A 91,959-nucleotide genomic window follows, 5' to 3' on the forward strand; every position below is an offset into this window, starting at 1 on the left:
GGACCCGACCGGCTTCTCGATCGCCCTGCCGGACTGGCTGCAGCCCGCCGGCTCGGAGTCCAACCGCCGGGTGTTCAAGGGCAACGGCGGCACCCTGAAGATCGAGTGGACCACCACCCCGGGCGCGAGCGCCGTCGCCGACTGGCAGGAGTCCGAGCCCGGGCTGCGCGGCCAGGTCAGCAACTACCAGCGGGTGCAGCTGCAGGCCGTCACCTACCGGGAGTGGACCAACGCCGCCGACTGGGAGTGGACCAACGGCACCCCCCGGACGCACTCGCTCAACCGGGGCTTCGTCACCGGCACGCCGGCCAAGTACGGGTACGCGATCTACTGGACGATGCAGGACGCGGACTGGGGCGCGCCGGCGAACGCGCAGGCCCGCCAGGTCGCCTTCGACACCTTCCAGCCCGCGCCGTAGGGCGGTTCCGGCCGCCGGCTCCGGTCTACGGAGCCCGGCCGCCGGGTGTCAGCCGATCAGGCGCTGCTTGGCGCGGCCGAACTCCTCGTCGGTGAGCGCCCCCGCGGCGTGCAGGGCGGCCAGCCGCTCCAACTGGTCCAGCAGCTCGGCGCCGGACGCGGCCGGCGCGGCGGGCGCGGCCGGGGGCTTCGCCGCGGCGTCGCGCACCAGCCGGGCGGCGGCCCGGACCTGCTCGGCGAACACCTCGGCCTTCGTCACGTCCTCGAACCGGTGCGAGCCGGTGAGCGCGACCACCAGCAGCACCTCGCCGTTCAACCTGGTCCTGGTGACGGTCGCGTCCGTCACCGCGGCGAGCGGAACCGGGACGGGCGGCTGGCCGTCCTTGAGGAAGAGCAGCCGCTGGGTGGTGAGGACCAGCACACCCTTGCGGAAGTGATCGGGGTGGCGCCCCGCCGTGGAGGCGACCGGCCTCTCGTCGGGCACGACGTTCGCCTCGACGGTGCGCAGGGCTTCGGCCCGGGTGTCGCGGTTGCTGTTGCCGGCCACGTCGAAGGCCGCGTCGATCAGATCGGTCCAGTCCATGGGACCGAGCGTAATACGGCTGTCGGCGGGCCCCGTTCGGCCGGTCGCCGCGCACCCGGCGAGGATCGGCGGGGCAGGGCCTAGGCTGGGCGGTGAGCGAGAGGAACACGCATGCGAGCGGGTCCGGGTCAGGTACTTGCGGGGCGTTACCGACTGACGGACCGTCCGGAGGCGCTGCGTGCGTTCGCCGTGGACGAGCGGACGGGGGCCACCGTCCTCCTGCGCGCCCTGGAGCTGCCCGCCCTGCTGACGAGCGGTCACGACCCGGACGAGCCGGTGCCCGAGCAGGGTGAGCGGCTGGTCCGCCGGGTGGCTGCGGCGGGCTCGGCCGCGCCCGTGCACCCGAGGCTGCTGCAGGGCGTCGGCGCGTTCGTCGAGGGCGAGCTGCTCTGGACGGTCGAGGAGCGGCCGGCCGGGGTGCTGCTGGCCGATCTGACCGCGGCCGGGCCGGTCGCGCCGTACCGGGCGGCCGAGTTGGCGGCGGACCTGGCCGGCGCGCTGCGCGCGCTGCACGAGGCCGGCCTCACGCACGGCAGTCTGACCGTCGAGTCGGTCCTGGTCTGCGAGGACGGCGCGGCCCTGCTGGGCGGGCTGCTCCCCGGGGTGGCCGAGGAGGCGCTGGCCGAGGAGCTCGGCGGGCCCGGCGGGCGCCGCCGGTACGAGGTCCGGGCCACCCTGGTCGGCCCGGTGGCGGAGCGCTGGCCGCTGGACGGCGGCCCGGCCGGCGACTGCTGGGCGCTCGGCGTACTGCTGCACCGGCTGGTGACGGGCCGCTCGCCGTACCCCGACCAGGGGGTGCCGGAGCTGGTGACGGCGGTGCGGGACGGCCGGCGGGAGCCGTCGACGGCGTGCGGGCCGCTGGCGCCGCTGGTGGAGCGGCTGCTGCAGCCCGACCCGGCACTGCGGCCGGGCGCGGCCGGGATCCGGCGGGAGCTGGCGGACCTGCTGGCGGGCGCCCCGGAGCCGGCCGACGAGGAGCGGGCGGCGCGGGCGCTCACGCTGCGCCCGGAGGGCCCGCTGGTGCCGCTGAGCCCGCGTCGGCGCGGCCGCGGTGCGCCGCCGGCGGAGGCGGTGGCGGCGGACGGCGGTCCGCTGCCGGCCCGGGCGCCGCTGCTGCCGCCGGCCCTGCTGGGCCCGGTCCTGGTCGGCGGGGTCTTCCTGCTGCTTGTGCTCGGGGTCGCCGCCGTGGTGATGTTCGCAGGCTGACGGTGCCCACCGGGCCGCCGCCACCTCCCCTGCGCACGGGGGAGGTTACCGGGGCCCGCGCGGTGCACCTAGGGTGTGCGTGAGATCTGTTCGAAAAGTGGTCTGTACCGGGCCCTCCGTCGCGGTGACGGCAGGTGGAGGAGGGGGAGCGGTCGCCGATGGGCGTGCACGACCGGCCGGAGGCGGCCGAGGGTGAGCGGCTGCTGGCCGGGCGTTACGAGCTGGGCGACCGGCTCGGCCGGGGCGGCATGGGCACGGTCTGGCGGGCCTGGGACCGGATGCTGGACCGCGAGGTCGCGGTCAAGGAGCTGACCGTCAGCCACCTCCCCGAGGAGGAGCTGCAGATCCTGCACGCCCGGATGAAGCGCGAGGCCAGCGCGGCCGCCCGGATCAAGCACCCCGGGGTGATCACCGTCCATGACGTGCTGGAGCAGGACGGCCGGCCGTGGATCGTGATGGAGCTGGTCGACGGCCGTTCGCTGGCCGACGTGATCAGCCAGGACGGCACCCTCCAGCCGCGCGCCGTCGCCGAGGTCGGCAGCCAGGTGCTGGCCGCGCTGCACCGCGGGCACCAGCTGGGCGTGCTGCACCGGGACGTGAAGCCGGCCAACGTCCTGCTGGAGCGCGGCACCGGGCGGGTGGTGCTGCTGGACTTCGGCATCGCGACGTACGAGGGCTCGGCCGAGCTGACCCGGCCGGGGGACCTGGTCGGCTCACCGGACTACCTGGCGCCGGAGCGCGCCCAGGGCGAGCGGCCGGGCCCGGCCTCCGACCTGTGGGGCCTCGGGGCGACGCTGTACGCGGCGGTGGAGGGCGAGTCGCCGTTCCGCCGGACCTCGCCGCTGACCACGCTGGCCGCGGTGGTCGGCGAGCCGCTGCCGGAGCCGCGGCGGGCCGGGGCGCTGGGGCCGGTGCTGGCGGCGCTGATGGCCAAGAACCCGGCCGAGCGGCCGAGCGCGGACGAGGCGGCCCGGATGCTGGCCGAGGTGAAGGCCGGGCACACCATGGGCTTCAAGCCCGTCGCTCCGGTCAAGGCGCCGACCCAGTCGGTGCCGCTGGTCGACCGGAACGACGCGTCCTCCGGGACGGCTCCGGCCGGGGAGTCCGAGGGGCCGACGGTGCCGCAGCCTCCGGCGCGGGCCGCCGGGGGCGAGGGCGTCGAGGGCCCGGGCACCGGGCCGGCGGGGCCCGTCGCGGTGGCCGGTGACGGGGCGTACGCCGCCACACCCACGCCGGGGGCGCACCCTGCCGCACCGGCACCGGGGGCGCACCTTGCCGCACCGGCGCCAGGGGCGCACTCTGCTTCACTGGCGCCGGGGGCACACTCCGTTTCGCCCGCGCGTGGCCCGGCCAGGCGCCGGGGTGTGCTGCGGATCGCCGCGGTCGTGCTGGCCGTCGCCGTGGTGGCCGCCGGGGCGACCTTCCTGGCGACCCGCGACCGGGGGACCCCGCTGCCCGGGCCCTCCCCGACCGCCTCCGGGACGCCGCAGCCCACCGAGTCCGGCGCCACCGGCCCCCCGCCCACCGGCTACCAGTGGGTGAACGACCCGGCGGGCTTCCGCTTCCCCCTGCCGGTGGCGACGCCGGCCTGGCAGCGCACCACCGACACCGCGAACCAGATCTTCTACAGCCCGGACAACAAGACGCACTACCTGCAGTTCGCCGTCACCGTCGGGCAGTCGGTCAAGCCGCTGGAGCACCTGCGGCAGATGGAGACCACCGTCTCCAAGCTGAAGGAGTACCGCCAGCACAAGCTGACCAGCGTCCTGGTGAACGGCCACGACGCGGCGGTCTGGGAGTTCAGCTACGCGGCCAAGGAGGGCGGCCGGCGGCGGGCCATAGAGGCGGAGTTCATCGACGCCGACGGCACGGGCTACGCCATCTACCTGTCCAGCCCGGACACGGACAAGGACTGGCCGGAGGGGGAGCAGCGGTTCAACGCCGTGCTCCGGGACTTCACACCGACCCGCTGACCCGCTGACCCGCCGGGCTGCCGACCCGCTGACCCGCCGGGCTGCCGACTCGCTGACCGCCGACTCCGGCTCGCCGACCCCGAGCCGCCGGCCCGTCGGCGGGCCGCGACGCGCCGCATTTCTTGTTACCGACGGGTACCGAACCGGCCGCCGAGCGCCTAGGCTGCGCCCCATGACGGACCTCACAGCAGATGCCACGGTCTCCGAGCAGCCCGGCGCAGGCGCCGCGGACCGCAACCCCGCCGCCCCCGGCGGCGGCCGCACCGTCGCCGCGGCCGTTCCGCCCTCCCTGGTCGCCCGCCTGGCCGGCGGGGTCACCGCGACCGGCGAGCCGGACCTGGTGGAGACCGTCGCCCCGCTGACCGGTGAGCGGCTGGCCGGTCTGCCGCGCTCGACCCCGGCCGACGTCGAGGTCGCCTACGAGCTGGCCCGGCGCGCCCAGCCGGCCTGGGCCGCGCTGCCGGTCCGCCGCCGCGCCGCCGTCCTGCTGCGCTTCCACGACCTGCTGCTCAAGCGCCAGGACGAGGTGCTGGACCTCATCCAGGCCGAGACCGGCAAGGCCCGGCTGCACGCCTTCGAGGAGGTGCTGTCCGTCGCGATGGCGGCCCGGCACTACGGGCGGGCCGCGCACGGCTACCTGCGCGACAAGCGGCACGGCGGGGCCCTGCCGCTGCTCACCCAGGCGGTCGAGGCCCGCCGCCCCAAGGGCGTGGTCGGGCACATCTCGCCCTGGAACTACCCGCTGGAGCTGTCCATCGGCGACGCGCTGCCCGCCTTCGTGGCCGGCAACGCGGTGGTCAACAAGCCGGACACGCAGACCGCGCTGACCGCGCTCTGGGCCCGTGAGCTGCTGATCGAGGCCGGGCTGCCGGCCGACCTCTGGCAGATCGTGATCGGCGACGGCCCGGTGGTCGGCCCGGCCGTGGTCGAGCACGCCGACTACGTCTCGTTCACCGGCTCCACCCGCACCGGCCGCGAGGTCGCCCAGCGCGCCGCCGCCCGGCTGGTCGGGGCCTCGCTCGAACTCGGCGGCAAGAACGCCATGCTGGTGCTCGCCGACGCCGACCTCGACCGGGCCGCCGAGGGCGCCGTCCGGGCCTGCTTCTCCTCCGCCGGCCAGCTCTGCATCTCGATCGAGCGGCTGCTGGTGCACCGCTCGGTGGCCGACGCGTTCCTGGCGAAGTTCGCCGAGCGGACCCGTGCGCTGCGCCTCGGCGGCGGTCTCGCCTACGGGGCGGACATGGGGTCGCTGGTCTCCGTCCGGCAGTTGGACGCCACCACCCGGCACGTGGAGGAGGCGGTCAAGGCCGGCGCCACCGTGGTGGCCGGCGGCCGCGCCCGGCCGGACCTCGGCCCGTTCTTCCACGAGCCGACCATCCTGGACGGCGTCACCCCGGAGATGGCGGTCTGCACCGAGGAGACCTTCGGCCCGGTCGTCTCGGTGTACCGCTTCGACACCGAGGACGAGGCGGTGACCACCGCCAACTCCACGCCGTACGGCCTCAACTCCAGCGTCTGGACGAAGGACCTGCGGCGCGGCCGGGCGATCGCGGCCCGCCTGCGCACCGGCACGGTGAACGTCAACGAGGCCTACGCGGCGGCGTACGGCTCGGTCGGCTCGCCGATGGGCGGCATGGGCGAGTCCGGTCTCGGCCGGCGGCACGGCGCCGAGGGCATCCTGCGGTACACCGAGGCGCAGACCATCGCCAGCCAGCGGGTGATGCCGCTGGCGCCCTCCTTCGGCCTGGACGACCGGCAGTTCGCCGCGGTGTTCACCGGTGGGCTGCGGGTGCTGAAGGCGCTGCGGTTCAAGTAGCCGCGCCCGTCCGACGGGGCCGGCCCGGGCGGCCGGCCCCGATGTCCGTTTCGTTTCCCGAAGGAGCAGTGGCACATGGTGGGGTCCCGCGACGAGGCGGACTTCGACTACGACGTGGTCGTGATCGGATCGGGCTTCGGTGGTTCGGTCTCCGCGCTGCGGCTGACCGAGAAGGGGTACCGGGTCGCCGTCCTGGAGGCCGGGCGGCGCTTCGAGCGCGACGAACTGCCCAAGAACTCCTGGGACCTGGCCAAGTACCTGTGGGCGCCCAGGCTCGGCCTGTACGGCATCCAGCGGATCCATCTGCTGGCCAATGTGATGATCCTGGCCGGTGCCGGGGTCGGCGGCGGCTCGCTGAACTACGCGAACACCCTGTACGTGCCGCCCAAGGCCTTCTTCGAGGACCGCCAGTGGCGCCACATCACCGACTGGCAGGAGGAGTTGGCGCCCTTCTACGACCAGGCGCAGCGGATGCTCGGGGTGCGGCTCAACCCGACCGTCACCCCGTCCGACGTCCATCTGCGGGCGGCCGCCGAGAAGATGGGCGTGGGGGACACCTTCCACCTGGCGCCGGTCGGGGTCTTCTTCGGCGACGGCAAGGACTCCGACCGCACGGCCAAGGCGGCGCCCGGCGAGGAGATCGCCGACCCGTACTTCGGCGGGGCCGGCCCGGCGCGGCGGGCCTGCGTGGAGTGCGGCGAGTGCATGACCGGGTGCCGGCACGGCGCGAAGAACATGCTCACCGAGAACTACCTGTACCTGGCCGAGCGGGGCGGCGCCGAGATCCACCCGCTCACCACGGTGGCCCGGATCCGCGAGCGCGGGGAGGGCTTCGCGGTGGACGTCCGCCGGACGGACGCCCGCTCCGGCACCGACCCGGTGAAGGCGGGCGCGCGGACCATCACCGCCGCCCGGGTGGTGGTCGCGGCCGGCACCTACGGCACCCAGTCGCTGCTGCACCGGATGCGCGACGGCGGCCACCTGCCCCGGATCTCCGGCCGGCTCGGCGAGCTGACCCGGACGAACTCCGAGGCGCTGGTCGGCGCCCAGACCACCGACCGGCGCTACGGCAGCCGGGCGGACTTCACCAAGGGCGTCGCGATCACCTCCTCGATCCACCCGGACGAGAACACCCACATCGAGCCGGTGCGCTACGGCAAGGGCTCCAACGCCATGGGCGCGCTGTCGATCATGCAGGTCAAGGGCGGTGGGAAGGGGCCCCGCTGGCTGCGCTACCTGGGCACGGCGGCCCGGCACCCGGTGACCTTCGCCCGGTCGATGAACCAGCACCGCTGGTCGGAGAAGACCATCATCGGCCTGGTGATGCAGTCGCTGGACAACTCGATCACCGTCTCGCTGAAGACCAAGGGCCTCGGCAAGGGCCAGCTGACCTCCACCCAGGGCCACGGCGCGCCCAACCCGAGCTGGATCCCGGCGGCCGAGCAGGGCGCCCAGGCGCTGGCCGAGGAGATCAACGGCTTCGCGGGCAGCACCGTCGGCGAGATCTTCGACATCCCGATGACCGCCCACTTCCTCGGCGGCTGCCCGATCGGCGACTCCGCGGAGACCGGCGTGGTCGACCCGTACCACCGGCTCTACGGCCACCCCGGGATCAGCGTGGTGGACGGTTCGGCGGTCTCCGCCAACCTCGGGGTGAACCCCTCGCTGACGATCACCGCGCAGGCCGAGCGGGCCATGTCGATGTGGCCCAACAAGGGCGAGACGGACGGCCGCCCGGCCCCGGACGAGGCGTACCGGCGGGTCGAGGCGGTGCCGCCGGTGCGCCCGGCGGTGCCGGCGGAGGCCTTCGGCGCGCTGCGGCTGCCGCTGCTGGCCGTCCCGAAGGTCCCCAAGAAGCTTGGTGGGACGGCCTCCTGACGAGCCGCCGGGCGCGTCGGGGGCCGCGGCGAAGGCCGGTTGACAGCCGTCCGGGCACGATGGGATAAACGGGCTCCCTGGGGGGACCAGGGAGCACCGTTCACGGGGGGATCGCGGTCCATGGCCATCTGCGCATCGTGCGGCGCGGCTTCGGGGGAGGGGGCGCTCTCCTGCGCCGCCTGCGGGCGGCCGGTCACGCCGCCGCCACCCCCGCCGCCGCCCGCCCCGCTCTCGCCGCCGCCCGCCGGGCCGGCCGGCTCCACGTATCCGCCACCCCTGCCGCCCGCCGTGCCGCCGGCCCCGCCGGCCCCGCCGGCCCCGCCCGTCCCGCCCGGCTTCGCGCCGCCGGCGGTGGGCGGCTGGGGCGCCGGCCGGCCCTACGACCCGGCCGCCGCCCGCCCGGCCGTCCTGCGCGGGCTCACCGGCGAGGACTGGCGGCCGGCGTTCAAGGTGATGATCGCGCCGACCGCGGTGCTGTTCCTGGCGGCGCTGATCGCGGCGATCCCGGACGACTACACCTTCTTCTACCTCTTCGAGGCGCCGTCCTTCGGCAAGCGCTTCGGCGGCGCGCTGGCGCTGGCCCTGGGTGCCCTCGGCGCGCCGTTCGAGCTGGCCTACTCCGGCGGGGGCCGCTACGCGTCCGGCGGCGATTCGCTCGTCCGGGCGGTGCCGATGACGGTCACCGCGCTCTGGCTGTTCGCGCTCTGGCTCGGCCTGCGGGCCGACGCGCGCCGGCGGCAGGCCCGTACCGGTGAGCAGCCGACCAGGCGGCAGGCGGCCGGTGAGGCGCTGCGCACCGCGCTGGCCGGGGCGGCGGTGACCCTGCTGATCGGCCTCGTCTGCGGCACCACCTGGCGGCCCGGCTCCCCGCGCGGCGGGTTCGGCGAGGGCGACTACTCCGACGCGTTCGGCGGGCTGACGTACTCGGCCGACGCCGGCTGGCTCCAGGCCGTCGGCTGGACGGCGCTGCTCGCCGGGCTGCTGGCGTTCACCGTGCACGGCACGGACGCGCTGCGCTGGGCGGCCTGGCGCAACCGCGCGGTGCGCGGCTGGGCGGTGGCCGCGCTGGCGGCGGGCCGCGCGCTGGCGATGACGGTCGGCCTCGCCTCGCTGGTCGGTTTCGTGCTGATCGCCGTCCAGGGCGAGGGCGGGCAGGCCGGTGCCTCGCTGGCCGTCCTGCCGAACGTCGGCCTGCTGCTGCTCGGCCTGGGGTCGGGGGCGACGCTCAGGTGGACGAGTGGCGCGAGCGGCTCCTCCGCGGACGCGGACTGGGAGTCCGGCGCGTCCGGCGGCGACGAGTTCTCCTTCTTCGACCTGCACCACGAGAGCGCCGACTGGCGGTGGACCGGTCTGCTCGCGCTGGCCGCGGCGGCCTTCCTCGGGTGGACGGCGTACCGGCGCCGGCTGGACGCGGCCGACCGGCTCCGGCTGGCGGTGGTGTACGCGGCCGGGCTCAGCCTGCTGATGGCGATCGCCGGCGCGCTGCTCTCGACCAGCTCGACCACGACGTACTTCGGCCGCCAGCGGGAGCTCGGCCACGAGTACTCGGTCGGCCTGGTCCTCGCCACCCTGCTGGCGGCCAATGTGATCTGGGCGGCGGTCGGTGCGCTGGCGGTGCCGCCGCTGCTGGCGGCCGCGGGCCGCGGCGGGGCCGTCGGCCCGCCCCGGGCGGCGGCGCCGGACCTGTCGTACCAGCCGCAGGGCGCGCCGTACCAGGGGGCGCCTGCTCCGGGTCGCGCGCCGCAGGACGCCGGGCAGGCGCCGGAGCCCGCCGTGCCGACCGGGGTGAGCGAGGTGATCGGCTCGCACGAGGAGCCGCCGCCGCGCCCGGCGGTGGGGGTCCCCCCGGCCGAAGGCCCGGGGAGGGTGCCCGCCGCGCGGCCGCCGGGTGAGGACGACCCGGTCGATCCGAGCGTCTGGCGCAAGCAGCAGTAGTGACGGAGGGGCGCGTGGCCGGTGGCCCGCGCCCCTCACCCGTGGGCCGGCCGGCCCCGCGGTGGTCCGCCCCGGCCCCGAACAGGGCAAAGGGCCCCGCGGGGGAACGGGGCCCTTTGTCGCTCAGCACGCGGCGTCAGGGCTGCGCCGGTGCTGGGGTGACGGCGCCGGGGGAGGAGCGCCGTCGCGTCGGATGGCTCGGGTGGCGCCGGCGCGGCGCCGGCATGAGGTGGGCCGGCCGCGCGTGGCGCGTACACACGCGGCGGGGCGGGCCGGCGCGCATGCCTGCGCCGAGCTTTCGCTCACGGAGCGTGAGGTGATAATCGTTGCCATCGTGGGTCTCGGTGACAGCGGGACGGCACTCCGCGGTGGGCCTACGGCCGCCGGGAGAACCTCTTCCAAGCAGCATCGTGATGGACGGAGGGCTTGCTCTGCAACCGATTCGGCATGATTCGGCACAGTCCATTTTCGGCCCGGCCGATGCGCGGCGGTCCGCCCGGACCGGCTCGGCGGCCCCTCGGAAGGCCGCGGGTGGCCGCTATCGATGATCACCGTGTGTAGTGGTGGCGCCGGAGCGCACAGGGACGCGCGTAGCGGCGCGGGACGGTGAACGGTGTGCGCCTGGGTCGCGCCGGGGTGCGGCGGCCGGAGCCCGGGCGTCCCCGGGGCCGGCCGCCCCACCTCCTTGGGTCCAGTCGCGGCCGGGGTCGCTGTCCCCTGCTGGCCGGCCGCTGCACCCGCGCACGGTCCCACGGCGCACCGCTCCCGGCGGGGCCGGGACAGCGGCGGCGCCACGCGCGCCGGTGGACTGGGATGAGCTCCACGCGTGGTCCTGCTGGCCCGCACGGCGGCGCCCCTGCCGGGGCGGAGGCGGCGCACCTGGCAGGCGCGGCGCGGTCGTGCGGTCGTCTGATGCAACGAAGCGGCCGCCCGCCCGGTCACGGCCTCTTGGACGTGCAGACGAGTGAAACCGGCCAGCCCGGTAGACTCGTGCCCAGACCCCCGCCCGTCGCCCGCCGCCGCCCTCTCGGGGGGCGTGCTCCGCGACACCTCTAGATACCGCTGCCGGAAGGCCGTCCGTGTCCTCTGCTATTCCCGACCAGTCCGCGCCTGAGACCGACACCGTTCTGGTGGTCGACTTCGGCGCCCAGTACGCCCAGCTCATCGCCCGTCGGGTGCGTGAGGCCCGGGTCTACAGCGAGATCGTGCCGAGCAGCATGCCGGTCGCCGAGATGCTCGCCAAGAACCCGAAGGCGATCATCCTCTCCGGCGGCCCCTCGTCGGTCTACGAGCAGGGCGCGCCGCAGCTCGACCGCGCGATCTTCGAGGCCGGCGTGCCGGTCTTCGGCATGTGCTACGGCTTCCAGCTGATGGCCAAGACGCTCGGCGGCACCGTCGACAACAGCGGCGCCCGCGAGTACGGCCGCACCCCGCTGGTCGTCTCCCGCACCGGCTCGACCCTGTTCGAGGGCGTCCCGGCGCAGCACTCGGTGTGGATGTCGCACGGCGACGCCTGCTCCGCCGCGCCCGAGGGCTTCACCGTCACCGCCTCCACCGACGTGGTGCCGGTCGCGGCCTTCGAGAACGACGAGGCCCGCCTCTACGGCGTGCAGTACCACCCCGAGGTGCTGCACTCCGACCACGGCCAGCAGATCCTGGAGCACTTCCTCTACCGCGGCGCCGGCATCGCGCCGACCTGGACCACCGGCAACGTGGTCGACGAGCAGGTCGCGCTGATCCGCGCCCAGGTCGGCGACAAGCGCGCCATCTGCGGCCTCTCCGGCGGCGTGGACTCCGCGGTCGCGGCGGCCCTGGTCAACAAGGCCATCGGCACCAAGCTGACCTGCGTCTACGTCGACCACGGCCTGATGCGCAAGGGCGAGACCGAGCAGGTCGAGAAGGACTTCGTCGCCGCCACCGGCGTGCAGCTGAAGGTCGTCGACGCCAAGGAGCGCTTCCTGACCGCGCTGAAGGGCGTCAGCGACCCGGAGGAGAAGCGCAAGATCATCGGCCGGGAGTTCATCCGGGTCTTCGAGCAGGCCCAGGCCGAGATCGTGGCCGAGGCCGGCGAGCACGGCGAGTCGGTCGACTTCCTGGTCCAGGGCACCCTGTACCCGGACGTGGTGGAGTCCGGCGGCGGCACCGGCACCGCCAACATCAAGTCCCACCACAACGTCGGCGGCCTGCCCGAGGACCTGCAGTTCTCGCTGGTCGAGCCGCTGCGCAAGCTGTTCAAGGACGAGGTCCGGATGGTCGGCCAGGAGCTGGGCCTGCCGGAGGAGATCGTCCAGCGCCAGCCGTTCCCGGGCCCGGGTCTGGGCATCCGGATCGTCGGCGAGGTCACCGAGGAGCGCCTCGACCTGCTCCGCGAGGCCGACGCGATCGCCCGCGAGGAGCTGACCGCGGCCGGTCTGGACCGTGAGATCTGGCAGTGCCCGGTGGTGCTGCTCGCGGACGTCCGCAGCGTCGGTGTCCAGGGCGACGGCCGGACGTACGGCCACCCGATCGTGCTGCGCCCGGTCTCCTCCGAGGACGCCATGACGGCCGACTGGTCGCGCCTGCCGTACGACGTGCTGGCGAAGATCTCCACCCGGATCACCAACGAGGTCCCCGATGTGAACCGCGTGGTGCTGGACTGCACCAGCAAGCCGCCGGGCACCATCGAGTGGGAGTAGGCACTCCCCGCCGGCGCTGAACCGGCATTGAACGGCCGCGCCGTCGTTCCCGTATACAAGGGAGCGGCGGCGCGGCCGTTCGCGGTGGACGACCGGGGCACCGGACGCCCATCGGGTGGGATCTCCCACCGAAAGCGCTCACAAGCGTGCAGAATGCGGACCGGACCCGTCAGGTGATGGCGGGCCGTGAAGGAAGGTGTGAGGGATGTCGGAGGCCAGCAGCTCCGTGGCGACCAGCAACTCCACGGCAGGCGGCGACTCCACGGCGACCGGCGCGGCGGCGAGCGGCGGCAGGGCCGAGCGGCTCGCCCTGCGCAAGGCGGCCGCCTCCCGGTACGCGCTGCTGCCGCTGCGGATCTTCCTGGGCGTCACCTTCGTCTACGCGGCGCTGGACAAGCTCGCCGACGCGCACTACCTGGCCGGCGCGGGCGACCCGGCGTCCTTCGTCTCGCAGACCCAGGCGGCCAAGGGCTCCAGCCCGATCTCGTTCCTGCTCGGGGCGGCGCTCGACGCGCCCACGCTGTTCGCGCTCGCCATCGCCTTCGGCGAGCTGGCGGTCGGCCTCGGCACCCTGTTCGGCCTCTGGGGCCGGGTCGCGGCCGTCGGCGGCGCGCTGATCAACCTGAGCCTCTGGCTGACCGTCAGCTGGAACGTCTCGCCGTACTACCTCGGCAACGACCTGGTCTACCTGATGGCCTGGACCCCGCTGGTGCTGGCCGGCACCCCGTACCTCTCGCTGGACGGCTACCTGGCCAAGCGGGCCGCCCGGGACCGCGAGCGCGGGCTGCGCGAGCAGCACGTCCGGCGGCGGGCGCTGATGGACGGCGGGATCGCGGCCGTCGCGATCGGCGGCGCCGGGCTGCTCACCGGCTCGCTGACCGCCACCTTCGGGCGGGACAAGAAGGCCGCCGCCGGGCCGTCGGCCGCGCCGTCGCCCGCCGGGCCGGCCGTCTCGGTGGACGCCGCGAGCGTCCCGGTCGGCGGCTCGGCCCAGGTCAAGGACCCGGCCACCGGTGACGCGGTCTACATCGTCCAGCCCAAGGCCGGCCAGTACTGCGCGTTCTCCTCGACCTGCACGCACTCCGGCTGCGCGGTCGACGCACCGAAGAACGGCCAGCTGTACTGCCCCTGCCACGGCTCCCGGTTCGACGCGGCCACCGGCGCGGTGGTCAACGGCCCGGCCACCAAGCCGCTGCCCAAGTACAGCGTCACCAAGGACGGCGACAAGCTGAACCTCGGGCCGCTGCAGAGCTGAGCGGGGCGCCCGGGCGCCCCGGCCGTCAGGGCGCGTCCTGGTCCTGCGGGTCCGGGCGGCCGCGCCGCACCGCCGCCGCGACCGCCCCGGCCAGCCCGCCGACCCCGAGCACGATGAAGGTCACCGGGATGACGATCCGGCCGTTCACGGAGATGTCGTTGAGCGCCGCCACCAGGTAGAGCACCGCGATCACGGTGAACAGCCCGCCCGCGATCAGCGAGAACAGATCGAGCTGGTGCTTCCTCACGACTGGACCACCTTGATGTCGCCGAGCCCGACCATCAGCCTGAGGTCGAGCGTGCCCTTGGATGCCTGACCGTTCACGGGGTGCAGCTGGAAGCTGCGGGAGCTGTTGCCGTTGACCTCGTCCGCCCCGGGCACCTTGACGTTGCCCAGCCCGGCCCTGGTCTCCAGGTTCACCGTCACGTCCGGCGGCAGCAGGACGGTCAGCTGCCCGGCACCGACCTCGACGGTGCTCCGCAGGGTGGCCCCGGCCGGGTCGATCCCGGTGAGGTCCAGCTTGGCGTCACCGAGCCCGAGCGTGTACCGCTCCTCCAGGTCGGCCGCCGAGACGACGGTCCAGTTGCGGTCGCCGAGCGCGTTCTGGACCGAGAACGACGAGCCGCCCGAGAACGCCAGTGCCAGGGTCAGCGCCAGGCCCGGCACGACCAGCTTGCGGGCCCGGCCGAACTTGGCGGCGACCAGCAGGGTCAGCCCGACCACCAGCAGCGCGGTGGCCAGCACCGTGCCGGTCACCACCTCGGCGCCGCCGTGGGCGGAGGCCGACCAGACCGCGCTGGCCGCGCCGACCGCGAGCAGCAGCCCGATCAGGCCGAGCGGCGAGCGCTCGGGGCGGTGGCGCACCACCGTCGGCCGCGGCGGCCGGCCGGCCGGGCCGTCCTTGCGCAGCGGGTCGCCCTCGGGCAGGTCGGGGCGCTGCCACCAGGGCTGCGCCGGCCCGCCGGGCGGCGGGGTGGCGGCTGGGCCGTACGGGTTGCGCTCGGGGTGGCGGGGGTCCCACAGGTAGCCGCTCGGGCCCGCGTGCGGGGTGTCGGTCGGTACCGTGCCGGCCGCCCGCTCCCGGGCGTGCCGCTCGCGGGCCGGCTCGTCCCCGCCCCGGGGCGGCCAGGAGTAGTCGGCGGTCGACGCCTCCGACCCGGGGAACCACCGGTCGTACGGGCCGTGCCGCCGCTCCCGGCCGCGCCGGCGCCCCCGCAGCCGGCCGCCGTGGCGCCGCTCCGGGTCGTAGCGGACCGCCAGGAAGACCAGGGTCCCGAGCAGCAGCACCGGGAACATGGTGTCCCCGTCGCCCATCGAGGCGAAGAAGACGCCGGTGCCGATCACGGTCAGCAGCACCGCGCCGACCGACTGGCCGTCCACCCGGCCGGTGAGCACCCGCTGGAGCTCGGTGCGGCCCGCCCTGCTGCCGCCCCGGCCGTCCGGGACGGACTCGGTCGGGATGATCAGCCAGGCCAGCCCGTACAGGAACAGGCCGAGGCCGCCGGAGAGGCAGAGCACGGCCGTCACCACCCGGAAGACCACCGGGTCGATGTCCAGGTGCCGGCCCAGGCCGCCGCAGACACCGGCCACCACACGGTGGTGCTCGGTGCGGTTCAGCGGGGGGCGGTCCGGCGCCGGCGGGGCGCTCGGCCCGCTCTCCTGGATGCGGTGGTCTTCGGTCATGCCCACCATCCTGGTGGCTCGCGCGGTCCCGCCCAACCGGTGGGAGCCCTGTCCGTACCCTGACTTGTCCCTGAGACGGATGGGGGCTCCACCCTGATGCGCCCGGGCCCGCGTGCGTGGAACCATCGGTGCCGTGGCAGCACCCGGTACCGATCCCCGCCCCCTCGTCCCCGACGCCGCGTCGGCGGCGAGTGCCGACCCGGCCGCGCCCGGCGGCGAGCGCCCGCCGTACCGGCGGCTCTACCGGAGCCCGCAGGGCCGGATGCTCGGCGGCGTCGCGCACGGCCTCGCGGTGCACCTCGGGCTGCCGGTCACCTGGGTCCGGGTCGCCTTCGTCCTGCTCTTCTTCGCGCAGGGGATCGGCGCGCTGCTGTACGCGGCGTTCTGGTTCGTGGTGCCGATCGGCATCGGCGAGCCCGCGCAGCGCGCCGGTGCGCACTGGGTCTACGCCAACGGCGCCTTCGTGCCGGCCGGCTCCTGGCAGGCCTCCGGCGCCTCCGGGGCGGAGCTGAGCAAGGGCCGGCGCGGCTGGATCGGCCGGCTGCGCGAGCTGCTCCAGCACGCCCTGCAGGGCGAGCCCGCCGCGGCCGCGGCCGAGCCGGGCGGCGAGCCGGTCCCGGCCCGGTCCGCCGCCGGCCGGCGCCAGGGCGGCCTGGGCCAGCTCGCCGCGCTGGTCATGGTGGTGATCGGTCTGATCGCCCTGCTGAGCGCGCTCGGCGTGCAGACCGCCCGGCCGTACACCTGGCCGCTGCTGGCGATCGGCGTCGGTGTCGCACTGGTCTGGCGGCAGGCCGACGACTCCCGGTGGCAGCGCTGGTTCGGCCTGGAGGAGGGCGAGAAGCGGCGCGGCGCCTACACCCGGGTCGGCGGCGGCGTGCTGCTGGTGGTGGCCGGCACCATCGCCTTCCTCGCCATGCAGGGCAGCGGCTCCACGCTCGGCTCGGTGGTCGAGGCCTCGCTGGCGGTGCTGGCCGGCGTCCTGGTGCTGGTGGGCCCGTACGCGCTGCGGATGTGGCAGGACCTCGGCGCCGAGCGGACCGCCCGCATCCGCGCCCAGGAGCGGGCCGAGATCGCGGCGCACGTCCACGACTCGGTGCTGCACACCCTGACCCTGATCCAGCGCCGGGCCGAGGACCCGAAGGAGGTGCTGCGGCTCGCCCGGGCCCAGGAGCGCGAGCTGCGGCTCTGGCTGTACCGGCCGGAGGCGGTCGCCGAGGACGCGCCGGACACCATGGCGGAGAGCCTGCGCGCGGTGGTCGCCGAGGTCGAGGACCGGCACGGCGTCCCGGTCGAGCTGGTCGTGGTCGGCGACTGCCCGATGGACGAGCGGATCGCGGCGCAGATGCAGGCCGCGAGGGAGGCGACGGTCAACGCGGCCAAGTACGGTGGCGGGGGACCGGTCCAGGTCTACGCCGAGGTGGAGGGAAAGACGGTGTCGGTGTTCGTACGCGACCACGGCCCCGGCTTCGACCCCGACACGGTGCCCGAGGACCGGATGGGTGTCCGCGAGTCGATCATCGGCCGGATGAAGCGCAACGGCGGCACCGCACGGGTGCGGCCCGCGCCGGACGGCGGCACCGAGGTCGAGCTGGAGATGGAGAGAACGAATGACTGACGCAGCGCCGACGGGGGGGACCCCGGCCGAGGGCGGGGGAAGGGTCGCGCGGGTCGTGCTGGTCGACGACCACCGGATGTTCCGGACCGGGGTGCGCGCCGAGATCGGGCGCACCGAGGTCACCGGGATCGACGTGGTCGGCGAGGCCGACGACGTGGAGTCGGCGGTCCGGGTGGTGGCCGAGACCAGGCCCGACGTGGTGCTGCTCGACGTGCACCTGCCGGGCGGCGGCGGGGTCGAGGTGCTGCGCCGCTCGGCCGGGCTGATGGGCGAGCAGGTGAAGTTCCTGGCGCTGTCCGTCTCCGACGCGGCCGAGGACGTCATCGGCGTGATCCGCGGCGGTGCCCGCGGGTACGTCACCAAGACGATCACCGGCACCGACCTGGTCAACGCCGTCTTCCGGATCGCCGACGGCGACGCGGTGTTCTCGCCGCGGCTGGCCGGCTTCGTGCTGGACGCCTTCGCGGCCACGGACACCCCGCCGGTGGACGAGGACCTCGACCGGCTGACCCAGCGCGAGCGCGAGGTGCTGCGGCTGATCGCGCGCGGCTACGCGTACAAGGAGATCGCGAAGCAGCTGTTCATCTCGGTGAAGACGGTGGAGAGCCACGTCTCGGCCGTGCTGCGCAAGCTCCAGCTGAGCAACCGGCACGAGCTGACCCGGTGGGCCACCGCCCGCCGCCTGGTCTGACGGCCCCCGCGACGCCTCCCGCCCGGCCCGGATCCCTTCCGGCCGGGCGGGCTTGTCAGTGCGGGGCCATAGACTCGTAGGGCCATGAGTAGCCTCTTTGACGACCTCCCGCTCCCCGGTTTCGAGGCCCCCGCCGCCGGGTCGAAGCAGCAGCCCGCCGCAGACCCGACGGCCGAGGAGCCGCCGCCGTTCGAGGACGACGTCCCGTACGACGCCTACGAGGAGGCGATCCCGGAGGGGCTCTTCCACACGGACCACGCGGCCCAGGCCGAGCGGGACGCCTACTACCGCAACGGCGCCGCCCGGCCGGTGGTGGACCCGGCCCAGCTGCTGGAGGGGATGAACGACCCGCAGCGCGAGGCGGTGCTGCACGCGGGCTCGCCGCTGCTCATCGTGGCCGGCGCCGGCTCCGGCAAGACGCGCGTGCTGACCCACCGGATCGCCCACCTGCTGGGCGCCCGCGGGGTGCAGCCGGGCGAGATCCTGGCGATCACCTTCACCAACAAGGCGGCCGGCGAGATGCGCGAGCGCGTCGAGCAGCTGGTCGGGCCCCGGGCCCGGGCGATGTGGGTCTCCACCTTCCACAGCGCCTGCGTGCGGATCCTGCGCCGGGAGAGCAAGCTGCTCGGCTTCACGTCGTCGTTCTCGATCTACGACTCGGCCGACTCGCAGCGCCTGATGTCCCTGGTCTGCCGGGACCTCGACCTGGACCCGAAGCAGTTCCCGCCGAAGTCCTTCACGGCCAAGGTCAGCAACCTGAAGAACGAGCTGATCGACGAGGAGACGTACGCCGACCAGGCGGCCAACCCGATGGAGAAGAAGCTGGCCGAGGCCTACTTCCTCTACCAGCGGCGGCTGCGCGAGGCCAACGCGCTCGACTTCGACGACATCATCATGACGACGGTGAACCTGCTCCAGGCCTTCCCCGACGTCGCGGAGCACTACCGGCGGCGGTTCCGGCACATCCTGGTCGACGAGTACCAGGACACCAACCACGCCCAGTACACGCTGGTGCGGGAGCTCAGCGGCGGCTCCGCCACGGCCGCGCCGAAGCGCACCGTGGACGGCGACTTCGTGGACCCGGCCGCCGGGCGCCTCGCCGAGGTGCCGCCGGCCGAGCTGTGCGTGGTCGGTGACGCGGACCAGTCGATCTACGCCTTCCGCGGTGCGACGATCCGCAACATCCTCCAGTTCGAGGAGGACTACCCGAACGCGACCACCATCCTGCTGGAGCAGAACTACCGCTCCACGCAGACCATCCTGAGCGCGGCCAACGCCGTCATCGAGCGGAACACCAGCCGCCGCGAGAAGAAGCTCTGGACGGCCGGCGACCACGGCGAGAAGGTCGTCGGCTACGTCGCGGACGACGAGCACGGCGAGGCCCAGTTCATCGCCGACGAGATCGACCGGCTCACCGACGCCGGCGACGCCAAGCCCGGCGACGTCGCGATCTTCTACCGGACCAACGCCCAGTCCCGCGTGTTCGAGGAGGTGTTCATCCGGGTCGGCCTGCCGTACAAGGTGGTCGGCGGGGTGCGCTTCTACGAGCGCAAGGAGGTCCGGGACGTCCTGGCCTACCTGCGGGTGCTCTCCAACCCGGAGGACACCGTGCCGCTGCGCCGGATCCTCAACGTGCCCAAGCGCGGGATCGGCGAGCGGGCCGAGGCGATGATCGACGCGCTCGCCGGGCGCGAGCGGATCTCCTTCGCGCAGGCGCTCCAGCGGGTCGACGAGGCGTACGGGATGGCCGCCCGCTCGGCGAACGCGGTGAAGAAGTTCAACGCGCTGATGGCCGGGCTGCGGCAGGTCGTCGAGTCGGGCGCCGGGCCGGCCGCGGTGCTGGAGGCCGTGCTGGAGGAGACGGGCTACCTCGCCGAGCTGCAGTCCTCCACGGACCCGCAGGACGAGACGCGGGTGGAGAACCTCCAGGAGCTCGCCTCCGTCGCCCTGGAGTACGAGCAGGACCCGGGCGAGCGGCCCGACGCGGGCGAGGACGGCGCGCCGCCGCTCGGCTCGCTGGCCGACTTCCTGGAGAGGGTGGCGCTCGTCGCGGACTCCGACCAGATCCCCGACGACGACGAGGAGGGCCGGGGCGTCATCACGATGATGACCCTGCACACCGCCAAGGGGCTGGAGTTCCCGGTGGTCTTCCTGACCGGCATGGAGGACGGCATCTTCCCGCACATGCGGGCGCTCAACCAGGTCAAGGAGCTGGAGGAGGAGCGGCGGCTCGCGTACGTCGGGCTCACCCGGGCGCGCGAGCGGCTCTACCTGACGCGCTCGGTGCTGCGCAGCGCCTGGGGGCAGCCCTCGTACAACCCGGCCTCGCGCTTCCTGGAGGAGATCCCGGACACGCTGGTGGAGTGGAAGCGGACGGGGGCGTCCACGGTGCCGGCCTCGCGCGGGTACTCCTCGGGGTCGTCCTGGGGCGGGAAGTCCGCCGGTTCGGGCGGCTCCTCCCGGGGCTCCTCGCGCGGCTCGGCGGCGGCGGCCTCGCCCAAGGCGGGCTGGGGTCAGTCGGCGCGGCGCTCCGGCGCGGCGGTCGAGCGCGAGGTCGTGGCGCTGGCGGTGGGGGACCGCGTCACCCACGACACCTTCGGCCTGGGCACGGTGGTGGCCACCGCCGGGGTCGGGGAGAAGGCGCAGGCCACGGTGGACTTCGGGACGGAGGGGCGCAAGCAGCTGCTGCTGCGGTACGCGCCGGTGGAGAAGCTGTAGGGCGGGTCGGCCCGCTCCGGCCCGGGTGGTGACGCCGCCCGGGCCGGAGCGGCGTCGTGGCCGCGGGGCGGCGGGGGCTGGCGCAGCGGGGCCCGGGGGTCGGCCGGGCCGTGGTCAGCCGGGCCTGGGGTCGGCGGGGCCTGGGGGTCAGCGCGGGTCGACGCCCTGGGCGAGGAACCACGGCAGCGGGTCGACGGGCGCGCCGCCACCGGCCGGGCGGATCTCGAAGTGCAGGTGCGGGCCGGTGCTGTTGCCGCTGCTGCCTACGAAGGCGATGACGTCGCCCGCCTTCACGGTGCCCTTGCGGATCTTGTACGACCGCAGGTGGCAGTACCAGGCCTCGGTGCCGTCGGCCATCTTCAGTATCGACATGTAGCCGTACGACGGGTTCCACTGCGTGCGGATCGTGCCGTCGGCGACCGCCATGACCTGGGTGCCGCCGTCGACGGGGAAGTCGATGCCGGTGTGCCGGGCGGCCCAGTGCGTGCCGGACGCGCCGAACATCTCGCCGAGGCCCCGCTGGGCGACCGGGAGGGTGACCTTCGGGAGCGCGGGCGCGGGGGCCGGGGCGGCCTCGGCCGTGCCGTCGGTCGTACCGGCGGGCTGGGCGCCGGAGAGCGGTACCCGGGCGTCGCCGCGGGAGGCCTGGTCGGCCTCGCCCGCGGCGAGGGCCTGCTGGGCGGCGGCCCTGGCGGGTGCGGCGCCCGGGGCCTGGGCGGCCTGCTCGGGGGAGCGCCCGGCCGCCTGGGCGCGCTGCTGGTCGGCCTCGCCCTGGACGGTCACGGCGGCCGCCCCGGCCACGCCGAGGGCGGCCATCGACGGCAGGGCGACGCGCAGCAGCGCGGTCCGGGTGGCGGCCTTGGCGGCGCCGCGGCGCTGCGCGCGCGACTGCTCGCGGGCGGCCACCCGCAGCTCCGCACGGGTCGGGCGGGCGGCTGCGTCGGGAGCCATCGGGGGCTGCCTCCTCGGTGGGCCTCGGGCACGTCGTCGGGCGAGGGGAAGGGCGAGGGGAAGGGCGAGGGGAAGGGCGGGCGGAAAGACGAGGGGAAAACAGCCGAGACTGTAGCCGCAACGCCGACATCCGGACAAAAGTCCGGATGTCAAGAGGGGAGTTGGCGGGCTGCGGGTGGATCCGGCGGGGTATACCGACGGGTAGCAAGAGGCGGAGCTGTGATTTTGCCCTCCTCTTGAGGGGCGGCACGGTCAGCCCGGCCGGGTGACGCTAACCTCCCCTCAGGTTGGTTATTGCTGGTTAACCGCGCCCGTGCCCGACGAGGTCCGGTGGGGTGGTGGACGACGAAGTCCAGGAGGCAGTGATGGGTGTGTCAGGGCCGATCCGTGTAGTGGTCGCCAAGCCCGGGCTCGACGGTCACGACCGCGGCGCCAAGGTCATCGCGCGCGCCCTGCGTGACGCCGGGATGGAGGTCATCTACACCGGCCTGCACCAGACGCCCGAGCAGATCGTCGACACCGCGATCCAGGAGGACGCGGACGGCATCGGGCTGTCGGTCCTCTCCGGGGCGCACATGACGCTCTGCGCGCGGGTGCTGGAGCTGCTGAGGGAGCGCGAGGCGGAGGACATCAAGGTCTTCTGCGGCGGGATCATCCCCGAGGAGGACATCGTCGAGCTCAAGGCGATGGGCGTCGCGGACATCTTCACCCCGGGGACGCCGACCCGGGACGTGGTGGCCTGGGTCGAGGCGAACCTGCGGGTCGCGAGCTGAGCCCCCGGGCGGAGGCCTGCCGCGAGGCGTGCGCCTCCTGAGCGGGCGCCTTCGGGCGCACGCCGCTTGAGCGTGCGCCGCTTGAGCGCCCGCCTCCTGGGCGGGCGGCTTCGGGCGCGGCCGCCGGGGCAGTCGCCGAGTGGTCCTGCGCCGAGTGGTCCTGCGCCGAGTGGTCCTGCGCCGAGTCTCCGGCCGAGCCGGTACGGGTGTCCCGTACCGGCTCGGCCGTTTTCGGCGGCGGGCGCCTCAGGCGCCGAGTTCGGCGAGCATCGCCTCCCGGAAGCGCAGGGTGCCGGCCAGCCGGGCGAAGGTCTCGGCCCAGGCCCCGGCGGGCGCGGCCCCGGCCGCCAACTCCTCGACGGCGGCGGCCGCCCCGGGGGCGAGCGCGCGCTCCGTCATACCGAGCACCCCGCTGTGGCTCCACGGGTACGCGCCGGAGGCGGCCGCCCGGGCGAGGGCCGCGACGACGGCGGTGGACAGCGGCGGTGTCCACGGCGCCGCGCAGGCGCCGAGCAGTTGGAAGGCCTCGCCCAGGCCGTGCACCTCGATGAACGCGGCCGTCCAGGCGGCGCGTTCGGCGGGCGGCAGGACCGAGAGCAGCTTGGCGGGGGCGCCGGTGCTCCGGGGGGCCCGGGCGGTGCGGCCGGAGCGGCCGCCCGGGGCGGGGGCCGGGGCCGGGCCCAGCAGCGCCCGGGCCCAGTCGGCGTCGTGCTGGCGGACGGCGGCCCGGGCCCAGGCCTCGCGCAGGTCGTCGGCCCAGCTGCTGTTGGTCTCGTCGATGCTGTCGCCGACCCGGAGCCCGAGCAGCCGGCCCGGCGTCAGACCGGTGGACTCCTGCCAGAGGGAGAGCGGTGCGGCGGCGATCACCTCGCCGAACCACCAGGCCCGCTCACCGCGCCCGGTGGGCGACTTGGGCGGTATGCCGTCGCGCTGCATCTCGGCGTCGCACTCGGTCGGCGGGGTGACGAGCAGGTGCGTGCCGCGGTCGGAGAGGCGGACGGCGGCCCGGGCGCGCTCGGCCATCCGGTGGGCGAGGGTGGAGCCGGGCAGGGTCGAGAGCAACTCCGCGGCGGTGGCCCGGACGTTCTTGCTGCGGTCGCCCAGCGCGGCCTCCAGGAAGGGTTCGTCGGCGAGCGAGAGGCCGTCCTGGAGGGCGTCCAGGAAGAGCAGCCGGTCCTCGGCGCGCTCGGTGGGCCAGGTGCTGGTGAGCAGGGCGAGCCCGGCGGCCGGGTCGGTCCGGCGCAGCGCGGTGAGGTGGGTGACGCGCTCGGCGAAGAGGCCCTCGTGCCAGAGGTGGTTGTCCCCGGCCGGGCCCGCCGGGCCGCCGGGCCCGGCCGCGGTGGTGCGCAGGACGAACCGCCAGTCGGCGTTGCGGGCGGCGAGCCAGCGGCCCAGGGGGCCGGCCAGTGCCACCGCGTCGGGGCGCAGCTCGGTCCGGCCGCGGGCGGCGTCCAGCAGGGCGGGGACGACGGCGGCGGGCGGGCGCAGGCCCCGGGCGCGGGCCGTGGCGAGCCACTGCGGGAGCAGTTCGGCGAGGTTGGCGAGGGTGCCGGGAGAGCCGGCGCCCCGGCTGCCGAGCAGGAGGGTGAGCCGGCGGGCGGCGGGGGCGGGCAGCTCGGGCCGGTGGTCCTCGGGGGCCGGGGCGGCGAGCAGGGCGGTGACGGCCTCGCTGACGGGGGCGGGGAGGGCGCCGGCGCGGCGGCGGACGGTCTCCAGGGCGGCGAGTTCGAGCAGGGCGGTGGCCGGGTCGGTGCGGTCGACGGCGAGGTGGGCGGGGGAGTCGTCGGCGGCGGGGGGTGGCAGCGGGCGGCGGTCGGTGCCGAGGAGGGCGGTGGTGTGGAGGGTCTCCCAGGGGTCGGCCGGGGTCGGGGTGGTGAGCGGCACGCGGGGCTCCTGCGGGTCGGTGGGTGCGGAGGCTCCCGGGGGTCGGCTTCTGGGCCGCTACCGGTCGGCCCCCGGTGTGGGGCGGGGGCGCGCGGGCCCTACGGGGCGGTCAGGTCGATCGGGCGGTGGTCCGCGCCCCAGGCGGTGACCGGGGCGAAGCCCCGGTGGCCGTGTTCGCCGAAGACGGTGAGGGGGCGGCCGGTGGAGACGGCCGCGAGGCGCCAGAGGGCGGATTCGGGGGTGGTGCCGCGGTGGACCGGGAGCGTGTGCCGGCCGTCGGTGAGGTGCCAGCCGTCGGGTGTGAGGACGGGGACGACACCGGTCAGGACGGTGGGCCAGGCGTCGAGCCAGGGGTCGTCGGCGACGGCGGCGCCGTAGGCGGCGACGGCCTCGGCGGGGGTGAGGCCGGGCGGCGGCTCGGCGGGGCCCGGCGCGGGGGCGCCGTAGCGGGTGCCGAGGGCGGCGCGCAGGGGGCGGGCGCCGGGGTGGAAGGCGAGCTCGACCTCCAGCAGTTGGCCGGTGGGGAGGGCGAGGTCGGGGGCCCGGCCGGGGCGGCCGAAGGCGAGGAGCAGGGCGGGGCGCCCGGTCTTGGCGCCGCGCAGCCAGAGCCGGCGGGTGGTGAGGCGCTCGTCCGCGCCGCCCTCCAGGGGCGAGGTGCGGCTGCCGAGGACGTACCAGCGGTCGCGGACGGTGGGGCCGGCCAGGACGTCGGCGGCGTCGGTGGTGTAGCCGACCCGGGCCCGGACGGTGGCGGCGAGCGGGGCGGGCAGGTCGTCGATCCGGGTGGCGGCGGTGGCGAGCAGATGGAGCATGGCGTACTCCTCCAGGAGGTCGGGGCCGGGGTCGGTGTCGAGCTCGCGGACGCGGGTGGCGAGGCCGGGGGCCTGGGCGTCCACCATCCGGGCGGCGACCTCCTCCCAGGGGCCGGCGGCGGTCCGGTCGGCCAGGCCGTGGCGGATCCGGTCGGCCAGCCGCAGGCGCAGCTCGCCGGCGCCGGCGGCCACCCGGGCGTTGCGCTTCTCGGCCCGGCGGCGGGCGGCGGCCGGGTCCGCCGGGGTGGTGGCGCCGGCGGCGCGCCGGTCGGCGCGGTCGCGGCGCTCCGCCAGCCAGTCGGACGCCCAGTCGGCCGGTTCACCGGCCGGGACGGCCTCGGGGGTGCCGCTCCAGAGCAGCAGCAGTCCGAGCGCGTGCTTGCACGGGAACTTCCGGCTCGGGCAGGTGCACGAGTAGGCGGGCGTGGCCAGCTCGACCGCGGTGCGGTACGGCGTCCGTCCGCTGCCCTTGCACTCGCCCCAGAGCGCGGTGCCGTCGGTGCCCGTGGCGGACCAGGGCGCGGGCGAGGAGAGCTTGCCCGCCGCCTTCTGCGAACTCGCGTCGGGCGCCAGGGACAGGACGTGTTCGGTGCTCCAGCGTTCCTCCATGCCGACGACGGTAGGCGGGGGGACTGACAGGCCGGGTGGTCGAACTGAGGTCCGGTCAGGATTGTCAGTGGTCCGGTGCAGGGTTGTTCCCACAGGCCGGGACGCCGACCTGGCTCCCCCCGATCACCTCGCCGCCCGCCACGGGTGTGTCCGGCGGCCGACCCGAAGGAGCCCCTCCATGACCGACGTTCTGCGCCAGCATGCGGAGGACGCCTTCGCGGCGGAACTGGCCGCGCTGGCCGCCCAGGACGACCGCCCGCGCCCCGAGCGGTGGAGGCTGTCGCCGTGGGCCGTCGCCACCTATCTGCTCGGCGGCGAGCTGCCGGACGGCACCGTGGTCACCCCGAAGTACATCGGGCCGCGGCGGATCGTCGAGGTCGCCGTGACGACGCTGGCGACGGACCGGGCGCTGCTGCTGCTCGGCGTGCCGGGCACCGCGAAGACCTGGGTGTCGGAGCACCTCGCGGCCGCGATCAGCGGCGATTCGACCCTGCTGGTGCAGGGGACGGCCGGTACGCCGGAGGAGGCCGTCCGGTACGGGTGGAACTACGCCCGGTTGCTGACGAACGGTCCGAGCCGGGAGGCGCTGGTGCCGTCGCCGCTGATGCGGGCGATGGCGGACGGGAAGATCGCCCGGGTCGAGGAGTTGACCCGGATCCCGGCGGACGTGCAGGACAGTCTGATCACCATCCTGTCGGAGAAGACGCTGCCGATACCGGAGTTGGGCGGCGAGACGCAGGCCGTGCGCGGCTTCAACCTGATCGCCACGGCGAACGACCGGGACCGCGGCGTCAACGAGCTGTCGAGCGCGCTGCGCCGGCGGTTCAACACCGTGGTGCTGCCGCTGCCCGGCTCGCTGGAGGAGGAGGTGGACATCGTCACCCGGCGGGTCGACCAGCTCGGCCGCTCGCTGGAGCTGGCCCGGCTGCCCGGCGGCGCCGAGGAGATCCGGCGGGTGGTCACCGTCTTCCGCGAGCTGCGGGCCGGCATCACGGTGGACGGCCGGACGAAGGTGAAGACGCCGAGCGGCACGCTCTCGACGGCCGAGGCGATCTCGGTGGTGACCAACGGCCTGGCCCTGGCCACCCACTTCGGGGACGGCGTGCTGCGGGCCGGCGACGTCACGGCCGGCATCCTCGGCGCCGTCGTCCGGGATCCGGTGGCCGACCGGGCGGTGTGGAGCGAGTACGTCGAGGGCGTCCTGCGCGAGCGGGACGGCTGGAAGGACTTCTACCGCGCGGCCCGTGAGAACACCCGCTGAGGGCGGTGCGGTTCCGGGGCGTTCGAGGCGGTTCCAGGCAGTCCGAGGCAGTTTCGAGGCACGAGGAGGGAGGGCGCGATGAGCGCAGAGGTGACGCTGCTGGGCGTACGGCACCACGGCCCCGGCTCGGCCCGCGCGGTGGCCGCCGCGCTGGAGCGGTTGCGGCCGGACGCGGTGCTGATCGAGGGCCCGCCGGAGGCCGACCCGATCGTCGGGCTGGCGGCCGAGAAGGAGATGGTGCCACCGGTCGCCCTGCTCGCCCACGCCGTGGACGACCCGGCGAAGGCGGCGTTCTGGCCGTACGCCGAGTTCTCCCCGGAGTGGGTGGCGATCCGGTACGGGCTGGACGCCGGCGTACCGGTGCGCTTCATCGACCTCCCGGCGGCCTACAGCCTCGCCGATGAGCCGGAGCCGGAGCCGGAGCCGGGGGCGGACCCGGAGCCGACGGAGCCGACGGGGCCGGCGGAGCCCGAGCAGGGTGCGCCGCCCGCCGAGCGGCCGGGTGATCCGATCGGGATGCTCGCCGAGGCCGCCGGCAGCGACGACCCGGAGCGCTGGTGGGAGGACGTGATCGAGCACCGCGCGCCCGGTACGGACGCGCTGGCCCCGTTCGCCGCGGTCGCCGAGGCGATGGCGGCGCTGCGGGAGGGCGGTGCGGCCGGCGGCCCGGCCGCCCGGCGCGACGACCTGCGGGAGGCGTACATGCGCCAGCAGGTCCGGGCCGCCAAGCGGGCCGGGCACCGGCGGATCGCCGTGGTCTGCGGGGCGTTCCACGTACCGGCGCTGGCCACCATGCCGACCGTCGCCCACGACCGGGCGGTGCTGGCCGGCCTGCCGAAGAAGGTGCGCACCGACATCACCTGGGTGCCGTGGACGCACCGCCGGCTCTCCCAGCAGAGCGGGTACGGCGCCGGGATCGTCTCGCCGGGCTGGTACCACCATCTGTTCACCACCACGGGTGATCCGCTGCCGCTCTGGTTGACCAGGGCCGCCGAGCTGCTGCGGGCCGAGGACCACCCGGTCTCCTCGGCGCACGTGATCGAGGCCGTCCGGCTGGCCCGGACCCTGGCGGTGCTGCGCGGCCGCCCGCTCGCCGGGCTGACCGAGACCCTGGACGCCGTCCGCGCGGTGATGTGCGACGGCTCGGAGGTCGCCCTGGCACTGGTGCGGGACCGCCTGGTGACCGGCGACGCGCTCGGCGAGGTGCCGGACGGCGCGCCGGCGGTGCCGCTGCAGCGGGACTTGGCGCGGCTGCAGCGCTCGCTGCGGCTGAAGCCGGCGGTGGAGCCGCGGGAGCTGGACCTGGACCTGCGCAAGGAGAACGACGCGGCGCGCTCCCGGCTGCTGCACCGGCTGCGGCTGCTCGGCATCGACTGGGGGGTGCCGAGCCGCTCCGCCGTCACCTCGACGGGCACCTTCCGGGAGAGCTGGCGGCTCTGCTGGCAGCCCGAGTTCGCCGTCCGGATCGCCGAGGCCGCCCAGTGGGGCACCACCGTCGAGGACGCGGCGGCCGGCCGTGCCGTCGGCGCGGCGCGGGCCGCGGTGGAGCTCGCCGAGCTGACGGCCCTGGTCGAGACCTGCCTGCTCGCCGGGCTGGCCGACGCGCTGCCCGCCGTGATGCGGGTGCTCGCCGACTGCGCCGCGCTGGACACGGACGTCGCCCGGCTGGCGGACGCGCTGCCCGCGCTCGTCCGGGCACTGCGCTACGGCGACGTCCGGGGCACCGACCACGGCGCGCTCGGCGAGGTCGCGACGGGCCTCGCCGACCGGATCCGCATCGGACTGCCACCGGCCTGCACCGGGCTGGACGCGGCCGGCGCGGAGGCGATGCGCGGCCGGCTCGACGAGGTGCACGGCGCGATCGGCCTGCTGGAGCCGGCCGGCGGGCTCGCCGACCGGTGGGCCGCGGCCCTGCGGGCGCTGGCCCGCCGCGAACCGGTCGGCGGTCCGGCCACGGGCGTGCCCGGACTGCTGCGCGGCCGCGCCGTCCGGCTGCTGCTGGACGACGGCCGGCTCGACTCCGAGGAGGCCGGGCGCCGGCTGGGCCTCGTCCTCTCGCCCGCCAACGCCCCGGCCGACGCGGCCGGCTGGATCGAGGGCTTCCTCAGCGGCGGCGGCGCCCTGCTGCTGCACGACCCCCGCCTGCTGGGCCTGCTCGACGCGTGGCTGACGGCGGTGCCGGCCGAGGCCTTCACCGATGTGCTGCCGCTGCTGCGCCGCACCTTCTCCGCGCTGGAGGCGGGTGTCCGCAACACCGTCGGCGGCCGGGTCGCGGCCGGGCCGCTCGGCGCCGACCCGGTGCCGGCGGCGGGCGCGGGCCCCGAGCTCGACCCGGCCCGTGCCGACGCGGCGGTCCCGGTGGTCGCCCTGCTGCTCGGCCTGCCCGGTTGCCCGGTCCACCCCGCCGGCCCGGCGCGGATCCCCCGCCAGGCCGAAGGCCGCAACACCTGACCCCGCCGCACCACCCGACCTCGCCGCACCACCCGACCCGTACGGGACGGACCGGAAGGAGCACCCGATGGCAGAGACCACCACCCCCGCCACCCTCGCCGCCGAGGAGCGGCTGCGCCGCTGGCGGCTGGTGCTCGGGGGCGAGGCGGACGGCACCGGCTGCGCGCTGCGCGGCCGGGACGCCGCGATGGACGGCGCGCTCGCCGCGCTGTACCGGGGCGCGCCGCAGGAGGGCCGGGCCGGGCGGGCCGGCCGGCGCGGTGCCGGGCTGGGCGGCTCGGCGCCGCAGGTGGCGCGCTGGCTGGGGGACATCCGCGAGTACTTCCCCACCACCGTCGTCCAGCTGATGCAGCAGGACGCCATCACCCGGCTCGGCCTGGACCACCTGCTGCTGGAGCCGGAGATGCTGGAGGCCGTCGAGCCCGACGTCCACCTGGTCGCCACCCTGCTCTCGCTGAAGCACGCGCTGCCCGAGACCACCCGGGAGAGCGCCCGCGCGGTGGTCGGCAAGGTGGTCGCGGAGCTGGAGCGCCGGCTCGCCGACCGCACCCGGGCCACCCTGGGCGGCGCGCTGGACCGCAGCGCCAAGGTGAACCGGCCGCGCCACCGTGACATCGACTGGGACCGCACCGTCCGGGCCAACCTGAAGAACTACCTGCCCGAGTACGGCACCGTCGTCCCCGAGCGGCTGGTCGGCCACGCCCGGGCGCAGCGCGCGGTGAAGAAGGACGTCATCCTCTGCGTCGACCAGTCCGGCTCGATGGCCCCCTCGGTGGTGTACTCGGCGGTGTTCGGCGCCGTACTGGCCTCGATGAAGACCGTGGACACCCGGCTGGTGGTGTTCGACACCTCGGTGGTCGACCTCACCGAGCAGCTCGACGACCCGGTGGACGTGCTGTTCGCGACCCGGCTCGGCGGCGGTACCGACATCAACCGGGCGCTGGCCTACTGCCAGTCGAGGATCACCCGCCCGTCCGAGACCGTCGTGGTGCTGATCAGCGACCTCTACGAGGGCGGCATCCGGGACGAGATGCTCAAGCGGGTGGTGGCGATGAAGGCGGCCGGCGTCCAGTTCGTCGCGCTGCTCGCGCTCTCGGACGAGGGGGCGCCCGCCTACGACCACGCGCACGCGGCCGCCCTGGCCGCGCTCGGCGCCCCGGCGTTCGCCTGCACCCCGGACGCCTTCGCGGACGTCATGGCGGCGGCGATCGAGAAGCGGCCGATCCCGGCGCCGGAACAGGGCGGGTAGGGACGGGGTGCGCGGGTTCACCCGGACGAGCGAACCGGGGCCCGGCCGCACCGCTGATCCGCGCGCCCGCTGAGCAGGGCGCGCGGCAGTCGGTCGCGGCCCGGCTGTGACGGTTCTCACCCAAGCCGGGCCGGTCCCGGGCGAAACGCGCCCGTCGTCCGGGGATAACCTGCCAGACGGACGTGACGCGCGTGTTGATTGACGTGTGCGCCCGTGGCTGTGTGGGCCGCAAGGCCGTACCTCTGCGTACCCGCACCGCCTCGACGACCCGCAGCGAAGATCCTGCCGTGGCACGCTCGTAGAGACACAATCCGCGACCACGAACAAGGACAAACACGTGGACCTGTTCGAGTACCAGGCGAGGGACCTCTTCGCCAAGCACGGGGTTCCCGTGCTTGACGGTGATGTCATCGAGACCGCCGCAGACGCTGCCGCCATCGCGGAGCGCTTCGGCGGCCGCGCCGTCGTCAAGGCTCAGGTGAAGGTGGGTGGCCGAGGCAAGGCCGGTGGCGTGAAGCTCGCCGCCGACCCGGCGGACGCCGTCGCCAAGGCCGAGGCGATCCTCGGCATGGACATCAAGGGCCACACCGTTCACAAGGTGATGCTGGCCCAGACCGCGGACATCAAGGAGGAGTACTACGTCTCCTTCCTGCTGGACCGCACCAACCGCACCTTCCTGGCCATGGCCAGCGTGGAGGGCGGTGTGGAGATCGAGGTCGTCGCAGAGGAGAACCCCGAGGCGCTCGCCAAGATCCCGGTCGACGCCAACGAGGGCTGCACCCCGGAGAAGGCCGCCGAGATCGTCGCCGCGGCGAAGTTCCCGGCCGAGATCGCCGACCAGGTCGCCGACGTCCTGCAGAAGCTCTGGGTCGTCTTCATCAAGGAGGACGCCCTCCTCGTCGAGGTCAACCCGCTGATCAAGTCCGGCGACGGCAAGATCATCGCGCTCGACGGCAAGGTCTCCCTGGACGAGAACGCCGAGTTCCGCCAGCCCGAGCACGAGGCGCTCGAGGACAAGGCCGCCGCCAACCCGCTCGAGGCGGCGGCGAAGGCCAAGGGCCTGAACTACGTCAAGCTCGACGGCCAGGTCGGCATCATCGGCAACGGCGCGGGCCTCGTCATGAGCACCCTCGACGTGGTCGCCTACGCGGGCGAGAAGCACGGCGGCGTGAAGCCCGCCAACTTCCTCGACATCGGCGGCGGCGCGTCCGCCGAGGTCATGGCGAACGGCCTGGAGATCATCCTGGGCGACCCCGACGTCAAGTCGGTCTTCGTCAACGTCTTCGGTGGCATCACCGCGTGCGACGCCGTCGCGAACGGCATCGTGCAGGCCCTGGAGCTGCTGAAGACCAAGGGCGACGAGGTCACCAAGCCGCTGGTCGTCCGCCTGGACGGCAACAACGCCGAGCTGGGTCGCAAGATCCTGACCGACGCCAACCACCCGCTGGTTCAGCAGGTGGACACCATGGACGGTGCGGCCGACCGCGCCGCCGAGCTGGCCAACAAGTAAGGAAGGGACTTCTCACCATGGCTATCTTCCTTACCAAGGACAGCAAGGTCATCGTCCAGGGCATGACCGGCTCCGAGGGCATGAAGCACACCCGCCGCATGCTCGCCTCCGGCACGCAGATCGTCGGCGGTGTGAACCCGCGCAAGGCCGGCACCACGGTCGACGTCGACGGCACCGAGGTGCCCGTCTTCGGCTCCGTCGCCGAGGCCATCGAGAAGACCGGTGCCGATGTCACCGTCATCTTCGTGCCGCCGAAGTTCACCAAGGACGCCGTCGTCGAGGCCATCGACGCCGAGATCGGCCTGGCCGTCGTCATCACCGAGGGCGTCCCGGTGCACGACACCGCCGCCTTCTGGGCGTACGCGGGCTCGAAGGGCAACAAGACCCGGATCATCGGCCCGAACTGCCCCGGCCTGATCAGCCCCGGACAGTCGAACGCCGGCATCATCCCGGCCGACATCACCAGCTCCGGCAAGATCGGCCTGGTCTCGAAGTCCGGCACCCTGACCTACCAGCTCATGTACGAGCTGCGGGACATCGGCTTCTCCTCGGCCGTGGGCATCGGCGGTGACCCGGTCATCGGGACCACCCACATCGACGCTCTCAAGGCCTTCCAGGAGGACCCGGAGACCGAGCTCATCGTCATGATCGGTGAGATCGGCGGCGACGCCGAGGAGCGTGCCGCGGCCTACATCGCCGAGCACGTCACCAAGCCGGTCGTCGGCTACGTCGCGGGCTTCACCGCCCCCGAGGGCAAGACCATGGGCCACGCCGGCGCCATCGTCTCCGGCTCCTCGGGCACCGCGCAGGCGAAGAAGGAGGCCCTCGAGGCCGCCGGTGTCAAGGTCGGCAAGACGCCGTCCGAGACCGCCCGCCTGGCGCGTGAGCTGATCAACGGCTGACGCCTCCCCGCTGTCGAGCGCCCCCGTCCGGACCTCCGGGCGGGGGCGTTCGACGTTGTGCCCCCGCCCCGGGCCCGGTGCCCTAGCGGTCCGCGGGGCAGGGGTGGAGCGCCCAGCGGGTACAGGCCGCCGGGCCCGCCGAGCCGGGCGGGGGCAGGGCCGCCGCCGCGCGGCCGGCGGCGGGCAGCTCCCACAGCGGGGCCCGGGGCGGCGGGGGGTCCACCACGACCGGCTCCAGGCCCGGCGCCGGACTGCACCAGAGGCTGCGGATGCCCGTCAGCGGGCCGTCGGGCGCGAGCGGCACGGCGGAGCCGTTGACCGAGCCGCAGACCGTCTGCGCGGGCGGCTCGGGAGAGCGGTGGAACAGCGACCCCGGGCCGCTGCCGGCCAGCGTCGCCGCCGCCGCGCCGCCGACCGCCACCGTGATCAGCACCGCCGCGCCGGTCCGGGTGGCGTTCGCCAGACCGTGCCGGGCGCGCAGCAGCGGGACGGGCGGCCGGTGCGGCTGGGGGCAGCCGCGGACGGCGGCCCGGTGCAGCAGCCCGGCGAGCCGGTCGGCGAAGCCCGCCGCCGCCGGGTCGGGCCCGACCAGGTCCGGCACCCACTGCGCCAGCGCCGCCCGGGCCGCCCAGATCCGGCCCTCGGCGGCCGCCAGGGTCGACTCCACCTCGACGGCCACGGCGGCGGCGGTCAGGCCCAGGCCGTCGTGCAGCACCAGCGCCCGGCGCTGCGGGCGGGAGAGCCGCTTGAGCGCCTTGAGCAGCGCGCGGTCGCGGTCGGTGAGCCGGTCGTGGTCCGGCAGCACGGCCTGCGACTCGTCGGCGGGGCGGACCTTGATCCGCCGGTGCGGCAGCCGCCAGACGTGTGCCCGGCGCGGACCGCCCCGGTGCCACGGCGAGAGCGCCGCCTCACAGGCCCGCGCCCGCACCCACCCCTCCGGATGGGCCCCGGCCGCCACCTCGTCCCAGCGCCGCCGGGCCTCGCCGAAGGCGAGCCGGACGCAGTGCACGGCGCGGTGCTTGCAGGAGGTGAGCAGGAAGACCTGTTGGACCAGGCGGGTGTGGGTGCTCTCGTACAGCTCCTCGAAGGAGGGCGCCTGCTCGTGCCCGGCGGGTGCGGGCACCGGCCGGGCGGTGTCCCGCTGCTCCGCCGGTGCCGCCGGTGCCGCCGCTGCGGCCACGGTGGCCGGTGCCGCCGGTGTGCCCGGTGCGGCCGGGCCGTGGGTGGCGGGCCTGCGGCCGTTCGGCCGGGGCGGGGTTCCGTTCTTGGGCCGGGGAGCCCCGGTGGGCGCGGTGTTCGGCCCGGCCGGCGCGGTGGTGCTCGTCGGCTCGGTACCCGCTGCGGTGGTGCTCGTCCGGGTGTCCGGCCGGGGCGGGGTGCCGTTCTTGGGCCGGGGAGCCCCGGTGGGCGCGGTGTTCGGCCCGGCCGGCGCGGTGGTGCTCGCCGGCTCGGTACCCGCCGAGGTGGCGCTCACCGGCTTGGCGCTCTGCGGCTTGGTGCCCACGGGGGCGGTGTCGGCCCGGGTGCCCGGTCGGGCGGGGGCCTTCGGGGTGGCGGTGGCGGGCTCCGGTCGGGCGCCGTCCCCGGTGCGCGGGCTCCGGTGGGGTGCGGGGGCGTCCGGGGTGTCCGGGCCGGCGGCGGGGGCGTCCGGCCGGGCCTTGGTGCGCCCGCGCCGCTCCCGCCCGGCCGGCCGCTCCGCCGGGGGACCGGGCCGCGGGCCGTCCGGTCGGCCCGCGGCACCGGTGGACGCGGTCTGAGCGGGGCTCAGCAGGGCGGCGAAGGCGGCGATCTCGGCGTGCGTCCGGGTGCCGAGCTTGCGCATGGCCCGGTGCTGGTAGCTGCGCGCGGTGGCCGGGGTGACGCCGAGTGCGGCGGCGGACCGGGCGAGGTCGCGGCCGGCCGCGAGGTGGGCCAGGGCCTGGGCTTCACGCGGCGTCAACTGCCGCAGCAGCCGGAGCGCCTCGTCCTGGTCGACGGTCGGTGCGCCGGCGGGTCCGTCGGACGGTCCACCGGTCGGGCCGCCGGGCTCGGCGGTCCGGCCGGCCCTGGCGGCCTTCGCGGACCGGCCGCGTCCGGACCGGCCCTTGCCGGGGCGGCCCTGCGGTGCGGGCGGGTCGGTGGCGGCGGGGCGGTCGGTGGAGTGGGCGGCGGCGGGGGCACCGGCGGGGCGCTCGGCGGTCGGCGGCGTGGTCATCAGACGCTCCGGGCCGGAGTGGGGGCGACGGCATGAGGGCCGGGTCTGAAAATGCGCATAAGCCAATAATCTGGGACACGACGGCGGTTTGCCTCTTCACGGAGCATGGCGAGTCGCCTTGGCACCATGAGGCGCATGACGCAGCTGATGGGCCGTCCGATCCTGGAAGTGCCGGGCGAGCTGGGCGCCAGACCCGTGCTGGCCGACGTGCTCACCGGGGTGCGGACGGCGCTGCTCGGCCTGGCGGCGGTCGCCGTGCCGGTGCTCGGGCTCTGGGTGGTGACCCCGTTCGCGGACGACGGCGCGGCCGGCGCCGTCCGGCTGGCCGGGGTGCTCTGGCTGCTCGGGCACGGTGCGCCGGTGCTCCGCGGGGCCCTGGACGCTCCGCTGACCGTGACTCCGTTGCTGCTCGGCCTGCTGGCGGTGGGCCAATTGCACCGTGCGGGCGCCCGGGCGGCGGCCCGGCGCCGGTTCCGACCGCGGTGGAGCGGTCCGTTGGCGGTGTGGTCCGGCTACTGCGCGGTCGCCGTGGCGGTGGTCGCGCAGTGTTCGGGGGCCGGGCAGTTCCGGGCGCGGGTGCTGCCGGACGTCCTGGTGGTGGCGCTGCTGGCCGGCGCCGCGACGGCGGCCGGCGCCCGGACGGCCCGCCGGGTGCCGGAGCGCGGCCGGGCGGCCGACGGGCCCTGGCCGGCGCCCTGGCCGGCCTCCTGGCAGGTGCTCCGGCAGCGGGCGGTGGACCGGGTGCCCGCCTGGGCCTGCCCCGACGGGGGCGCGGCGGCCGTCCGGACGGCAGCGCTGGCGGCCGGGGCGGGGCTGGTGGCGACGGGTGCGGCGGTGGTCGCGGTGGCGGCGGTGCTGGCCGCCGCGACCGGTGGCGGGCCCGGTGCGGCGGCGCTCGCGCAGGGCCCGGCCGCCGGGGCCGGACTGCTGCTGCTCAGCGTGGTGCTGCTGCCGAACGCGGTGCTCTGGGGCACGGCCTACGCGCTGGGCCCGGGGTTCGCGGCGGGGGCCGGGACGCTGGTGGCACCGGGCGGCACGGTGCTGGGGCCGCTGCCGGAGCTTCCGCTGTTCGCCCTGGTGGCCGAGCCGGGAGCGGGCGGTTGGCGGCTGCTGGCCTGCCTGTTGCCGGCGCTGGCCGGGGTGGCCCCGGCGGTGCTGCTGGGCCGGGCGGCGGCGAACGGCGCCCTGGGCCAGGCCGGCCCGGGCCGGCCGGACGGGTCGCCGAAGGACCGGAACGACCCGGACGACCCGGACAACCCGGACGACCTGGACGGCCCGTACGAGCCGGACGCCGCGGCCTGGCACCCGGCGGGGACGGTCGTCGCGGCCCTGGCGGTGGCCCTGCTGACCGGCGCGGCCGCGGCGGTGCTCGGCTGGCTCTCCGGTGGGGCGCTGGCCGGCGGCCGGATGGCGGAGCTGGGCCCGGTGCCGTGGCGGACGGGGCTGGCGGCGGCGGGCTGGATCGCCGTGGTGGCCGTCCCGGGCGCCCTGCTGACGCGGTTCCGGGCGCTGGGAAGCGGGCTGGGCGGCGGGCCGGGCGGTGCGATGGGCGACGACGCGGGCGACGCCGGGCTCGGGGGCGGCGTGCTCACCGGCCACGCGCGCCGGGGCGTGCTGCTGCTGCGCGCCCGCGCGTACGCGGTGGTGCTGCGGCTGGGGAGCTCGGCCGACGGCACGGCGGGCGCGGACCGCGCGAACGGTCCCGGCGGGACGGACTGACCGCCGCCGCTCCCGCTACTCGCGGTTCTTGGTGATGTCCACGTACCACTTCGGCGCGAGCCGCTCGCAGTTGTCCGCGCCGGTCGAGGTGAGCGAGTCCCGCACGCAGGTCACGTAGTCGTTGTAGTAGAGGCTGAGGCCGATCACCGAGGAGACGAAGACCACCGTCATCGCGCCGGTGAGCACCCCGGCGAGGGCGGCCGGGGTCAGCGGGTTCGGGGCGCCGGCCTCGCCGGCGACGGCGCCCGCCGGGGCCGCTCCGGTCCGGGGGGCGGTGGCCGGCTTGGGGGCCCGCATCGCGGTGATGCCCCAGACGATGGCCAGCGCGCCGACGAACAGCGCGACGTAGTGCAGCGAGGCGAACGCGCAGACCAGCGCGCCCATGCCGGCCAGTGCGGCGTTGCGGGCCTTGCGCTGCGCCGGGTCGTTCGGGTCGAGCTTGGGCGGCTGCGGGGCCGGCGGGCGGGGGTGCCAGCCGCCGCCCTGGTAGCCGGGGCTCCACGGGTGCGGCGGCGGGACCTGCGGGCGCTCGTCCGGGTTCCCGTCGCCGTCGGGCGCGTCCGGACCCTCGGTGGGCCCGGGGTTGCGCGGCTGCCACGGCTGGTCCGGGGCATCCGCCGGCGGCGGCGCGAAGGGGTTGCGCTCGCCGGTGTTGTCACCGCTGCTCATGGTTCAGCCATTCCTTCTCGTCGGTGGGGCGGACGCCCGCGCCACCCTATGATCCCGCAGTCGCCCGTGGGGCCTTCGGCGGCCCGCTTTCGGGGCGGGTTCCGCCACACCGGCGAACCCGCGACGGCCCGGCCGCACCCCGACGGGACCCCGGCCGCGCCCCGACGACGGCCCGACGGGACCCCGCCCGTACCCCGCCCGTACCCCGGAGGCGGCCCGACGGGACCCGCCGCACCCCGACCACGCCCCGCCCGCAGGGCGGACGGCAGGCGGACGGCGGGTGAACGGCACCCCGATGGAGATCCCCGTCTCAACTACGCGCGTAGCGCCGTCAGGGCGTTTCAGGGGCCGTCCGACCAGCCGTTATCGTGGTGACGGTCAGCAGCTCAGATAGGTTCCCCGGGCCCCGCGTCGTGGCGGGTTCGTCCGGTGTCCCCCCTCGCTCGACCTGCCGTTCGTAGTGGCCCCACCGCCGGTGGATGTACCAGCGGGCGGCGCCCGACCTACGGAGAATCGCGCAGTGGCCGCCGCCCCCGCTCAACTCTTCCCGCCCCGCACACCCGGCCCGGCCCGCCTGGTGGTGCTGGTCTCCGGCTCCGGCACCAATCTGCAGGCGCTGATCGACGCCGCGGCCGACCCGGCCTTCGGCGCGCGGATCGTCGCCGTCGGCGCCGACCGTGACGGCATCGCGGGCCTGGAGCGCGCCGGGCGGGCCGGACTGCCGGTCTTCGTGCACCGGGTGAAGGACTTCGCCGACCGCGCCGACTGGGACCGCGCGCTGACCGCCTCGGTCGCGGCGCACGAGCCGGACCTCGTGGTCACGGCCGGGTTCATGAAGATCCTCGGTTCCGCGTTCATCACCGCCTTCGCCGGGCGGATCATCAACACCCACCCCGCACTGCTGCCCGCCTTCCCCGGTGCCCACGGCGTCACCGACGCGCTCGCGTACGGGGTGAAGGTCACCGGCTGCACCGTCCACCTGGTCGACGCCGGAGTGGACACCGGGCCGATCATCGCGCAGGGCGTCGTCGAGGTCACCGACGCCGACCACGCCGATGGCGGCGACGCGCTCCACGAGCGCATCAAGACTGTCGAGCGAAAGCTGCTCGTCGACATCGTGGGCCGGCTGGCCCGCGAGGGTCACCGCATCGAGGACCGAAAGGTATGGATTCCGGCATGAGCGCCGCCCCCAGCACGCCTGTTGTCTCCGAGAACGTCCGTCCGATCCGCCGCGCGCTGATCAGCGTGTACGACAAGACCGGTCTGGAGGAGCTGGCCCAGGGCCTGCACGCCGCCGGGGTCGTCATCGTCTCCACCGGCTCCACCGCCGGCCGGATCGCCGCCGCGGGCGTCCCGGTGACCGAGGTCTCGGAGCTGACCGGCTTCCCCGAGTGCCTCGACGGGCGCGTGAAGACGCTGCACCCCCGCGTGCACGCCGGCGTGCTCGCCGACCTGCGCCTGGAGTCGCACCGCGCGCAGCTGGCCGAGCTGGGCGTCGAGCCCTTCGAGCTGGTCGTGGTGAACCTCTACCCGTTCAAGGCCACCGTCGCCTCCGGCGCCACCCCGGACGAGTGCGTCGAGCAGATCGACATCGGCGGCCCGAGCATGGTCCGCGCCGCGGCCAAGAACCACCCGTCGGTCGCCGTCGTGGTCGACCCGGCCCGCTACGGCGACGTGCTGGAGGCCGTCCGGCAGGGCGGCTTCGACCTCGCCACCCGCAAGCGCCTGGCCGGTGCCGCGTTCGCGCACACCGCCGCGTACGACGTCGCGGTGGCCTCCTGGTTCGAGGCCGGTTACGCGGCCGGCGACGTCGAGGGCTTCCCGGAGTTCCTGGGCGCCACCTACGAGCGCCAGAACGTGCTGCGCTACGGCGAGAACCCGCACCAGGGCGCCGCGCTCTACAGCGACGGCACCGGCGGCCTGGCCGGCGCCGAGCAGCTGCACGGCAAGGAGATGTCGTACAACAACTACGTCGACACCGATGCCGCCCGCCGTGCCGCGTACGACCACGCCGAGCCGGCCGTCGCGATCATCAAGCACGCCAACCCGTGCGGCATCGCCACCGGTGCGGACGTCGCCGAGGCGCACCGCAAGGCGCACGAGTGCGACCCGGTCTCGGCGTACGGCGGCGTGATCGCGGTCAACCGCCCGGTCACCGTCGAGCTGGCCGAGCAGATCGCCCCGATCTTCACCGAGGTCGTCGTCGCCCCCGGGTACGAGGACGGCGCCGTCGAGGTGCTCGCCCGCAAGAAGAACCTGCGCGTGCTGCTCGCCCCCGAGGCGCCGGCCAACCGCCAGGAGGTGCGCCCGATCTCCGGTGGCGTGCTGCTCCAGGACGCCGACCGGATCCACGCCGGGGGCGACGACCCGGCGAGCTGGACGCTGGCCACCGGTGAGGCGCTCTCCGGGGCCGAGCTGGCCGAGCTGGCCTTCGCCTGGCGGGCCTGCCGGGCCGTCAAGTCCAACGCGATCCTGCTGGCCAAGGGCGGTGCCTCGGTGGGCGTCGGCATGGGCCAGGTCAACCGGGTCGACTCGGCGAAGCTCGCGGTGGAGCGGGCCGGCGAGCGGGCCCGGGGCTCGTACGCGGCCTCCGACGCCTTCTTCCCGTTCGCGGACGGCCTGCAGATCCTGATCGACGGCGGCGTCAAGGCCGTGGTGCAGCCCGGTGGTTCGATCCGGGACGAGGAGGTCGTCGCGGCCGCCGCCGCGGCCGGCGTGACCATGTACTTCACCGGCACCCGCCACTTCTTCCACTGACACCGACGTCGACACTGACGCCGACGCCGGCGCCGGTGCCGGCGCCCGCACGGGCGCACCGGCACCGGTGAGGTGACGACACGACGGAGCGGCCCGGTCCCCGCACAGGGGGACCGGGCCGCTCCGTTCGTCGTCCGGTGCGCGTTACTTCTTGATCACCACGGTGCCGGCGGCACGGTCGTGCCAGCCCTGCAGCTTCCCGGAGTTGTCGAAGAACGGGGACAGGTAGACCAGCGCGGCGCCGATGTAGCAGAGGAAGGCGCCGACGATCGGGATGATGAAGCGGATGAAGCCGCCGCCCAGGCCGGGGACCTGGCCGTTGCTCTCCTTGACGACGCGCAGGCCCAGGGCCAGCTTGCCGAGGGTGGCGCCCGCGAAGGAGACCATCAGCCACTCGTAGAGCAGGTTGAACACCGACAGCACGCCGACCATGATCATCATGGTGACGAAGAAGCCGGCGGCGGCGTCGTTGTTGGCGTTCAGGCAGTCGTAGTACGCGGAGTTGGAGCCACCGTAGGTGTACTTGCTGCTGCAGTCCTGGGAGTCCTTGGCGATGCCCAGCGCGCTGGCCAGGCCGAGCGCCATCACCAGCGCGACGACCGCGCCGATCGCGGCGCCGTCGATCAGGCGGGCCAGGAACCGCTGACCCATGGTGGCGATCTTCACCGTGCCCAGCTGGGCGATGTTGATGTAGCCGTTGTTCGCCTGGATGGTGCCCGGCATCGGCGCGTACCCGTACGCCGGCTGCTGCGGCACGCCGTACTGCGGGGCCTGCGGCGGCTGCTGCGGGTAGCCGTACCCGGCGGCCGGCGGGGCCTGCTGCGGGTAGCCGTACCCCTGCGGCGGGGGCTGCTGGCCGTACGGGTTGTTCGGGTCGGGCGGGTAACTCATCGATGCCTCCGGGCAGGATGTGGGGACAGGGGACGGGACAGCGCAGGGCCCGGAACGCACCGGCGGGTCGGGCCACCGGACGGACGGGACGATAGCGGAGCGCGGTGACAACGGGCGCGCGAAATACGCCGGCGCCCGCCGGCACGGCTCAGGAACGTGGGTGGCGCCGGTCCGGCGCGAACGGGAGCATCGACGGCTGCGGTCCTGGCAGCACGCGGCCGTGGCGGTCGGGCGGCACGGTGTGGTGTGGTCGGCTCACTCTGTTCTTCCCCCGGGTACGCCCCCGCCGGGGTGTCCGTCGGCCCGTCACCGGGCCGGAGGCGGCAGGGAATGCCCGCTTATCGTCAACCGGACGGCCCGGCGCTGTCCAGCCGCGCCCGCGTGGCGGACCGGACTGTGGCGCAACCGCAACGTGGTCCGAACGCTTTCGAACCGCGCCGGATCCCGGGACGGGGAGCACCGGGGCTGGCGCCGTCCGCCTCCGGGATCCGGGAGAATGGGGTCATGACTGCCCAGATTCTCGATGGCAAGGCCACCGCCGCCGCGATCAAGTCCGAACTCGCCGCCCGCGTGGCGGCCCTTCGTGCCAAGGGCGTCACGCCCGGTCTCGGCACCGTCCTGGTCGGCGACGACCCGGGCAGCCGCTGGTACGTCAACGGCAAGCACAAGGACTGCGCCGAGGTCGGCATCGCCTCGATCCAGCGCGAACTGCCCGCCACCGCGACCCAGGAGGACGTCGAGAACGTCGTCCGCGAGCTCAACGCCGACCCGGCCTGCACCGGCTACATCGTCCAGCTCCCGCTGCCCAAGGGTCTTGACCAGAACCCCGTCCTGGAGCTGATGGACCCGGACAAGGACGCCGACGGCCTGCACCCCACCTCGCTCGGCCGCCTCGCGCTGGGCATCGAGGGCCCGCTGCCCTGCACCCCGCTCGGCATCGTCGAGCTGCTGCGCCGCCACGGCGTCGGGATCAACGGCGCCGAGGTCGTCGTGATCGGCCGCGGCGTCACCGTCGGCCGCTCGATCGGCCTGCTGCTCACCCGCCGCACCGAGAACGCCACCGTGACCCTCTGCCACACCGGCACCCGGGACCTCGCCTACCACCTGCGCAAGGCCGACATCGTGGTGGCCGCCGCCGGCGTGCCGCACCTGGTCAAGCCGGAGGACATCAAGCCCGGCGCGGCCGTGCTGGACGTCGGCGTCAGCCGTAGCGAGGGCAAGATCGTCGGCGATGTGCACCCGGGCGTGGCCGAGGTGGCCGGCTGGATCTCCCCGAACCCGGGCGGCGTCGGCCCGATGACCCGCGCCATGCTGCTGAACAACATCGTCGAGGCGGCCGAGCGCCGCGCCGGCATCTGAGCACCAGCGATCCGACACCAGAGGGACGGCGAGCTATGAACGGGCGGACCGAGCGAACGCCGGGAAGCTGCGCGTTTGGCGGAGCGGCAGCCGAGCGCGGCGAGGTGGGCGCATGAGCGGGCCACGGCCGGCGCGCTCCCGGCGCAGGCCGGTGAAGACCACCGGGACGCTGCCCCCCGAGGGCTCGGCGGCGGCGCTGGGGCGTGAGCACGCCCTGCCGGTGCGCCAGTGGCCGATAACCCTCGTGCTGCTGGTGGTCGGCGCCGGGCTCGCCGTCACCTGGTTCGCCGACTTCAAGGACGGTTTCAAGTACGGGCTGCTGATCCTCGGCTGCGGCGTCCTGCTCGGCGCGGTGCTGCGGCTGGTCCTGCCCGAGGTCGGCATGCTGGCGGTGCGCAGCCGGTTCACCGACGTCATCGTGCTGACCTTCCTGGGCGTCTCGATCGTGCTGCTGACCCTGGTGGCGCAGCCCAACCCCTGGCTGGAGATGCCGGTGCTGGACAACATCGGCCAGCTGATCGGGCGCCCCAAGCACTGACCGCGGGCACCGCCCCCGGGCACCGGCACCCGGGCCGTCCGACCGGCCGCCCGGACACCGGCACCCGAGCCGTCCGACCGGCCCCCGCCCCGCACCGGGCGGGGGCCGGTCATCGTCTGTGACCAATCAGCCACCACCGAACCCGCGGCGTACGCTTCGCTTTGCGATAACCTGACGCCGGTCTCTCGACGTCGAGAGATCATCCTCGGCTCCAGTGCGCCGGTGTGCCTGGGGCACCTGGCGATTTGCTGGAGAAGGTAGAAATGACCCGCACCCCCGTCAACGTCACCATCACCGGAGCGGCCGGCCAGATCGGCTACGCGCTGCTCTTCCGCATCGCCTCGGGCCACCTGCTCGGCGCCGACGTGCCGGTGAACCTGCGCCTCCTGGAGATCCCGCAGGGCCTGAAGGCCGCCGAGGGCACCGCGATGGAGCTTGTCGACTGCGCCTTCCCGCTGCTGCGCGACATCAAGATCACCGACAACGCCAACGAGGCCTTCGACGGCGCCAACGTCGCCCTGCTGGTCGGCGCCCGTCCGCGCACCGCGGGCATGGAGCGCGGCGACCTGCTGCAGGCCAACGGCGGCATCTTCGGCCCGCAGGGCAAGGCCATCAACGACCACGCCGCGGACGACATCAAGGTCCTGGTCGTCGGCAACCCGGCCAACACCAACGCCCTGATCGCCCAGCGCAACGCCCCGGACGTGCCGGCCTCGCGCTTCACCGCGATGACCCGCCTGGACCACAACCGGGCGCTCGGCCAGCTGGCCCTCAAGACCGGCGCCGCCGTGTCGGAGATCAAGAAGGTCACCATCTGGGGCAACCACTCGGCGACCCAGTACCCGGACATCTTCCAGGCCGAGATCGCCGGCAAGCCGGCCTTCGAGGCCGTCGGTGCCGACCAGGCCTGGCTGGAGGGCGACTTCATCCCGACCGTCGCCAAGCGCGGCGCGGCCATCATCGAGGCCCGCGGCGCCTCCTCGGCCGCCTCGGCCGCCAACGCCGCCATCGACCACGTGTACACCTGGGTCAACGGCACCGCCGAGGGCGACTGGACCTCCATGGGCGTCGTCTCCGACGGCTCCTACGGCGTCCCGGCCGGCCTGATCTCCTCCTTCCCGGTCACCACCAAGGACGGCTCGTTCGAGATCGTCCAGGGCCTGGAGATCTCCGACTTCTCCCGCGGCCGCATCGACGCCTCGGTCCAGGAGCTGGTCGAGGAGCGCGACGCCGTCACGGAGCTCGGCCTCATCTGAGCCCCGCCCCGGCAGGACCTTCGACGGCCCGCCGCCTCCTTCACGGGAGGCGGCGGGCCGTCGCCCTACACTGACCCGCTGTGAACGAAACCCTGGAGGACGCGGCACTCGTCCTCGTCTTCATCATGTTGGGTGGCCTGTTCAACGTCGCCGAGATCTCGCTGATCTCGCTGCGCGAGGGCCAGATCAGGTCGTTGGAGGCGCGCGGCACCCGGCGCGCGGCCCGGGCCGCACACCTGGCCGCCGACCCGAACCGCTTCCTGGCCGCGGTGCAGGTCGGGGTCACCTGCATGGGCTTCCTCTCCGCCGCCTTCGGCGCGGACACCCTGGCCGGCAAGGTGGCACCGCTGTTCGTCCGGGCCGGGCTCTCCACCGGCGTCGCCGACGCGCTCGCCCTGGTCGGCCTCACCCTGCTGATCAGCTACGCCTCGCTGGTGCTCGGCGAGCTCACCCCCAAGCGGATCGGCCTCCAGCGCGCCGACTCCATCGCCGTCCTCGCCGCCCCGGTGGTGGACGTGATGTCGGTGGCGCTGCGGCCGGTGATCTGGCTGCTCGGCCACTCCACCAACCTGATGGTCCGCCTGCTCGGCGGCGACCCGGCGGCCGGACGCGGCTCGATGAGCTCCGAGGAGCTCCGCGGCCTGGTCGCGACCAACACCGAACTCGGCAGCGACGAACGGGCGTTGATCGCCGACGTGTTCGCCGCCGGGGAGCGCCAGCTGCGCGAGGTGATGGTCCCGCGCACCGAGGTGACCTTCCTGGACGCCGAACGCCCGCTCGCCGAGGTCCGCGAGCAGGCGGACTCCTCGCCGCACTCGCGCTACCCCGTGGTCGAGGGCAGCTACGACGCGGTCACCGGCTTCGTCCACGTCCGCGACCTGTACGGCGCCCGCGGCGAGCAGGCGGTGAAGGTGCGCGACCTGGCCCGCCCGATCAAGCTGCTGCCCGCCACCCTGCGGGTGCTGGCGGCGATGGGCGAGATGCGCCGGGAGGGCCACCACCTGGCCATCGTGGTGGACGAGTACGGCGGCACCGCCGGCATCGTCACCCTGGAGGACCTGGTCGAGGAGGTGATCGGCGAGATCCGTGACGAGTACGACTCCCAGGAGCCGAGCACCACCCGCCGGCTGGCCGGCGGCGGCATGGAGCTGGACGGCCTGCTGAACCTCGGCGACTTCACCGAGGAGACCGGCGTCACCCTGCCGGAGGGCCCGTACGAGACGGTGGCCGGCTGTCTGGTGGCGGCGCTCGGCCGGCTGCCCGTCGACGGTGACCAGGTCAGGATCCCGATCGGGGCCGAGGAGGTCAGGTTGACGGTGACGAAGCTGGAGGGCCGGCGGATCGCCCGGGTCGGGGTGAGTGCGGTCACACTGGCGGAACCTCCGGGGGCGGAGGTTTCCTGAGCGGTCGGTGGAACTGGAACAATGGCCCGCATGGTCAACGCAGCGGTCACTGGTCCGGTCAAGGACCGTCCCCGGGTGCTCTCCGGCATCCAGCCCACCTCCGGCTCGTTCCACCTCGGCAACTACCTCGGTGCCGTCCGCCAGTGGGTCGATCTCCAGGAGGCCAACGACGCCTTCTACATGGTGGTCGACCTGCACGCGATCACCGTGGAGCAGGATCCGGCGACGCTGCGCCAGAACACCCGGATCTCCGCCGCCCAGCTGCTCGGTGCGGGCCTGGACCCGGAGCGCTGCACCCTGTTCGTCCAGTCCCACGTGCCCGAGCACGCGCAGCTCGGCTGGGTGATGAACTGCCTCACCGGCTTCGGCGAGGCCTCCCGGATGACCCAGTTCAAGGACAAGTCGGCCAAGCAGGGTGCCGCGAGCACCTCCGTCGGCCTCTTCACCTACCCGATCCTGCAGATCGCCGACATCCTGCTCTACCAGGCGGACGCGGTGCCGGTCGGCGAGGACCAGCGCCAGCACGTGGAGCTCACCCGGGACCTCGCGGAGCGCTTCAACACCCGCTACAGCCCGACCTTCACGGTGCCGAAGCCGTACATCCTCAAGGAGACGGCGAAGATCCAGGACCTCCAGGACCCGGCCATCAAGATGAGCAAGTCGGCCTCCTCGGCCAAGGGCCTGGTCAGCCTGCTGGACGAGCCGAAGGTCAGCGCCAAGAAGTTCAAGAGCGCCGTCACCGACACCGGCACCGTCGTCTCCTACGACGAGGAGGGGAAGGCCGGCGTCTCCAACCTGCTGCGCATCCACTCCGCGCTCAGCGGCCAGTCGGTCGACCAGCTGGTCGCGCACTTCGAGGGCAAGATGTACGGCGCCCTGAAGACCGAGCTGGCCGAGCTGTTCACCGAGTGGGTGACGCCCTTCCAGGAGCGCACCCGCACCTTCCTGGACGACCCGGCCGAGCTGGACCGGGTGCTGGCGATCGGTGCGGAGAAGGCCCGCGCGGTGGCGTCGCAGACGCTGGAGACGGTGTACGACCGGATCGGCTTCCTCCAGGCCGCCAAGCGGTGACGCCCCTGACGAGCCTGCCCGGTGGTGACGACCTCCCCGAGGTCGTCACCATCGGCGTGTCCGTGAGCGTCCCGGATCCGTACGGCTCGGCGATCCAGGACGCGCGGGCCGGGTACGGTGATCCGCTGGCCCGGTCGATACCCACGCACGTCACCCTGCTGCCGCCGACCGAGGTGGCGGCGGCCGAGCTGCCGAAGATCGAGGAGCACCTGGCGGCGGTGGCCCGGACGCACCGGTCGTTCCGGATGCTGCTGCGCGGCAGCGGTACCTTCCGCCCGGTCTCGCCGGTGGTCTTCGTCCGGGTCGAGGAGGGCGCCCAGGAGTGCCGGCTGCTGGAGGCGGACATCCGCTCCGGCCCGCTGGCCCGGGAGCTGGCCTTCCCGTACCACCCGCACGTCACGGTGGTGCACGGGCTGTCCGAGGACGTGCTGGACCAGGCGTACGAGCAGTCCCGCGGCTTCCGGGCGGCCTTCGCGGTGCCGGGCTTCGGCCTCTCCCGGTTCGACGCCGACGAGGTCTGGCGCCCCTGGCGCTCCTACACCTTCGGCTGACCCGCACCGCGGCCGGACCCGACCGGCACCCGCGTCCGCACCCGTGTCCGCACCCGTGTCCGCACCTGCACCCGCACCCGCGCCGGACCGGCCCCGCGCCGCCCGGTCACGGCGTCCCCCGGGCACCCGCCCGGCCGAGGTCCAGCATCCGGTCGACCACCCGGCGGGCGGCGGCGCCGTCCTCCAGCCCGCAGTGCGTCGCACGGAAGGCGCGGTAGCGCTCCCGGTGCCCGGCCGGCGGGCCGGAGCCGTCGTCGGCGAGCCCGCGCAGCGCGTCGAGCAGCCCGGCCGAGGTGGGGACGAGCGGGCCGGGGGCCTGCGCCTCGAAGTCGAAGGAGAAGCCGCGCAGCGTGTCGCGGTAGTGCTCCAGGTCGTAGGTGAAGAACAGCACCGGGCGGCCGGTGATCGCGAAGTCGAACATGATCGACGAATAGTCGGTGACCAACACGTCCGCGATCAGCAGCAGTTCCTGCACGTCGGGGTAGTCCCCGCAGTCGCGCACGAAGCCGTCCCCGGCCCCGGGCAGCGGCTCGCGGACGTGTGCGTGCGGGCGGATCAGCAGGACGTGGTCGCGCCCGAGGGCGCGCCGGGCGTGGTCGAGGTCGATCCGCAGGTCGAGCCGGAACCCGTCGCCGTCGCCGCGCTGCTGGTCCTCGCGCCAGGTCGGGGCGTAGAGCACGACGCGCCGGCCGTCGGGGATGCCGAGCCGGCGGCGGACGGCGGCGGCCAGCGCGGCGTCCGGCCGGGCCAGCACGTCGTTGCGCGGGTAGCCGGACTCCAGGATCTCGCCCCGGTAGCGGAACGCCCGGCGCAGGATCGGGGTGGCGAACGGGCTGGGGGAGAGCAGCAGGCTCCACTGCGGGGTCTCCCGGTCGAGGGCCTCCAGGTAGCCGTGGTCGGCGAGCCAGGGGTTCTCGACGTCGTGCGCGATCCGCTTGAGCAGCGAGCCGTGCCAGGTCTGGACGACCACCTGGCCGTCCCGGCGCTCCAGGAAGTCGGGGAAGTGCGTATTGCCCACCAGGTACCGGCTGGTGGCCAGGGCGCGGTACCACTCGGGGCTCCAGACCCGCACCGCGCGGACTCCGGCGGGCAGCTCGGCCTGGGCGTCGTCGACCACCCAGAGGTGCTCCAACGGCTCGCCGCGGCGGGCGAGTTCGGCGTGCACGGCGCGCGGTGAGTCGGCGTAGCCGCGGCCGCCGAACACGTCGTACAGCACGGCCTCGCGCAGCGGCTCCCGGCGGGCGGCCGGGTAGGCGCCGGCCCGCTGGCGGGCCTGCGTCCAGGCGCTGCGCTCGGCGGGGGAGAGCACGGGCGTGGAGTCCACCAGCAGGGTGTCGTGCCAGCGCCGTTGGAGCAGGATCCGCTTTCCGCCGGCCCCGGTGGCGGCGGGCAGCGCGGGCAGCGCCGCGGGGGCGGCGATCAGCGGCCGCGGCGGCCCGGACCGGCCGGCCGGGTGCAGGGCGGCCTCCCAGACGCCCTTGCGCAGCGGCAGGGCGGTGCCGTCGGAGCCGGTGCGGGTGGCGGGCAGCCGGACCAGGAAGCGGCCGTCCGGGCCGCGCTCGACCGGGTGGCGGACCTCACCGGCCGTCCCGGTGTGCCGCAGGACGAGTTCGAGCGGCTCGCCGCCCGGGCAGTGCCCGGAGAGTTCGAAGCCGCCGGCCCGGACGGCGATCCGCTCCACGTAGCCGGCGGCGGGCTGGACGCAGAGCTGGAGCCGGCCGTCGGCCAGGTGCTTCAGGTAGAGCGCCCGGTCCCGGGCCCCGGGCAGCGCGTGCTGGCCGGCCACCGGGCCGCCCCGCTCGTCCAGGGTGAGCTGCTCGGTGGAGCCGTCCGGGCGCAGCAGTTCGGCGTCCCAGTGCTCCGGCCGGCCGGTGCCGCGGCCCTGCGCGGTGAAGGGCCGGTACGGCAGGTGGACGGCGAAGGTGTCGCCGGTCCGGGTGACCGGCCGCAGCAGCACGGCGTCGCTCTCCCGGTGGCGCAGCCGCAGCGCGGTGCCGGGCGGGCAGTGCCCGGCGGTGCCGCGCAGGTCGAGGCCGTCCGGGGCGGGGGCGGCGTGGGTGAGCCGGACGCCGGGGCGTTCGAGTCGCAGCCCCAGCCGGCCGTCGTCGAAGTGCGGTTGGAGGCGGACGTCGCGGTCGACCCAGCGGGCCGGCGGGTACTCGCCGGAGCCGCACCAGTGCGGGGCGAGGGCGCCGTACTGGCGGCGCAGCCGGGTGGGCCGGGGGCGGGTGAAGAGGGTGGCCCCGATCCGCCAGTCGCCGAGCAGCCACTCCTCGCCGCGCCGCAGCCGGCGCGGTTCGACCAGGGCGGTGAAGCCGGACCAGTCGTGGTTGTGGTCGGGCTGGGCACTGTCGTCGGTGATCTCGGGCAGCCGGCGCGGCCGGGACCGCAGGTGGACGGGCGGTTCGTCGTCGTCGCGGAGCAGGGTCAGCCAGGTCCAGGCGGAGCCGGGGCGGGCGGTGTCCAGGTCGTCGGGGCGGGCGAAGCCGGTGAGTTCGAGGCCGCGGGCCGTCCAGCGGGCGCGCAGCAGGCCGAAGGCGACGCCCTCGTCGGCGGGCGGCAGGTCGTCGTGCGCGTGGGGGGCGGGGTGCGGGAGGACGAACCGGGTGAGCACAGGCATGGGGGGTGGCCCTTCGGAACGGGATCCCGATCCATGGCGGTGGTCCGGGGGGCCTTCGTACCGGGGGGAGCGGACGAGGGCCGATTCGATATCGAATACCGAAATGACATCCGGGGTCAACTGCGTGTCCCGGTGAAATTGATGAGAAATTCGTCTGCGAAACACGTGTTCGAGTGCAATGTTCACGTAAATGGAAGAAGGATTTACCCGGGCCGTTCCCGGAAAACGCGAAGGCGCCCGACGCGGGATTCGCGTCGGGCGCCCTCGGGCGGTGCCGGTTACTGCTGGCGGAGCATCCCGTCCACCACGCGGGCCGCGGCCTGGCCGTCGTCCAGGTCGCAGTACGCCTCGCGGAACGCCGTGTACTTCTCGGCGTACTCGCCGGTCAGCTCGTCCACCCGGCCCAGGGCGGCGACCAGCTCCTCGGAGGTGGCCAGCAGCGGGCCGGGCACCTCCGCCTCGTAGTCGAGGCTGAAGCCGCGCAGGTTGTCGCGGTAGTGCTCCAGGTCGTGCGTGAAGAACAGGACCGGCTTGCCGGTCGCGGCGAAGTCGAACAGCGTCGCCGAGTAGTCGGTGACCAGGACGTCCGCGATCAGCAGCAGCTCGGCCATGTCGGGGTAGCTGCCGACGTCCCAGATGTAGCCGTTGCCGGCGCCGGGGATCTGACCGCACATCACGCTGTGCCGGCGGACCAGCAGCACCTGGTCCTCGCCGAGCGCCGCCCTGGCCGCCTCCAGGTCGATCCGCAGGTCGATCTGGTAGCCGCCGTTCGGCCGCCGGCGGTCCTCACGGAAGGTCGGCGCGTAGAGCACGACCTTCTTGCCCTCGGGCAGGCCGAGCCGCTCGCGGACCTGCTCGGCGGTCTTCTCCCGGTCGGGCGCGAACAGCAGGTCGTTGCGCGGCGCGCCGCTCTCCAGGATCTCGCCCTTGAAGTCGAACGCGCGGCGCAGCACCGGTGCCGACCAGCTGTTGCCGGCCACCAGCATGCTCCAGTTCGGGACCTCCTTGGCGACGCCCTTCAGGTAGTTGGCGTCGGTGAACCAGACCTTCTCGAAGTCGTACCCGATCTGCTTCAGCGGGGTGCCGTGCCAGGTCTGCACGACCACCTGGCCGGGGCGGCGGACGAAGAAGTCCGGCAGGTGCGCGCTGGTGACGACGTACTTGGCGGTGGCCAGCGCCTCGAACCACTCGGGGCTCCAGAGCCGGATCGCGCCCGCCGTCTGCGGCAGCTCGGCCTGCAGGTCGTCGCTGCCCCACAGGTGCTCCAGCGGCAGGCCGCGGCGGACCAGCTCCTCGTGGATCGCCCGCGGCGAGTCCGCGTAGAGGCCGCCGAGCGCGACGTTGTAGAGCACGGTGTCGCGCAGCGGCAGCCGGCGGGCCGACGGGTAGTCGGTGGTGCGCAGCTGGCGCTGGCGGTAGCCGCTGCGCTCCTCGGGCAGCAGCGCGGAGTGCGACTCCAGCGAGAGGCCGTCGTAGTGGCGGCGCTCCAGCACGATCCGCTTGCCGCGCGACTCCACCTCCAGCGGCAGGGCGCCGAAGCACCCCGGCGCGATCAGCGCGTAGCGGGTCGCGAGCGTGTCGACCGGCTCGCCGAGCGGGCGGAAGAAGACGTCCCAGGTGCCCTGCGCGAGCGGCACCCGGCCGGCGAAGGAGGCCGTCGGCACCGCCGGCAGCGCGGCCCGGAACCCGCCGTCCGCGATCTCCACGGGGTAGACGTGCTCCTCCTCGCGCCAGTTGTGCCGCACGACCAGCTCCCAGCGGTGCGTGCCGGGCAGCGGGAAGGAGCCGCTGAGCAGGAAGCCGTCCGCGCCGCGCGAGGCGACCTCGGTGACCACTGGCTGCAGCAGCTGGTCGGAGAGCTGGAGGTAGCCGCCGGGGGAGGGCTTCGAGTACAGCGCGCGGCGCTCGTCGACCGGGGCGTCCGGGTTCAGCGGCAGGTGCAGCTGCTCGGGCGCGTTGCGGTCGTCCCAGGCCACCGGCACGGTGCTGCCGTCGGGGAGCAGTATGGCGGTGTCCCAGCGGTCCCGGGCCCGCTCCGGGGCGATCGGGTCGAGCTCGGCCCAGGCCTCGCGGACGGCGGTCAGCTCGTCGACCGGGCAGGAGGCGGTGAACGGCTGGAGCGTGCCGACCGGGGCGGTGAGCTCCAGCGGGTACACCAGCTCGCGGTCCGACTCGACGTGGGTCAGCTTGAGGCGGGCCCCGGCGAGGTTCGGGCCGGAGCGGGCCGCGCCGGAGACCTCCAGCCGGCCGTCCCGCACGGTCAGCCCGGTCACCCGGGTCCGGACCGTCTCCACCCGCAGGTAGACGCTGCCGTCGCGGACCCACGGCACGATCCGGACGTCCGGCTCGACCCAGTGCGCGGGGAGGTACTGGGCGGTGTCGCTCCAGCCCGCCCAGATCCGGCCCTTGTAGACGCCGCCCTTGCCGGCGCCGGCCACCAGGACGCGCCAGTTGCCGTCCTTCCACTGGCCCCGGTGCTTGAGCCGCTTGGGGTCGATGGCGGCGGTGAAGCCGGCCCAGTCGCAGTTGTACAGGTCGTGGTGGCAGCTGGCGGTGGCCTCCGGGCTGTACTGCGTCCGGGTCGGCACGGCCAGCACGCGGCGGCCCTTGGCCTCGCGCAGCACCAGCACCCGCACCATGTCGTGCCGGTTCTCGGCGCCCAACTGCTCCGGGTACGCGTGCCCGGTCAGCTGGAGCTTGCCGCCCTCCCAGGCCGACTCGTACAGCCGGCTGCGCATCACCAGCGAGTTGTCCAGCTTGAGGATGCCGGACGGCACGCTCTTGCGCCCGCCGCGCAGGAACGGGTAGTCGGCGTACGGGCGCAGCAGGCCGCGGGCGGCGACACCGCCGTTGCTCTCGCCCTCGTACTTGATCTGCTCGACGAACTCGTCGATCCGGCCCGACAGGGTCAGGTGGTACTTCAGCCGCAGCGGCGCGCGCAGCTTGCGGACCTGCTCGGGGCCGATCGCCCGGAGCAGCCGGCTGACGTTCTTCTGGTAGGCGTCCCGGTACTCCTTGTCGCCGTCCACGACGGACCAGAAGAACATCGGGATCTCCTCGACGAGGGTGTTCTCGTCGTAGGAGCGCAGGTACTCCGCGAAGCGCGGGTCGGTCTGCTTCTTCAGCCAGGTGCGGACCAGCTCCACCGAGGTGACGCGGTCGACCAGGCCCTTGGGGTTGGTCCGCATCTGCGTGATCGACATCTCGCCGACCTCGCGCTCGCGCCAGTGGTAGATCGGCTCGGAGAGCACGTCCACGCTGGTGGCGAGGTAGTGGTGCGGCACGCTGACCGGGGCGTCCTCGTACAGGATGCCCTCGGGGTAGAGGATGCCGGCCGCGTCGAAGAAGGAGCGGCGGTACACCTTGTTCCACGCCGTGCGGTCGGTGACCAGCGCGGGGATCTCGGTGACGTGGGTCTTGAGCCTGGTCTCCTTGAACGGCCGCGAGTGCCCGCCGGACTGGTAGTAGCCCACCGCGCGGAACCGCAGCACGTTGCCGGTGGCGAAGTCCGAGCCGGTCTCGTCGAGCGTGTTGATCATCAGCTCGTAGGCGCTCGGCGGCATCGAGTCGTCGGAGTCGACGAAGCAGAGGAACTCGCCGTCCGGGTCGATGTGGCGGATGCCGGTGTTGCGGGCCGCGCCGAGGCCCTTGTTCACCTGGCGGACCAGCCGGAACCGGGAGTCCTTGGCGGCGTACGCCTCGGCGAGTGCCGCGCTGCCGTCCTTCGAACCGTCGTCGACCATGACGCACTCGAAGTCCGTGAAGGTCTGGGCGGCGATCGAGTCGAGGCATTCCACGAGGTAGCGCTCGACGTTGTAGATCGGAACGACGATGGAGAGGCGGGGAGCCATCGGCTACGCAGGCCTTTCTTGGGAAGGAGCGTGGCAGCCCGGTGGGGGTCTGGCCGCACTTTGAACCGGTGCGTACGTGCCCGACGATCCTACCGTCCGGCCCTGCGGGGTCTCCGGGGCTCCGGGCCGCCGCGGCCGCCCGGGCGCGGTGGGACCGGCCGCGCGGGCGGCCACTACTCTGTGCCCATGCCCCGCTTCAGCGTCATCGTCCCCGTTCACAGGGTCCAGGAGTACCTCCCCGAGTGCCTCGACTCGGTGCTCGGCCAGGGCGGCCCGGACTTCGAACTGATCGCGGTGGACGACCGCTCCCCGGACGGCTGCGGCGCGATCCTCGACGAGGCCGCCGGCCGCGACCCGCGGGTGCGGGTGCTGCACCTGGCGGAGAACGTCGGCCTCGGCCGGGCCCGCAACGCCGGCCTGGAGGTCGCCACCGGCGACTACGTGATCTTCCTCGACAGCGACGACACGCTGACCCCCGGCCTGCTCAAGGCCGTCGACGACCGGCTGGCGGCCGGCGGCGACCCGGACGTCCTGGTCTACGACTACGCCCGCACCTATGCCGACGGCCGGATCACCCGGGCCGCCTCGGCGCACGTCTTCGGCGCCGACTCCCCGGACGTCTTCGACCTCGACCGCCGCCCCGACCTGCTGGACCTGCTGCAGGTGGTCTGGAACAAGGCCTACCGCCGCGGCTTCATCGCCGAGCAGGGCCTCACCTTCCCCGCGGGCTACTACGAGGACACCCCCTGGACCTACCCGGCGCTGCTCGCCGCGGCGAGCATCACCCTGCTCGACCAGGTCGGCGTGCACTACCGCCAGCGCCAGGAGGGCGGCAACATCCTCGCCACCGCCTCGCGCAAGCACTTCGACGTCTTCGCCCAGTACGACCTGGTCTTCGCCTTCCTGGACGGCCGCCCGGACCTCGACCGCTGGCGCCCGGTGGTCTACGGCCGGATGCTGCACCACCTCAACACCGTGGTCTCCAAGCCCGGCCGGGTCCCGGCCGCGGACCGCCGCGCCTACTTCCGGCGGGCCGCCGAGCACTGCGCCCGGCTGCGCCCGGCCGGCTACACCCCGCCCGCCGGGGCCGAGGGCGTGCGCACCGAGCTGCTGAGCCACGGCCGCTACGGCGCCTACCGGACGGTCCGCGCGCTGGCCCGGGCCCGCCGGCTGCTGAAGCGCTGACCCCGCCGCCGGCCCGCCCCGCGGACCCCGGCGGCCGCCCCGACCCCCGTGCCGCCCGCCGAGCCTGACGCCCGTTCGGGCGAACGGGCGGTATAACCGGACAGGTGGACTTCCTCACCCGCCTCCCGGTCGTCGGCCCGCTCGTGGCGTGGGTCCTGCGCAGCCGCCCGTACCGCGTCTACGAGCACTTCACCGCCGCGCGCGGCAACCGGCTGGCCGGCGCGGTCACCTTCTTCGGCTTCCTGGCGCTCTTCCCGCTGCTCACCGTGGCGCTGGCGATCGCCGTCGCCACCCTGACCGACTCGCGGGTCGACGAGCTCCAGAAGCGCATCTCCGACCAGCTGCCGGGGATCTCGGACGCGCTCAACCTGTCCTCGCTGGTGGCCAACGCCGGCGCCGTCGGGCTGGTCAGCGGCGTGCTGCTGCTGATCTCCGGCCTCGGCTGGGTGGACACCATGCGCACCTCGATCCGGGACGTCTGGCAGCTGCCCGAGGAGGAGGGCAACCCGGTCCTGCGCAAGGTCTGGGACTGCGTGGTGCTGGGCGGCCTGGGCCTGGTCTCGCTCTTCTCGCTGGCGGCCTCGGCCGCCGGGACGACGCTGGCCGGCCGGATCGCCGGCTGGATCGGCCTGGGCACGGGCGGGCCCGGCGGCTATCTGCTGACCGGCGTCGGCCTGCTGATCGCGGTCGCCTCCGACATGGTGCTCTTCGCCTACCTGCTGGCGCCCTTCCCCCGGATCGGCGGCCAGCACCGGCGGGACGTGCTGCAGGGCGCGCTGATCGGCGGGGTCGGCTTCGAGCTGCTGAAGATCCTGCTCGCCTCCTACCTCGGCTCGGTCGCCGGGAAGAGCCTCTACGGGGCCTTCGGCGTCCCGGTGGCGCTGCTGCTCTGGATCAACTTCGTCTCCCGGCTGCTGATGTACTGCGTCGCCTGGACGGCGACGGCCGACCCGGCCGCCGCCCGGGACCGGGCCCGCGCGCGTGCCGCGGCCATGGTGGCGGCCGCGGACGAGGCCGAGGCGGCGGAGACGGCCGAGCGCGCGGGCGGCGAGGGCGGCGAGGGCGGCGAGCCGAAGGCCCGGCCCCAGGAGTGAGGCCGGGCCCGGCGGGCGGGGCGGTGCCGGTTCAGGAGGGCCGGCGCCGCCGCAGCACGACCAGCGCGCCGGCGCCGCCCACCGCGAGGGCGAGCCCGATCCCCACCCAGCCGACCGGACCGAGCCCGTCGCCCCCGTCGTCGCCGCCCGGAGCGGCCTGGGCGGACGCGGTGGCGGCCGGCGACGGGTGCGGCGGCGGCGCGGGCGCGCCCGCGGTGCCGCCCGCCTGCCCGGTCGGTGCCGGCTCACCGCCGGCCGGCGCCTCGTCCACCAGCCGGCCGACCGGCGTGACCTTGTCGGCCGCCGCGAACCCCCAGTCCAGCAGCGCCGCCGTCTCGTCGTAGACCTTCTGGTACGTCGACGGGTGCATCACCGTCACCAGCAGGGTGCGGCCGTTCCGTTCGGCGGCGCCGACGAAGGTCGAGCCGGCCTCGGTGGTGAAACCGTTCTTCACGCCGATCAGGCCCGGGTACTTGCCCAGCAGCCGGTCGGTGTTGGCGATCCCGAAGCTGCCCCGCTGGCCGGTGTTCTTGTCCACCGCGCCGGGGAACATCGCGTCCCGGGTGGCGCAGTACATCCGGAAGTCGGGATTGCGCAGCCCGGCCCGGGCGAACAGGGTCAGGTCGTAGGCCGAGGAGACCTGGCCGGCCATGTCGTAGCCGTCCGGGGAGATCACCGTGGTGTCCCGGGCCTGCAGCGAATTCGCGCGGGCCTGCATCTCGGTGACGGTCTGCTGGACCCCGCCGTTCATGTGCGACAGGACGTGCACCGCGTCGTTGCCGGAGCTGAGGAACACCCCGCGCCAGAGGTCCTCGACCTTGTACTCCAGGTCCTCCTTGATGCCGACCAGACTGCTGCCGGCGCCGATCCCCTGGATCTCGGCGTCCTCGACCTTGTGCACCAGGTTGCGGTCGAACTTGGGCAGCACGGTGTCCGCGAAGAGGATCTTCAGGGTGCTGGCCGGCGCGAGCCGCCGGTGCGGATTGCTGGCCGCCAGCACGTCCCCTGACGCCGCGTCGGCGACTATCCAGGACTGCCCGGTGAGATCCCCCGGCAGGGCCGGAGCACCGGCCAGCGGGGCCACCTGGACACCGGACAGCCCCAGCCGCTCGCCGCCGATCGCGGCCTGCGGGGGCGGCGGCTCGTGCGGGGCCGCGACGGCCGCCGGGGAGGCGAGGAGGACGGGGAGCGCCGCGGCGTACGCGGCGAGCAGGTGTGCGAGCTTACGGCGTGTGGGCACCAGCAGACCGTACCCAGTCCGGGGCCCCGCCGTCCGCCCCTCCGGGCCCGTCCTCCGCAGGAGGGGGCCGCCGTACGCCGAACGGCCGCCCGCGCATACTGGAGCCGCACACCATCTTCACGTCAGCCGCCGAGGACCGTCCATGAAGCTCAGCCGCCGCACCTCCTGGTTCCTGACCGCCTTCGGCGTCTGGTCCATGATCATCTGGGTCACCTTCGTCAAGAACCTCTGGAAGGACTCGGGCGGCCAGGCCTTCACCGACGGCGACCACGCGCAGCCGACCGCCTTCTTCTGGATCCACCTCCTGCTCGCCGTGACCTCCTTCGTCCTCGGCGTCGCCGTCGGCGCCGTGGGCGTCCGCGGCCTGCGCGCGACCCGGCGCGAGCCCGCCGCCGACTGACCGGTCGGTCCCTGTTGCCCGAGGGGCCGCTGGAAAGATCCACACCGCTTGATCAAAGATCGAAGTGACGTACAGCGGCCCGTTCGCGCCGAAGGACCTCGGCGCGCTGCGCTGGGCCCGGGCATGCGAGGAGGCCCCGCCCGATCATCGGATCGGGCGGGGCCTCCGTCGTGCGGCAGGGCTCAGAAACGGCGGGTGACCAGCGCCCGCTTCACTTCCTGGATCGCCTTGGTGACCTCGATGCCACGCGGGCAGGCCTCCGAGCAGTTGAAGGTGGTCCGGCAGCGCCAGACGCCCTCACGGTCGTTCAGGATCTCCAGCCGCTGCTCCGCACCCTCGTCGCGCGAGTCGAAGATGAAGCGGTGCGCGTTGACGATCGCGGCCGGGCCGAAGTACTGGCCGTCGTTCCAGAAGACCGGGCAGGACGACGTGCACGCGGCGCACAGGATGCACTTGGTGGTGTCGTCGAACCGCTCGCGGTCCTCGGCGGACTGCAGGCGCTCGCGGGTCGGGTCGTTCCCCTTGGTGATGAGGAACGGCATGACGTCCTTGTACGCCTGGAAGAACGGGTCCATGTCCACGACCAGGTCCTTGAGGACCGTGAGGCCCTTGATGGCCTCGATCGTGATCGGCTTCTCCGGGTTGACGTCCTTGATCAGGGTCTTGCACGCCAGCCGGTTGCGGCCGTTGATCCGCATCGCGTCGGAGCCGCAGATGCCGTGCGCGCAGGAACGGCGGTAGGTGAGGGTGCCGTCCTGCTCCCACTTGATCTTGTTGAGCGCGTCCAGGACGCGCTCCTTCGGGTCCAGGGTCAGCTGGTAGTCGACCCACACCGGGTCCGGGTGCTCCTCCGGGTTGAACCGGCGGATCCGGAAGGTGACGGTGATCAGCTCGACGCCGCCCGCCTCGACCGCGTCCAGAGCGGCCGAGTGCTTCTCCACGGTAGGAGTGCTCATCAGTACTTACGCTCCATCGGCTGGTAGCGGGTCGTGACGACCGGCTTGTAGTCGAGGCGGATGGAGGTGGTGCCGTCCTCGGCAACCTCCTGGTACGCCATGGTGTGCTGCATGAACTTCACGTCGTCACGGGTCGGGAAGTCCTCGCGGTAGTGACCGCCGCGCGACTCCTCGCGGGCGAGCGCGGAGACGGCCAGCACCTCGGCCAGGTCGAGCAGGTTGCCCAGCTCGACGGCCTCCAGGAGGTCCGTGTTGTAACGGTAGCCCTTGTCCTGGATGGCGACGTTCTTGTAGCGCTCGCGCAGGGCGGCGATGTCCTCGACGGCCTGCTTCAGGGTCGCGCCGGTGCGGTAGACCATGGCGTTGGTGTCCATGGTCTCCTGCAGCTCCTTGCGGATCTGCGCCACGGACTCGGTGCCGGTGGACTCGCGCAGGCCGTCGACCAGCGCCTGCACCTTCTCGGCCGGGTTCTCGGGCAGCTCGGTGTAGTCCACCGTCTGCGCGTAGTCGGCGGCGGCGATGCCCGCGCGCTTGCCGAAGACGTTGATGTCCAGCAGCGAGTTGGTGCCCAGGCGGTTGGCGCCGTGGACCGAGACGCAGGCGACCTCGCCGGCCGCGTACAGGCCCGGGACGACGTCCGTGTTGTTGCGCAGGACCTCACCCTCGACGTTGGTCGGGATGCCGCCCATGGCGTAGTGCGCGGTGGGCTGGATCGGGATCGGGTCCGTGTAGGGCTCGATGCCGAGGTAGGTGCGCGCGAACTCGGTGATGTCCGGGAGCTTGGCGTCCAGCTGCTCCGGCGGCAGGTGGGTGAGGTCCAGGTAGACGTGGTCGCCGTCCGGACCGCAGCCGCGGCCTTCGCGGATCTCGGTGTAGATCGCGCGGGAGCAGACGTCACGGGACGCGAGGTCCTTCATGACGGGGGCGTAGCGCTCCATGAAGCGCTCGCCGTCCTTGTTGCGCAGGATGCCGCCCTCGCCGCGGGCGCCCTCGGTGAGCAGGATGCCCATGCGCCAGATGCCCGTCGGGTGGAACTGGAAGAACTCCATGTCCTCCAGCGGCAGGCCGCGGCGGTAGACCAGGGCCTGGCCGTCACCGGTGAGGGTGTGGGCGTTGGAGGAGACCTTGAAGAACTTGCCGGTGCCGCCGGAGGCGAACACGACCGACTTGGCCTGGAAGACGTGGATCTCGCCGGTGGCCAGCTCGTAGGCGACGACGCCGGCCGTCTTGCCCTCGTTGATCAGCAGGTCGAGGACGTAGAACTCGTTGAAGAACTCGACGCCGTGCTTGACGCAGTTCTGGAACAGCGTCTGGAGGATCATGTGACCGGTGCGGTCCGCCGCGTAGCAGGACCGGCGGACCGGGGCCTCGCCGTGGTTGCGGGAGTGACCGCCGAAGCGGCGCTGGTCGATCCGGCCCTGCTCGGTGCGGGAGAAGGGCAGGCCCATCTTCTCCAGGTCGAGGACGGCGTCGATGGCCTCCTTGCACATGATCTCGGCGGCGTCCTGGTCGACCAGGTAGTCACCACCCTTGACCGTGTCGAAGGTGTGCCACTCCCAGTTGTCCTCCTCGACGTTGGCCAAGGCGGCGCACATGCCGCCCTGGGCCGCGCCGGTGTGGGACCGGGTGGGGTAGAGCTTGGTCAGCACCGCGGTGCGGCTGCGCTGGGTCGACTCGATGGCCGCGCGCATGCCGGCGCCACCGGCGCCGACGATGACGGTGTCGTACTGGTGAATCTGCATGGGGGTTCTAACTCGCCTCTGGCCTCTGCCGATTGCCGATTAGATGTTCGGGTCGAAGGTGAAGATCACCAGGGTGCCGAGCAGCACGGTGAAGACCGTGGCGGCGCCCATGAGGCCCTTCAGCCAGAGCCGGGTGGAGTCCTTCTCGGCGTAGTCGTTGATGACCGTCCGCATGCCGTTGGCGCCGTGGAGCATGGCGAGCCAGAGCATCAGGAGGTCCCAGCCCTGCCAGAACGGCGAGGCCCAGCGGCCGGCCACGAAGGCGAAGCCGATCTTGGAGACGCCACCGTCGAGCACCAGCATGATCAGCAGGTGGCCGAGGATCAGGACCACCAGGACGATGCCGGACAGGCGCATGAAGAGCCACGCCAGCATCTCGAAGTTGGTCCGGGTGCGGCGCGGGGTCTTCTTGGTCCGCTGGCGGGCCGGCTCGACCACAAAGGCGTCGGCCGGGTTACCGGTGCCGAGACCCTTGCCGGTGTGCGCCTGGGCGGAGGGGACCACCAGGGCGTCGGAGTATTCCGTGGTCATGTCTCAGATCACTTCCCGAACCAAGAGGTCAGCGTGTGCTGAAGGATCGGGTAGAAGGCGCCCGCCATCAGGACGACCCACACCCCGACCACGGTCCAGAGCATCTGCTTCTGGAACTTCGGGCCCTTCGACCAGAAGTCGACGGCGACGACCCGCAGGCCGTTGAGAGCGTGGAACAGGATGGCGGCCACCAGGCCGTACTCCATCAGGTTCACCAGGGGCGTCTTGTACGTCTGAATCACAGAGTCGTACGCCTCGGGCGACACCCGCACCAGTGCGGTGTCCAGGACATGAGCGAACAGGAAGAAGAAGATGAGGACGCCGGTGACTCGATGAGCCACCCAGCTCCACATGCCTTCCCGGCCGCGGTACAGCGTTCCAGCCGGCACGGAAAAACCCTCCGGAAGCGATTGGGGGCTCGGCCGGCTTCGGTGTCGGTCAGCCCGGCCGGGTACGGTCCACCGGCCGCCAGCATCCTATCGACGCGTTATTGCGAACCGCCTCCGGGGGCCCGAGGTGTGATCAATCAGGCACGACTGGCCTAGTGCGGCGGGAACCTGAGCGGCTCGCGCCACTCAGCGTGACGACTCGGTTGCGCTACCGTGGCCGCCCGCTCCGTCGCCGACACCCTGCCGAGGCCCCCGTGCCACTCAGCCCGCCCCGCCCGTCCGCCGCCGTCGCGGTCTGCGCCCTGCTGCTCGTCGCGGGCTGCGCCACGGTCGGCGGCTCCGCCGACCGGGCCGCGCCGGCCCGTGAGCTGTCCGCCGCCGAGCTGCGGGCGGCCGCCGTGGCCGACGGCGACCTGGGCGCCGGGTACACGGTGACGGTGATGACGCCCGGTCATGGCGAGACCGGCTCGGGCGGCGGCCGGGAGGTCTCCGACCTGGCCGCCTGCCAGCCGCTGCTGGACGCGGTGACCCCGGCGGTGGCGGCGGGCGGCGCCACGCCCTCGCCGGGCCCGGGGGACCCGTACGCGGAGACCGATCTGAGCGTGGCGCGGGCGGCCGACCCCGGCGGCGGCGTGTACGGAGGACTGCTCGGCTACCGGGCCGGGCGGGCGGCGCAGCTGCAGTCGGAGCTGGAGAAGCTGTTCGGCCCGTGCGCCTCGTTCGTCTCCACCGCGCCGCCGCCGCCGGCGGAGAAGGGCCGCAAGCCGGTGCGGACCAGGCACCGGCTGATCCGGGACGACACGCCCACGCCCGGGGGAGCCGACGCGGTGACCGGGTTCACCCTGACGAGTGAGTCGGGCAGCGTGGCGCTCTCCCAGCGTGCCGTGGTGGCCCGGGTCGGCCCGGTGCTGGCGGTGCTCACCACCGTCGGCGTCGGCGCGGAGCCCGCCGCCGCGCCGGACGATCGGATCGTCCGGCAGCAGGTGGCGAAGCTCCGCGCCGCGCAGGCGCACGGGTGAGGGTGGGGCGGCTCAGCGCGCTCCGGCCTCGGAGTGGGTGGCGACCAGGTGCTCCAGGCGGGTCAGGGCGATCCGGCGCAGCTCGTCCGAGGCGATCAACCGCTCCTCGTCCGGGTCGTGCGCCAGTCGCGTGCGGATCGAGCTGAGCACGGTGTCGAGCATCTCCTCGGGGGCCACGCCTTCCAGGCAGACCACGAAGACGTGCCCGAACCGGGCCTCGTACGCGGCGTGGGCGGCGCGCAGGGCGGTGTGTGCCGCCTGGCTGCCGGGTGCGCGCATGCCCAGGAGCGGCTGCGGCATCCAGCTCTCGTCCGCCAGCGCCTCGGCCAGGTCGGCCGGTCGCAGGTCGTAGGAGGCCTCGCTGGCCGCGGCCAGCAGGGACTCTATGTCGGGGTAGGGCCGGTGGGCGGTGAGCCGTAGGGCCCATCGGTGGCTGCCGCAGCAGGCGAGGAGGGCTTCCTCGGCCGCGCCGGCGTCGGCCTCGTTGAAGCGGTGCAACCCGAGGAGGGTCGGCTCGGAGCTGGGATCGAGCCGCGGTGACGGGATGTCGCTGGCCAGCGGGTCCTCCTCGTGAGGGCGGGAAGGTGCCGGTGAAGGGGGTGGTGAAGCAGGTGAAGTATGGGGCTGCGGGGCGGTGTTCCGAGACCCGCCGGGCAGCGGCTCAACGGTAGTTGAGCAGTCATCAGTTGGGGAGGGCGCACGCGGAATTCATCCGATCGAGCTATCAAGTTGTGACGTTGACACCTCGGTGTCAGCGCCCTCCCCACGCTCATCTGCTAGCGGTCCGGGCCTCTCGGGGGCCGGCTCCGCTCAGGAGCAGCGCGTTCCGGCCGCCGGCATCGTGCCCTCGACGAGGTACGCCTCCAGCGCGGCGTCGATGCAGCCGTTGCCCTTGCCGAACGCGCCGTGGCCCTCGCCGACCCGGGTCAGCAGGCCCGCGTTGGCGAAGCCCTTCGCGAGTGCCTCGGAGGAGGCGTACGGGGTGGCCGGGTCGCCCGTGCTGCCGACCACCAGGATCGGCGCGCTGCCCTCGGCGCGGATGGTGTGCGGCTGCTCCGTCGTCTTGAACGGCCAGTACGCGCAGGACGGCTCGGTGTAGTCGTCCACCGAGACGCCCTTGGACATCAGCGGGGCCTCGGCCTTGAGCCGGTCCACCGCCTCCTGGGCGCGCTCGGGGGTCGGGGCCGGCCGGACGCGGTCGGCACAGCCGATCGCGCTGTTGGCCTCCTCCATCGGGCTGTAGTGGCCGTTCTCGTCGCGGCCGTTGTACTCGTCGGCGAAGGCCAGCAGGTAGTCGCCCTTCTTGCCGAGCATCGCCCAGCCGAGCGCGTTGCGCAGGTACGTCCAGGAGGTCTTCTCGTCGCCGTAGAGCATCTGGATGGTGCCGGTCCAGGCGAGGTCGGCGCCGAGCTTGCGGCCGTCCTTGGCGGTCATCGGGTGCTCGCGCAGGCCGTCGAGGAAGTCGGCGGCCTTCTGGGCGGCCTTGGCCGGGTCCTTGCCGAGCGGGCACTCGGCCGCGTGGTTCTGCACGCAGTCGGCGGCGAAGCGCTCGAAGGACTTCTCGAAGCCCACCTGCTGGTCGATGCCGTGGTCCAGCCCGTCCTGGGCGGGGTCGACGGCGCCGTCCAGGATCAGCCGGCCGGTGTTCTGCGGGAACTGCTCGGCGTAGAGCGCGCCCAGGTAGGTGCCGTAGGAGATGCCGAGGTAGTTGAGCTTCTTGTCGCCGACGGCGGCGCGCAGCACGTCCAGGTCGCGGGCGGTGTTGCGGGTGCCGACGAAGGGCAGCAGCTTGCCGGACTTCGCCTGGCAGGCGGCGGCGTGCTCGGTGCCGTACTTGACGTGGTCGGCCTTGCGGACCGCCGGGTCCAGGGAGGAGTCGCGCTGGTCGGCCTCTTCGTGCTGCTTGTCGTCGTAGCAGATCACCGGGGAGCTCTCGCCGGTGCCGCGGGGGTCGAAGCCGACCACGTCGAAGCGGTTGTGCAGGGTGCCCTCGTACTCCTTGGCGCCGTACTTGACCATCTCGATGCCGGAGGCGCCCGGGCCGCCCGGGTTGACCATGAGCGAGCCGATCCGCTGGTCCGGCTTGGCGGCCGGCAGCTTGATCAGCGCGATGTCGAGGGCGTCGGTGGCGGGGGCGGTGTAGTCGAGCGGGACGTGCAGCTTGCCGCAGAGCATCCCGGATATGTCGATCTTGGCCTTCGCGGCCTGCGGGTCGGCCGGGCAGGCCGCCCAGGCGATCTGCTGGCCGTAGAACGGCTTGAGCGCCGGGTCGTCGGCGCCGGTGGGCTTGGGGGTCGGTGTCGGCGTCGCGGTGGCCGACGGGGTGGCCGGGGCGGTCGGCGGGGTCGCGACGGCCTGGTCCTGGGCGGGCTTGGTGCTGTCGTTGCAGGCGGAACCGAGGAGCAGGGTGCCGGCCGCGAAGGCGGTCAGCAGAATGCGCGGGCGGGCGGCCCGAAGGGATCTCATCGCACGTATGTATCACTGCCGGGTGACACGTTCGATCATGGCCCCCGGTCGGCGGGCCGCCCGCTCCGTGCGGCCGGGGTCAGGCCCGGTGCACCTTGTGGTTGGCGGCCTGGGCGCGGGGGCGCACCACCAGCAGGTCGATGTTGACGTGCGGGGGCCGGGTGACCGCCCAGGCGACGGTGTCCGCGACGTCCTCCGAGGTCAGCGGCTCGGCGACGCCCGCGTACACGGCCGCGGCCTTCTCCTCGTCACCCCGGAAGCGGGTGACGGCGAAGCCCTCGGACTTCACCATGCCCGGGGCGATCTCGATCACCCGGATCGGCTCCCCGCAGAGCTCCAGCCGCAGCGTGGCCGCGATGGTGTGCGCCGCGTGCTTGGCCGCCACGTAGCCGCCGCCGCCCTCGTACGCGGCCAGCGCCGCGGTGGAGGAGAGCACCAGCACGGTGCCGTCGCCGCTCGCCCGCAGCGCCGGCAGCAGGGCCTGCGTCACGTGCAGCACGCCGAGCACGTTCACCTGGTACATCGCCAGCCAGTCGGCCGGGTCGGCGGCCTCGACCGACTCCGCGCCGATCGCCCCGCCGGCGTTGTTGACCAGCACGTCCACCCGGCCGACCGCGGCCGCGAAGGCGTCCACGGCCGCCCGGTCGGTGACGTCGAGGGTGTGGGCGCGGCCGCCGAGCTCCTTGGCGAGCTCCTCGATCCGCTCGGTGCGGCGGGCGGTCAGCACCACCTCGAAGCCCTCGGCCGCGAGCCGGCGGGCGGTCGCCGCGCCGATTCCACTGCTGGCTCCGGTGACCACGGCCACCTTCTGCTCGGTCATTGCCACTCCCTGGAGGAACGCGTCGGTCGGGGAAGTACTTCGGTCGCTCACCCGATCATCTCAATGGCGTCGGCCCCGCCCGCGCCGGGCCGGGTGCCCGGTGCGCACTTTGCAAAGGCACCGGCCTTTGCAAATAGCCTCCAGGCTTTGCAAAGTCTGTGTTTGCAAAGTCCGGGGCGTTTGCGAAGGCCGGTGCACCGCCGAGGCCGTTACATTGCGAAAGGGAGTGCACCCGCCCGCCGATCCCGTGGAGGGACCCATGGCAGCCGAGCCGCGCCGCACCGAATCGGGCTTCCCCGTCGAGCCGCTGTACGGCCCCGGGGCGCTGGACGGCTGGGATCCGCGGGAGCGCCTGGGCAGCCCGGGGGAGTACCCGTACACCCGGGGCGTCTACCCGTCGATGTACACCGGCCGCCCCTGGACGATGCGCCAGTACGCCGGCTTCGGGACGGCCACCGAGTCCAACGCCCGCTACCGGCAGCTGATCGCCAACGGCACCACCGGCCTCTCCGTCGCCTTCGACCTGCCCACCCAGATGGGCTACGACTCGGACGCCCGGATCGCGGCCGGCGAGGTCGGCAAGGTCGGCGTGGCGATCGACAGCGTGGAGGACATGGGCGTCCTGTTCGACGGCATCCCGCTGGGCGAGGTCTCCACCTCGATGACCATCAACGCGCCGGCCGGCCTGCTGCTGCTCCTGTACCAGCTGGTCGGCGAGGCACAGGGCGTGCCGGCGGCGCGGCTGACCGGCACCGTGCAGAACGACGTGCTGAAGGAGTACATCGCCCGGGGCACCTACATCTTCCCGCCGAAGCCCTCGCTGCGGCTGGTCGCGGACGTGTTCCGGTACTGCCGGGCCGAGATCCCCCGCTGGAACACCATCTCGATCTCCGGCTACCACATGGCCGAGGCCGGGGCGGACCCCGCGCAGGAGATCGCCTTCACCCTGGCCAACGGCATCGAGTACGTCCGCACCGCGGTCGCGGCCGGCATGGCGGTGGACGACTTCGCGCCGCGGCTCTCCTTCTTCTTCGTGGCCCGCACCACCCTGCTGGAGGAGGTGGCGAAGTTCCGGGCCGCCCGGCGGATCTGGGCCCGCGTGATGCGCGAGGAGTTCGGTGCGCGCGACCCGAGGTCGCAGATGCTGCGCTTCCACACCCAGACCGCCGGGGTGCAGCTCACCGCGCAGCAGCCCGAGGTCAACCTCGTCCGGGTCTCGGTGCAGGCACTGGCCGCGGTGCTCGGCGGCACCCAGTCGCTGCACACCAACAGCTTCGACGAGGCGCTCGCGCTGCCCACCGAGAAGTCCGCCCGGCTCGCGCTGCGCACCCAGCAGGTGCTCGCCCACGAGACCGACCTCACCGCCACCGTCGACCCGTTCGCCGGCTCGTACGTCGTCGAGTCGCTGACCGACGGGGTGGAGGCCGCCGCCCTGGCGCTGATGGAGCGGATCGAGGAGCTGGGCGGGGCGGTGGCGGCGATCGAGGCGGGGCACCAGAAGGCCGAGATCGAGCGCACCGCCTACCGCGTCCAGCAGGAGACCGACTCCGGCGAGCGCACGGTGGTCGGCGTCAACCGCTTCCGGCTGGACGCCGAGGAGCGGTACGAGCCGCTGCGGGTGGACCCGGCGATCGAGGCGCGGCAGGCCGAGCGGCTGGCCGCGCTGCGGGCCGGGCGCGACTCCTCGGCGGTGGGCCGCGCACTCGGCGCGCTGCGCCGGGCGGCCGAGGGCCGGGACAACGTGCTGTACCCGATGAAGGAGGCGCTGGCCGCCCGCGCCACGGTGGGCGAGGTCTGCGACGCGCTGCGCGAGGTGTGGGGGGCGTACACGCCCACCGAGCGGTTCTGAGCGGCCGTCAATCCGCCGTCAGGGTGGCCCGTGACCGCCGGCCGGGGCGGTCGTTGCACAGGGCACGCACCCCGGGGAAGGCGAGTGAAACGAGATGTCATACCCACCTGCTCGGCCACTATGCGCCCATACGGGGACTTCTTTTCCGGAAGTCGGGCCAAAACCCCCCAACAGGCCTACCCTTGTTGAGATGAACCGTCCTGAGTCCGCCCAGTCGGCCATCACGCTCACCGCTGCCCGCCCCCTCGCCGGTCTGCGTGACCGGGTCGCGGCGTTGGAACCGGAGCTGATCGCCTTCCGCCGCGACCTGCACCGCCACCCGGAGCTGGGCCGCCAGGAGTTCCGCACCACCGGCCTGCTGCGCGACCGGCTGACGGCGGCCGGCCTGGCCCCCCGGGTGCTGCCCGGCGGCACCGGGATGATCGTCGACATCGTCCCGGACGGCGCCCCGCGCGGCGCCGAGTTCCTGGCCTTCCGCGCCGACATCGACGCGCTGCCGATCGACGACGCCAAGACGGACGTGCCCTACCGCTCGACCGTCCCCGGCCGGGCCCACGCCTGCGGCCACGACGTGCACACCTCGGTGGTGCTGGGCACCGCCCTGGTGCTGGCCGAGGCCGCCCGCGCCGGCGGGCTGCGCCGCCCGGTCCGGCTGGTCTTCCAGCCCGCCGAGGAGGTCATGCCGGGCGGGGCGCTGGACGTGATCAAGGCCGGCGGGATGGACGGCGTGGGCCGGATCTTCGCGGTGCACTGCGACCCGAAGGTGGAGGCCGGCCGGATCGCGCTGCGCACCGGGGCGATCACCTCGGCCTGTGACCGGCTGGTGCTGCACCTGGACGGCCCCGGCGGCCACACCGCCCGCCCGCACCTGACCACCGACCTGGTGACGGCGATCGCCCGGATGGCCGCCGACCTGCCGGCCGCGCTGTCCCGCCGGATGGACCCGCGCTGGGGCGTCAGCCTGGTCTGGGGCCGGATCGCCTCGGGCTCGGCCCCCAACGTCATCCCGCAGCACGCCGAGCTGGAGGGCACCGTCCGCTGCCTGGAGCTGGCGGGCTGGCGCGAGGCGCCGGACCAGCTGCACGAGCTGATCGCCAAGCTGGCCGAGACCTACCGGGCGAAGTGGACGCTCGACTACCACCGCGGGGTGCCGCCGGTGGTCAACGAGGCGGTCTCGGTGGGTCTGCTGGAGGCCGCCATGACGGCCCGGTTCGGCCAGGACGGCCGCCAGGTGGTGGAGGACACCGAGCAGAGCCTCGGTGGCGAGGACTTCTCCTGGTACCTGGAACACGCCCCAGGCGCGCTCGCCCGGCTCGGCGTCCGCGCCCCCGGGGACACCACGGTCCGTGACCTGCACCAGGGCCGCTTCGACGTGGACGAGCGGGCGATCGGGATCGGTGTGGAGCTGTTCGCGGCGCTGGCACTGGAGGCCGAGGGGTCCGGGGAGGCTTAGCCGGAAGTGCCCGAGTTGTCGCCTTCCGGGCTTTTTGTTCGATTACGTAGACTGGGCGCAACCAGTTCCGATCACCCTCCGCGTACGGGGAAGGAGCGTCGGGGAGACCGTGAGACCACGGTTTGATAACAACCCGATTGCTCCGGCAGCCTGTGACCCAACCGTGTTCTACGCGCGTTACGGTGGCGTCCGACCACGCTAAACGGGTGCGTGTGAGAAGGAGATACTCCCTTGCGCCGTTCTACTAAGCTCGCTGCGGTTGTGCTCTCGGGTTCCCTGGGCATTGCCTCGCTCGCCGCTTGCGGCGCAAAGAGCAACGACACTGCTTCTTCCGGCTCCTCCGAGGGCGGCCTGAAGGTCGGCATGGCCTACGACATCGGCGGCCGTGGCGACCAGTCGTTCAACGACTCCGCCGCTCGTGGCCTGGACAAGGCCAAGGCCGACCTGGGCGTCGCCGTCACCGAGGCCGACGCCAAGACCGGTGAGGCCGAGGCCGACAAGGAGACCCGGCTCAAGAACCTGGTCACCGCCGGCTACAACCCGATCATCGCGGTGGGCTTCGTCTACCAGGGTGCGGTCGAGAAGGTCGCCAAGGAGAACCCGAACACCAAGTTCGCGATCATCGACTCGGCGTCCGACACGCAGCCGAGCAACGTCACCTCGCTGACGTTCTCGGAGCAGGAGGGCTCGTACCTGGCCGGCGTCGCCGCCGCCAACAAGTCCAAGAGCAAGCACGTCGGCTTCATCGGCGGTGTGCAGTCCGAGCTGATCAAGAAGTTCGAGGCGGGTTACAAGGCGGGTGTGAAGTCCGTCGACCCGAGCATCGCGGTCGAGACCACCTACCTGACCACGCCCCCGGACTTCTCCGGCTTCAACTCGCCCGACAAGGGCAAGGAGGCCGCGCAGGGCCAGCTCGACAAGGGCGCGGACGTCATCTACACCGCTGCCGGCTCCTCCGGCAACGGCGCCATCGAGGCCGTCGCCAACGCCGGCAAGCTGGCCATCGGCGTCGACTCCGACCAGGCCGCCCAGCCGGCCCTGGCGAAGTACAAGAACAGCATCCTCACCTCGATGGTGAAGAACGTCGACAAGGCCGTGTTCGCCTACATCGACTCCGCCAAGAAGGGCGCCCCCTTCACCGGTGTGAAGAACTTCGACCTGAAGGCCGACGGTGTCTCGCTCGCCACCACCGGTGGCAAGATCGACGACATCCAGGGCAAGCTCAACGACGCGGCCACCGCGATCAAGAGCGGCGCCACCACCGTCCCGACCGCTCCGTAAGGCGCGCCCGGACGTCGCTGCCGCTGCCGTCTGCCCGGCAGCGCAATGATTGACGCAGCATCAGGGAGGGGCCCGGAAGGGTGCGCTCAGTGCGTACCCCCGGGCCCCGTCCCGTACCCCACCGTTTTTTCTTGGCCCTCCAGCGCAACGACGCGCCTCCAGACCACCAGGAGATCGCCATCACCGCATCCGACCCCGCCCTCAGCAAGGGCGGTACCCCCAGCGCGGGGACGGCGACACCGGCCGTCGAACTGCGCGGCATCACCAAGCGCTTCCCCGGCGTCGTGGCCAACCACGACATCAACCTCACCGTCCGCACCGGCACCGTGCACGCCCTCATGGGCGAGAACGGCGCCGGCAAGTCGACGCTGATGAAGATCCTCTACGGCATGCAGAAGCCGGACGAGGGCACCATCGCGATCAACGGTGAGCAGTGCGAGTTCAACACCCCGGGCGACGCCATCGCGCGTGGCATCGGCATGGTGCACCAGCACTTCATGCTCGCCGACAACCTCACCGTCTGGGAGAACGTCGTCCTCGGCGGCGAGAAGCTCCACGGCATCGGTGCCAAGGCGAAGGCGAAGATCAAGGAGATCTCCGACCAGTACGGTCTGGGCGTGCGCCCCGACGCGCTGGTCGAGGACCTCGGCGTCGCCGACCGTCAGCGGGTCGAGATCCTCAAGGTGCTCTACCGCGGCGCCAAGATCCTGATCCTCGACGAGCCCACCGCCGTGCTCGTCCCGCAGGAGGTCGAGGCGCTCTTCGACAACCTGCGCGAGCTCAAGGCCGAGGGCGTCACCGTCATCTTCATCTCGCACAAGCTGCACGAGGTGCTGTCGGTGGCCGACGCGATCAGCGTCATCCGGCGCGGCACCACGGTCGGCGACGCCGACCCGGCGCACGTCACCGCGCGCCAGCTCGCCGAGCTGATGGTCGGCGCCGAGCTGCCCTCCCCGGAGAGCCGCGAGTCGACCGTCACCACCAGCGAGATGCTCGACGTCCGGGACCTGCGGATCGCCAAGACCGATGCCGAGGGCATCGAGCGCGTGGTGCTCGACGACATCTCGCTGCGCATCCACAAGGGCGAGATCCTCGGCATCGCCGGCGTCGAGGGCAACGGCCAGGCCGAGCTGGTCGAGGCCATCATGGGCATGCTCCCGCTGGACGGCGGCGTCATCACCCTGGACGGCAAGGACCTCTCCGGCTCGCTCACCCGCAGCCGCCGCGAGGCCGGCATCGGCTACATCCCCGAGGACCGCCACCGCCACGGCCTGCTGCTGGAGGCCCCGCTCTGGGAGAACCGGATCCTCGGTCACGTCACCGAGAGCCCGAACTCCAAGGGCGTGCTGCTCGACCCGGCCGGCGCCCGCAAGGACACCGAGCGGATCGTCGCGGAGTACGACGTCCGCACCCCCGGCATCGAGGTCACCGCGGCCTCCCTCTCCGGCGGCAACCAGCAGAAGCTGATCATCGGCCGCGAGATGAGCCACGATCCCAAGCTGCTGATCGCCGCCCACCCCACCCGCGGGGTGGACGTCGGCGCGCAGGCGCAGATCTGGGAGCACATCCGGGTCGCCCAGCGGGCCGGCCTCGCGGTGCTGCTGATCTCCGCCGACCTGGACGAGCTGATCGGCCTCTCCGACACCATCCGGGTGATCTACCGCGGCCGTCTGGTGGCCGACGCCGACCCGGCGACCGTCACCGCCGAGGACCTGGGTACCGCGATGACCGGTGCCGCCAGCGGCCACATCGAGTCCGACGCGGAGGCCGTGGAGGAGTTCCACGCGGCCAGCGCGGAGGGCACCGAGGCTGCCGCAGCCGAGGACGGCACTCCGTCCGACACCCCCACCGACACCGCCGACCCGCAGGCGGGGGAGTAGCCACATGACCAGTCCCAACCCCGCGGCCAAGAGCAAGCTGGCACAGCGGTTCGACGGCGAGAAGATCGTGCTCGCCCTGGCAGCGCCGGTGCTCGCCGTGCTGCTCTCCGTCGCGATCTGTTCGGTGCTCCTGGCGACCTCGGGCAAGAACCCGTTCGACGCCTGGAACGTGATGATCACGTACGCCACCAAGTCGGACGGCCAGGTGGCCATCCTCAACCGGTCCACCACGTACTACCTGGCCGCCGCGGCCGCCGCCTTCGGCTTCCGGATGAACCTCTTCAACATCGGTGTCGAGGGCCAGTACAAGGTCGCGGCGCTGTTCGCGGCCTTCGTCGGCAGCCGGCTCGACCTGCCGTCGTTCATCCAGATCCCGCTGCTGCTGATCACCGCCATGCTGGTCGGTGGCCTGTACGCGAGCATCGCCGGTCTGCTGAAGGTCTTCCGCGGCGTCAGCGAGGTCATCTCGACCATCATGCTGAACGCCATCGCGGTCGCGATCGTCGGTCTGCTGCTCGTCCCCGGCATCTTCGCGCCGGAGAAGAGCTCCACCAGCAACTCCATCCAGACCTCGCCGGTCTCGGAGTCCAGCCACTTCTTCGCGATCAACACCGACGGCGGGCCGCTCTACGGCTTCCTCTTCATCGCGATCCTGGTCGGCGTGGCCTTCCAGTTCACCCTGACCCGGACCCGCTTCGGCTTCGACCTGCGCGCCACCGGCCGCTCGGAGAGCGCCGCCACCGCGTCCGGTGTGAACGTCAAGCGCATGGTCGTCACCTCGATGGTGGTCTCCGGTGGGCTGGCCGGCCTGATCGGCATGCCCGAGCTGCTGCAGAACTCGTACAACTTCGGCCAGAGCTTCCAGGGCGGCCTCGGCTTCCTCGGCATCTCGGTCGCGCTGCTGGGCCGCAACAGCCCGATCGGCATGGCCTTCGCCGCCCTGCTGTTCGCCTTCCTGGACGCCACCGGCTCGCAGCTGCCGCTCCAGGGCGGTTTCCCGTTCGAGATCGTCCCGGTCATGCAGGGCACCATCGTCATCTGCGTCGTCGTCGCCTACGAGCTGGTGCGCCGCTACGGCCTGAAGCGCCAGCAGCAGAAGGTCGGCGCCCAGCTCGCCGCCCAGGCCGCGGCTGCCAACGAGAAGAAGGAGGTGTCCGCATGAGCACGGCCACCGCTGCCCGCGCGAAGGCGCCGGGCGCTCCCGCCAAGAAGCGCAAGATGTCCTGGCCGGTGGTGCTGCTGCTGATCGCGGGCGCCCTGGTCCTCTTCTCCGCCGTGGGCATGGCCACCGGCAACCACTCGCTGACCTCCTCCGGCCAGGTCACCGCCGCGCTCAGCGCCGCCGTGCCGATCGGCATGGCCGGTCTGGGCGGTCTCTGGTCCGAGCGGGCCGGCGTGGTCAACATCGGCCTCGAAGGCATGATGGTCGCCGGCACCTTCGCCGGTGCCTGGGGCGGCTACCTGGTCAGCCCCTGGTTCGGCCTGGTGGCCGGCATGCTCGGCGGTGCGCTCGGCGGTCTGCTGCACGCCGTGATCACGGTGACCTTCGGCGTCGACCACATCGTCTCCGGTGTCGGTGTCAACCTGCTGATCCCCGGTATCTGCGCGTACGTCAACCGGATCTACTACAAGGACTACATCTCCGTCGGTGCCGGGGCGAACCAGTCCCCGCCGGCCGATCCGCTGCCGTACATCACCATCCCCGGGCTCTCCTCCGGGCTGAAGGACATCGAGCTCCACCACTGGTTCCTGGTCTCCGACGTCGCGGGCGTGCTCGGCGGCCTGGTCACCAACATCTCGGTGGTCGTGCTGCTGGCCGGCGCGCTGATCGTGGTCAGCTACTTCGCCCTGTGGCGCACGGTGTTCGGCCTGCGTCTGCGCTCCTGCGGTGAGAACCCGACCGCGGCCGAGTCGCTGGGCGTCAACGTCTACAAGTACAAGTACCTCGCGGTCATCACCTCCGGCGCCTTCGCGGGCCTCGGCGGCGCGTACCTCTCGCTGGTCGCGGCGCACTTCTACAAGGACGGCCAGACCAACGGCCGGGGCTTCATCGGCCTCGCGGCGATGATCTTCGGCAACTGGATGCCGGGCGGCCTCGCGATGGGCGCCGGCCTGTTCGGCTTCACCGACAGCCTCCAGCTGCGTGACCCGGAGTCGGTGCACGTGCTGATCCTGGTGGTCGCCATCGCGATGTTCCTGCTGGCGCTCTGGAACCTCTACCGCCGCAAGATCCCGGCCGCGCTGATCACCTTCGTGGTGGCCGGCGGCCTGGCGACCTGGTACGCCACCACCGATGAGGTGCAGCGTCCGCTGATCGTGGCGACGCCGTACGTGATCACCCTGGTGGTGCTCTCGCTGGCCTCGCAGCGGCTGCGGCCGCCGAAGGCCGACGGTCAGATCTACCGCAAGGGCCAGGGCAAGTGACGGCCCCCGCGGCGGCGATCGACTGGGAGGCACTGCGCGCGGCGGCGCGGGAGGCGATGACCCACGCCTACGCCCCGTACAGCCGCTTCCGGGTCGGCGCGGCCGCGCTGGTGGACGACGGACGGGTGGTCACCGGCTGCAACGTGGAGAACGCCTCGTACGGGCTCGCGCTCTGCGCCGAGTGCGGCCTGGTCTCCGCGCTGTACGCGACCGGTGGCGGCCGGCTGACCGCGTTCACCTGTGTGGACGGGGACGGCGGTCTGCTGATGCCGTGCGGGCGCTGCCGCCAGCTGCTCTACGAGCACGGCGGGCCGGACCTGCTGGTCGAGCTGCCCTCCGGCGTGAAGCCGATGAGCGAGGTCCTGCCCGACGCGTTCGGGCCGGAGCGGCTCTAGTCTTTGTTTCTGTTACGCGCGTAGAGTGTCGCGAGTGGGGCCGCAATCCGGCCAGCTCGCGACACTCTTCGCATTTTGAACCCCTCTTGGAGCAGCCATGGACGCCATCTCCGTCATCAGGACCAAGCGCGACCGCGGAGAGCTGAGCGACGCTCAGATCGACTGGGTCATCGACGCCTACACCCGCGGCGACGTCGCCGACGAGCAGATGTCGGCCCTCGCCATGGCGATCCTGCTGAACGGCATGAACCTGCGCGAGATCAGCCGCTGGACCGACGCGATGATCCGCTCCGGCGTCCGGATGGACTTCTCCTCGCTCGCCCAGCCCACCAGCGACAAGCACTCCACCGGCGGCGTCGGCGACAAGATCACCCTGCCGCTCGCCCCGCTGGTCGCCGCCTGCGGCGCCTCCGTGCCGCAGCTGTCCGGCCGCGGCCTCGGCCACACCGGCGGCACCCTGGACAAGCTGGAGTCCATCCCCGGCTGGCGGGCCCTGCTCTCCAACGACGAGATGATGAAGGTGCTGCACGACGCCGGCGCCGTCATCTGTGCGGCCGGCGACGGCCTCGCCCCCGCCGACAAGAAGCTCTACGCGCTGCGCGACGTCACCGGCACCGTCGAGGCGATCCCGCTGATCGCCTCCTCGATCATGTCCAAGAAGATCGCCGAGGGCACCGGCGCCCTCGTCCTGGACGTGAAGGTCGGCTCCGGCGCCTTCATGAAGGACCTGGACAACGCCCGCGAGCTGGCCCGCACCATGGTCGGCCTGGGCACCTCGGCCGGCGTCAACACCGTCGCGCTGCTCACCGACATGTCCACCCCGCTCGGCCTCACCGCCGGCAACGCGCTGGAGGTCCGCGAGTCGATCGAGGTGCTGGCCGGCGGCGGCCCGGCCGATGTCGTCGAGCTGACCCTCGCGCTGGCCCGCGAGATGCTGGCTGCGGCCGGCGTGCACGGCAAGGACCCGGCCGACGCGCTGCGCGACGGCTCCGCGATGGACCACTGGCGCCGCATGATCAGCGCCCAGGGCGGCGACGTCGACGCCCCGCTGCCGGTCGCCCGCGAGCAGCACGTCATCGCGGCCCCGGCCTCGGGCGTGCTCACCTCGCTGGACGCGTACGCGGTGGGCGTCTGCGCCTGGCGCCTCGGTGCCGGCCGGGCCCGCAAGGAGGACCCGGTGCAGGCGGGCGCCGGCGTCGAGATGCACGCCAAGCCCGGCGACACCGTGGTGGCCGGCCAGCCCCTGCTGACCCTGCACACCGACACCCCCGAGCGCTACGACTACGCGATCGAGGCGCTGGCCGGCGGCATCGAGGTCGCCCCGGCGGGCACCGCGTTCACCCCGAACCCGATCGTGCTGGACCGCATCGCCTGATCACCGGTCCTGCGCACGGACGCCCGCTCAGGCGTACGTGCGCAGGACGCCGGTGTCGAGGGTCCACGGGCCGACGGTGATCGTGTCGCCGAAGGCGAACTCCTTGCGGGACGGGTAGCCGGGCTCGTCGTGCACGATCCCGGTGCCCTTGCGGGGGTCGACCAGCAGGTACAGCGGGATGCCCATGGCGGCGTAGTCGCGGACCTTGTCGTGGTAGTCGTTCTCGGGGTTCGACTTGGACACGATCTCCACCACGAGGAGGATTTCGTGAGGGAGTAGAGCTCGTTCCTCGTCATCCAGAGCGGCTTCGGGGAACACCATCAGGTCGGGATTGCGCAGCCGCCCCAATCCGACGTCCTCCAGATCCGCGCCACCGTGAGCGATGTAGCCGGGGTGGGTGTTCGGGAGTTGGGCGTTCAGTTGCCGGGCAAGGCGGATCACGGCCAGCTCGTGCCGTTTCACCGGCGACATCATCATGACGATCTCGCCGCCGGCGATCTCGATCTTCCCTATCCCCGGCACCTGCGGTAGCTGATCGGCGATCTCGCGCAACCGGGCGTACACAGCAGGATCGATGCTCATGGTCCGGAGTGTATCGGCGACCGCCGACGCCCGGACGGCGGTCAGGAGGCCGCGGTGAGCGCGATCTTCAGGAACTCCTCCGGGGCCTCGTGGATCAGGTCGTGGCCGACCGGGAGGGTGTGCACGGTCCACGCCGGGTCGTCGCGCAGGCGGTCGAAGGTCTCCAGGAGCGGGCTGTCCTCGAAGCGCTCGGCGTGGATGTAGACGCGGCGGCTGACGGCGTCGGCGGCGCCGGTGAGGCTGATCGGCTGGAGCAGGCTGGCCGTCGGGTGGACGGTGGCGCGCGGGTCGAGGGCGGGGTTCGAGCCGACCACGGTGGTGCCGCCGCCCGCGGCGGCGCCCGCCAGGTAGCGCTGCTTCCAGACCTCGTTGACGATCCGGTAGGCCGACTCGCCGTCACGGGGCACGAAGGCGTCGGCGTACACCAGCGCCCCGATCCGCTCCGGCGCCCGGTCGGCGACCCCGGAGAGGACCATCCCGCCGTAGCTGTGCCCGACCAGCACCACGTCGGTGAGCCGCTCGGCCTCCAGCAGCCCGATCACGTCCTGGATGTGGGTGTCCAGGTCGACCGCCCCGTTGTTCAGGTGCCCGCGCTCGGAGACCCCCGTCAGCGTCACCGGGTACACCTCGTGCCCGGCGGCGCGGAGCCCCTCGGTGAGCGGCCGGTACCACCAGGCGCCGTGCAGCATGCCGGGGATGAGAACGAAGGTGGCCATGACGTCTTCCTCTGGTCGCGCGGGCGGGACAGGAGGAAAGCTACGGCGGATACCTGACACCCTGCGTCAGGTATCCGCCGCAGGGGCCGGACCGGCCGGGTGCGGTCTGGGAGCAGGCGGCCCGCGCCCGGCTCCGCCGCATCGGTGCACCTGTGGCCACACACCTCCCGCCCGGACCGTGCCCGCCCGGGCAACGGCTCCCTCGGGCTGGGGGTGGCGGCGCTTGGGGTCGGCCGCGCGGAACCTACCGGGCGGAGAGTCCGCCCGGCAGGGGGTTGCCGGCGCGGCGGGCGGTGTGGGCCCGGCGGGTGGCGTAGAGGGTGACGCCGGCGGCGAGGGTCATGGCGGCGAGGCCGACGGTGGCCGCGCCGGGCCAGCCGGTGGAGTGGTAGGCGTCGGCGCCGATCGTGCCGCCGAGGCTGTTGCCCAGGTAGTAGGCGATCAGGTAGAGCGCGGAGGCCTGGGCGCGGCCCTCGGTGGCGGTGCGGCCGACGGCCGAGGAGGCGGTGGCGTGGCCGGCGAAGAACCCGGCGGTGATCAGCACCAGGCCGAGCAGGGCGCACAGCAGCGAGTCGGCGAGCGACAGCAGCAGACCGGCGGCGGTCACCCCGATCGACACGTACAGCGCGCCGCGCCGGCCGAGGCGGCCGGACAGGCGCCCGGCGGCGGCCGAGGTGCCGGTGCCGACCAGGTAGACCACGAAGATCGAGGCGGCCACCGACTCCGGCAGGTGGAACGGCGCGGCGATCAGCCGGTAGCCGACGGTGTTGTAGACGGCGCCGAACACGGCCATGAAGAGCAGTCCGAGCGCGTACAGCCGGACCAGCAGCGGGTTGCCCAGGTGGCGGCCGACGGTGCGGGCCAGGGCGCGGGCGTCCACCGGCGCGGGGGTGAAGTGGCGGGCGGCCGGGATCAGCAGCCGGAAGGCGAGGGCGGCCAGCAGGGCGAGGGCGGCGGAGGCGGCCAGGCCCCAGCGCCAGCCGAAGCCGGCGGCCGTCCAGCCGGAGATCAGCCGCCCGCCCATGCCGCCGATGCTGTTGCCGGCCACGTACAGGCCCATCGCGGAGGCCAGTGCGCTGGGGTGGACCTCCTCGGCGAGGTAGGCCATCGCGGTGGCGGGCAGTCCGGCGAGGGCGGCGCCCTGGAGGACGCGCAGCACGACCAGGGTGCTGAGGTCCGGGGCGAACGGCAGGGCCAGCGCGAGCGCGGAGGCGGCGAGCACGGAGGCCGTCATCACGGCGGTGCGCCCGTACCGGTCGGAGAGGGCGCTGGCCGGGAGCAGGGCGAGGGCCAGGCCGAGGGTGGCGGCGGAGGCCGTCCAGCTGGCCTGGCCGGGGGTGAGGTCGAGGTCGGCCGAGAGGACCGGCAGCAGGCCCTGGGTGGAGTAGAGGAGGACGAACGTCGCGATGCCGGCGGCGAAGAGGGCCAGGTTGGCGCGGCGGAAGGCGCGCTCTCCGGGGCGGTGGCGGGCGTCGTCGGTGGCGAGCGGGGACGGCTGGGTGAGGGCATCCGGCAGGGTCGCGGATGCCCCGGTACTGGCGGGCTGCATGACGTCGACGTTAGGGGCGGCCGCGCTGATGCGTCCAATGCATGATTGCCGGACAATCGATGTGTCAGGGTATGAGCCGAGGTCGAAGCGGTGAGGGTGGCACGGGAGTGGTGGACAGCACGGAGGACGTCGATCGCCCGCACCGGCCGGCCGAGCTGGGGCCGGAGCTGCCGGCCGTCCAACTGGCACCCCGGCTGGCGCAGTTCGCGGCGGTGGCCCGGCTGGAGCACATGACGCAGGCGGCCGTGCTGCTGGGCATGCCGCAGCCGACGCTGTCCCGGGCGGTGGCCCGGCTGGAGGCGGAGCTGGGGGTGGACCTGCTGGCCCGTCAGGGCCGGACCGTCCGGCTGACCAGGGCCGGCCGGCTGCTGCTGGCCTCGGTGGAGCGGGCGCTGGCCGAGGTCGAACGCGGCGCGGAGGCGGCCCGCGCGGAGGCGGACCCGGCGGCCGGGCGGGTGGTCTTCGGATTCCTCCACACCATGGGGACGGACGCGGTGCCGGCGCTGCTGCGGGGGTTCCGCGCGGCGCACCCGCAGGTGCGGTTCCAGCTGGTGCAGGACTACGTCGGCGCGATGCTGGAGCGGCTGCTGGCCGGGGAGCTGGACCTCTGCCTGGTCTCGCCGGTGCCGGACGACCCGGCGCTGGTGGCCCGCCCGCTGGACGAGCAGCGGCTGCACCTGGTGGTGCCGGCCGACCACCGGCTGGCCGGGCGGCGCCGGATCCGGCTGGCCGAGGTGGCCCGGGAGCCGTTCGTCGGGCTGGAGCGCGGGTACGGGCTGCGCGCGATCACCGACGGGTTCTGCGCGGAGGCCGGGTTCGTGCCGCGGATCGCCTTCGAGGGGGAGGACGCCGAGACGCTGCGCGGCCTGGTCGCGGCCGGGCTGGGCGTGGCGCTGCTGCCGCCCGCGCTGGTGCCCCGGCCGGGGGTGGTCGAGCTGGAGGTGACGGCGCCGCGCACCCGGCGGGCGATCGGTCTGGCCTGGGCGGCGGGCCGGCCGCCGACCCCGCCGGTGGCGGCGTTCCGGGACTTCGTGCTGGCCCGCCGGGGGCGGTTGTTGCAGCACGACTGACGGCGCGCGACCGGCGTCCGGGCGGTGCGCTCGGCCCTTCGGTGGAATTCCCGGTGCACATTGGCCGAACCGGCCGCGCGGGTGTGGCCTGTCTACGCGCGTAGGAGCTACACTCCCGCAATGGAGAACCAGATCCCTGTCACCACCGCGGGCAACGGCCCCCGGATCCCCACCCCCGACCAGATCGCCCGCGCCCCGAAGGTGCTCCTGCACGACCACCTCGACGGCGGGCTGCGGCCGGAGACCATCGTCGAGCTGGCCGCCGCGGTCGGCTACGAGGGCCTCCCCACCACCGACCCGAAGGAACTCGGCGAGTGGTTCCGCGAGGCCGCCGACTCCGGCTCGCTGGTCCGCTACCTGGAGACCTTCGCGCACACCTGCGCCGTGATGCAGACCCGCGAGGCCCTGATCAAGGTCGCCGCGGACTGCGCCGAGGACCTGGCCGCCGACGGCGTCGTGTACGCCGAGGTCCGCTACGCCCCGGAGCAGCACCTGGAGGCCGGCCTCACCCTCGACGAGGTCGTCGAGGCGGTCAACGAGGGCTTCCGCCTCGGCGAGGCGAACGCCCGCGCGGCCGGTCACCGGATCCGCGTCGGCACCCTGATCACCGCGATGCGGCACGCCGCCCGGTCCTCCGAGATCGCCGAGCTGGCCAACCGCCACCGCGACCGCGGCGTGGTCGGCTTCGACATCGCCGGCGCCGAGGCGGGTTACCCCCCCACCCGCCACCAGGCCGCCTTCGACTACCTCAAGGGCGAGAACAACCACTTCACCATCCACGCGGGCGAGGCCTTCGGCCTGCCGTCGATCTGGGAGGCCCTGCAGTGCTGCGGCGCCGACCGGCTCGGCCACGGCGTGCGGATCGTCGACGACATCACGGTGAACGAGGACGGCAGCGTCGAGCTCGGCCGGCTGGCCGCGTACGTGCGCGACAAGCGCGTCCCGCTGGAGATGTGCCCGACCTCCAACCTCCAGACCGCGGCGGCCACCTCGTACGCCGAGCACCCGATCGGGCTGCTCAGCCGGCTCAAGTTCCGGGTGACGGTGAACACCGACAACCGGCTGATGAGCGGCACCAGCATGAGCCGTGAGTTCGGGCACCTGGTGGAGGCGTTCGGCTACACGCTGGGCGACATGGAGTGGTTCACCGTGAACGCGATGAAGTCGGCGTTCCTGCCGTTCGACGAGCGGCTGGCGATGATCAACGACGTGATCAAGCCGGGCTACGCCGAGCTCAAGGCGGAGTGGCTGTTCAGCGCCAAGGCCTGAGTGCGGTGCGGACGGTCGGATGAACGCCCTTGTCACCCCTGGGTGTTGGCGTTCATCTGACTACCCACTCGTGTGGGTTAACGGCTTTTGATCCTCGTGGGATCCGATCACTACGGTGTGGCAGTCAACGCCGACCGGCGGAGGTGGCGGAACCCGTCGCCCCGCCGTGAATGTCGGCCACCGACGAGGATCCAAGGGGACGAACATGAAGCAGGCCACTCTCAAGGCCGCCGGCACCGCCGTGCTCGGCATCGCCATCGCGGCGGTCGGCGCCGGCAGCGCGTCCGCCGACCCGGCCGCCGCGGGTGGCCTCGGGCTTCCCACCGGCGCGGTGACCAACCCCGCCGTGACCGGCGCCGTCACCGACACCGCGAGCAAGCTGCCCGGCGGTGACAAGGTCGCCGGCACCCTCGGCACCCTGGCCCCGAGCGCCGGCCAGGCCGCGGCCCCGGCGGAGGACGCCGCCCCCCGCGCCGCCGTGCCGAGCATCCCCGGCCTGGACAAGACCCCGATCGGCGGTCTGACCGGCGCCCTGCCCGGTCTCGGCGGCTGACGCTCCCCGCCACGGCCGACGGGCCGCCCGCACCCCGGTGATCCCGGGGGCGCGGGCGGCCCGTTTCGGCGTTCGGGGCCCACGGCCCGCCGCTTCGCCGCTCAGCGGCTGTCGCTCAGGGGCAGCCGCTCGCCGCTCCGGGGTAGCCGCTCGCCGCTCCGGGCTCACGGCTCCTGCGGGAGCAGCAGCCAGAGCGCCAGGTAGATCAGGAACTGCGGGCCGGGGAGCAGGCAGGAGGCGAGGAAGATGATCCGGACGGTCCACGGGGTCAGGCCGAAGCGCTCGGCGATCCCGGCGCAGACGCCGGCGATGACGCGGTTGTGACGGGGGCGGGCGAGGCGGCTCATGGTGGTCTCCGTGATCCTGGCGCCCGGGCCGGGCTCTCCGGTGGGCGTACTTCCATGCTCCGTCCCGCCCGCCCCCGGATCCTCAGTCTCGGCGGCGATCCCGACCCCGGCCTTTCTCGTTGCCGAGGAGGACCCGACCTCGGGGTTCTCCTCGGGGGTGCCCCGGAGGTTCGCCTGCGCAGGAGCGGGAAGTCGGACCGGCCGACGTCCGGTGCGGCGGGCTCGGGACCGGGGTCAGGGCTTGCCCTTGGAGACGAAGAGGGTGACGACGGAGTCCGGGGCGAGCGCGGTGCCGGCGAGGGGCGCCACGGCGATGACGGATCCGCCCGGGACCTTCCAGTCGGTGAAGAGGTGGATCTCGACGCGGAAGCCGGCGGTGGTGAGGGTCTGCTCGGCGGCGGCCCGGGTGAGGCCGGTGACGTTCGGGACGATCGTGGTGGCCGTGCCCGGCGGCACGATCGGCGCGGCGGAGGGCTGGCCGAACCCGGTGACGGGTGTCGCGGTGCCGGTCGCGGCCGGGTCGGTGGCGGGTGTCGCGGTGCCGGTCGGCCGTGGCGGGGTCGGCTGGGGTGCGCTCGGTCGCGGTGCGGTCGGTGTACCGGTCGGTGCGGTCGGTCCGGGGGCGACCGAGGCGGGCGGTGCGGGCGCCGGGGAGGGGAGCAGGAGCGCGCCGGTGGCGATCGCCGCGACCGCCGCGGCGCAGGCCGCGCCGGCGAGCAGGCCGCGACGGCGGCGGGTGCGGCGCAGGATCGCGGGGGCGTCGAAGGCCGGGGCGGTGGCGGTGTCGGTGTAGCTGTCCATGGCGTGGCGCAGGGCCCTTCCGAGGTCGGGGTCGTCGGTGGTCATCGCGCACCTTCAGGGGTCGGCCGGGCGGTGGCGGTGCGGAGTTTGGCGAGTCCGCGGGCGAGTTGGGAGCGCACGGTGCCGGGGGAGATGTTCAGGATCTCGCCGATCTGGCGGTCGTCCAGGTCGTGCAGGTAGGAGAGGACGACCACGCTGCGCATCCCGATCGGGAGGGTGTGGAGCGCGCGGATCAGCTCGTCGCGCAGGTCGACCGCCCGGTAGGGGTCACCGCCCGGTGCGGCGAGTCCGTCGAGGTCCGCAGGGGCGCGCTCGCCGGCCCGGCCGCGCCGGCGCCACCGGTCGTTGGCGAGGTTGACGACCATCCGGCGGACGTACGCCTCCGGCGAGTCGGCGGCGGACACCCGCTTCCAGTGGCGGCAGGCCTTCTCCAGGGCCTCCTGGACGAGGTCCTCGGCGAGGTCGCGGTCGCCGGTCAGCAGGTGGGCGGTGCGGAAGAGCGCGGCGGAGCGCCGGTGCACGAAGTCGGTGAAGTCGATCGGTGGCGCGGCCGGGGCCGCGGCGCGCCTGCGGAGCCTCACCGGGCGGGGCCGGTCGGCGGGTTGACGGTCATGGGGCTTCTCTCCTCGGCGTGTTCCTGTCCTCATGACGGTGGGCGGGCGCCGGGTGCTGCACGGGGAGGGCGGAAGTGGTGGGGGTCACAGCGGGGCCGGGGCGGCCGCCGCGCCGCGCCGGAGGACCGGGGCCGACGAGGACGGGGGTCGGCCCCGGTCGTCCGGGCCGCTCCCCGGTCGTCGAGTGGGGTCGTCATGGTCGGAGTTGACGGCGCCTCATGGCCGAGGGCACTATTCCACTAGATAACTAGTGGAATGAGGGATCCCATCGTCGAGTACCTCATCGACCGTCGCGGCGGTCTCTCGCCGTACTTGCAGATCATCGAGCAGACGAAGCGGGCACTCCGGCTCGGCGTGCTCCAGCCCGGTGACCAACTCCCCACCGCCCGCGCGGTGGTGGAGGCGACGGCGATCAATCCGAACACCGTGCTCAAGGCCTACCGGGAGCTCGAACGCGAGGGCCTGGTCGAGAGCCGAAGAGGCGTCGGGACCTTCGTCCGGAAGTCCCTGGCGAAACCGCGGACCATCGAGGACCTGGCGCTCCAGGCCGACCTGACCGCGTGGATCGCCCGCGCCCAGGAGGCCGGGCTGGAACGCGAGGACGTCGCCGCGCTCGTCGACACCGCCCTGGACCGCGCCTACCCCACCAGCACCGAGGCCCCCGAGGAGTCCGGGTGAACCACCCCGCAGTGCAGCACCGACCGACCGACGACGCCCCCGCCCTGGAGGCGGTCGGGCTCGGCCTGAAGTACCGCCGGCGCTGGGCCCTGCGCGACTGCGAACTCCGGCTCCCGGCCGGCCGCGTCTGCGCGCTGGTCGGCCCGAACGGCGCCGGCAAGAGCACGCTGATGGCGCTCGCCGCCGGACTCCTCGAACCCACCGAGGGCGCGGTCACGGTCTTCGGGAACGGACCGCGCGAGACCGCCGCCCTCCGGCGCACGGCCTACCTGCGGCAGGACAAGCCCCTCTACCCGAGGTTCACCGTCGCGGAGACGCTGCGGACCGGCCGGGAGCTCAACCCGGGCTGGGACCAGGAGGTCGCGGAGCGGATCGTGCGGATGGGCGACCTCCCGCCGGACGCCAGGGTGGGCACGCTCACCGCCGGCCAGCGCACCCGCGTCGCCCTCGCGCTCGTCCTGGGCAAGCGCCCCGACCTGCTGATGCTCGACGAGCCGCTCGCCGACGTCGACCCGGTGGCCCGCCAGGAGCTCACCGGCATCCTGATGGCCGAGGCGGCCGAGCACGGGACGACCATCCTCATCTCCTCCCACGTCCTCGCCGAGCTGGACGGGGTCTGCGACCACGTCACCGTGCTGCGGGACGGGCGGATCCGGCTCACCGGCGACGTCGAGGACCTGCTGGACGACCACCGCCTGGTGGTCGGCAGCGCCGGCGACGGCGGTGACGGGCCGCCGGCGGAGCTGGCGCGCCACGAGATCGTCGAGCTGCGGCGCACCGGCCGCCAGGCGACGGCACTGCTCAAGCCCTTGGGCGCGATCGACCCGGGCTGGGACGTCAGCCGGCCGAACCTGGAGGACATTCTGATGGCCTATCTGCGCACTCCTGCCCCGCTGGACCGGTCCCTGGCCGGGCCGGGCGCGAGCACCACCGGGCGCGAGGAGGTGGCGGCCCGATGAGCGTCGCGGAGATGTCCGAACCGACCACCGTGTCGAGCTCCCGGCCGCCGAAGCGGCGCATCGCGCGCGGCGCCGTCTGGTTGAGCCTGCGCCAGGAGCGGACCCCGCTCCTGATAGCCGGCGCCGTCGTCCTGCTGCTCAGCGGCTGGATGCTCGTCCTGGGCAGCCGGCTCCAGGACTTCGTGGAGGCCCAGCACATCCAGGGCTGCAACGTCGTCTACTTCCCCCCGGAGTGCGAGGCGCTGAGCGGGCAGGCGATCGCCCTGGACGACCGGTGGGGCATCGCCGTCCTGGTCACCGGCTGGCTGCTGGCGGCCCTGCCGGTCGCCTTCGGCGTCTTCTTCGCCGCGCCCCTGCTGGCGCGCGAGTTCGAGACCGGGACGTACGCCCTGGCCTGGACGCAGTCCGTGTCGCGGCAGCGCTGGCTGGCCGCCCGGCTGGGGGTGCCGCTGCTCCTCACCCTGCTGGGGTCGTGCGTGCTCGCGGTCGTCTCCGGTTGGTGGGCCGGGGTGGTCCAGGGGCGCTTCGCCGTTCCCGGCTACTACCACTGGTTCACCTGGATGAGCCGTACCGCGTCGGGGCCGTCGCTGGTGGGGTTCTGCCTGCTCTCCGTCGCGCTGGGAGCGGCGGTCGGCCTGGTGGTGCGGCGGGTCGTCGCCTCGATCGTCGTCACGGCCGTCCTCACCCTCGCCGTGCGGTTCGCGGTGGACGCCGGGCGCTACCTGCTGGCGCCGGCCCGCGAGGCGTTCGCCGCCGTCAAGATGGCCGGGCCGCTGCCGGACGATCAGACGCGCATGGTCGCCACCGGGCACCTGCCGACGAACACCCCGCTCGAATCGGACGTGGTGGGGAACGGTCTGATCACCAACGACGGCCTGCGGATCCCGTTGGACAGCGACTGGACGAGTGTGACGGCGGACGGGGCGCGGGTGTGCCCGTCGTCCGAGTGCCTGGCCCACCACGACACCATCGTGCAGGCGTACACGACGTACCACCCGCCGGCCGACGAGTGGGTGATGCACTGGACCCAGACCGGTCTGAGCCTGGCGGTCACCGTCCTGCTGGTGGGCTTCTGCGTGCTCCGGGTCCGCCGGATGCGCTGAGCGCCGTCCGCGGGCGGCCGGGAACGCCGACGGGGCGGCGCAGGTCCGACGTGGTGTCGGAGTTGCGCCGCCCCGGGGACGGGTCGCGGGTCGTGGCCCGCGTGGTCATGGCGGTTACCTGGGGTCGTTGTTGAACGTCGAGGTCGACCAGACGTAGCCGAGGACGGTGAGGCCGAGGCACCAGGCGACGGCGAGCCAGCCGTTGTGGCCGATGCCGGTGCCGAGCAGCAGGCCGCGCAGGGTCTCGATGGCCGGGGTGAACGGCTGGTACTCGGCGATCGGCTGGAACCAGCCCGGCATGGAGTGGATCGGCGTGAAGGCGCTGGAGAGCAGCGGCAGCAGGATCAGCGGCATCGCGTTGTTGCCGGCCGCCTCGGCGTTCGGGCTGACCAGGCCCATCCCGACCGCGATCCAGGTGAGGGCCAGGGCGAAGAGCACGAGCAGTCCGAACGCCGCCAGCCACTCCAGGACGGTGGCGTCGGTGGACCGGAAGCCGATGGCCACGCCGACGGCGCCGACGAGGACGACGCTCGTGACCGACTGCAGCACGCTGCCGACGACGTGCCCGACGAGCACCGAGGGGCGGTGGATCGCCATGGTGCGGAAGCGGGCGATGATGCCCTCGGTCATGTCGTTGGAGACGGACACCGCCGTGCCGACCACGGTGCTGCCGATGGTCATCAGCAGCAGGCCCGGGACGACGTAGGCGATGTAGGCGGAGCGGTCCGGAGTGCCGCCGCCGATGCCGGCGCTCATCGTGTCGCCGAAGATGTAGACGAAGAGCAGCAGCAGCATGATCGGCGTGAGCAGCAGGTTGAGGGTGAGGGAGGGGTAGCGGCGGGCGTGCAGGAGATTGCGCCGCAGCATGGTGTTGGAGTCGCGCAGGGCGAGGGTGAGGGTGCTCATCGGACGGTCTCCTTGGTCTGGTGGGGGATGGTGCCGGCGTCTGTGAGGGCGAAGAACACGTCGTCGAGGTCGGGGGTGTGGACGGTGAGTTCGTCGGCCTCGATGCCGGCGGCGTCGAGCCGGTCGAGGACGGTGCGCAGGTCGCGCTGGCTGCCGTCGCTGGGGATCTGCAGGGTCAGGGCGTCGTCGTCGTGGGTGGCGTCGTGCAGTGCGGTGGTGGCGTTCCGGTAGGCGGCGGGGTCGGTGAAGCGCAGGCGTACGTGTCCGCCGGGGACGAGGCGCTTCAGTTCCTCGGCGGTGCCCTGGGCGGCGATCCGGCCGTTGTTGAGTACGGCGATGCGGTCGGCGAGTTCGTCGGCCTCGTCGAGGTACTGGGTGGTGAGGAAGACGGTGACGCCGTCGGCGACCAGTTCGCGGATGATCTGCCACATGTTGTGGCGGGAGCGGGGGTCGAGGCCGGTGGTCGGCTCGTCGAGGAAGATGATCCGCGGGCTGCCGACCAGGGTCATGGCGATGTCGAGTCGGCGCTTCATGCCGCCGGAGTAGGTGGAGGCGGGCTTCTTCGCGGCCTCGACGAGGTCGAAGCGCTCCAGCAGTTCGGCGGTGACCCGCTGCCCCTCGCGCCTGGACAGGTGGTGGAGGTCGGCCATGAGGAGCATGTTCTCCTCGCCGGTGATCAGCCCGTCGACGGCGGAGAACTGGCCGGTGACGCCGATCGCGGCGCGGACCGCCTGCGGGTCGGTGGCGAGGGTGTGACCGCCGATCCGGGCCTGCCCGCCGTCGGCGGTGATCAGGGTGGACAGGATCTTCACGACGGTGGTCTTGCCGGCGCCGTTCGGCCCGAGCAGGGAGAAGATCGTTCCTTCGGGGACGGCCAGGTCGATGCCGTCGAGAACGGTCTTGTCGCCGTAGGACTTGCGCAGCCCGTTCGCCGCGATGGCCAGGGTGGTCATGAGGAGTGCTCCTTTGCGGGGTTGGCCGGTCAGAGGGTGCGGGCGGTGATGTCGCCGTGGGCGGTGGTGGCGTGGATGGTGAGGGTGGTGGTGTCGTCGGTGTTCTTGAGGGCGTTGTGGATGCGGCCGTAGGTGGTGCCGGCGTCGAGGGTGGCGGAGGTGCCGCGGGCGGTGGTGATGGTGATGTCGCCGTGCTCGGTGCGCAGTTCGGCGGTGCCGTGGAGGGCTTCGGTGATGGTGAGGTCGCCCTGCTGGGTGGTGAGCAGGGCGGGGCCGGCGAGGCGGCCGACGGTGATGTCGCCGGCCTGGAGGGTGAGGTGGGCGGCGGCGGTCTCGTCGAGCTTGACGGTGCCCTGGGCGCCTTCGAAGGTGACGTCGCCGAGGCGGCCGACGCCGCGGAGGTCGGCGGCGGCGGTGCTGGCCTGGATGTGGGAGCCGGCGGGCAGTTGGACGGTGATCTCGACGGCGCCGGAGTTGCCGAGGATGCGGTTCTTGGCGGGTGCGGCCGTGATCCGCAGGACGCCGTCGGCGTAGTCGACGGTGATCTGCTCGGCGGCCTTGAGGTCGCGGTTCTTGGTGGCGTCGGCGGGGAGGACCTCGACGGTGGTGTCGGTGCGGTCGGCGGCGATGAGGCGGATGCGGCCGGCGGGGATGTCGAGGACGGTGGTGATCGGGGCGGTGGTGGCGAACTTCTGCATCGTGCTGTCCTTCGGCTCGTCGTTTCTGACGATGGAAAAGCTACGTTGCGTTCGCAAGTATGGCAACAGATTCGTTGCATGAGATCGGTGTTCATGCAGGCCAGAGGGCGAATATCGTTGCAACCGCTCTGGATTCAACGCAACGTCAGATGCTCTGATCGTTGCAATGCGTGGAGAGTGAACGCTATGCTGGCGGCGTCAGGGACCCACGGAGGGAGATCGCGATGCCGGGAGGCAGGCTCACCCAGCAGGAACGCCAGCAGATCGCGCTGGGGGTGGCCGACGGGCTCGCCTACGCGGAGATCGCCAGGCGTCTCGACCGCCCCACGTCGACGGTCACGCGTGAGGTGATGCGCAACGGCGGCCCCGGCGCCTACCGCGCAGATCTGGCCCACCGGGCGACCGAACACCGCACCAACCGGCCCAGGCAGGCCGCGCCCCGGGGGGCCGGGGCGCCCGCACCGGCCGACGGGCGCGACCCGGAGGCCGTGCGCCAGTACGAGGAGGTGTTCACCACCCTTCTCATGCAATCGGGCCTGCCCAAGATGACGTCCCGGGTGCTGGCCTGCCTCTACACCACCGACGCGGGCAGCCTCACGGCGTCCGAGCTCGTCCAGCGACTGCAGGTCAGCCCGGCGTCCATCTCCAAGGCGACCACGCTCCTCGAAGGGCAGGGCCTGATCCGCAGCGAACGCGACGAACGCCGGCGCGAGCGCTACATCGTCGACAACGACGTCTGGTACGACGGGATGATCGCCAGCGCCCGGTCCCACGCCCAACTCGCCGAGACCGCACGGCAGGGCGTCAGCATCCTCGGCCCCGACACCCCGGCGGCCGTCCGCCTGGAGGGCATCGCCCGCTTCGTGGACTTCGTCGGCGAGAACATGGCGCGCGCTGCGGAGCAGGCCCGCGAGATCCTCTCGGCGAAGCCCGCGGCGACCTCGGATGGTGCCGCCGAGCCGGGTTCGGATCGCGGGTAGTCGGCCGGTCGGTGGTGTCTGTGGGGCAGGGCTTTCCTCGGGGAGGCCCTGCCTTTCGCTTGCCCGGGTGGCCAGGGGCAAGTCTGCAATGCCGAGGTGGGTGGAGTGGGAAGTCGGACGGGCCGACTTCCTGTGCGGGGGTGCTGGGGGTGCTGGGGGTGCCGCTGGATCCGCGGCGGCTGGGGCGGCAGCCGCCGCGCGGGGGTGATCGGTGAGGCGATCAGCGGGGTATGCCGCCGCGGGTGGGGTCGTCGTCGCTGTGCCGGTTCACCTTGAGCGCGGTGATCACGCCGAGGACGACGGTGAGCAGCGCGAGGGCGAGGAGAAGGACGAAGGCGGTGGCGACGAGGAAGCCGGCGGAGCTGCCGAGGCTCATCGCTGCACCCCGATGACGCGGCGGCCCAGGCGGGCGGCGAGTTCGTGGAGCAGCTCGTCGGCCTGGTCGCGGGTGAGGGGGATGGCGAGGTGTTCGCCCGGGCCCGCGTGGACGTCGAGGTCGACGGCGAGGCGGAGTTGGAGGGCGGCGTCGGGGACGGTCTCCACGGCGAGGTAGGCGATGGTGGTGCGCTCGGTGTGGATGGCCTGGGTGAGGAGGGGGATCAGGACGCCCACGGGTCACCTCGCTCGGGGGCCTGTTCGGTGGGGTGGTCGGCCCTCCGCTCGGCGTCGAGGAGGAGGTTGAGGAGGTTCAGGAGGGTGGTGGAGGGCGCGGTGCCGAAGCGGACGAGAACGCGGCCGTCGATGGTCCGGTCGGTGCCGGAGCTCGGCCAGATGATGCCGAACTTGCGGCCGCGCTCGTGGAGTTCGGCGAGGAGTGTGGTGATCTGCGCCTCGGTGTAGGCGCGGACCCGGGGGTCGGTGGGTCGGATCGGCCGGCGCTCGGGGTTCACGCGGCGGCGTCCAGCTCGAACCAGACGGACTTGCCGCACTTGCGCGGGTCGGTGCCGAAGCGGTGGGTGAGCGAGCGGACCAAGTGGAGCCCGCGGCCGGAGAGTTCGTACGGATCGGCGGACGTTCTCTGCTCGGGGAGCTCGGGGCTGTCGTCGGTGACCGAGACCCGGAGGGTGCGGTTCAGGAGGACGACGACCACGAGGGGCGCCTGGCTGCCCGCGTGGCGCCAGGCGTTCGCCTGGTGCCTCTTCCCGTAGTAAGAGAGGCTGAATGAATGCCCCGCCCGAGATCGGCCCGGACGGGGCTATGAGGGGTCTAGCGGGTCTTCACCGGGGTGCAGGGAGTTCGGCACGCCCACTGGACGTATGCCGGGCCGCTCACACGATCTACCGTGCCCACAACCACCCCGTCGGCGGTCTTCCTCCCACATCGACAGCAGCGGTAAGCCTTCGGGTCGCCTGCCATCACGCAGTCACCCCTTCGAGCGTCCGCCGCTGGTTTTCGAGGATGGCCGCGACCCAGAGAGGGACGACCCGGACCGTGGCCGGTCGGGGCAAGGTCAGCTCCGGGGCTTCGGGGGTCGGCTCGGGCGCTGGCTCGACCGGGGTGGGCTCTTCGATGGCTTCGGGGATGGGCTCGTGGTGCGTCTCGTCCGACTCCGGGCCTTCGACCGCCTCGGGGGTGTAGGGGCGGACCGGGACGTGATCCTCGGCGTTCAGCGGCTGCATCCGCTGGATCACGTGTGCCGGAATGTCCCACAGGGCGGGCATCTCCGGCCAGGACGGGGCAGCGGGGACAGTGGGCTTGGGTTGGAACGCCGGGCCCGCTTCCACGGGCAGGTACAGCGCTATCAAGCCAGCCAACAGGATGCCGGCCCAGGCGAAGAACACCCAGGCGATAAAGTGAGTCATGTCGGAGCCCTTTCGCGGCTTCGTCCATCCCCCGGGACCGTTGGCGCGGTCGCCGGGGATTTCTGTTGTTGAGCCTCTGACGATATCTCAACTCCTCTAAGTCTCCTACCCTCCTACTGTCCTAAGTGGAGCGAATTGCGGCAGCTCTCTACGC

General features: G+C 73.6%; 78 protein-coding genes and 1 pseudogene (1 of these 79 running past the window's edge). 46 read left to right on the forward strand and 33 right to left on the reverse strand.

All coding sequences use genetic code 11. The features are described 5' to 3' along the window. Positions 1–418 carry the 3' end of a serine/threonine-protein kinase gene (locus ACWDRR_RS20525; RefSeq protein ID WP_449773600.1) on the forward strand. It extends 1,529 nt beyond the left edge of the window, so only the last 418 of its 1,947 coding nucleotides appear in the window; the start codon falls outside the window, past its left edge; its stop codon occupies positions 416–418. A 48-nt stretch (positions 419–466) separates the two neighbouring features. Here ACWDRR_RS20525 and ACWDRR_RS20530 read toward each other — a convergent pair whose 3' ends face one another. Beyond that, entirely contained in the window at positions 467–1,000 is a 534-nt protein-coding gene (locus tag ACWDRR_RS20530) for an SHOCT domain-containing protein (RefSeq protein ID WP_449773601.1), read from the reverse strand. 111 nt (positions 1,001–1,111) lie between these two features. On the opposite strand from ACWDRR_RS20530, the gene ACWDRR_RS20535 reads away from it, so the two are divergent. The 8 genes and pseudogenes from ACWDRR_RS20535 (at position 1,112) to ACWDRR_RS20570 (ending at position 13,738) form a co-directional block, all read left to right on the forward strand. After that, positions 1,112–2,206 carry a hypothetical protein gene (locus ACWDRR_RS20535; RefSeq protein WP_449773602.1) on the forward strand — a complete coding sequence of 365 codons (1,095 nt, stop codon included), beginning with the start codon at positions 1,112–1,114 and terminating at the stop codon, positions 2,204–2,206. Between the two features lie 158 nt (positions 2,207–2,364). Then, positions 2,365–4,179: a protein kinase domain-containing protein gene (locus tag ACWDRR_RS20540; protein ID WP_449773603.1), complete on the forward strand. Its 1,815-nt coding sequence runs from the start codon at positions 2,365–2,367 to the stop codon at positions 4,177–4,179. A gap of 172 nt (positions 4,180–4,351) precedes the next feature. Continuing rightward, positions 4,352–5,995 (forward strand): succinic semialdehyde dehydrogenase, encoded by a 1,644-nt coding sequence (locus ACWDRR_RS20545; protein WP_449773604.1) that lies wholly within the window; start codon positions 4,352–4,354, stop codon positions 5,993–5,995. A gap of 75 nt (positions 5,996–6,070) precedes the next feature. After that, positions 6,071–7,873 (forward strand): GMC oxidoreductase, encoded by a 1,803-nt coding sequence (locus tag ACWDRR_RS20550; RefSeq protein WP_449773605.1) that lies wholly within the window; start codon positions 6,071–6,073, stop codon positions 7,871–7,873. Positions 7,874–7,993: 120 nt separating this feature from the next. Beyond that, on the forward strand, positions 7,994–9,808 hold the full coding sequence (locus ACWDRR_RS20555) for a hypothetical protein (RefSeq protein ID WP_449773606.1): 1,815 nt from the start codon (positions 7,994–7,996) through the stop codon (positions 9,806–9,808). Between the two features lie 1,079 nt (positions 9,809–10,887). Next, positions 10,888–12,483 (forward strand): glutamine-hydrolyzing GMP synthase, encoded by a 1,596-nt coding sequence (guaA, locus tag ACWDRR_RS20560; RefSeq protein ID WP_449773607.1) that lies wholly within the window; start codon positions 10,888–10,890, stop codon positions 12,481–12,483. Positions 12,484–12,688: 205 nt separating this feature from the next. Further along, positions 12,689–13,258, forward strand: a pseudogene (locus ACWDRR_RS20565) (DoxX family protein); the annotation flags it as partial. 42 nt (positions 13,259–13,300) lie between these two features. Next, positions 13,301–13,738, forward strand: coding sequence for a QcrA and Rieske domain-containing protein (locus tag ACWDRR_RS20570; RefSeq protein ID WP_449773667.1), 438 nt, complete (start codon positions 13,301–13,303; stop codon positions 13,736–13,738). Between the two features lie 25 nt (positions 13,739–13,763). Here the strand turns inward: ACWDRR_RS20570 and ACWDRR_RS20575 are convergent, their stop codons facing one another. Beyond that, positions 13,764–13,985 carry a hypothetical protein gene (locus ACWDRR_RS20575; RefSeq protein WP_449773608.1) on the reverse strand — a complete coding sequence of 74 codons (222 nt, stop codon included), beginning with the start codon at positions 13,983–13,985 and terminating at the stop codon, positions 13,764–13,766. Then, positions 13,982–15,421, reverse strand: a complete 1,440-nt coding sequence (locus tag ACWDRR_RS20580; RefSeq protein WP_449773609.1) for a PspC domain-containing protein — start codon at positions 15,419–15,421, stop codon at positions 13,982–13,984. The genes ACWDRR_RS20575 and ACWDRR_RS20580 overlap by 4 nt, the downstream gene beginning before the upstream one ends. 262 nt (positions 15,422–15,683) lie before the next feature. On the opposite strand from ACWDRR_RS20580, the gene ACWDRR_RS20585 reads away from it, so the two are divergent. From ACWDRR_RS20585 to pcrA, 3 genes are all read left to right on the forward strand, one after another. Then, positions 15,684–17,036 carry an ATP-binding protein gene (locus ACWDRR_RS20585; RefSeq protein ID WP_449773668.1) on the forward strand — a complete coding sequence of 451 codons (1,353 nt, stop codon included), beginning with the start codon at positions 15,684–15,686 and terminating at the stop codon, positions 17,034–17,036. After that, positions 17,029–17,727, forward strand: a complete 699-nt coding sequence (locus tag ACWDRR_RS20590; protein WP_329488057.1) for a response regulator transcription factor — start codon at positions 17,029–17,031, stop codon at positions 17,725–17,727. The genes ACWDRR_RS20585 and ACWDRR_RS20590 overlap by 8 nt, the downstream gene beginning before the upstream one ends. An 84-nt stretch (positions 17,728–17,811) precedes the next feature. Further along, positions 17,812–20,445 carry a DNA helicase PcrA gene (pcrA, locus tag ACWDRR_RS20595; RefSeq protein ID WP_449773610.1) on the forward strand — a complete coding sequence of 878 codons (2,634 nt, stop codon included), beginning with the start codon at positions 17,812–17,814 and terminating at the stop codon, positions 20,443–20,445. A 147-nt stretch (positions 20,446–20,592) separates the two neighbouring features. On the opposite strand, the gene ACWDRR_RS20600 is transcribed toward pcrA, so the two are convergent. Then, a complete protein-coding gene (locus ACWDRR_RS20600) occupies positions 20,593–21,396 on the reverse strand; it encodes a M23 family metallopeptidase (RefSeq protein ID WP_449773611.1) in 804 nt (267 codons plus the stop codon). Between the two features lie 365 nt (positions 21,397–21,761). Between ACWDRR_RS20600 and ACWDRR_RS20605 the strand changes: the two genes are divergently transcribed. Beyond that, positions 21,762–22,169, forward strand: coding sequence for a cobalamin B12-binding domain-containing protein (locus ACWDRR_RS20605; protein ID WP_380574552.1), 408 nt, complete (start codon positions 21,762–21,764; stop codon positions 22,167–22,169). Positions 22,170–22,415: 246 nt separating this feature from the next. Here the strand turns inward: ACWDRR_RS20605 and ACWDRR_RS20610 are convergent, their stop codons facing one another. Beyond that, positions 22,416–24,053: a DUF5691 domain-containing protein gene (locus ACWDRR_RS20610; protein WP_449773612.1), complete on the reverse strand. Its 1,638-nt coding sequence runs from the start codon at positions 24,051–24,053 to the stop codon at positions 22,416–22,418. Between the two features lie 98 nt (positions 24,054–24,151). After that, positions 24,152–25,474, reverse strand: a complete 1,323-nt coding sequence (locus ACWDRR_RS20615) for an SWIM zinc finger family protein (protein ID WP_449773613.1) — start codon at positions 25,472–25,474, stop codon at positions 24,152–24,154. A gap of 178 nt (positions 25,475–25,652) precedes the next feature. Here ACWDRR_RS20615 and ACWDRR_RS20620 point away from each other — a divergent pair, with 178 nt between their 5' ends. The 5 genes from ACWDRR_RS20620 (at position 25,653) to sucD (ending at position 32,847) form a co-directional block, all read left to right on the forward strand. Then, a complete protein-coding gene (locus ACWDRR_RS20620; protein ID WP_449773614.1) occupies positions 25,653–26,735 on the forward strand; it encodes an ATP-binding protein in 1,083 nt (360 codons plus the stop codon). A gap of 78 nt (positions 26,736–26,813) precedes the next feature. Then, positions 26,814–29,186: a DUF5682 family protein gene (locus ACWDRR_RS20625; RefSeq protein ID WP_449773615.1), complete on the forward strand. Its 2,373-nt coding sequence runs from the start codon at positions 26,814–26,816 to the stop codon at positions 29,184–29,186. Positions 29,187–29,253: 67 nt separating this feature from the next. Continuing rightward, positions 29,254–30,435: a VWA domain-containing protein gene (locus ACWDRR_RS20630; protein WP_449773616.1), complete on the forward strand. Its 1,182-nt coding sequence runs from the start codon at positions 29,254–29,256 to the stop codon at positions 30,433–30,435. Between the two features lie 337 nt (positions 30,436–30,772). Beyond that, positions 30,773–31,945 (forward strand): ADP-forming succinate--CoA ligase subunit beta, encoded by a 1,173-nt coding sequence (gene sucC, locus ACWDRR_RS20635; RefSeq protein ID WP_360631484.1) that lies wholly within the window; start codon positions 30,773–30,775, stop codon positions 31,943–31,945. 17 nt (positions 31,946–31,962) lie between these two features. After that, positions 31,963–32,847 (forward strand): succinate--CoA ligase subunit alpha, encoded by an 885-nt coding sequence (sucD, locus tag ACWDRR_RS20640; protein WP_360631481.1) that lies wholly within the window; start codon positions 31,963–31,965, stop codon positions 32,845–32,847. A gap of 82 nt (positions 32,848–32,929) precedes the next feature. On the opposite strand, the gene ACWDRR_RS20645 is transcribed toward sucD, so the two are convergent. Then, positions 32,930–35,041, reverse strand: coding sequence for a LuxR C-terminal-related transcriptional regulator (locus ACWDRR_RS20645; protein ID WP_449773617.1), 2,112 nt, complete (start codon positions 35,039–35,041; stop codon positions 32,930–32,932). Positions 35,042–35,176: 135 nt separating this feature from the next. Here ACWDRR_RS20645 and ACWDRR_RS20650 point away from each other — a divergent pair, with 135 nt between their 5' ends. Beyond that, complete coding sequence (locus ACWDRR_RS20650) at positions 35,177–36,760, forward strand: cell division protein PerM (protein WP_449773618.1); 1,584 nt, start codon at positions 35,177–35,179, stop codon at positions 36,758–36,760. A 15-nt stretch (positions 36,761–36,775) separates the two neighbouring features. Here ACWDRR_RS20650 and ACWDRR_RS20655 read toward each other — a convergent pair whose 3' ends face one another. Further along, positions 36,776–37,429, reverse strand: coding sequence for a hypothetical protein (locus tag ACWDRR_RS20655; protein WP_449773619.1), 654 nt, complete (start codon positions 37,427–37,429; stop codon positions 36,776–36,778). A gap of 520 nt (positions 37,430–37,949) precedes the next feature. Here ACWDRR_RS20655 and purN point away from each other — a divergent pair. Then, a complete protein-coding gene (purN, locus tag ACWDRR_RS20660; RefSeq protein ID WP_449773620.1) occupies positions 37,950–38,609 on the forward strand; it encodes a phosphoribosylglycinamide formyltransferase in 660 nt (219 codons plus the stop codon). Continuing rightward, the gene (gene purH, locus ACWDRR_RS20665) at positions 38,606–40,186 is read left to right on the forward strand and encodes a bifunctional phosphoribosylaminoimidazolecarboxamide formyltransferase/IMP cyclohydrolase (RefSeq protein ID WP_449773621.1); all 1,581 of its coding nucleotides are present in this window, start codon (positions 38,606–38,608) and stop codon (positions 40,184–40,186) included. The genes purN and purH overlap by 4 nt, the downstream gene beginning before the upstream one ends. Positions 40,187–40,330: 144 nt before the next feature. Here the strand turns inward: purH and ACWDRR_RS20670 are convergent, their stop codons facing one another. After that, positions 40,331–41,077 carry an RDD family protein gene (locus tag ACWDRR_RS20670; protein WP_449773622.1) on the reverse strand — a complete coding sequence of 249 codons (747 nt, stop codon included), beginning with the start codon at positions 41,075–41,077 and terminating at the stop codon, positions 40,331–40,333. Between the two features lie 504 nt (positions 41,078–41,581). On the opposite strand from ACWDRR_RS20670, the gene ACWDRR_RS20675 reads away from it, so the two are divergent. The 6 genes from ACWDRR_RS20675 to ACWDRR_RS20700 all read left to right on the forward strand — a co-directional run bounded on the left by ACWDRR_RS20675 (position 41,582) and on the right by ACWDRR_RS20700 (position 47,255). Further along, positions 41,582–42,436, forward strand: coding sequence for a bifunctional methylenetetrahydrofolate dehydrogenase/methenyltetrahydrofolate cyclohydrolase (locus ACWDRR_RS20675; protein WP_449773623.1), 855 nt, complete (start codon positions 41,582–41,584; stop codon positions 42,434–42,436). Positions 42,437–42,548: 112 nt separating this feature from the next. Continuing rightward, the gene (locus tag ACWDRR_RS20680) at positions 42,549–42,974 is read left to right on the forward strand and encodes a DUF3017 domain-containing protein (RefSeq protein ID WP_449773624.1); all 426 of its coding nucleotides are present in this window, start codon (positions 42,549–42,551) and stop codon (positions 42,972–42,974) included. Positions 42,975–43,237: 263 nt separating this feature from the next. Then, the gene (locus tag ACWDRR_RS20685) at positions 43,238–44,230 is read left to right on the forward strand and encodes a malate dehydrogenase (protein ID WP_449773625.1); all 993 of its coding nucleotides are present in this window, start codon (positions 43,238–43,240) and stop codon (positions 44,228–44,230) included. A gap of 80 nt (positions 44,231–44,310) precedes the next feature. Further along, a complete protein-coding gene (locus tag ACWDRR_RS20690) occupies positions 44,311–45,633 on the forward strand; it encodes a hemolysin family protein (RefSeq protein WP_449773626.1) in 1,323 nt (440 codons plus the stop codon). A 30-nt stretch (positions 45,634–45,663) separates the two neighbouring features. Next, a complete protein-coding gene (trpS, locus tag ACWDRR_RS20695) occupies positions 45,664–46,704 on the forward strand; it encodes a tryptophan--tRNA ligase (protein ID WP_449773627.1) in 1,041 nt (346 codons plus the stop codon). After that, on the forward strand, positions 46,701–47,255 hold the full coding sequence (locus ACWDRR_RS20700; protein ID WP_449773628.1) for a 2'-5' RNA ligase family protein: 555 nt from the start codon (positions 46,701–46,703) through the stop codon (positions 47,253–47,255). The genes trpS and ACWDRR_RS20700 overlap by 4 nt, the downstream gene beginning before the upstream one ends. Before the next feature lie 106 nt (positions 47,256–47,361). Here the strand turns inward: ACWDRR_RS20700 and ACWDRR_RS20705 are convergent, their stop codons facing one another. Next, the gene (locus ACWDRR_RS20705; protein ID WP_449773629.1) at positions 47,362–49,875 is read right to left on the reverse strand and encodes a CDP-glycerol glycerophosphotransferase family protein; all 2,514 of its coding nucleotides are present in this window, start codon (positions 49,873–49,875) and stop codon (positions 47,362–47,364) included. Between the two features lie 278 nt (positions 49,876–50,153). Further along, on the reverse strand, positions 50,154–53,726 hold the full coding sequence (locus ACWDRR_RS20710; RefSeq protein ID WP_449773630.1) for a bifunctional glycosyltransferase/CDP-glycerol:glycerophosphate glycerophosphotransferase: 3,573 nt from the start codon (positions 53,724–53,726) through the stop codon (positions 50,154–50,156). A gap of 186 nt (positions 53,727–53,912) precedes the next feature. On the opposite strand from ACWDRR_RS20710, the gene ACWDRR_RS20715 reads away from it, so the two are divergent. Continuing rightward, positions 53,913–54,911 (forward strand): glycosyltransferase family 2 protein, encoded by a 999-nt coding sequence (locus tag ACWDRR_RS20715; protein ID WP_449773631.1) that lies wholly within the window; start codon positions 53,913–53,915, stop codon positions 54,909–54,911. A 104-nt stretch (positions 54,912–55,015) separates the two neighbouring features. Beyond that, positions 55,016–56,005 carry a YihY/virulence factor BrkB family protein gene (locus ACWDRR_RS20720; protein WP_449773632.1) on the forward strand — a complete coding sequence of 330 codons (990 nt, stop codon included), beginning with the start codon at positions 55,016–55,018 and terminating at the stop codon, positions 56,003–56,005. Between the two features lie 31 nt (positions 56,006–56,036). Here the strand turns inward: ACWDRR_RS20720 and ACWDRR_RS20725 are convergent, their stop codons facing one another. Then, a complete protein-coding gene (locus ACWDRR_RS20725) occupies positions 56,037–57,245 on the reverse strand; it encodes a D-alanyl-D-alanine carboxypeptidase family protein (RefSeq protein ID WP_449773633.1) in 1,209 nt (402 codons plus the stop codon). Between the two features lie 142 nt (positions 57,246–57,387). Between ACWDRR_RS20725 and ACWDRR_RS20730 the strand changes: the two genes are divergently transcribed. Further along, positions 57,388–57,645, forward strand: a complete 258-nt coding sequence (locus ACWDRR_RS20730) for an SCO4848 family membrane protein (RefSeq protein ID WP_449773634.1) — start codon at positions 57,388–57,390, stop codon at positions 57,643–57,645. A 182-nt stretch (positions 57,646–57,827) separates the two neighbouring features. Here the strand turns inward: ACWDRR_RS20730 and ACWDRR_RS20735 are convergent, their stop codons facing one another. Genes ACWDRR_RS20735 through sdhC form a run of 4 tightly spaced genes read right to left on the reverse strand, consistent with a single transcriptional unit; the run spans position 57,828 to position 61,263 of the window. Beyond that, the gene (locus ACWDRR_RS20735; protein ID WP_371518497.1) at positions 57,828–58,601 is read right to left on the reverse strand and encodes a succinate dehydrogenase iron-sulfur subunit; all 774 of its coding nucleotides are present in this window, start codon (positions 58,599–58,601) and stop codon (positions 57,828–57,830) included. Beyond that, a complete protein-coding gene (gene sdhA / locus ACWDRR_RS20740) occupies positions 58,601–60,343 on the reverse strand; it encodes a succinate dehydrogenase flavoprotein subunit (protein ID WP_449773635.1) in 1,743 nt (580 codons plus the stop codon). The genes ACWDRR_RS20735 and sdhA overlap by 1 nt, the downstream gene beginning before the upstream one ends. Before the next feature lie 39 nt (positions 60,344–60,382). Beyond that, a complete protein-coding gene (locus ACWDRR_RS20745; protein ID WP_360631424.1) occupies positions 60,383–60,874 on the reverse strand; it encodes a succinate dehydrogenase hydrophobic membrane anchor subunit in 492 nt (163 codons plus the stop codon). Positions 60,875–60,882: 8 nt separating this feature from the next. Continuing rightward, complete coding sequence (sdhC, locus tag ACWDRR_RS20750) at positions 60,883–61,263, reverse strand: succinate dehydrogenase, cytochrome b556 subunit (RefSeq protein WP_360631421.1); 381 nt, start codon at positions 61,261–61,263, stop codon at positions 60,883–60,885. Between the two features lie 254 nt (positions 61,264–61,517). On the opposite strand from sdhC, the gene ACWDRR_RS20755 reads away from it, so the two are divergent. Further along, complete coding sequence (locus tag ACWDRR_RS20755) at positions 61,518–62,282, forward strand: hypothetical protein (RefSeq protein WP_449773636.1); 765 nt, start codon at positions 61,518–61,520, stop codon at positions 62,280–62,282. Between the two features lie 12 nt (positions 62,283–62,294). Here the strand turns inward: ACWDRR_RS20755 and ACWDRR_RS20760 are convergent, their stop codons facing one another. From ACWDRR_RS20760 to ACWDRR_RS20770, 3 genes are all read right to left on the reverse strand, one after another. After that, the gene (locus ACWDRR_RS20760; RefSeq protein WP_449773669.1) at positions 62,295–62,840 is read right to left on the reverse strand and encodes a 2-oxo-4-hydroxy-4-carboxy-5-ureidoimidazoline decarboxylase; all 546 of its coding nucleotides are present in this window, start codon (positions 62,838–62,840) and stop codon (positions 62,295–62,297) included. 252 nt (positions 62,841–63,092) lie between these two features. Next, the gene (locus tag ACWDRR_RS20765; RefSeq protein ID WP_449773637.1) at positions 63,093–64,748 is read right to left on the reverse strand and encodes an alpha/beta hydrolase; all 1,656 of its coding nucleotides are present in this window, start codon (positions 64,746–64,748) and stop codon (positions 63,093–63,095) included. 79 nt (positions 64,749–64,827) lie between these two features. Further along, entirely contained in the window at positions 64,828–65,568 is a 741-nt protein-coding gene (locus ACWDRR_RS20770; protein ID WP_449773638.1) for an SDR family oxidoreductase, read from the reverse strand. Positions 65,569–65,827: 259 nt separating this feature from the next. Here ACWDRR_RS20770 and ACWDRR_RS20775 point away from each other — a divergent pair, with 259 nt between their 5' ends. From ACWDRR_RS20775 to ACWDRR_RS20810, 8 genes are all read left to right on the forward strand, one after another. Continuing rightward, the gene (locus ACWDRR_RS20775) at positions 65,828–67,417 is read left to right on the forward strand and encodes an acyl-CoA mutase large subunit family protein (RefSeq protein WP_449773639.1); all 1,590 of its coding nucleotides are present in this window, start codon (positions 65,828–65,830) and stop codon (positions 67,415–67,417) included. 190 nt (positions 67,418–67,607) lie between these two features. Further along, on the forward strand, positions 67,608–68,870 hold the full coding sequence (locus ACWDRR_RS20780) for an amidohydrolase (RefSeq protein WP_449773640.1): 1,263 nt from the start codon (positions 67,608–67,610) through the stop codon (positions 68,868–68,870). Between the two features lie 231 nt (positions 68,871–69,101). Further along, positions 69,102–70,151 carry a BMP family lipoprotein gene (locus ACWDRR_RS20785; protein ID WP_449773641.1) on the forward strand — a complete coding sequence of 350 codons (1,050 nt, stop codon included), beginning with the start codon at positions 69,102–69,104 and terminating at the stop codon, positions 70,149–70,151. Positions 70,152–70,489: 338 nt separating this feature from the next. Then, entirely contained in the window at positions 70,490–72,031 is a 1,542-nt protein-coding gene (locus ACWDRR_RS20790; protein WP_449773670.1) for an ABC transporter ATP-binding protein, read from the forward strand. Between the two features lie 4 nt (positions 72,032–72,035). After that, positions 72,036–73,193, forward strand: coding sequence for an ABC transporter permease (locus ACWDRR_RS20795; protein WP_449773642.1), 1,158 nt, complete (start codon positions 72,036–72,038; stop codon positions 73,191–73,193). After that, positions 73,190–74,455: an ABC transporter permease gene (locus tag ACWDRR_RS20800; RefSeq protein ID WP_449773643.1), complete on the forward strand. Its 1,266-nt coding sequence runs from the start codon at positions 73,190–73,192 to the stop codon at positions 74,453–74,455. Before ACWDRR_RS20795 ends, ACWDRR_RS20800 begins: the two co-directional genes overlap by 4 nt. Continuing rightward, positions 74,452–74,850, forward strand: a complete 399-nt coding sequence (locus ACWDRR_RS20805; protein ID WP_387892649.1) for a cytidine deaminase — start codon at positions 74,452–74,454, stop codon at positions 74,848–74,850. Before ACWDRR_RS20800 ends, ACWDRR_RS20805 begins: the two co-directional genes overlap by 4 nt. Positions 74,851–74,947: 97 nt before the next feature. Continuing rightward, positions 74,948–76,225: a thymidine phosphorylase gene (locus ACWDRR_RS20810; protein ID WP_449773644.1), complete on the forward strand. Its 1,278-nt coding sequence runs from the start codon at positions 74,948–74,950 to the stop codon at positions 76,223–76,225. A 27-nt stretch (positions 76,226–76,252) separates the two neighbouring features. Here ACWDRR_RS20810 and ACWDRR_RS20815 read toward each other — a convergent pair whose 3' ends face one another. The 3 genes from ACWDRR_RS20815 to ACWDRR_RS20825 all read right to left on the reverse strand — a co-directional run bounded on the left by ACWDRR_RS20815 (position 76,253) and on the right by ACWDRR_RS20825 (position 79,072). Further along, entirely contained in the window at positions 76,253–76,807 is a 555-nt protein-coding gene (locus ACWDRR_RS20815) for a Uma2 family endonuclease (protein WP_449773645.1), read from the reverse strand. 41 nt (positions 76,808–76,848) lie between these two features. Further along, positions 76,849–77,523, reverse strand: a complete 675-nt coding sequence (locus tag ACWDRR_RS20820; protein WP_449773646.1) for an alpha/beta fold hydrolase — start codon at positions 77,521–77,523, stop codon at positions 76,849–76,851. 244 nt (positions 77,524–77,767) lie between these two features. Next, the gene (locus tag ACWDRR_RS20825) at positions 77,768–79,072 is read right to left on the reverse strand and encodes an MFS transporter (protein WP_449773647.1); all 1,305 of its coding nucleotides are present in this window, start codon (positions 79,070–79,072) and stop codon (positions 77,768–77,770) included. 59 nt (positions 79,073–79,131) lie between these two features. Here ACWDRR_RS20825 and ACWDRR_RS20830 point away from each other — a divergent pair, with 59 nt between their 5' ends. The 3 genes from ACWDRR_RS20830 to ACWDRR_RS20840 all read left to right on the forward strand — a co-directional run bounded on the left by ACWDRR_RS20830 (position 79,132) and on the right by ACWDRR_RS20840 (position 81,964). Continuing rightward, positions 79,132–80,142 carry a LysR family transcriptional regulator gene (locus ACWDRR_RS20830; RefSeq protein WP_449773648.1) on the forward strand — a complete coding sequence of 337 codons (1,011 nt, stop codon included), beginning with the start codon at positions 79,132–79,134 and terminating at the stop codon, positions 80,140–80,142. A gap of 120 nt (positions 80,143–80,262) precedes the next feature. Beyond that, positions 80,263–81,411 (forward strand): adenosine deaminase, encoded by a 1,149-nt coding sequence (locus tag ACWDRR_RS20835; RefSeq protein WP_449773649.1) that lies wholly within the window; start codon positions 80,263–80,265, stop codon positions 81,409–81,411. 205 nt (positions 81,412–81,616) lie between these two features. Beyond that, complete coding sequence (locus tag ACWDRR_RS20840; protein WP_449773650.1) at positions 81,617–81,964, forward strand: ATP-binding protein; 348 nt, start codon at positions 81,617–81,619, stop codon at positions 81,962–81,964. 164 nt (positions 81,965–82,128) lie between these two features. On the opposite strand, the gene ACWDRR_RS20845 is transcribed toward ACWDRR_RS20840, so the two are convergent. From ACWDRR_RS20845 to ACWDRR_RS20855, 3 genes are all read right to left on the reverse strand, one after another. Continuing rightward, a complete protein-coding gene (locus ACWDRR_RS20845; RefSeq protein WP_329488007.1) occupies positions 82,129–82,311 on the reverse strand; it encodes a PspC domain-containing protein in 183 nt (60 codons plus the stop codon). A gap of 234 nt (positions 82,312–82,545) precedes the next feature. Further along, positions 82,546–83,157, reverse strand: coding sequence for a PASTA domain-containing protein (locus tag ACWDRR_RS20850; RefSeq protein ID WP_449773651.1), 612 nt, complete (start codon positions 83,155–83,157; stop codon positions 82,546–82,548). Beyond that, the gene (locus ACWDRR_RS20855) at positions 83,154–83,693 is read right to left on the reverse strand and encodes a SigE family RNA polymerase sigma factor (protein ID WP_449773652.1); all 540 of its coding nucleotides are present in this window, start codon (positions 83,691–83,693) and stop codon (positions 83,154–83,156) included. Before ACWDRR_RS20855 ends, ACWDRR_RS20850 begins: the two co-directional genes overlap by 4 nt. Before the next feature lie 288 nt (positions 83,694–83,981). On the opposite strand from ACWDRR_RS20855, the gene ACWDRR_RS20860 reads away from it, so the two are divergent. The 3 genes from ACWDRR_RS20860 to ACWDRR_RS20870 are packed head-to-tail and all read left to right on the forward strand — an operon-like array spanning position 83,982 to position 86,466. Then, complete coding sequence (locus ACWDRR_RS20860) at positions 83,982–84,404, forward strand: GntR family transcriptional regulator (RefSeq protein WP_449773653.1); 423 nt, start codon at positions 83,982–83,984, stop codon at positions 84,402–84,404. Continuing rightward, positions 84,401–85,363, forward strand: coding sequence for an ABC transporter ATP-binding protein (locus tag ACWDRR_RS20865; RefSeq protein ID WP_449773654.1), 963 nt, complete (start codon positions 84,401–84,403; stop codon positions 85,361–85,363). Before ACWDRR_RS20860 ends, ACWDRR_RS20865 begins: the two co-directional genes overlap by 4 nt. Next, positions 85,360–86,466: a hypothetical protein gene (locus ACWDRR_RS20870; RefSeq protein WP_449773655.1), complete on the forward strand. Its 1,107-nt coding sequence runs from the start codon at positions 85,360–85,362 to the stop codon at positions 86,464–86,466. Before ACWDRR_RS20865 ends, ACWDRR_RS20870 begins: the two co-directional genes overlap by 4 nt. Before the next feature lie 114 nt (positions 86,467–86,580). Here the strand turns inward: ACWDRR_RS20870 and ACWDRR_RS20875 are convergent, their stop codons facing one another. The 3 genes from ACWDRR_RS20875 to ACWDRR_RS20885 are packed head-to-tail and all read right to left on the reverse strand — an operon-like array spanning position 86,581 to position 89,023. Further along, a complete protein-coding gene (locus tag ACWDRR_RS20875) occupies positions 86,581–87,372 on the reverse strand; it encodes an ABC transporter permease (RefSeq protein ID WP_449773656.1) in 792 nt (263 codons plus the stop codon). Beyond that, entirely contained in the window at positions 87,369–88,325 is a 957-nt protein-coding gene (locus ACWDRR_RS20880; protein WP_449773657.1) for an ATP-binding cassette domain-containing protein, read from the reverse strand. The genes ACWDRR_RS20875 and ACWDRR_RS20880 overlap by 4 nt, the downstream gene beginning before the upstream one ends. A 29-nt stretch (positions 88,326–88,354) precedes the next feature. Further along, entirely contained in the window at positions 88,355–89,023 is a 669-nt protein-coding gene (locus ACWDRR_RS20885) for a DUF4097 family beta strand repeat-containing protein (RefSeq protein WP_449773658.1), read from the reverse strand. 224 nt (positions 89,024–89,247) lie between these two features. On the opposite strand from ACWDRR_RS20885, the gene ACWDRR_RS20890 reads away from it, so the two are divergent. Continuing rightward, the gene (locus ACWDRR_RS20890) at positions 89,248–90,003 is read left to right on the forward strand and encodes a helix-turn-helix domain-containing protein (RefSeq protein WP_449773659.1); all 756 of its coding nucleotides are present in this window, start codon (positions 89,248–89,250) and stop codon (positions 90,001–90,003) included. A gap of 220 nt (positions 90,004–90,223) precedes the next feature. Here the strand turns inward: ACWDRR_RS20890 and ACWDRR_RS20895 are convergent, their stop codons facing one another. From ACWDRR_RS20895 to ACWDRR_RS20915, 5 genes are all read right to left on the reverse strand, one after another. Then, entirely contained in the window at positions 90,224–90,379 is a 156-nt protein-coding gene (locus ACWDRR_RS20895) for a hypothetical protein (protein ID WP_449773660.1), read from the reverse strand. Next, positions 90,376–90,615: a hypothetical protein gene (locus ACWDRR_RS20900; protein WP_449773661.1), complete on the reverse strand. Its 240-nt coding sequence runs from the start codon at positions 90,613–90,615 to the stop codon at positions 90,376–90,378. The genes ACWDRR_RS20895 and ACWDRR_RS20900 overlap by 4 nt, the downstream gene beginning before the upstream one ends. Beyond that, positions 90,603–90,893, reverse strand: coding sequence for a hypothetical protein (locus ACWDRR_RS20905; RefSeq protein WP_449773662.1), 291 nt, complete (start codon positions 90,891–90,893; stop codon positions 90,603–90,605). Before ACWDRR_RS20905 ends, ACWDRR_RS20900 begins: the two co-directional genes overlap by 13 nt. Then, positions 90,890–91,093, reverse strand: coding sequence for an ATP-binding protein (locus ACWDRR_RS20910; RefSeq protein ID WP_449773663.1), 204 nt, complete (start codon positions 91,091–91,093; stop codon positions 90,890–90,892). The genes ACWDRR_RS20905 and ACWDRR_RS20910 overlap by 4 nt, the downstream gene beginning before the upstream one ends. 265 nt (positions 91,094–91,358) lie before the next feature. Continuing rightward, positions 91,359–91,805: a hypothetical protein gene (locus ACWDRR_RS20915; protein WP_449773664.1), complete on the reverse strand. Its 447-nt coding sequence runs from the start codon at positions 91,803–91,805 to the stop codon at positions 91,359–91,361. Positions 91,806–91,959 lie beyond the last annotated feature (154 nt).

The sequence above is a fragment of the Kitasatospora sp. NPDC003701 genome, from assembly GCF_053587085.1.

What these genes read in the sequence shown, in the direction of transcription:
- ACWDRR_RS20815 (WP_449773645.1), bottom strand. Translation starts at nt 76,807, where the DNA reads ATGAGCATCGATCCTGCTGTGTACGCCCGGTTGCGCGAGATCGCCGAT.
- ACWDRR_RS20825 (WP_449773647.1), bottom strand. Translation starts at nt 79,072, where the DNA reads ATGCAGCCCGCCAGTACCGGGGCATCCGCGACCCTGCCGGATGCCCTC.
- ACWDRR_RS20645 (WP_449773617.1), bottom strand. Translation starts at nt 35,041, where the DNA reads ATGACCACGCCGCCGACCGCCGAGCGCCCCGCCGGTGCCCCCGCCGCC.
- ACWDRR_RS20830 (WP_449773648.1), top strand. Translation starts at nt 79,132, where the DNA reads ATGTGTCAGGGTATGAGCCGAGGTCGAAGCGGTGAGGGTGGCACGGGA.
- sdhA (WP_449773635.1), bottom strand. Translation starts at nt 60,343, where the DNA reads ATGCAGATTCACCAGTACGACACCGTCATCGTCGGCGCCGGTGGCGCC.
- ACWDRR_RS20670 (WP_449773622.1), bottom strand. Translation starts at nt 41,077, where the DNA reads ATGAGTTACCCGCCCGACCCGAACAACCCGTACGGCCAGCAGCCCCCG.
- ACWDRR_RS20765 (WP_449773637.1), bottom strand. Translation starts at nt 64,748, where the DNA reads ATGAGATCCCTTCGGGCCGCCCGCCCGCGCATTCTGCTGACCGCCTTC.
- ACWDRR_RS20775 (WP_449773639.1), top strand. Translation starts at nt 65,828, where the DNA reads ATGGCAGCCGAGCCGCGCCGCACCGAATCGGGCTTCCCCGTCGAGCCG.
- ACWDRR_RS20790 (WP_449773670.1), top strand. Translation starts at nt 70,490, where the DNA reads ATGGGCGAGAACGGCGCCGGCAAGTCGACGCTGATGAAGATCCTCTAC.
- ACWDRR_RS20710 (WP_449773630.1), bottom strand. Translation starts at nt 53,726, where the DNA reads ATGGCTCCCCGCCTCTCCATCGTCGTTCCGATCTACAACGTCGAGCGC.
- ACWDRR_RS20625 (WP_449773615.1), top strand. Translation starts at nt 26,814, where the DNA reads ATGAGCGCAGAGGTGACGCTGCTGGGCGTACGGCACCACGGCCCCGGC.
- ACWDRR_RS20870 (WP_449773655.1), top strand. Translation starts at nt 85,360, where the DNA reads ATGAGCGTCGCGGAGATGTCCGAACCGACCACCGTGTCGAGCTCCCGG.
- ACWDRR_RS20890 (WP_449773659.1), top strand. Translation starts at nt 89,248, where the DNA reads ATGCCGGGAGGCAGGCTCACCCAGCAGGAACGCCAGCAGATCGCGCTG.
- ACWDRR_RS20850 (WP_449773651.1), bottom strand. Translation starts at nt 83,157, where the DNA reads ATGACCACCGACGACCCCGACCTCGGAAGGGCCCTGCGCCACGCCATG.
- ACWDRR_RS20715 (WP_449773631.1), top strand. Translation starts at nt 53,913, where the DNA reads ATGCCCCGCTTCAGCGTCATCGTCCCCGTTCACAGGGTCCAGGAGTAC.
- trpS (WP_449773627.1), top strand. Translation starts at nt 45,664, where the DNA reads ATGGTCAACGCAGCGGTCACTGGTCCGGTCAAGGACCGTCCCCGGGTG.
- ACWDRR_RS20630 (WP_449773616.1), top strand. Translation starts at nt 29,254, where the DNA reads ATGGCAGAGACCACCACCCCCGCCACCCTCGCCGCCGAGGAGCGGCTG.
- ACWDRR_RS20675 (WP_449773623.1), top strand. Translation starts at nt 41,582, where the DNA reads ATGACTGCCCAGATTCTCGATGGCAAGGCCACCGCCGCCGCGATCAAG.
- ACWDRR_RS20800 (WP_449773643.1), top strand. Translation starts at nt 73,190, where the DNA reads ATGAGCACGGCCACCGCTGCCCGCGCGAAGGCGCCGGGCGCTCCCGCC.
- ACWDRR_RS20555 (WP_449773606.1), top strand. Translation starts at nt 7,994, where the DNA reads ATGGCCATCTGCGCATCGTGCGGCGCGGCTTCGGGGGAGGGGGCGCTC.
- ACWDRR_RS20530 (WP_449773601.1), bottom strand. Translation starts at nt 1,000, where the DNA reads ATGGACTGGACCGATCTGATCGACGCGGCCTTCGACGTGGCCGGCAAC.
- ACWDRR_RS20705 (WP_449773629.1), bottom strand. Translation starts at nt 49,875, where the DNA reads ATGCCTGTGCTCACCCGGTTCGTCCTCCCGCACCCCGCCCCCCACGCG.
- ACWDRR_RS20895 (WP_449773660.1), bottom strand. Translation starts at nt 90,379, where the DNA reads ATGAGCCTCGGCAGCTCCGCCGGCTTCCTCGTCGCCACCGCCTTCGTC.
- purH (WP_449773621.1), top strand. Translation starts at nt 38,606, where the DNA reads ATGAGCGCCGCCCCCAGCACGCCTGTTGTCTCCGAGAACGTCCGTCCG.
- ACWDRR_RS20885 (WP_449773658.1), bottom strand. Translation starts at nt 89,023, where the DNA reads ATGCAGAAGTTCGCCACCACCGCCCCGATCACCACCGTCCTCGACATC.
- ACWDRR_RS20685 (WP_449773625.1), top strand. Translation starts at nt 43,238, where the DNA reads ATGACCCGCACCCCCGTCAACGTCACCATCACCGGAGCGGCCGGCCAG.
- ACWDRR_RS20745 (WP_360631424.1), bottom strand. Translation starts at nt 60,874, where the DNA reads ATGACCACGGAATACTCCGACGCCCTGGTGGTCCCCTCCGCCCAGGCG.
- ACWDRR_RS20845 (WP_329488007.1), bottom strand. Translation starts at nt 82,311, where the DNA reads ATGAGCCGCCTCGCCCGCCCCCGTCACAACCGCGTCATCGCCGGCGTC.
- ACWDRR_RS20915 (WP_449773664.1), bottom strand. Translation starts at nt 91,805, where the DNA reads ATGACTCACTTTATCGCCTGGGTGTTCTTCGCCTGGGCCGGCATCCTG.
- ACWDRR_RS20730 (WP_449773634.1), top strand. Translation starts at nt 57,388, where the DNA reads ATGAAGCTCAGCCGCCGCACCTCCTGGTTCCTGACCGCCTTCGGCGTC.
- ACWDRR_RS20875 (WP_449773656.1), bottom strand. Translation starts at nt 87,372, where the DNA reads ATGAGCACCCTCACCCTCGCCCTGCGCGACTCCAACACCATGCTGCGG.
- sucD (WP_360631481.1), top strand. Translation starts at nt 31,963, where the DNA reads ATGGCTATCTTCCTTACCAAGGACAGCAAGGTCATCGTCCAGGGCATG.
- ACWDRR_RS20835 (WP_449773649.1), top strand. Translation starts at nt 80,263, where the DNA reads ATGGAGAACCAGATCCCTGTCACCACCGCGGGCAACGGCCCCCGGATC.
- ACWDRR_RS20600 (WP_449773611.1), bottom strand. Translation starts at nt 21,396, where the DNA reads ATGGCTCCCGACGCAGCCGCCCGCCCGACCCGTGCGGAGCTGCGGGTG.
- ACWDRR_RS20615 (WP_449773613.1), bottom strand. Translation starts at nt 25,474, where the DNA reads ATGGAGGAACGCTGGAGCACCGAACACGTCCTGTCCCTGGCGCCCGAC.
- ACWDRR_RS20585 (WP_449773668.1), top strand. Translation starts at nt 15,684, where the DNA reads ATGCTCGGCGGCGTCGCGCACGGCCTCGCGGTGCACCTCGGGCTGCCG.
- ACWDRR_RS20580 (WP_449773609.1), bottom strand. Translation starts at nt 15,421, where the DNA reads ATGACCGAAGACCACCGCATCCAGGAGAGCGGGCCGAGCGCCCCGCCG.
- ACWDRR_RS20880 (WP_449773657.1), bottom strand. Translation starts at nt 88,325, where the DNA reads ATGACCACCCTGGCCATCGCGGCGAACGGGCTGCGCAAGTCCTACGGC.
- ACWDRR_RS20650 (WP_449773618.1), top strand. Translation starts at nt 35,177, where the DNA reads ATGACGCAGCTGATGGGCCGTCCGATCCTGGAAGTGCCGGGCGAGCTG.
- ACWDRR_RS20680 (WP_449773624.1), top strand. Translation starts at nt 42,549, where the DNA reads ATGAGCGGGCCACGGCCGGCGCGCTCCCGGCGCAGGCCGGTGAAGACC.
- ACWDRR_RS20780 (WP_449773640.1), top strand. Translation starts at nt 67,608, where the DNA reads ATGAACCGTCCTGAGTCCGCCCAGTCGGCCATCACGCTCACCGCTGCC.
- ACWDRR_RS20840 (WP_449773650.1), top strand. Translation starts at nt 81,617, where the DNA reads ATGAAGCAGGCCACTCTCAAGGCCGCCGGCACCGCCGTGCTCGGCATC.
- ACWDRR_RS20535 (WP_449773602.1), top strand. Translation starts at nt 1,112, where the DNA reads ATGCGAGCGGGTCCGGGTCAGGTACTTGCGGGGCGTTACCGACTGACG.
- ACWDRR_RS20655 (WP_449773619.1), bottom strand. Translation starts at nt 37,429, where the DNA reads ATGAGCAGCGGTGACAACACCGGCGAGCGCAACCCCTTCGCGCCGCCG.
- ACWDRR_RS20590 (WP_329488057.1), top strand. Translation starts at nt 17,029, where the DNA reads ATGACTGACGCAGCGCCGACGGGGGGGACCCCGGCCGAGGGCGGGGGA.
- ACWDRR_RS20620 (WP_449773614.1), top strand. Translation starts at nt 25,653, where the DNA reads ATGACCGACGTTCTGCGCCAGCATGCGGAGGACGCCTTCGCGGCGGAA.
- pcrA (WP_449773610.1), top strand. Translation starts at nt 17,812, where the DNA reads ATGAGTAGCCTCTTTGACGACCTCCCGCTCCCCGGTTTCGAGGCCCCC.
- ACWDRR_RS20550 (WP_449773605.1), top strand. Translation starts at nt 6,071, where the DNA reads ATGGTGGGGTCCCGCGACGAGGCGGACTTCGACTACGACGTGGTCGTG.
- ACWDRR_RS20605 (WP_380574552.1), top strand. Translation starts at nt 21,762, where the DNA reads ATGGGTGTGTCAGGGCCGATCCGTGTAGTGGTCGCCAAGCCCGGGCTC.
- ACWDRR_RS20810 (WP_449773644.1), top strand. Translation starts at nt 74,948, where the DNA reads ATGGACGCCATCTCCGTCATCAGGACCAAGCGCGACCGCGGAGAGCTG.
- ACWDRR_RS20860 (WP_449773653.1), top strand. Translation starts at nt 83,982, where the DNA reads ATGAGGGATCCCATCGTCGAGTACCTCATCGACCGTCGCGGCGGTCTC.
- ACWDRR_RS20770 (WP_449773638.1), bottom strand. Translation starts at nt 65,568, where the DNA reads ATGACCGAGCAGAAGGTGGCCGTGGTCACCGGAGCCAGCAGTGGAATC.
- ACWDRR_RS20540 (WP_449773603.1), top strand. Translation starts at nt 2,365, where the DNA reads ATGGGCGTGCACGACCGGCCGGAGGCGGCCGAGGGTGAGCGGCTGCTG.
- ACWDRR_RS20570 (WP_449773667.1), top strand. Translation starts at nt 13,301, where the DNA reads ATGGACGGCGGGATCGCGGCCGTCGCGATCGGCGGCGCCGGGCTGCTC.
- ACWDRR_RS20820 (WP_449773646.1), bottom strand. Translation starts at nt 77,523, where the DNA reads ATGGCCACCTTCGTTCTCATCCCCGGCATGCTGCACGGCGCCTGGTGG.
- ACWDRR_RS20795 (WP_449773642.1), top strand. Translation starts at nt 72,036, where the DNA reads ATGACCAGTCCCAACCCCGCGGCCAAGAGCAAGCTGGCACAGCGGTTC.
- ACWDRR_RS20545 (WP_449773604.1), top strand. Translation starts at nt 4,352, where the DNA reads ATGACGGACCTCACAGCAGATGCCACGGTCTCCGAGCAGCCCGGCGCA.
- ACWDRR_RS20735 (WP_371518497.1), bottom strand. Translation starts at nt 58,601, where the DNA reads ATGAGCACTCCTACCGTGGAGAAGCACTCGGCCGCTCTGGACGCGGTC.